This window comes from Lysinibacillus alkalisoli (genome assembly GCF_014643595.1).
Taxonomy (GTDB): domain Bacteria; phylum Bacillota; class Bacilli; order Bacillales_A; family Planococcaceae; genus Metalysinibacillus; species Metalysinibacillus alkalisoli.
In genome coordinates this window covers 57672-173014 of the sequence record NZ_BMJT01000004.1, presented here as the reverse complement: position 1 = coordinate 173014, position 115343 = coordinate 57672, and the positions used below count along the sequence as shown (strand labels likewise).

The following is a 115343-nucleotide window of genomic DNA, read 5'->3' as shown; positions in this document are numbered from 1 at the left end:
TTATAGGCAACATCAGCCGCTTCAAAAGCTTGTTCGGCACGAGGCAGATTATAAGTGTATACACATACTACACCTAAAACCTCACAACCTGCTGCACGCAATGCCTCGACCGCAGTAATCGATGAACCACCTGTAGAGACAATATCTTCAACGACAACTACTTTTTGACCTTTTGTATACTTTCCTTCAATTTGATTACCACGTCCATGTGCTTTAGCTTTTGAACGCACATAAACCATTGGTAAATCAAGTTGGTCACTCACCCAGGCAGCGTGTGGAATACCAGCTGTTGCTGTACCAGCCACTACTTCAGTAGCGGGGAAATATTCTTTAATAAGACTTGCCAAGCCCGTTGCAATTTCTTTACGCCCTGCTGGGTCTGAAATTGTTAATCGTGTATCACAATAAATTGGTGATTTAATACCAGAAGCCCATGTGAATAAATCTGTTGCATTTAATTCAACTGCTCCCACACGCAACATGACTTGTGCGATTTCTTTTTGTATTGTCATTCTAGTAACCCTCCCATAAATTCTTCACAGCTTGATACGCTTCTCTAGGTTGCGTGGCTTGCGTAATTGCTCGTCCTACTACAATGTGTGTCGAGCCATCTTTACGTGCGCTATCAGGCGTTGCGACACGTTTTTGATCATGTGCCTCACCACCAGCTAAACGGATACCAGGGGTAACACGTAAAAAATCTTCCCCACAACTATCACCTATCATAGCCGCTTCATACACTGAACATACGACCCCATCTAACCCAGCAGCTTTCGCTAGTTGAGCATAGTTTTTTACGGATGCTTCTAATGTTAAGGGGATTTGTTGTTCTTGTTGCATTTGTTGCTCTGTTGTAGAGGTAAGTTGTGTCACTGCAATTAACTTTGGGCGTTCTTGACCATGTGGTGTACCTTCCATTAAGCCTGCCATTGCAGCTTCCATCATTGCTTGTCCACCTGCCGCATGAACATTTACTAAATCGACTCCTAATTTAGCTAAGCCTCTCATAGCAGATTGCACTGTATTAGGAATATCATGTAATTTTAAATCTAAAAATACAGCATGACCTAATGCTTTGATCGCTGTAATAATTGATGGGCCTTCTTGTAAATAAAGTTCCATGCCCACTTTCACGAATAATACTTCGTCAAAAGGTTGTAAGAATGCTATTACTTCCTCTTGAGTTGAAAAATCTAACGCAACAATAGGAGATTTTAACATTAACGATGACTCCTTCCAATGATGTCTGAAATGTGATGAATACCAAGTGCATCTAGTTTTTCAGGTAACGCTTCAATAATAGTTGGACAAACAAAATGATCTACAAAATTTGCTGTACCTACGGCTACTGCTGAAGCACCTGCCGACATAAAATCAATAACATCTTGTGCCTCGGTGACGCCACCCATGCCAATAATAGGGATATTCACTGCTTTATACACTTCATACACCATGCGAATGGCTACAGGCTTAACAGCTGGTCCTGATAAACCACCTGTACCATTAGCAATCACTGGTTTCCCTGTGCGCTCATTTAAACGCATACCTACTAATGTATTAATCATTGTAATGCCATCCGCACCACCAGCTTCAACCGCTTGAGCCAAATCGACAATGCTCGTCACATTTGGCGATAACTTTACATATACAGGTACTTGAGAAACTGCTTTCACAGCGGCTGTAAGTTCTTGAGCTGTTTTAGGGTCTGTACCAAATTGAATACCACCGCATTTTACATTAGGGCATGAGATATTGAGCTCTAATGCTTGTACATTAGGTGCTGTGGAAATACGCTTTGCCACTGCAACATAATCTGCTGTTTCAGAACCTGCGACATTTGCGATAATAGGCACATCATGTTGTTCAAGCCACTTCAATTCATGATTCATCACGTGCTCAAGCCCTGGATTTTGTAGCCCAATTGCATTTAACATCCCTGCTGAAGTCTCTGCTACTCGTGGGGTTGGATTACCTCTACGTGGTTCTTCTGTCGTCGCTTTAATCATAATTGCCCCTAATTTAGCTAAATCATATAATTGAGCATACTCTTGCCCAAACCCAAAACATCCTGATGCTGGCATAATGGGATTTTTTAATGTTAAGCCTGGCAGCTCTATTAATAATCGATTCATAATGCCACCGTACCTTTCGGAAATACTGGTCCATCTGAACATACTTTAACATAGTCTCTATCATCTTGATCTGTCGTATCACAGACACAAGCAAAACAAGCGCCTATACCGCAACCCATACGTTCTTCAAAAGACAAATAGCCTTCTTTATCTGGGTAATATTGTTCTAGTGCACGTAACATTGGTAATGGTCCACAAGAGTAGAACACATTGAATTCCGGTTGTAATTTATTCAATACATCTGTTACAAAGCCTGACTGACGATGTGTGCCATCGACTGTCACATAATGCGTTTCTCCTAATGCTAAAAATTCATTTTCATAGAAACATACATCAGCTGTTTGGAATCCCATGACATGAATGGTTTTAACACCTTTGGCATTTAATTGTTTTGCAAGCTCATGTAAGGGTGGCACACCTATACCACCACCTACTAGTAATGCTGTGTCTCCAGCCTGAACTTTATCAAGTGGGAATCCATTGCCAATCGGTCCTAAAATATCCACTTCTTCACCTTCACGCTTTGTCGCTAAAACCTTCGTACCGCGCCCCTCTGCACGGTAAATCATCGTGAATTCACTTGTTTCTTTGTTCACATCGGCAATACTAATTGGTCGTCGTAATAATGGCTCTAATGCATCTGTTACACGCACATGTACAAATTGCCCAGGCACCATGTCCTGAACAATTTGTCCGCGTAACGTAATTTCATAAATATGATGGGCAATTTGAGCTTGGCGAACGACCTTCATTCGCTCTTGCTTCATTTATTTTACCTCCGCTTTTGGCATTTCTTCTGCTGTAAATGTGATGGATTCAATCACGCGCAACATAGCTTCTGCTGTATCTAATGACGTTAGGCAAGGTACACCATTCTCTACAGACTCACGACGAATTCGGAAACCGTCACGAGCTGGTTGTTTCCCTTTAGTTAAAGTATTAATCACTAATTGAGCTTCACCATTTTGAATAACATCAAGTAACGTTTGTCCTTGCGCACCAATTTTCTCTACGATGTCTGTGCGAATTCCAGCCTCTTCAAATGTTTGAGCTGTACCTTCTGTAGCCAAAATACGGTAACCAACTGTTGAGAAACGTTTTGCCAAAGCTGTTGCCTCTTCTTTATCCTTATCTGATACTGTGAATAATACAGAGCCATGCGTTTGAATTTCCATGCCAGCTGCCACTAGTCCTTTATACAATGCTTTTTCTAACGTAGCGTCTTTACCCATAACTTCTCCTGTTGATTTCATTTCAGGCCCTAATGTAATGTCTACACGACGCAACTTAGCAAAACTAAATACTGGCACTTTAACGAATACACCTTTTTGTTCTGGCGCTAAACCTGTTGGATAACCTTGCGCCACAATAGATTGTCCTAAAATCGCTTTTGTTGCGATATTAGCCATAGGAATGTTAGTAATCTTACTCAAGAATGGTACTGTACGACTTGAGCGTGGATTTACCTCAATCACATATACCTCACCATCTGAAATAACGTACTGAATATTCATTAAACCAACAATGCCTAAACCTCGCGCTAAACGTGTCGTGTAATCTACTAATGTATCGACTTGTTGTTGTGTTAATTTTTGTGGTGGATATACAGAGATAGAGTCACCAGAGTGAACACCAGCGCGCTCGATATGTTCCATAATACCTGGAATCAATACATTCTCCCCATCACAAATCGCATCGACTTCGATTTCATTCCCTGTTAAATAACGGTCAATTAACACAGGGTGGTCGGGTGATGCTTCAACCGCATGTTCCATATAATGCTTTAATTCCTCTGTGTTATAAACAATTTCCATAGCTCGCCCACCAAGAACATATGATGGTCGCACTAATACAGGGAAACCAATCTCTTGACCAATTGCTAATGCTTCATCCGTTGAAATAGCTGTTTTACCTAAAGGTTGTGGAATACCAATCTCATGTAATGCTTGTTCAAATTTGTCACGATTTTCTGCACGATCAATGTCTTCCAATGTTGTACCTAAAATCTTAACGCCGTTAGCTTCTAGTTTGTCAGCTAGATTAATCGCTGTTTGCCCACCAAATTGAACGACAACACCTTTTGGTTGTTCTAAATCAATAATGTGCATCACATCTTCAATTGTTAATGGCTCAAAGTATAATTTATCTGAAATCGAGAAGTCTGTTGATACAGTCTCAGGATTCGAGTTAACAATAATTGCCTCGTACCCAGCTTCTTTGATTGCCCATACAGAATGCACCGTAGCATAATCAAATTCCACACCTTGTCCAATGCGAATTGGGCCTGAACCTAATACAATAACGGATTCTTTATCCGTTTTAATAGATTCATTCTCCTCCTCATATGAACCATAGAAGTATGGCGTGTTTGATTCAAACTCACCCGCACATGTATCTACCATTTTATATACAGGTACAATGCCATGTTGCTTACGGAAATCATACACTTCTTGTTCCGTTACATCCCATAATTCAGCTACTTTACGGTCTGCATAACCAATACGCTTTGCTTCATAAAGTATATCTTTATTTTGTTTGTTTGCAGCTAACTTCTCTTCCATTTTCACGATTTTTGCAAACTTATCTAAGAAGAATAAATCAATCGCTGACCACTCATGAATTTGTTCAATTGTTACACCTCTACGCAATGCTTCACCGATGAAGAATAGGCGCTCATCGCCAGCTTTGCGAATGCGTTTTTCAATCCATGCATCGTCATGCTCCGCACCATTTTTCAACTCTAAATGGTACTGACCTGTTTCTAATGAACGTACTGCTTTTAACATAGCCTCTTCAAAGTTACGACCTAATGCCATAACCTCGCCTGTTGCTTTCATTTGAGTGCCTAAGTTACGTTTAGCCGACTCAAATTTATCAAATGGCCAACGCGGAATTTTAGCTACAACATAATCAAGTGCTGGTTCGAAACACGCATATGTGGACTGGGTTACCGGATTAACAATCTCATCTAATGTTAAACCTACTGCAATTTTGGCTGCTAATTTTGCAATCGGATAACCTGTTGCTTTAGAAGCTAAAGCTGACGAACGTGACACACGCGGGTTCACTTCAATCACATAATATTGGAAGCTATATGGGTCTAGAGCAAGCTGAACGTTACAGCCGCCTTCAATTTTTAAAGCGCGAATAATATCAAGTGAGATATTACGTAGCATTTGGTTTTCACGATCTGTTAATGTTTGTACAGGCGCTACAACAATCGAATCACCTGTATGAATACCTACAGGGTCAACATTCTCCATATTACATACCACAATAGCGTTATCAGCAGAGTCACGCATTACTTCGTACTCAATCTCTTTATAACCTGCAATAGACTTCTCTAATAAACATTGTGTTACAGGTGAATATTTTAATCCAGATGCTACAATCTCCTCTAAATCTTGCTCATTATAGCAAATCCCTCCTCCTGTGCCGCCAAGTGTAAAGGCAGGACGCACAATAACGGGATAACCAATACGCTCCACAAAAGCATAAGCTTCTTGCAGATTATGAATAATATCTGATTCTGGCACAGGTGCACCTAACTCATACATTAAATTACGGAATAAATCACGGTCTTCTGCTTTATGAATAGCATCTAGTTTTGTTCCTAAAATCTCAACATTTAGTTCTTCTAAAATGCCTGACTCATCTAACTCAATTGCCATATTCAAACCTGTCTGACCACCTAATGTTGGTAAGAGAGCATCGGGGCGCTCTTTGCGAATAATACGAGATACAAACTCTAAAGAAATTGGCTCAATATAAACTTTATCTGCAATTTCTGTATCTGTCATAATTGTTGCTGGGTTCGAGTTAATTAAAATTACGCGATAGCCTTCCTCTTTTAATGAAAGACAAGCTTGCGTTCCTGCATAGTCAAATTCTGCTGCTTGACCAATAACAATTGGACCTGAACCAATAACTAAAATCGTTTTAATATCTGTACGTTTAGGCATGTTGTTTCCCCTTTTCTGCTTCTTTTTCCATTAGTGCAATAAAGTCATCAAATAAATGGTTTGAATCTTCTGGGCCTGGTGAACCTTCCGGATGGAATTGCACAGAGAAGATCGGATACCTTTTATGCTTCACACCTTCAACTGTGCCATCATTTAATGCTACATGCGTCACTTCTAGTTCTGTATTTACTAATGAAGCATCATCAATGGCATAACTATGATTTTGTGATGTTAATTCTGTACGACCTGTCGCTAATGATTTGACAGGGTGATTGCCACCACGGTGACCAAAGTCCAATTTAAATGACGTAGCACCACTTGCTAATGATAATACTTGGTGCCCTAAGCAAATGCCAAACATTGGCACTTGACCAATTAGCGATTTTACGGTCTCCACAGATTGTGGGATATCCATTGGGTTACCTGGGCCATTTGATAATAAAATACCATCTGGATGCCAAGCTAAAATCTCTTGTGCTGTTGTATGATACGGAACTACTAGTACATCACAATCACGCTTATTTAACTCACGTAAAATACCATGCTTCATGCCATAGTCAATCACAACGACACGCATACCACGCCCTGGACTTGGGTAAGCCGCTTTTGGCGAAACTTGTGCTACATGGTCGGAAATTAGTGGGGTTTGTTGTAACTTAGCCACATATTCTTCGATATTGACATCTTCATCTGCTGCTGTTAATAAAGCTCGCACAGTACCTTGCTTACGAATAATACGTGTTAGTTTGCGTGTGTCAATACCTTCAATTCCTGGAATGTCTTTAGAAATCAAATAATTATCTAACGTTTCATCCACTCTAAAGTTTGAAGGTGATTTCGCTAATTCACGCACAACTAAACCACGAATTTGTGGTGTAATACCTTCAAAATCATCACGATTAATACCGTAATTTCCGATCAAAGGGTAAGTTAATGTTACAATTTGCCCATAAAATGAAGGGTCTGTTATCGCTTCTTGGTAACCTGTCATACCTGTTGTAAATACGACCTCACCTTGTGAAGCAGCTTCACTGCCAAATGCTTGCCCTTTAAATACTGTGCCATCTTCTAAAATCAACATACGTGTTTTCATTGTGCGTCCTCCTGATATACAATCTCGCCTTCAAAAATTGTCATTACTGGCCATGCTTGTACTACCTTCGTATTAAATGGTGTGTTCTTGCCTTTAGAAACGAATGTTTCACGGTCGATTGCTTGCTCTTTTGTTAAATCAATTAATACGCAATCTGCTGATGCGCCAACCTTTAAAGCACCATATGGTAGATCGAATACTTGCGATGGTTTAATCGTCATCCAATCAATCAGTTGTTTTAATGTCCACTCACCTGTTTTCACAAAGCGTGTGTATAGTAGTGGGAATGCAATTTCAAAGCCGTGAATGCCAAATGGTGCTTCACTCATACCATTTGATTTTTCTTCTTCTGTATGTGGCGCATGATCAGTTGCGATGCAGTCGATTGTGCCATCTAATAAACCCTCACGTAATGCTTGTAAATCTTCTGCTCCACGTAATGGTGGATTCATTTTCCAGTTTGCATCATCGGAAGGAATATCATCTTCACATAGTAATAAATGATGCGGTGTTACTTCAGCTGTTACTTTTACACCCGCTTTTTTAGCATCACGGATAACGCGTACGGACTCTTTTGTTGATACGTGACAAACATGGTAGTGTGCGCCCGCTGCTTCTGCAAGTAAAATATCACGTGCGATATGCACTGATTCACAGACAGAAGGAATCCCTTTTAACCCAAGCTCCTTATTGCGCTTACCTTCATGCATGACACCACCGTAAATTAATGAGTTATCTTCACAGTGTGCAACTACTGCCATATTAAGTTTAGCAGCATCCTGCATACACTCAAACATTGTCGCAGCTGTTTGTACACCTACACCATCATCTGTGAAAGCAAATGCACCATGTTCTTTTAAAGCAGCTAAATCTGTACGTTCTTTGCCTGCTTGACGGACTGTTAATGACGCATAAGGTAATACGCGAATTTTAGCGTTATCTTTAATTAATGTATTCACAAGCTCAAGATTTTCTACTGTGTCTGGTACTGGACGTGTATTGGGCATTGAGCACACTGTAGTATAACCACCCTTTGCTGCTGATGCTGTACCTGTTGCAATCGTTTCTTTCTTTTCGCCGCCTGGCTCGCGTAAGTGAACATGTACATCGACAAAACCTGGTGCTAGTAAGTTACCCTTACCGTCAATCACGTTAGCACCTTCCGTTTGTACGTCTCCGATTTTAGCAATCTTACCCGCCTCAATCGCCACGCTTGTGTCGATTAGTTCCCCTTGCTCGTTTAACATTTTGACATTTTGAATAACTGTTTTCATTTTATTCTCTCCCTTTCAAAAGTGTTTCAACAATTGCCATGCGAACATAAACTCCGTTCTGCACTTGCTCAAAAATGCGTGAGCGCTCGCACTCCACTAATGTAGTATCAATTTCGACACCCCGGTTAATTGGGGCTGGATGCATGATGATTGCACCGTCTTTCATTTGTTTCTCACGCGCTAGCGTTAAGCCATACTGCTCATGATACCCCTCTTTAGAGAAGTCTTTATTGACTTTATGACGCTCATGCTGCACACGTAATAACATAATGACATCACTTTCTTCTATTAAATCGTCCCAATTATGATGTGCTGTAAAATTACCTGCCCACTCTGGTGGACATAAATAATGAACACTCGCACCAAGACGCTCTAATGCAATAGCGTTTGACTTTGCTACACGGCTATGTGAAATGTCACCAGCAATCGTAATAGTCAAACCTTCAAAACTACCAAACTCTTTTTTTATTGTATATAAATCAAGCAATGATTGAGAAGGATGTTGTCCTGCTCCATCACCTGCATTAATTATCGCTACATGAATACCTTCTAATAATTCATTATAATACTCGTCTTCTTTAGCCCGTATCACTACAGCATCTAAACCAATCATTTCTAATGTTTTGACAGTGTCATACATCGTTTCACCTTTTAGGGCACTTGAAAAGCCTGCATCAAAAGGGATTACTGTACAACCTAGATTGCGCTCTGCCATTTCAAAACTTGTTTTCGTCCGTGTGCTTGGCTCAAAAAATAAATTAGCAATATGATAAGAGCGTTGTAATGTAGTTACTTCACCAGCCTCAAATTGTGCTGCGCGATCTAAGATTGCTATGATCTCGTCATTGGTTAAATGCTCCATGGACAATAAATTTTTCATGATTGGTTGCCTCCAAATTGTTTTTTATAATAAAAAATGCCTCGCTTATATCACTGCGAGGCATAGGGAGGCATGGCAAGACAGAGCTGTAGCTATTAGGCCTTGCTCATGTTTACCAAGTTCCCCTTTTTTGCCTCTCTGGACAATCTGTTAAAAGGTACTGCTATTCTTTTGTTCGTTGCTCTTCTATTTGTTTGGTGTAAGGTGATTTTGGCAACACTAGATTTAAAACAACACCAATAATAGCTGCTAAAGCCATACCTTCTAGTGATACGATACCTAAGTCAAACTTTGCCCCGCCAATCCCTATGATCAAAACAACAGAGGCAATTACTAAGTTTCTACTTTCGCCAAAATCAATATTATTTTCTATTAACATACGTAAGCCACTTGAAGCAATGATACCAAATAATAGGATGGATACGCCACCTAAAACAGATGTCGGAATTGTGGCAATGACTGCCATCGTTTTACCTGAGAAAGATAAGAGTATAGCAATAACTGCTGCCCCTAGAATAACAAACACACTGTAGACACGTGTAATAGCTAATACACCAATGTTCTCGCCATATGTTGTTTTTGGGGGTCCTCCAATTAATGCACTGATAAAGGTTCCAATACCATCACCTAACAGTGAACGATGTAAACCCGGACTCTCTAAATAATTACGGTCGACTACTCTTCCTAATACGAGTTGATGTCCAATATGTTCTGAAATGGTGACTAATACAACAGGAACCATGATGAGCAACAGTTTACCTGTCACAACAAAGTCATAATCTACACCTGGAAGTAAAAATTGTGGCATCTCAAACATCTTTGCTTCAGCAATAGCAGAGTAATCTACAATGCCGATCAACATAGCATACACATATCCCACAATCAACCCCATTAAGATAGGCATTGTACTTAAAATCCCTTTAAAAAATACCGTAAAAATAATCGCTGTAAATAAGGTCACAAGTGCTGCCGAAAAATGTAATAAATTATATTCATCGTTAACCATCATAGCCATATTAACAGCTGTGCCTGACAAGCCTAAACCAATTACCATGATCACAGGCCCTACAACAATAGGTGGCATCAATTTCATTAACCATTTATAGCCTGTACGCCAAATCATTAATGACACAATCCCATACACAAGCCCCACAGCCATAGCACCAATCATTGCGCTACCTGGGCCATCAATTTTACTCGCTAATATAATAGGTGTAATAAAAGCAAATGATGAACCTAAGTAAGCAGGCACTTCAAATCGTGTAATTAATAAAAAGATAATGGTTGCAATCCCACTTGTTAATAACGCAATAGCAGGACTTAAATTTACTAATGTTGGTACAAGTATGGTTGAGCCAAACATGGCAAACATATGTTGTACACTTAAAGTAATAAGTGACAATGGTTTTGGTACATCTTTAACGTCTAAGCGAGCATTACTTGCCATGATGTCATTCTCCTTGTTTCTGAATTGTTACGCTATCCACTTCATCAACTTCTGCTAAATTTACAACAATCTTTTCAACGCTAGAAGTCGGAATATTTTTACCCACATAGTCAGCACGGATGGGCAATTCTCTATGCCCGCGGTCTACTAGGACGGCTAATTGAATTTGCGATGGTCTGCCTAAATCCATTACAGCATCAAGTGCTGCGCGTACTGTTCTACCTGTAAACAATACATCATCTACTAAAATAATTTTCTGTCCCGCTACATCATCACTTATGGCAACTTGCTGTACTAGCGCTTCAGGCGGGTCATTCTTTACCGTTAAATCATCGCGATACAAGGTGATATCTAACTCACCTGTGCGAATCGGTTTACCTTCGATTTGTTCAATTCGGTCTGCTAAACGTTTAGCTAAAAATGCACCACGTGTTTTTATCCCTACTAAAATACACGCATCAATCCCTTTATTCCGTTCAATAATTTCATGTGCAATACGTGTGATGGCACGTGTCATAGAGGGGCCATCTAATAAAATGGACTTTGTCATTACAAATCTCCTTTCACTCATAAAAAAAGATGCCTCGCTAACGGGCATCTTTAAAAACGTCAACTCATATAAAAAGCCGCCCAATAAGTAACTATACTTACTGGGCAGCGTTATGAGCACACGAAAAATCTAAACATATAACAGATTTGTCTCGCAAATTGTTATCGTTTTATCCAATACCTTCTCAGTCTCTCTGGACTGCCCGTTAAAGGTGAATCATTTAGTTGTTTTGTTTACTGACGTTAAGTCTATACTTCTTACTACACATTGTCAACCTTCATTTCGCAATTGTTGTAGGATTTCTTCAAAGTCCTTTGGTAAAGGCGCTTCAAACTGGATATATTGATTGGTAATGGGATGCACAAACCCAATAACCCCTGCATGCAGGACTTGTCCACCTACATCCATTGTCTTCTTTGGTCCATATTTAGGATCGCCAACCAATGGAAAACCAATATAATTCATATGCACACGAATTTGGTGTGTGCGACCTGTTTCTAACTGACACTCTACCAAGGTATACTCTTCAAATCGTTCTAATACATTAAAATGTGTAACAGCATGTTTACCATTATCTACAACTGCTTGCTTTTGACGATCTCTCGTATCACGTGCAATTGGTGCATCAATTGTTCCTTTATCATGTGCTATGCGACCATGAACTAATGCCTTATATTTACGTGTTACAGTCTTATCCACAAGCTGTTGTACTAAATTTTCATGTGCCACATTTGTTTTCGCAATCATTAATAGACCTGATGTATCTTTATCTATGCGATGTACAATACCTGGACGCAACTCGCCATTTAAATCTGATAATGGGCTCACTTGATGTAACAAACCATTGACCAATGTATCCGATAGGTGACCTGGTGCAGGATGCACAACCATACCTTTTGGTTTATACACGACCGCAACATCATCATCTTCATAGACAATGTGCAATTGTAAATCTTGTGGTAAAATTGTGAAATCTTCTTCCGCAGGTACGTCTACTACGATTTGATCTAATAATTTCACTTTATATTTTGCTTTTGGAACATTCCCATTTATTGTGATACGTCCATCTTCAATCCATGAGCTCACTAATGTACGTGACCACTCCGTCTGTAGCATCGCTAACGCCTTATCTAATCGTTCACCTGCTACTTCTTCTGTAATTTGAATTGTTTCAACTGTCATGATTTCACCTGTTTCTTCTGTTTTCGTTCATCGATCCACATACCAATAATTAAAATAATAACAGCAAATGTTAACGCGGCATCTGCAATATTAAAAATCGGAAAATAATAGTTAATGCCTGGGATTAATACACTTACAAAATCTACGACCTCTCCTCTAAATAGTCGATCAATAAAGTTACCAATGGCACCGCCTAATAATAACATTAAACCAATTTGTAAGGGGAATTTACCTTTAGCTTCTTTATGGAAAAAGTAAATAACAGCCGCAATCACAATAATTGTAACGATAGTAAAGAACATCATCTTTCCTTCTAACATCCCCCATGCAGCTCCACGATTGCGATGAGACAAAATAGCAAAGTATGGATCCCATATCATAATACGTTCACCAATCTCCATATTTTTAACAATTAACCATTTGCTCCACTGATCTAGCAAAATGACAAATAAGGCAATGCCATAAAATTTATACACATACAAACCTCCAATACAATAGCTATACCTATGATACAAGTTTTTCAACAAATACGCACTCATAACAAAAGACATTCACAAAAAAATGTGAATGTCTGCGTATTATCGCTATTAAATTGTTTCCGAACCTTTATCATGTACCTTTTTCATAAATTCATTTACATCAGCCGGTACTTGTCGGTCTAATAAGGACACAATAATCACTGATAAGAAACCAACTGGTACAGTAATCAAACCTGGTATTTTAAACTGTAAGGCTTCTGGTAGTGTACCTGGCAAGAAGATAAACCACATGGACACAAGCAAACCAATGATTAAACCTGCAATCGCCCCTTTTTCCGTCATACCTCGCCACCAAATACCCAAAATAAAGATTGGTGTAAAGGTACTTGCTGCCACAGTAAAGGCTAATGCTACCAGATGCCCAATAGAAGCGTCTTTTACCAACAAACCTAGCGCTCCATACAACACACCTAAAATTACAATCGCTACTTTCGCTGCAATAACACGTTCCTTTTGCGAAATGTTATTCTTTTTAATAAAGGTGGCATATAAATCGTGTGCTAATGCACCTGAGCTCGTAATAAACAAGCCAGATAAGTTGGAGAATACGGCCGCAAAAGCCCCTGCAATAACTAAACCAAGCAGCCATTCTCCACCTAGCGCCTGTGCGGTTGATGGAATAACCATGTTATTACCACCTAACACTAAATCTTTCATAACTTCATCTGTAGCATTCCCTGCTAAGAAAATTGCACGACCTACAACACCTAAATAAACGGCTAAGAAGAAGAACACACTAGCAATACCAATTGCCATCAATGCTGACTTTCGTGCTGCTTTAGCACTTGGATTCGTGTAAAAACGTAATAAAATATGTGGTAAGCCTATCGTTCCTAAAGCTAAACCTATTGTCATACTAATGGTTTGCCAAAACGTCGGGAAGTAAAACCCTGTGCCTGTCCAAGCTTTACCATCAAAATCAATATTACTGCCGTCAAGCGCATATGGTGATGTCCCTTCAATCGGGCCTGCAAAGTGATTAATCGCATATAGTATTTTATCGTAATGTAAACCGCTATACATCGCAGCGATTAACATAATAAGAAAGGCACCCAATCGAATCCATAGTTCTAGTGCTTGGTTAATTGTCGTTCCCTTCATACCACCAATACCCACATAGAAAATCATAACAACACACGTAAAGATAATACCAAATTCATAAGATGTACCAAAGAACATACTTAAAATTTGAGCGGCACCTAATAGTTGAGGTGCTGCATAGAAACCAGAGATTGCAAGCACGACAACAACAGCAGCTAATCTTGCACGTCGACTATGAAAACGATAAGCTAAAAAGTCGGCTACTGTAAAAGCACCAAATCTACGCAATGGACCCGCCACAAAAATGGCTAATAATGTTAAACCTATAGAGAAACAAAACGCATAATATGCGCCATCATATCCTAATTGAAACGTTAAACCTGCAATCCCCAAAAACGTTGCAGCACTTAAATAATCGCCACCAATAGCTGAACCATTCATAAACCATCCAAAACTTCGTCCCCCAACAAAGAAATCAGATGCTGTTGTATTCTTTTTCGTTAAATATGTGATATAGACAATGGTACCCATTAATACAATAGTTAAAATCATTTTTGGCTCTAATAACATGCTCATGACACATACCCCCTTGTATGAAGTTATTGATCAAATTTTTTCAAGCGTTTTTCATACAACTTCGTATGAATATAAGCAATAATAAAAGCCATCGCCATCATCACTACTGTTGTAATAAACCATGTGACCGTCATGCCTCCCCAGATGGGTTTAAAGGCAATTTCAGGAAAGTACCAATTTAAGACAGGTATACTAAAAATCAAAATAAAATAAAAACCAGATAACGCAGTACCTGTCTTTAATTCCCCTTTCATGATGTCATTGGTTTGCTTGTCAAGAGGTGGTAAGTCTTTGTAATGGATTGTGCCATGTTCAACATAATCATAGTGATCATCTTTTTCCGTCATCATTCATTCCCCCTTTATCTAACCTTATTCGTTATTTTACGTGATAATTTGTAGATAAAAATACAATATTTTGCTATATACATACAAATTAATGCTCGTTTGAGTTAAAATATAACTAATATCGTAAAGGTAGGTGATATAAATTGTTATGTGTTCACTGGCATATTCAAGCGATTTCAGAGCAAAAAGAGATGGAGCATTGGTTGAGCAGTTGGTTAAATACCTTGCCAGAGATGACTGCGCCAACGACCTATCATTTGCATATTTATGAGATCACAACTTTATTTGACTGGGTAAAAATTAATCGCTTGCGAAAGCGCGATGAGCAACCCTTTATCATTCCTATTATTCCTATACATCTTGCCTTTTCATCTCCTGTAGCAGTTGATTTAAAATTAACATCCTTACTCATTAAACCTGTCACGCAACATAAATTACTTTGGGGCGCAAAAAAGTTATATGATGCATACCATGCACAACAAATCCAAACATTATCGATTAAAGATATTGGTGAGCAATTTGATCATCAGCATAATACGCCTTTTCAAAAAGCTTTTTTACGCCGTTTAGTAAAAAATGAAATCCAACATGTTTCTGAAATTGAACAAGCTAATTCTTTTATCACAGCTGAAGCTATACCTAATATCGTGTTGTTGATGCAAGGTTTTGTTCATCCAGACTTCCAAATACACGATGCAAGAGCACGAATCATGAAAAAATTACGCATAGAATTTTCTGAACTTTCTCACATTACATTTTTACATAGTGAGCGTTATTTATTATTGTTACTTCGTATTCCAAAGCAAATCCCGTCATTAAAAGATTGGACACAAGGTTTAGTGGCTATAACAGCAGCCATTGAAGAGTTAAAAACACAAGGCATTTATATTTTCATTGGTGTTGGTAAAGTTTATCAAGACCCTACACAAGTCTATCGTTCCTACATGGAAGCAAGAACAGCGCGAAGAAAACCCGCTGTTAACCATTTACATCTGCGCTTTTATGAGGACTTAACAATGAATGAACATATTGAGCGAGCAATCGCTTTTATTGAGCAAAATTGTACAGAACCCATTACAGCTCAACAAGTGGCAAATGTTATTGGCTTTAGTCCCTCACATTTTAGCCGTGTGTTTAAACGTGAAGTTGGTCGTAGTTTTGTTGATTATGTAGCCATTACTAGAATCATTCGTGCCTTACCATATCTACGTAAGCAATATAGCCTAGATGTTATTGCGGACACTGTTGGCTTTAATACACCCAATTATTTTAGTATGAGTTTTAAAAAATATGTTGGCTTCTCACCTAAGGTTTATCGCAATACAATAGAGATCTCATTTAAATAGAAAAGGGAATATTCTATCAAGGTATGTGCATACATACGATGCTTTAAAAGCAAAAAAGGTAAGGCGATTTTAATTATCGCCCTACCTTTTATTTTAATACTTTCATTTATTTACTCTACATCTGCATAATATGTTTCGACAACTGTTGCACAGCGTGTACATAATTGTGGATGCTTATCATTTTGGCCTACTGTTTCAGAAATTGACCAACAACGCTCACATTTTTCACCCTCTGCCTTTGTAACGACAACTGCCATTTTCTCCAATGTTAAAGCATCTGCTGGCGCATCCTTCTTCGTGCCAGCTACTACTAATTGCGATACAATACTTAACTGGGCAAAATCTACACTCTCTAAAATCTGGCTCACTTCTGCATTCGCATAAATTGTAACTTTTGCCTCTAGTGATTTACCAATGATTTTTGCATTACGTGCTTCTTCTAAAGCTTTTAACACTTCATCACGTAGGGCAATAACATTTTCCCACTTCGCACGTAGCTCTGTAAATACCACATGCTCAACTGGTTCTGGGAAGTCGGTTAATTGTACAGAAACTTCTTCCATATCCATTACAGCCCACAGTTCGTCTGTCGTATGCGGGATAATTGGTGTTAACACTTTAACTAACGTCAGTAATGTATCATACATTACGGTTTGCATTGCACGACGTGCTGCATGATCATAACCTTCAATGTATACAACATCTTTAGCAATATCTAAGTAGAATGAACTTAATTCAACCGCAACAAAATTATTTACAGTATGGTATACAGCTGCGAAGTCATAACGCTCATATGCTGCATGTACCGCCTTTAAGACATCTTGCAAGCGCATATACATATATTGATCCATCTCACGTAAATCCTCGAATGCTACACGGTCTGTTGCCTCATTGAAGTCCGAAACATTACCATGTAGGAAACGGAACGTATTACGGATTTTACGGTAAACTTCTGATACTTGTTTAAATAGAGCGTCTGATACACGCACATCTGCTGTGTAGTCTACTGACGCTGCCCATAAACGCAAAATATCCGCACCCATTTGATTCATTACTTTTACTGGTGCAATGGTATTTCCTAGTGATTTACTCATTTTACGTCCCTTATCATCTAGTGTAAAGCCATGTGATAATAAGCCTTTGTATGGTGCAACATCATTGATCGCTACACTTGTAATAAGCGATGAGTTAAACCAACCACGATATTGGTCAGAGCCTTCTAGGTAAAGGTCAGCAGGGTATTTCATACCGCGCTCTACTAGCACACCTTGATGGGTTGACCCTGAGTCAAACCAAACGTCCATAATATCATTTTCTTTAGTAAATTTACCATTTGGGCTACCCTCATGTGTAAAGCCTTCAGGTAATAACTCTTCTGCTTCACGCTTAAACCAAATATTTGAACCATGCTCACGGAATAATTGTGATACGTGTGCAATGGTTTCTGGTGTAATGATGGGTTCTTCATTTTCAGCATAAAAAATCGGAATTGGTACACCCCATACACGCTGACGAGAGATTACCCAGTCCCCACGATCACGAATCATATTATAAAGACGTGTTTTACCCCAAGCAGGTGTAAATGTTGTATCATCTACCGCTGTTAACAATTCGTCACGGAATGCATCAATTGATGCAAACCACTGCGGTGTTGCACGATAAATAACAGGTTTTTTTGTACGCCAGTCATGTGGATAAGAGTGCGTAAAGAATGTTAATTTTTCTAATGCGCCCAGTTCTTCTAACTTTTCTGTTATAAGTTTATTGGCATTGTCATAGAAAACCCCTTCAAAACCTGGTGCTTCACTTGTGAATACACCTCGGTTGTCTACAGGGCTTAAAATAGGTAAGCCATACTGTTTACCAACTTGATAGTCGTCTTCACCATGACCTGGAGCTGTATGGACACAACCTGTACCAGCATCAGTTGTCACATGTTCACCTAACATTACTAATGAATCACGATCATAAAATGGGTGAGCTGCCACTACACGATCTAATTTTTCACCTAGTATTTCTTCTACTACCTCATATGTTTCCCACTCTAGTGCTTGAGCTACAGTCTCTACCAAATCTTTTGCTACGATAAACTTGTTGTCATTTACTTGTACAACAGCATAGAAAAATTCAGGGTGTACAGAAATACCTAGGTTTGCTGGTAATGTCCAAGGTGTTGTTGTCCAAATAATAAATTTGGCATCTGCTGGGACAACGTCTTTGCCATCTTTCACCTTAAAGCTCACATAAATAGATGGGGATTGTTTGTCTTGGTATTCAATTTCTGCTTCTGCTAAGGCAGACTCAGATGATGGTGACCAATATACCGGTTTTAAACCTTTATAAATATAACCTTTTTCTGCCATCTTACCGAATACTTCGATTTGACGGGCTTCCACCTCTGGCTTTAATGTAATATAGGGGTTATCCCAATCACCACGCACACCTAATCTGCGGAACTGTGCTTTTTGTAATTCAATTTGCTCATTCGCATATTTTTCACATAACTCTCTGAAATCAGCTACTGACATTTCTTTACGTTTAACACCTTTGTTGGTTAAGGCTTGTTCAATTGGTAAACCATGTGTATCCCAACCAGGTACATAAGGTACATGATAACCTGTCATTGAACGGTGGCGATTAATCATATCTTTTAAGATTTTATTTAATGCGTGCCCTAAATGAATTTCCCCATTCGCAAATGGAGGGCCATCGTGTAAGACAAAGTGAGGGCGATCTTTTGTACGCGCCAACTGCAGCGCATTAATATCCATCTGATCCCATTTTTCTTGCATTTTTGGTTCATTGTTTGGCAAATTCCCACGCATAGGGAATGCTGTTTTTGGCATTAATAATGTATTTTTGTACTCTACCATGTTGTATCCTCCTCAAATGTAAATAAAAAAGCCCCATCCCTGAAAGGGACGAAGCTTGAACTCGTGGTACCACCCTAATTTATAATACAAATTGTACTATGTCTTAGACGCATTAACGCTGCGTAACGAAAGAGCCTACTCAATAGCCTAATTCAGCTGCTTTACTCTGGAGTGATGTTACATGTATTTTGATTCATTAGGCTCACACTGTCCCTAACTCGCTTAGCAAGAGCAAAATCATATACTCGTCTCCGTCATCGTTTTATCTATAGGTTTGTCATAAGTATAGAAAAAGGATGCTACTTCGTCAAGCCTCATTCCGCTTCTTCTGACTCATTTTTAATTAATTCTTGTTCTGCGTTTTCTAATAAATGATCCCAATCGCCTGTATTCAGCAAATCTAATTGTGCTTCTACTAACATTTTAAAGCGGTTGCGGAAAACTTTTGATTGTTTTGTCAATTCTTCTACTTCTATATTTGCCGCACGAGACTTTGCTAATGCTTCATTAATAATACGCTCAGCATTTTTTTCAGCCTCTTTAATAATTAACTTAGCTTCCTTTTGCGAATTTCGGCGTACTTCATCAGCCGCTTCTTGTGCAACCATTATTGATTTTTGTAATGTTTCTTCCATCGTATTAAAATGATTAACTTGTTCTGTCATCATATGCACTTGTTGCTCGAGTTCTTTTTTCTCTCGTATTAAAATTTCATAATCTTTTATAATCTGATCTAAAAACTCATTCACTTCATCTTCTGAATAACCACGAAATGTTTTAGTGAATTCTTTGTTATTAATATCGATCGGTGATAACGGCATGTACTCCTTCGCTCCTTTAACACTATAATCTTATTGTACATTATACCTTGTTTACCCGTATTTTACACGATAAATTCAAGGTTAAGCCATAAAGCCTACTTGTAAACGAATTTTATCTTTACGTGTTGTCCCTTCAATCGCTACAATTTTATAACGTCCATATTGACGAATGGATAATAAGTCTTGTTCTTGTATTTCAAATGAACGGTCATCTCTCACCGTGAAATTGACTTGCACCCTACCTGCTTGAATAAGTTGTTGTGCCTTTTGTCTACTCAATTTTAATATCGTAGCTAAAATGGCATCTAATCGCATAGCAGATACCGTTATAACTTGAATTTGCCATGCTGTAATATCTTGTGGTATCGCTTCTTTATGTGAGATTGGTTGCAATTGTACTTTTGTTTTATTCATTTGGATGAGTTGCATTTGAATATAGTCAGCGATTTCCTCAGCTACAGCCAGTTGTATCTCTTGTCCTTTAATACGAATATCCCCGAAACGCGAACGTACTAAACCGTTAGCTAATAATGACCCCAGCACTTGTGGATGTGTTAGGGTAGCAAATTTCATGGCATACTCAACACGAAATAACTGTACCCCTAAATCCTCCATGCTAGCCTCATAATAAGGTGGATATAATAACATTCGTTTACGTTCTGCTTGTTCAAACCCACCATCACTATAAACATTACTTTCCGTTTGTTGAATAATGGCACGTACAATAAAACGCTCTCTAGGATTCAAAAAATCTGTGCGTTTGGGATAGTAGCGTTCTTCTACTTCTCGTTGCCAACCTACTACTTGTTCAATAAATGGTTGCTCTTCTTTTCTAAAGTGTTGATAAATGTGTTCCATATGATCTCTCCTATAACGTAATAAATAAAAAAATAGCAAAGTTGAAAATTCAACTCTGCCATACGACGTTATTAAAATGATGTTAATAAGATGACAATACCTCTAAATGCAAAATTCAATGCTAAAATGGCAACGATTGGTGATATATCAATCATGCCAATTGGCGGAATAATTTTTCTGAATATGCTTAAATAGGGCTCACAAACTTTAGCTAAAATTTGACCAAACTTAGATTCTTGTGCTGCAGGTACCCAACTCATTAAAATATAAATAATAATCATATAGGTATATGCTGTAAAGACCATATTTAGCACATTTAATAGGTTAAAAATCATGTACTGACCTCACTCGCTCATTTGATTCATAATAATTTGTTTAATGTCACCTTCTACTTCTACGTTAAAAGGTGAACATAAAAAGACTTCTCGACTGATTGGCTTTAGTTCTGCATCAGCAACAAAAACAGCGCCACTTAAGAAATCAATAATACGTTTGCGTTGATCGTAGTCTACTAGATGTAAATTGATAACCACTGTACGATTCTCTTTAATATGCGTACCTACTACTTCCATATCTTCATAAGAGCGTGGTTCAATGACAACCATTCTCTCTTTTTTTGTCGTTTGTGAAGGCACAGATTGCAACTGTACAACATTTTTTGCAGATTGTTTCGCTATTGGTACTTGCTGCTGTGTTGGTTTTTGTGGCGGTTGTTGCACACGCTCCACCCTTTCTACTGGTTGCTCATTATCATCAAGCTCAAGCGCCTCTTGGTCTTCTAAATAAAAAAAGTTTTTTAATTTTTTTTTCATACTCATTCAAAAACCTCGCTTTCAATCGCCGACCAAGGCTGTGCCAATTCGTACAAACGTAGCTCCTTCTTCAATGGCGATTTCATAGTCATTAGACATACCCATCGATAACTCTAAACAAGGGGCATGAGCAAACTGCATAGCTGCAATCTCAACTTGTAATGTTTTCAACTCTTTAAAAACATGGCGAATAAGTGTTTCGTCTTCTGTGAATGGCGCCATTGTCATTAAGCCTACCACTTCAATATGTTCATACGTTTTAAGTGACTCAATAAATGGCTGTACTTCTTCTTTCACTAAACCATGTTTCGATTGTTCACCCGAAACATTTACTTGTACAAAGCATTTTATTTTTTTAGAAGCTCGTTTATTAATTTCTTGTGCTAGACTTAGTCGGTCTAATGAATGGATATAATCCACTTGGTCAATAATTTGTTTCACTTTTCTCGTTTGTAACGAACCAATATAATGCCAAGTTACTTCTCCAGTTATACCCTCATGTTTATTTAATAAACCTTCTGGACGATTTTCACCTAATGATGTGATATTGGCATCCACTGCTTCTTGTGTACGCTCTAATGATACGGATTTTGTAACAGCAATAAGTGTAACTTCTTGTGGACTTATACGCTGTTGTTTTGCTTTTTCAATTTTCTCAGTGATAGTAATTAAATTGTCTACTATTTTTGTCAATTTCTCCCCAACTTTTCAATAGTAATTTAACTTTATTGTAACAAGCGTTGTATCATTTAGCAATGTATTACCCCAGCAAAGCAAAAGGCCATCGCGTATTTAATATACACGACAGCCTTTTTTATCGTTTTAGAACGATATTCTCATATTAGTTTTGTCTTCTTTTACGTAAGAATGCAGGAATATCAATATCATTATCTGCATGATTTTGTGTAGGAGTTGTAGGTTGCTCATAACTTGGTGTTTGACGAATCGGCTCTTGTCGTGTTTGTGTTTCCACTTGCTCACGATGCAATGGCTTTCGTTGTGATGGAGATGTATTTTGATTATCTTCACTAAAACCCGTAGCAATTACAGTAACAATGATTTCCTCTTTTAAGTTATCATTAATAACCGAACCAAAAATCATATTTACTTCTTCATCTGAAGCAGAAGCCACAATTTGAGCTGCTTCTTGTACTTCATATAAGCTTAAGTTTGAACCACCTGTAATATTCATTAACACGCCTTTTGCACCTGCAATAGAAGACTCTAGCAATGGGCTAGAAATCGCCTTTTTGGCTGCTTCCGCTGCGCGATTCTCACCAGTAGCAATACCAATACCCATTAATGCTGATCCTTTATTTGACATGATTGTTTTAACATCTGCAAAGTCTAAGTTAATAAGTCCTGGTGTTGCAATTAAATCTGAAATACCTTGTACACCTTGACGTAATACATTATCTGCTGCGCTAAATGCTTCAAGCATTGGTGTGTTTTTGTCTACAATCTCAAGCAATTTATCATTTGGAATAACAATTAACGTATCGACAGCTTCTTTTAATGCTGCAATACCTCCCATAGCTTGCTTTTGTCTTTTTGCTCCTTCAAAAATGAATGGCTTTGTGACAACACCTACCGTCAATGCACCAATTTCATGTGCAATTTGTGCAATCACAGGTGCTGCTCCTGTTCCTGTGCCGCCCCCCATGCCAGCTGTAACGAATACCATATCTGCTCCTGCTAGCATTTCTTCTAGTTGCTCACGACTCTCTTCAGCAGCTTTTTTGCCTACCTCAGGATTAGCACCTGCACCTAACCCACGTGTTAATTTTGTACCAATTTGTAAACGTGCATTGGCTTTAGACATTTCTAAAGCTTGTGCATCTGTGTTTACAGCGATAAAATCAACGCCTTGTACACCATGTTCAATCATGCGATTTACAGCGTTGTTACCACCGCCACCAACACCAATTACTTTTATTACTGCCATTTGATCGATGTTCGTATCAAAATCCAAAGTACCCATGTTTATTCCTCCTACCGTGAAATCAGCCTTTTCCGTTTACTCGAAAATACCGTCATAGAATTTTTTTATCATCTTTTTAAATTTGCCATCTTGTTTTTCCTCGGGTTCCTCTGATACTTGTTCTTGATACATTGGTGTAGTATCTGGTTCTACCTGCGTCGAGGATGTCACACTGCTCTCAAAAGTACGTCGGAAAAATGTATCTTGTTTATGTGCATAATCAATTAATCCAACTGCTGTAGCGTACCCAGGCTCTCGTACTGAGATAAACTGTGGTGAATAAATTCTAACACGTGTTTGCATAACTTGGCGAGCTAAAGGAGCAATTCCTTCCATTGCTGCTACACCACCTGTTAAAACAATACCACCTGGCACATCTTGTATATTCATTCTCGCAAGCTCATCAATAACAAAATCAAAAATCTCTGCTAAACGCGCCCCAATAATCTCAGATAAATATCTTTCACTGTACTCTGCTATAGTATCTGTACCCTCAATTGCTACCTCGAAAAACTCATTTTCTGCTGCATCTTCATAAAAAGCGTGCCCATAACGCTGTTTAATCTGTTCTGCTTGTGCAGTGGTTGTTTTTAAAACAATAGCAATATCTTGTGTGATGGTATCACCACCAAGTGGAATAACAGCGGTCTTTTGTAAGATGCCATCTTGATATAAAGTTAATGTAGTTGAGCCACCACCAATATCAATACAAGCGGTGCCCTGTTGTTTTTCGTCTTTTGTTAATGCCGTGTATCCTACTACTAAAGGTTGGAAATAAATATCACGCACTTCCACACCTGCACGCTCTACACATGTTAAAACGTTATGTAATAACGTGGTTGACGTTGTAATCATTGTAGCATCAACTTCTAATCTTACACCTAACATCCCTCTAGGGTCTGTAATGCCTTTACTAGTATCCACAGTAAAATACATTGGCACAACATTTACGAGTTCTCTGCCTTCTGCTAACTTATACTCTTTAGCCGATTGCATAACACGTTGTAAATCTTCATCTGTAATCTCTTGATTACTTACGGTAACAACACCTCTAACATGCTGTAGGTCTGCTTGTTGCGCTGAGATACCGACAACAGCATTTGTCACTTGTAATCCTGTCATTCGTTCTGCTTGTGCAACCGCTTCTTTAACAGAACGAACTGCCTCTTCAATATCTACGACAATGCCTTTACGTAGACCTTCAGAACGTACACTGCTTTCTCCTATCACGTGGAGTTGGCTATTTCTCATCTCACCAATTACAACTTTTATGCTAGAAGAACCAACATCTATCGCTGTATAAAATTCCTGTGAACTCATCTCGTTGCACCTCCTCTTGTAATTCCTTCCTGTTTTCATTTTATTGTAACTTCATAACTTTGTCTAAGTAAATTCTTATATTTCTACTATTTTTATTTGTTTTTTGCTGTATTTTTGTGTGCATCCCATTTAGCAAGTAAAATTCGTCTTATAACGGCGATATTTTGGAATAAACGCACACCGAACGCAAAGATGGCTGCTAAATATAAATCAACACCTAAATGAACTCCTAGGAAGGCTAACCCTGCTGCTAATAAGACGTTAAAGAAAAAACCTGTAACAAATACTTTATCGTCATAAACGCCTTGTAATTGAGCTCTAATCCCTCCCAAAAGTGTGTCCAATGCTGCTAATACCGCAATGGATAAATAATTTTGATAAACTACTGGGATTTGCATGTCTGTTAAAAGTCCCAGTGCTAATCCTAGTAACAGTCCTAGCAACGGTAGCCACATTAAATCAATCCCTTTCGTTTACTTCTTGTAAATATTTTATTTGGAATGGCTGTTCTGAGGGAGATAATTGTATATTGGCTTGTACTTCCTCTACTTTTAATAATAAATCATCCAAATAAAAGTAATCCACAATAGATGAACCTAGCAATTGGCTTTGCAGTTTGCTAGCATCTTCTATTGTAGTAGTTGCCACCTTAATGTCAAAAGGTGGCATGGTTATGGCTTCGCTATTAATGCTTGTTTTACCATTCACATCTCGAATAGCCGAGTTTTGTGTTAGCCTTTTATTGTCAATTTCAATAGCTATAGCTTTATACTCGTACAGCTGATTAGTTAATTGTATGAGTAAACCGGGTGGTATTGGTTTCAATGGTTTACCCGTTGCCTTTGCTTCATTTGATGGCATAATCGTTAAGGTTAAACCTGGACCTTCGTAACGGCGTAAACCTACCTTTGTTTCTAATTCCTCTATTGTTTGTTTTAAAACCACCTCAGGTGTACTTTGTGTGATTTCTTCATAGCGCTTCATTACTTCGTTCAATGTGCGAATCTCTTCCAATAAATCCGAGTGGCGTTTTTTCTCTTCTGCCAACTCTTCTCGAATTGCCCACACATCACGCGTATCTCGCTCTTTAGGGTCAGAGACAGTATTATAGAGCACAGTCATCATTAAACCAATAATAAACAAAATAATTGTAATGCGGGTATAATAATTCTTTTTCATTCTCGTTCCTCCTAGCTAGCGTCAATTCTCGGCATTTGTAGAAGGCATTGCGATATTATCATTCTCTTCAATTGTGACCACAATATTATCATGTAACAATTGGTCAATAATACCACCTCGCAAATTTAACGAAGCACTGAGTGTTTTCTGTTCACCAACGGCCTCTACTATAAAAGGTGCTGGAAACTGTTGGCCATCCACTACGATAACAGGCCCTGTACAACGGATATAAGAATTAGCATTCAGCCGCTTGCCATTTACTGCAATTGCTTCTGCTCCTGCTATTTTCAATTCATTAATTACACTAAAAACATGGCTTTCATGCACAATGTAGTCATTAGGATTGGCATGCTTAGGATCATAGGCTGCATCCTCTAATAATACGCGTACACCTTTTCCTTTAGATGGAATATCGCCTAAATATAAACGTAAATCCTCAGCTCGTTTTACATATTGTTCAGCATGCTCTTGACCTTCAATCAACAACTTTTCATTAGCACGTATGGATTGTTGTAGTTGATCTACTTCTTCACTTAATTCTTTATTTCTTTCTTGTTGATTAATTAATTCTTCTCGATATACATCTTCCCGAACTAATTGTTGTGAATCCACTTTGCCAGCAATTCTTTTCTCTTTCGTTAAATCATAGGAATAGCCGATAATAAAACCCACACTAATAAAAACAATAAGAATAACAAACTGTTTACGTGAAAATATCTTTTTATTCGGTCGTTTCATCTGCCTCCACTTCCTCTTCAGTACCTTGTGTTTCAGGCGCATCCCCTTGATTTTCCTGAGATATTTCTTCTCCATCCATCAACTGTTGCTCTTCGCTTGGTTTTTCGGCATCATACTGCTCTTTAAAAGGGCGATAATAACTGCCTACCTCTAAATCAATAGTACCTTTTTCTCCAACAGGGATTTGCGATACAAACTCTGGATAGTACTTCATTTTCTTTGCGAATGTATCCATAGATGCATAGACTTCAAAGCCATCATTCATATATAAATGCACACGGTTAGGTGATTTTTTAGTACTACTATTCTCAATTTGAGAAATTAATAAAGTGACTTCACTAGGTAATTTCACTAGCTGTTGTGCCACCGCTTCCCTTTCTGCACGTTTAGTAAAACCACTAATAATAGGTGCGTCAATTGGTAAATCATATTTTGATTGATAAATGCGACCACTCTCTAATACACCTTTATATATGGTATCCTGCCTTACATAAGCTACATGCTTCCATTCTTTTACGGTAACATTTACTTGTTGCGGCCATTTTCTTTTAATCGTTACTTTTTTAACCATATTTGATTTTTCAATATTTTGGATTGCACGATCTACTGGCAAACGCCACATACTATCTCCTTCTTGAAAGGTTAATAGGTCTAGGTAAGCTTCTTTACTGAGTAACTCTGCACCATTTATCGTAATACGCTTAATTTTACTAAATGATGATTGAAAATAAAGGAATGCGGATAATAAGAGTAAGAGTATAAGTAATAACACAATAAACTTTGTATTCTTTTTACGTTTTCGCTTTTGCTTTAGTTGTGGAATGCGTTCTTCAATATCAATTACTTTCTTATCCATCCGCATACACCCCCTACAGTTCGTTAATTGCGTTTATGAAAGCATCGCCTCGTATTTCAAAGCTTTCGTATTGGTCCCAACTTGCACACGCTGGAGATAATAAGACAACATCACCTGCTGTTGCTTGTTTTATAGCGAGTGGTACGGCTTGTTCTACATTCTCAACTAATTGAGTTGGGATATGGTGTGCTTCAAAAAATTCAGCAAACCTGCGTTTTGTTTCACCAAATAAAATAGCCATACGAACATTCGTCAGTGAAGATGTTAACTCTTCTAAACTATGGTTACGTTCTAAACCACCTGCTAATAAAATAGTCGGTGCAGCAAAAGCTTCTAATGCACTTTTTGTCGCTAAACTATTCGTTGCTTTTGAGTCATTGTAAAAACGAATACCTTGCCATTCTTTAACAAATTGTGTACGGTGTTTCACACCACCAAAGTGATGCAACACTTCATTTAATGGTTCAACTTCACTACCTAGCAGTAGACAAGTAGCTACAGCTGCTAAAATATTTTCCAAATTATGTTGACCAGGTAATTTAATAGCTGCTCTTTCTAAAATGGCTTGCCCATGCCAATAAATATACTGTTGGTCTGCACTAATCCCTTCATCCGTTCTTCCATTTACAGTGAAAGGAACTGTTTGCGCTTTCGTTTTCTCCGCATAAGCTGCCACAGTCGGTTGATCAGCGTTATAAATAAAATAATCACTGCTATCTTGTTGAGCAGTAACGGCAAATTTAGCATCTGCATATGCCTCAAAAGAGCCATGGTAATCTAAATGTGCCTCATATAAATTGGTTAAAACAGCAATTTTCGGCTTAAACGTTTCAACCCCCATTAATTGAAACGACGATAGCTCTGTTACAATAAAATGATCAGATGTAGCCTCTCTCGCTACACCACAAGCAACTGTCCCAATATTACCTGCTACTAGTGGTTTTTCGCCTGCTTTTTGTAGCATTTCATAAATGAGCGTTGTTGTTGTTGTTTTTCCGTTTGAGCCTGTAATCCCAATCATAGGTGCTTCACTTACTAAATAGGCTAATTCAATCTCTGTCCAAACAGGAATATTACGATTAATGGCATCTTGAATAATAAAATTATGGTAAGGTATTCCAGGGTTTTTCACAATCAGTTCAAAACCTTCGTCTAATAAATCTTCTGGATGTCGACCACAAATGACTGTAATACCTTTTTGTAATAAGGACTGTGCTTCACTATTCTCATCAAATGGCTTGGCATCATTCACGGTAACAAAAGCCCCTAAATCATGTAATAATTCTGCGGCTGCTACACCACTTTTAGCTAATCCTAACACTAATACTTTTTTATGTTGTAATCCTGTATAATTTTTCATCACATAACCTCCATCAATACGCCAATTACACTTACAAGTAATCCAACTGTCCAAAAGACAATAACAACCTTCCACTCAGACCATCCTGAAAGTTCATAGTGATGGTGTAAAGGACTCATTTTAAAAATACGTTTACCTCGTAATTTAAAGCTACCTACTTGTAAAATGACGGATAGCGTCTCTATTACAAATACTAGACCAATGATGAGAAGGAGAAGTTCCGTCTTTGTAACAACAGATAACATTGCAATGGCACCGCCAAGAGCTAATGACCCTGTATCTCCCATAAACACTTTAGCTGGATTTTTATTAAATAATAAAAAGGCAAACATAGCACCTGCTACCGTGAAGGCAAATAAAGCGACATCAGCTTGTTGCTGATAAAGCGCGATGACACCATATGCGGCAAATGCAATCGTAGAGAGACCAGATACAAGACCATCAAGACCATCAGTTAAATTCACAGCATTTGAAAAACCTACTAACCAGAAGATTAAAAAGGCTACATACAGCATACCTAAATCTACATCAAAATTGGTTAACGGTATCGTTACAGTTGTATCAAAATCATTACCACGCAGTAACAAATATGCAATAATAGCAATAATAATTTGACCAATTAGCTTTTGTAATGACGTCAATCCTAAATTTCTTTTAAAAATAACTTTTAAACCATCATCTAAAAATCCAATCACGCCAAATCCTGCAAACACTAACAACAAAATCGTAGTTTGTGTTGTGAAGTGATTCATCATAAGCCCTAAGACAATTGTGACAACCACGATTGAAATAAGGAAAATTAAGCCACCCATCGTTGGCGTACCTGCTTTTTTCATATGTGATTGTGGGCCTTCTTCTCGGATGCTCTGTCCGAACTTTAAGCGGCGTAAAATAGGGATTCCTATCGGTGCCAATATGGCTGTTATTACAATAGCCACTAAAATAGTTATTACAATTTCTCCTACTGTCATCATCATAAATCTCCTTTATTTCTCCTCAGTATGTACATGCTAAAAGGGTGTCTGTACACAGACACCCTTCCGTCACTTACGACATGTGATTATCCAACGCCATCAGGATGAATTTCTTGACGGTCTGGCTGCTCTTGGGGTGTTTCCTCTTCTTCAACATAACCGTCTGGTTGTTTAGGAGTGAGAGGTTGTTCCTCAATTTGTGGTTTCGGTTCATACATTTCTGTTGGTGTCTCTAATTTTAATACGATAGGCATCTCGGCTTGAACATCCGTACCTGCCGATATACTTTGTGTTACCACAAAGCCTTCACCACTTACTTCTAATGTTAAACCTGACAATGCTTGATAAGCTAACACATTTTGTAAAGACCATCCTTCAAAAGAAGGCAAGGTGATTGTACCACTCGTTTTTAAATATACTTTTGTACCTTCTACAACAGCTGTACCCGCTTGTGGAAACTGCTCTGTAATTTTGCCACTTTGTCCAATAACAATAGGCTGTAAACCTTCACTTTCCAATTTCAACTGTACTTCAGCTAAAGAACGACCTGTATAATCTTCCATTTCATAAGTCTTTGTTGGTTTAACTTCATTAGGATTTACATTTAAATATTTCAAACTGCTTAACATAACAGAATTGAACACTTTTGAGACTGGCTTAGAACCATACTCTCCTTCTGCTAATTGTGGCATAGTAATGTCCACATATATGAGTAGTTTAGGGTCATCTTTTGGAGCCATCCCTAAAAAACCATATAAGAAATTGTTATTGTCAAAAGCATAATACCCTTGTCCATCTTCTCTAGGTACTTGCGCTGTAGCTGTTTTACCTGCTACCTCATATTCTTCTAATTTAAAATTTTGCGCTGAACCTACTTTAGAAGTGACTGTAGAAGCTAAGACATCTCGTACTGTCTTTGCCGTTTCTGCACTGACGGGTTTACCATTTTCTTCTGGCTTATGTTGTGTTACCACTTCACCAGTATCTCGGTCTACTACTTTATCAATAACATATGGTTTCATCATTGTACCGTCATTAGCAATAGCTGTTGCAGCTTGTACCATCTGAATGGGTGTTGTAGTACTCCCTTGCCCAAATGTTGTTGTATATTGCTCAATCGGTGTGCCATCCAATAATACACCATTCGCTTCTCTTGGTAAGTCAATGCCCGTTTTTTTACCAAAGCCAAAGCGATCCAAGTAGTCATAAAATATTTTTGGCCCCATGCTATCTAACAAATTGGTCATCGCTGTATTAGAAGAACGTTGAAAACCTTCTAAATATGAAATAGTGCCCCACCCTTGAAAGTTATGGTCATTAATTGTGTTATTTCCTACTTTATATCGGCCAGATTGGTAGTAATTATTAGGCGCCCAGTTGCCAGAATCAACTGCGGCTGCTAATGTAAACATCTTCATTGTAGAACCTGGCTCGATCGTTTGCTCAACAGGCGCATTTAACCAACTCATCCCTTCACCTTGTAAAGTATCAGGATTAAACGTAGGACGCTGTGACATTGCTAAAATTCTACCTGTTTTAGGGTCTACTACGATCGCATTCATTGCTTTAGGCTGATAGTCTTTAAACACTTGATCCATTTCCTCTTCAAGTTGGTTTTGAATATTTTTAATTAATGTTAAATAAATATCATTACCATTTTGAGGTTCTTGAATATTTTTCTTACTATTAGGTAAAAGATAAGAATAAATATCCCCCTCATACTGCACCTTACCATCTTTACCTGTTAATTGCTTATCGTAAGTAGCTTCTAATCCCATTTCACCTTTCAAAACATTATTGCCATTATCTTGTTGTGTTGGCTTTGCATAACCGATTAAATGTGAGGCAAAAACGCCATTGGGATGATTTCTTTTAATTTCTCGTTCAAAAATAATACCAGGTAATTTTTCTTTTTCAATGGCTTTTTTTACTTGCGATGTCAAGCCCTTACCTGCTGAACCGAACTCTACTTGAAAAGCTTTATCATTTTGTAAAATAGCATAAACCTCATCTTCTGTTGCATCAATATGTTTTGCCAATACTTTGGCTGTATTTTTTTTATCTTTTACGTAGTGCGGACGCTCATCTTTTGGCGTAGTCGTTTGAATAACCGCTTGTAAACGATACGTCATAGTGTCTTCTGCAATCACTTTACCGTCTGCATCTAAAATACGACCACGTTCGGCATAGAGAGGATATGAGCGCGCTCGAGCTTTTTCAGCCCACTCTTTTAAATCTTGCCCCTTTACTTCTCCTGTCGCTTGAATAGATACAATCCTTACATATAAAACGAAAAAGAGCACACTAAAGATTGCAAACAATAGTAGAGCTCCCCACTGGAATCGAAGTTTCCTTTTTTTCATTTCACAGGCACTACCTTTACGTTATGCTCATTTTGTGTTAAGCCTAAACTTTTCGCTATTTCCCAAATACGTTCGGGTTGGGATAATTCGTTCACCTGCATTTTCAATTCGCTATTTTGTTCTTGTACTTTTCCAATCGAAATCTCTTTCGCTTGGATATCACGTGAGATTGCATGAATTTGTGTTTGACGGCTAACGACTAATGTTGCTAAGCCTAATAGAAGTACTAATGTAAAAACAAAAAGAAACTTTTCCAGTTTCGTATGTTTTTTAGGCTTATGAGATGGCTGTTGCTTCGGTGTTTGTCGTGGCTGTTGCTCAGGTTGCCTCTGTGGTTGATTTTGTGGAATCGCACTATAATATGCACGTTCTGCCATAAGTCATCACATCCCTTTGTCCGTTAATTTCTCTGCAATACGCAACTTAGCTGATCGAGCGCGGTTGTTTACTGCTAATTCCTCCTCACTCGGTAATATCGGCTTGCGATTTACTAAACGTAATATAGGTTTTAAATGTTCCGGTACAATAGGTAAGTTAGGGGGTAATTCGGGAAGTGAAGATGCTTCTTTAAAAATGGTTTTACATAAACGATCTTCTAATGAGTGGAATGTGATTACACTTATTCTTCCGCCAACTTTAATTGTCTCAATCGCTTCTGTTAATGATTGTTCAGCTGCGCCTAATTCATCATTTACAGCTATACGAATGGCTTGGAACACTCTTTTAGCAGGATGACCACCTTTACGTCTTGCAGCTGCTGGTATACCTTCTTTTATTAATTCAACAAGTTCTGCGGTCGTTTCAATTGGCTTTTGCTCACGAGCTGCTTCAATTTTACGCGCAATTTGTTTCGAGAATTTCTCCTCACCATAGCGGAAGAAAATGCGTACTAAGTCTTCATACGCCCAGTCATTAACAACCTCGTATGCTGAAAGTTGTGAACGCTGGTCCATACGCATGTCGAGCTTGGCGTCATTATGATAACTAAATCCTCGCTCAGGTGTATCTAACTGTGGTGAAGAAACGCCTAAATCATATAAAATACCATCAACTTGTTCAACGCCAATTGCTGCTAATTCGTCTTTTAAATTGCGAAAGTTTGCATGTATGAATGTTACCCTTTCAATATAGGGAGCTAAACGTTTTTTTGCATTATTTATCGCAATAATATCCTGATCAAAGCAAATCAAGCGACCTTCTGCGCCTAATTGACTTGCTAAGTATTCACTATGACCTGCACCACCTAGTGTACAGTCCACATAAATACCATTCGGTTGAATGTTTAATCCATCAACCGTTTCACGTAATAATACAGTTGTATGATCAAACATAAAACAAATTCCTCCAATTATTATCCATCAAAATCTACTATGTCTTCTGTAATATCATTAAACACTTGAGTCGATGCTTCAAGGTATGTCTGCCATGTTTCCTGTGCCCAGATCTCCACTCTCGTTGCCACACCAATCAACATACAATGTTTCATAATCTGTGCATATTGCAATAAGTGCTGAGGTATGTTTACTCTACCTTGACGATCTAGCTTTACTTCTATAGCACCAGAAAAAAACAGTCGGGCAAAGATTCTTGCCTCTTTTTTAGTCATCGGTAATTTTTTCACTTTATCTTCGATGGTGTGCCATTCATGGCGTGGATAAACAAATAAGCAACCATCAAACCCTCGTGTAATAATAAACGTTTCACCTAATTGTCCTCGCATTTTTGCAGGAACGGTTAAACGCCCTTTATCATCTAGTGTGTGCTCAAATTCACCCATGAACATAGTTCTCACCACCATATAAAATAATGTACCACATTCCCCCACTTTCCTCCACAAATATTAGCAATAATCTAGCATCTCATCGCATTTAAGAATATTCTCTCAATTATGATTAACATCTTTTTGCCTACAAAAATAACATCTAGTTCACACTAGATGTTAAGTATTAGGTCTTTACTCTTCATTTATAATAAAACAACATAATGATTACTATCTATTTCACAATTTATTGCGCACATATTTTTTACCCATCCTGTACCATTAAATGCTATAAACTGATAAGGATTGTAAACACGTTCTTGTAAACCACCATTCGGTAGCAATTCATTTCTCACTAATTCATACTGACGTAATTTCGCTTGATGTTTCTCCATTGTTTCTTGCTGAATTTTTTTCATTAAATAAGCAATCTGTTGTTGGTGATATGCAGTATTTTTCTTTGCAATGCGTTGTAAGGCAGGTGAAAGCTGTGTTTGTAAACTTGCATATTGCTCTTGCAACATAGCCGTGATCTCATCTAATTGTTGCAACGCCTCTTGATTAGTTTGTTTCGTAATAAATTGTTCACGCTCTGTTTCATCTTTACCTTGAAAAACATCTTCTACTGTTAAATCTAATTGTTGCAGTGCAAATTGTGTGCGTCTCGTTACAAGTGTGATATGTAGACGCGGCGCAAAGATAGGCATCGTCAAACCTAATATTTGAAAAGCTGGCTTTAAAGTTGCCCAATAAGCCATTTCACCTGGCCCACCTACAAAGGCCAACACAGGTAGCACCATTTCTTGCATTAATGGTCTAGTTACTACATTATTACTTAATTTCTCTGGTGTATCTTGTGCAATAGCCATTAATTCATCATAAGTAAAACGGATATCTTTACTTTCGCAAATATAAGATGAGCCCTCACGTTTCAGTAAATAACGCGCACCTTTATCTACGTAAAATAAATTTGCTGCATCTGCTTGTGCCATAATGGGCGTGCCATAACCTGCTTGTTGTAATGCTTGTTCTTGCTCTACTACAACATGTGCAATTTCTTCAGCATGTGTAATTAAACGTGTAAAGTAATCTGCCTCTAATTGACGTAGTTGTGGATTAGCTGCATCGATAAATAATAAACCTTCATCCGCAAATAACGCTGTCATCAACATCATGAAAAAGTCCGTAAATGTTTTCGCTTTCGTTACTTGATCTAATTGCGCTTTTACTGCTTTTGTAAAAGTCTGTTCGCCATAATCAGCAACAACAATATCTACTAGCTCTTGTAGCTTTTGCTCTGTCACTTTTGTTGTTGAAGCCATTGTTTTCTCAATAAAACGATCTTTATATGTGCGTTTTTCTATCGTAGTATCTTGTAAAGTATACGTATGATTGATTTCATCAATATCATGATCCTCACCAGCAATCCAAAATACGGGAACAACAGGTACTTGTAATGCCTCACTCTGTTGACGCGCTAATTGAATCACTGTGATTGCTTTATGCACGGCATAAAGTGGCCCTGTAAAAACACCTGCCTGTTGTCCACCTACAACTGCATAACCCCCATCTGCCAATGCCTTAATATGCTGTTTTGCCTTAGGCGAAACCCCATAACTTGCCATTTCTTGTTCAATACATTGCGCCAATGCTTGTCGCTGATATTGATTCTTTGATATTTCTTGTAAACGTTTTTGAAACGCATCTTGATGAAAAGGATACTCAAAAAACGTTTGCAATGTTGCATCTCCTTTAAAATAATCTGCCACAAGTGCATTATGAACAGGTGGACGCACTGTTGAAATTTGCATACCTATAACTCCTAACTTCTTTTTGCTTTTTCATTTATTCTAACGGTTTTATCATAAAATCTACATTTATCTGCTTACAAACTAATAATGGGTTGCACCATCATAAATAGTAGTCCTACTACAAAAATAATAATATACAATGCACTTAAACCTATAAAATAAATGCGCCATAATTTTTTAAACCATAAACTAAACTTTAATTCTTGTGTATGCCGCCATGCACCTATTGTAAAAAAACTAGCCACTATCACTAATATCGCTGCTGTTGCAAAACCTACAGCATACCCTGTCAACGCCTCCACATATAATGGTATTGCAAAAATTAATAATAATGTTGTACCATCTGCTGCACGCCCAACGGCTTTAGCCAATTGTTTAGTTCGCTTAACTTCTATAATTACAACCATGATAAATAAAAGGAATGGACAAAATAAAAATACACTTATAATAGTTTGTAACATATTCATATATAGCGCTCCTCAATGGCTCGTAACAACTGATATATTACGCTTAACTTTGGCATTTTCTCAGCATTTCCTAACGCTAATACTTCACCTACAATTTCATTGATTTCACTTTTACGCTCAGCCAAAAAATCACTTAACATGGAGGAGGTGTTGTATGCCGTTTGTTGGCATACTTGTTCAATCATGTTGAATGGGGCAAGTGGACAATATTGCGGAATACCTTGTTGCAATTCTTTGTAGATTGCCTGCATTGTAGCATATGCTGATGCATTCGTTAAGAGCTCGCCATTAGAGATACGCATAATCGCTGTTAGAGGGTTGATTACCGTATTTATAATAGCTTTTTGCCATAACAGTGCGGTCGTATCCGAAACGCTCTCTACAGGCAATGCTAAGCTGTTTAAATGCATTAACTTATGTTGGACAGGTGCTGCTATGCGCAATAGCCCGCTACCTCTTGCTGCCACTGTAAAATCATTGATAGATTGAGCTCCCATTGTTACCGTGCCTGCGTAAGTATTCGGTAATTGTTTTAACAATGGTAAATGTGCCAAGCCATTTTGTAAAAAAAGTATTGAAGCGTCGTTAGTGATTTGTTGTAACATTGGTAAAATGTCTGGTAGAGCATAGGACTTTACAGTGACAATATATACCGATGCACTTGGTAAAGTGGTCGTTGCTGGTATGGTAAAGGTTGGTCCATTCTCTAACTTAATGCCATGTGTTACTATCGCTTGTTTTTGTTGCTCTCTTCGTACTACCATTGTTAGATCATGATGCTGTACTAGTATCGTAGCCAGCCGCTTGCCAATTGCTCCTGCACCAATAATCGCTATTTTCAAAGTAACTTCCTCCATTACGATATGACATGATAAAAAAAGAAACCGGTAACTTGCACGGTTTCCTCTTTAACGGATGTATTATTTCTTAGACTTTGTTAAAAAGTGATTTACAGCGGCATGGTGTGCTTCACTTTCCCATAGTTTAGCACAAGTTCGCACTTCTTCCATCACTCGCTCATACATATTTCGCTCTCGCCATTTACGCAACTCAATCTCTTTATAAGCACGATGTACGGAAGGATGGATTTTGCGCATATGTTCAATAAACACATTCAACGCTTCCATTTTATCTCCTTCAAACACACGCATAGCCCAGCCAATATCATGTAATAATGTGGCTTCATATGGTTTGGCATCAATAAGCATTTTTAAAGCGCGATCATGACGCAAACCTCTTTCAAATAAATACGTACCACCGCCCCAGCCACTCGTTATGGCTAATGTACCTTGAATAAAGCCGCATTTTGCATGACTGGCTACTAGACGAAAATCACAAGCTGTAGCAATTTCACAACCACCACCAACAGCCGTACCATTAATCAAAGCAATTGTAGGTACTTGCAGTGTCGCTAGTTCGTATAAAATTTGCCCCATCTTACTTAGCATCCCAAAAGCTTGCTCTTCCGTTTCTAAAGCATGGAATACGGATAAATCTCCCCCTGAACAAAATGATTTCTCTCCCGCGCCTGTAATGACTAAAAAACGTACATCATCATGTGTTTGAATATATGTAATAACTTTTTTCAAACCATCCATTACTTCGTCATTCACAGCATTACGTTTTTCCTCACGATCAATCGTAAATGTTAAAATGCCTGCTTCGTTATTAATGTGATATGCCATTTTATTTTCCCCCTTTGTTTACAAATAAAATTGTAGCATAATTTCACGATTTTTTATGTATAAAAAAAGACTGCCAGAGAGCCATGGTCTCTCTAACAGTCTGAATAGCAGAATACTGTATTATTTTGCTACTACTTCTTTACCTTTGTAGTGACCGCAAGCTTTACATACGCGGTGAGATAATTTAGCTTCACCACAGTTTGGGCATGCTACCATACCAGGTACAGATAATTTGAAATGCGTACGACGCTTTCTTTTTGCAGTTTTAGAAGTTCTTCTAAATGGTACAGCCATGAATGGCACCTCCTTACAGATTGTTATTCATCTGTTTGATCAAAAAACTTAGCTAAATCAGCCAGTCTTGGATCCACTTTTGGTTCGTCATTTTTTTCAAGCAATAATTGCTCTTCATCTGTTTGATATGTCCAACCTTTTCCTTCACGCGAGCGCTCTTCAGAACCTTCTTTAAACACTTGCATTGGGACAGATAGTAGAAGTAACTCTTCTAATATCGGCTGTAAATCGACGACTTCATCTTCTAGATAATGAATATCTTCTGAATCTTCATCGCCACGCATATCTTCATCCATCCAACTGAAAATTTCAATTGTATCAATGGATAATGGATAAACAACATCTTCCCATGTGCGAGCACATGGCAATGTTAATTCACCACTCAAATGTAAATGACAAGTCATTTGCGATGCACTAAATGTGCAAAGTCCTGTTATATGAATAGGCGAAACTTGACGAATATCTTTATTTCGCTCTTTCACTTCGTCCAATTGAACCGTAAGATCAATTGGCATTCCGTCTCGGCGAAACTTCGATAATTGATGAATTGACCATTTCATACGTTTTATCACCTCAAGACAACAATGTTGATTATATAATGTGGAAAATTAGATGTCAAGATAATTTCTTGTCACGCCATCATTTCACTCGTATAATAAACGTACATTATGACAAAAGGAGGATTTTTATGCAAGCAGTAGGCGTTGTAGTAGAGTATAACCCTTTTCATAACGGACACCTTTATCACCTTCAACAAGCAAAAGAAGCCTCACAAGCAACTGTAGTGATTGCCGTTATGAGTGGACAATTTTTACAGCGTGGTGAACCTGCTATTGTCGACAAATGGACACGAACGCAAATGGCCTTATTAAATGGTGCTGACATCGTTTTTGAGCTTCCCTTTCATTATAGCACAGCTCAAGCTAAAGACTTTGCTAAAGGAGCTGTAACTTTATTAGATGCCGCTTGTTGTCATGATGTTGCCTTTGGCACTGAAGACGGTGACATCGCACCATTCTACAACACATGGCATCTTTTAAAGCAAGATCAAGTACGATTCAATCAATTTATTCAACAACAAATCAAAACAGGTGTTAGTTATCCAAAAGCTATGCAGTATGCTTTTTCGCAACTTACGGGTAATGAGAATACACCATATGCTGACTTGACTCAACCCAATAACATTTTAGGCTTTGAATATATTAAAGCTGCACAACCTTTAGCCATTCGTCCAATAGCCATCCAGCGCATTGCAGCACATTATCATGATACAAGCTTTCATCATCAAACAATTGCTAGTGCTACAGCTATTAGACACGCCATGCAACAAAACATGGATATTACACCTATGCTACCATCCACATCTCAACAATTGTTACAACAATTTATTCGTCAGCAGGCATCATTTATGGACTGGGAGAAGTTGTACCCATTTTTACGTTTTTCATTGTTACAATTATCACTCACACAATTACAACACTTTGCAGACGTAACAGAAGGCATTGAGTACGCATTAAAACGATACGCCAAAACCTGTCACAGTTTTGCTGAATTTATAACCGCACTCAAATCGAAACGTTATACACGCACAAGATTACAACGCATGTTAACGCAAATTTTATTAGGTGTAACCAAAGAAGAACGTCATTATCAAGAACCCACTTATTTGCGACTACTCGGTATGACTACACACGGTCAACAATATATTAAACAGTTTAAAAAACAATTTACATTACCTCTTATTAGCCGTGTAGGAGCTACAACTAACACACAACTACAGCTAGATTGTAAGGCTACTGATATTTACTCGTTAGGTTTAAAGCAAGCGTTAACCCCAGACTATAAAAGAACACCCATCCGCTTATGAATGGGTGTTCGCTTATTTTTTATGAGGTAGTTGGGCTAAGTAATCGATAGCATCTTGTAGTGTCTGTACAGGCACAATTTTCATGTCTGTTTTAATTTTTTTCGCCGTCGCTACAGCTTCCTCATAATTTGTGACAGCATCAGGAAAAGCCTTTTTATACTCAGGTTCTAATGGGGCATCTAACGCAAAGAAGATTTCCATACCATCGTGGTCAGCTGCGATTACTTTTTGCTTAGCGCCACCGATACGCCCTACATTACCTTCCGCATCAATTGTTCCTGTTCCTGCTACTTGGTAACCTTTTGTAATATCATCTGCACTCAATGCATTAATAATACCTAGAGTAAACATTAACCCCGCTGAAGGGCCACCTATAGCGCCAGCTTCAACTTTAACGTCTGGCTCTGTAACAACTTCTAACGACTCCATAAAGCTCACGCCAAGCCCTATACGTTGCGCCTTATCGCCAGGGATTTTTTGTAATAAAATCGTGGTTGTATGTTCCGCACCATCACGCTCATATGTCACTTTTACTTCATCGCCTAATTGTTTTGGCTTTAAATATGTTTGAAGCATATCCATACTTGTAATTGGCTTGCGATCAATGGCTGTTAATTGGTCACCCGCTTGTAACTTGCCATCTGCCGCACCATTTTTTACAACTTGCACTAAATATACGCCTTTAAATTTTTCCTCCACAGGCTTATTTAAATAACGAAAAGCCGAGATAATCGCATTGGCTTGGGAGTCTTGCATTAATTTTTGTTGACGCATCTCATACTCATCCTCATCTTCATCAGGATGACGTACACGACCTACATCTAAAATTTCTTGTGTAGAGCTCATTAAAGCCCATGCATATGTAACAGGCGTAGCTTGCCTTTGTGCAATCGTCATTAAATTAAGTGTACCTTCATACGGTTTTGCGTCTTTCACTTCAATAAACTCTGACACATCATAAGCACTACCTGGTTGCATAATATAACTATCTAAGCGATAAAAATTAATAACAATCAAAAAGACAAAGAACATTGCCCAATATAACCAGCGTTTCATTGTCATCCCTCCTTTACACTGCTTCTTATTTTAGCACGCTACTTTGTCAAAAAACAAAAGCGATACTCTGTCTTTATCGAGTATCGCTTGTATCCTCACTTGTTAAACTTTTCTTCCAACGCATCTGCGACAATTTTTGGCACTAATCCTGTAACATCACTACCATATTTGGCTACTTCTTTAACAATACTAGAGCTTAAAAAAGAATGTTGATTTTTCGTCATAATAAAAAAGGTTTCTATAGATTCATCTAAAAAACGATTCATTGAGGTAATCTGCATCTCATATTCAAAATCTGAAACCGCGCGCAAACCACGTACAATTGCTTTTGCATTTTTAGACTTCGCATAATCTACAAGTAAACCACTAGAAGCGTCTACTTGTACATTGAGGAAATCTTTCGTGACTTCTTTAATAAGAGCAATGCGTTCTTCCACCGTAAATAATGATTTTTTCGATGAATTGTTCAAGACTGCAACATAAACCGTATCAAATACATCTGCTGCTCGCTTAATAATATCCAGATGACCTAATGTCACAGGGTCAAAACTCCCTGGCACTACTGCTGTGCGATGAGACATAGTCTCTATTCCCCCTTTGTTTGGAAAATCGAAATTGCAATATCACCATATACTTCTGTTCGTTGACAAACAAAGTCCCCATAAGCTTCAGCTAGCGTAAATTGTTTGCTATGCTCGCAAATAATCATGCCATCCTTTGCTATTTTGTTCGCTTCAACAAGTTGGTGAATAACATCATAATACATGATTTTTGCATAAGGCGGGTCAAGAAAAATAAGGTCAATCACTTCATCTCGCTTTATCAATGCCTTTACAGCACGCGTAGCATCATTACGATAACATTCCGTTTGCTCTTCATAGCGGCATTTCGCGATATTGTATTGCAAAGCTTGAAAAGCTTTATTATCTTTCTCAATGAAAATCCCGTGGTCCATCCCTCTACTTAGAGCTTCGAGACCTAAGCCACCACTACCTGCAAATAAATCAACGACTAATCCACCATCAAAATAAGGCCCTATTATATTAAATAATGACTCCTTCACCTTATCTGTCGTTGGTCGTGTATTATCCCCTTGGGCACTTTTTAATGGAATACCTTTACACTCCCCTGCCACTACGCGCATAAATCCACCTTACTTTCCTTCATTTGAATGAATGCGAATACTCCCTTCATTTTTTTCGAGTTCAATATTAAAAATACGTTGCAACCATGACTCCTCAATCAAATATTGATCTGCCACTTTAATAATAGGCTCTGATTTAACGTCGTGACGCGTCTGATTATGAACGTAGAACCCTGGTAAACGAGGGAAGCGATACGCATTTTGCTCATTATTTACATAATAGCCTTTATCGCCTTCTTCGGCAGAGTACCCTAAATGGGTTAATAAAGTATCAGCTGTATAGTAAATATGTTCATCTTTTATAATAACTTTTACATCCTCTTTTTCAAAGTCATTTACATAAACCGCACGCTCATCACTAAACAACAGTGGGAATACCGTTTCAGAGGCATCATTTTGTTCAAAATAATGTGTGGGCATACCAAAGACAGCTTCTAATTGCTCATCCATGATAGCTAATGTAATTGTCTCACCCTTCAAATCACGGATATGTTTGGCAAAGTCATCATATTGCGCATCCGTAGTTTCTTCTTTTAATTGTGCTAATACTTGTTGCGCTTTATCACTACCAATGGTTTTATTTGCATTTATTGTTACAATAATATCCTGCAACCATGCAGGTGCTTTTTTCATATTGTATTGTTGCTTAATTTGTTTAATAATAATTTGATTCTCAATAGTATCTACATCATAGGCTTGTAAAAATAAAAACTCATTCGTTTCTTCATTAATGAAATTACCATCTTTTACAATTGCCAAATGTCCTTTTTCTTTCACGACTCCATCAATGGATGCTAAAAAGGCTGGTGTGGGCGTTTCGTTCCCATAAATTGTATAATGAGCTGTTTGTTTTTGCATAGCCATAGGATTAACAGTCCAATACAATTGATTGACTGGGCCCTCACCACTAAACATCACATTATTCACAAGGGATAATTGCTGCTCGCCAACTAAAGGTAAACCTGATATCCAACTGCCGGATAATGCTTTGTCTGTTGAAATATGTACAACGGAATAAGATACTTCACCATTTTTTAAAGTAGCAAAGATATTCTTTAAAAGTTTCGTTTGGCTTAACCCGCCATCGATTGGGATCACGTATGATACCGATTGCGTTTTTGTCTCGCCTACTTTCATATGTGTTAAGTCTTCATCAATTCGATTACAACTATTTTTGCCTGAAATCAGGCAATCTGGATTATGTATGTTTTCAGGCCATATTAAATCAACACGTTGATTAGGTAGCCCTTTAAAATGATGCCTAATATCTAGGCTGTTATCACGGTACACAATTTCAATTTCTTGTGAATAATAGAAATTGCCATTACCAAGCTCTAAGTCTGTAGAATAGGTTTGATATTGAAAAAACAACATGCCACCAATCAAGCTTGCTAACACTGCAAAAAATCCAACTGCAAATTTCATATGCCTGTTCCTCCTGCAACATGTTACGATATATTTTTGAAAGGATGTGTTAAAAATGATTCAACAATTTATTGAACTAGGGAATGGCTATGGTGATGTATACGAATTACTCACATTAATTGATACAAACGAAACTCGTTTCCACCAAGCTTTTATTTTTAAAGCTGACGAAAAAGTTTCTTTGGCTGTAGCCTTTAAACCTGCTTTGGATAGTAAATTTATGCCGATTTATATTTGTCGAGAAGGCATCCCTTTTAATGAGGCAAAACCTTCCAAGCGCACACAATTATTCATTGATGCTGTCCATAAATTACAGCGAAAACCTGTTACTATTGAAGTGAAAAAATCGACTGATTTTAATGAAACTTCTCTATACTATCAATATTTAATCGGTATTTTACGTATGCACCACTACATTCCACATTTATAAACCAATTTTATAATCGTATTCTTTAGCTTTATCAGGTTTAGCATTTTCAAATACCGTATTTAAAAATGGACGATACGAAGGTACGACTTCTTTTACAAATGGTAAACGTTGTACTTTTTGTATCGTTTCTTCTAAATCTGCTTGATTCATATAAATTACAACATACTTTTGTTTGCGTGAAATATAGTGAATGTTTCCATATTTACGTAAAGATTTAGCATGTTTTAGTTGATATAAATAGACGATAATCCCTTGTCTTTCCTTCATTTTAACTCCCTCTTTTCTTTCAATAAGCATAACATATGAGCGTTTTTGATAGCAACAGCGTTTAGCTTACTGTTCACGGCTTTTTCCGTTATAATAGATATGATGGCAAATATTGCATGTATTTTCTTCTCGCAATATTTAGCTATGTTGTAGTAGTATGAATGTAACTTCACTTTTAAGGAGGATTATCATGGGTAAGAAAACTAAAATCGCCTTAGCTGTTGCAGCAGCAAGCGCAGCAGCTTGGGCAGGTACAAAAGCGATTGCAAAACCACAACAACGCGTAGGTAAAGCTGTTGTTCAAAACAAAAAACCGCTTGTATTTGCACACCGTGGTGGTGCACACTTAGCACCTGAAAACACGTTACAAGCATTTGAGAATGCTGTAAACCTTGGAGTAGATGGATTAGAACTTGACATTCGTCTTACAAAAGATGAAGAGATTCTTGTATTCCATGACGCATCAGTAGATCGTACAACAAATGGTGTAGGTTTAGTAGCCGACCTTACACTAGATGAAATTAAGGCGTTTAAGCATGGCTATAACTTCGAAGATTTAGAAGGCAATCATTCATTCCGCGATAAGCAAGTAGATGCTATTACTTTGCGTGAAGTGTTTGAAAAGTTCCCTGAACAAATCATCAATATTGATATTAAAGATGCTCCTGATACTTATGAAGGTAGTTTAATTCCTTCAAAACTATGGCGTTTAATTGAAGAAACGGATGTTCAAGATCGTGTGATTGTCACTAGCTTCTATAATGAGCAAATTGAACGTTTTAATTTATACGCTCAAGACCGTGTCGCTTTAGGCGCTAGCGAAACTGAAGTACGTAAAGCCGTAACAGCTTTCACAAGCCAGTTTGGTCACCTGTATAATCCTTCTGCAGACGTATTCCAAGTGCCTGCAAAGTCTGGTGTTGTATCACTTGATTCACCAAAATTTATTCATTTTTTACACAACTTAAATGTACCTGTACATTTCTGGGATGTGAATGATTTAGTTACAATGAATCGTTTAATCCGCATCGGTGCTAAAGGTATTGTTACAGATCGTCCAGACATTGCTCAAGTTTTATTTGAACAATATAAACAATAAAAAGAAGTTGACAAGTATTTTACTTGTCAACTTCTTTTATACTGCACATGAACAGCTTCCACCCGAGCCACAACCTGAGCCACAGCCATTATTTGCGTGATTTAAGAGCGGATTACTCACAGGCACCTTCACAGCCTGCGATACACTTTGCCCTATTAATAAGCTCATCTCATCTAATAAATCTTGAAAATCATTTTCAGCCAGTCGCAACTGGGCTACCTTATCATGTAAATCTAACGCACGTTTTTGTGTGCGAATATCCTTCATAATCTTTTGATAATCAGGGTGGTACTTACCAAAACGCTGTACATCCTCATATTGTTCTTTTGTATATTGAAATGCACGTATTTGTGCAACGAGTGTTTCATCGTTATAAACGGCTTGTTGAGCTTCTGCTAATACTTGGGCTAATTCAGATTGTTTAATCATCTCAATTAATTCATCTACCTCATCCAAAACAGAAACCCACTCCGATGTCATCATCATAATAATGCCTCCCATCCTATTTATCATACCAAAAATGTGATATGTTATCAGTAAATTTGTGTAGAAAGGAGAGCACCTTATGAAAGACTTAGAAAAATTATGGACAGTCGTTGCCAAAAATGCTTCCAAAGACGATGTCACAGCTATTACGCATTTTTTACAAGGGATTAATGCTAAACAACAATGGGAGTATACGCGCTATATTAATGCCACCTTGCATATGCACGGCGAATTTTACGCAGATCATAGCATCATCAGTATTCCAAATTCTCTTTTAATTCAAAATAGTATTCAAGTACCGCATGGCGGTATTCTTGCTACAATTGCTGATGCTGCTATGGGAGGGTTAGCTTCACGCGCTGCCCCTTTAGGTAAAAATGTAGTCACAACTAATTTAACAATGAATTATATTGCTACAACAACAGCCCCAATCTTATATGCCAAAGGTACTTTTATCCACCGTGGGAATAAGACATTTGTGATGCAATGTACGATTGAGGATAGCTATCAAAGACGCCTTGCCACATCTTCTGCCACTTTCTTTGTCATCGATAAAAGAACGTAATAAAAAGTCACTTCTTACTCTAATCAAGAGTATCGAAGTGACTTATTTGAGTTCAACAGGTGAAGGCTCTCTAGGTATAGTAATTGGCTTAGCTACAATTTGTGTACACTTATCTTGCTCACAGCCAATACCTGTGTGTGTAAAGGTACCTTCTAGCAAAATCTTTTGTTGTTCTTCATCGTTTAACCAAGCATGCACTAATTCAATGGGGTCTAGCATTAACTCTCCGATTACTTCATCTACTTCTTCCGCTTGATAACCAAAAGATTTTGTACGTTCTTCAATATTACCTAATGTTGGGGATTCTTTTTCAAAATAGTTTTCTTCTACCATTTCTTCACTATGCATGGTAGCCAATTGCATCAAGATCTCATTTTTCTTTAAGGGCTTCTGTTTTTTATAATGCCGCTGTAAATTTACCAAGTCTAAAATTTGTTTATTAACAGCTTTCGTTACATCGCCTTTTAAGGCTAACTTTGTTCGAGGTCGATCAACAATTGTATCAAAATAAGTGATGTCATATGGATGCAACTTCACTAACGTTTCATAATCAAAAAAACGGATACCTGTCACTTTATTTTTTGTATTCACAAAAATTTGAGCTACGACATCTTCAAACTTTACCAATAAACGTTCAGATAAATCGTCATCTGTTAAAGCAAACGTATATAAAGTGTCCTCTACTGAAAGCATCACTTCTGGCTCAATGATCGTCGTACGGTACACCTCTTCTAACGTAGAATTTATCTCAAAAGGTGCGGTAGCTACCTCCCTACCTGCTACAAATACTTGTTTAACTTCTTTATCTAAAAGGGCCACCATCATAAACTCATCTGGGTTCTTATTATACACCCACCACTCATAACGATACGCTGAAGGTTCTTTACGAATAGGCTCTCCATATTGTTCGATTAAAGTTGCTTCATCTTTACCAATCAATGTTGAAACACCCTCTTTAGGACGTGGTAAAGCTGTGCTAGCATGAATTTGCATTTCGAGTGTAGGTGCTTGATCTTGCACAGGAGGTTGCTCTTTGTTTTGTGAGTATTTATAAAAAATGAAAGTTGCAATTGTCATAATTAATAAGATGCGAAATAAAGCCTTCACTCAAAATCCTCCCTTTCTCTTATCCCCTTCATTATAGCAATTGTACCGCTCTTGACACAATGTTGCCATTGCAACAAAGGCATTTTTGCTCTATTATAAAAATGAGCGTATATTATTTGTACGAAAAGCTGAAGGAGGATTATATCATGTATATTGAAAACACAAAACTTGAAGATATAGTTGCACCACAAAACCTAGTTGAAGATATTATGGCACGTCAAGGACTTGAGTGCACAGGTGCGTGGGACTATGACCGTAAAACTTTTGACCGTCGTTTTGATGTACGCGAAGGTCGTTATTACTTACGTGTGTTCACTTATGCTAAATCTGGCGATGTTGGTGCACACAATGCTGAACTTTGCATTTTAAAACCTGTAATCGGTAAATACTACTATCCACATGGTGTAGAATATGGTGAAGACGAAGTTTTCCCAACTCACTTAGTGAAAAAATGCGAAGAGCTGTTAGCAAACGTACAAAAAGATTTCGCTGAGATGGGTATCACAGCACAATAAAAGTAAAAGACGATAGGCATTTGCTTATCGTCTTTTTTATTTACGTACCTAATATCGCTTTGATGACAGATGTTGTTTCTCCACCAGTGTATAACACATATAATAAGGAGTAAACAGCGACGCCTGTAATAGCTACGAAAAACCAAATAATACTTGTAATTGGTCCAATGCGACGGTGTAACTTTAAATTATTTTTAAAACCTGATAATAAACTAACAATGCCAAATACAGCTCCCGAAGTGGCTAAAGTAATATGGAAGATTAAGAAAAACGTGTAGTACTTTTTCAAATCATCCGGCCCACCAAATGCTGTATTACCTATAAATATCGTACGTGAAGCATATATAATAAAGAAGATTAACGCTGCCACTCCAGCAGCCATCATTACTTTACGATGCGCCTCTACTTTTCCTTTAACAATAAGCCCCCACCCAATAGCTACTAATACCGCACTAATAACAATAAAGGTTGTACTGATTGTGGGTAGCACTGGAACACTAATACCCATGCTGATTCTCCTCTTTTATGACAAATGTTGTTGTTTTAAGCTTTCTTGCTCTTTATGCCATTTTTCTTGATGCGCTTTTAATGCTTTTTCCGTTACTTCGTCTGCTGTTGCACGGTCTTCACGGTACCAACGCATAAAGTAAATGGTGATTAAAACACCAAAGATGATTTCTTGTAAGATTTTCATAATAACGCCACCCATTTGTTGATCCGTTACTGTTGATAAAGATGTAAACGTCTCTGGACCTGAAATGGATACTGGTAAACTCGCTAGTGTGTCAACAGGCACACATAATTCCATTGCCTTTAACCAAGCCTCACCATCTGTATACGTCGTATAAATAGGCTCTCCAGCAAAAATAATTAATGCACATGCTGGCGTAATTAATACTGCATTCCCAATAATGTATGCAATACTATATAGATTTTTCATTTTCTTACCATTTGGTATCGGATTCATTAATGGCCAATACATTAACATAGCAGATACAAATAACAATAAGGTAAAACCACCGTGTAACCATGTATTCAATTTAACATAGTCTAAGACTACTGGTAAGTGATAGACAGAAAATAGCCCTATAAACAGTAAAATAGCGACTAGTGGCTGTGTAAACACTTTTAACAGGTTACGAATAATAGGTACTTCTACTACAGGTTTCCAAACCCACCAAGGTATCCCTTTAATAACGAAGATCGGCAATAATAAGAGCATTAATGCCATTTGAATCATATGTAGCGTAAATAAAATATGCCCCATTAAATCAATAGGCGTTCCCTTAATACCATAAAATAATACCATTGCTAAAATAAAATAAATTGCTTCTTCTCGCTTTAAAGGTTCGCTTTCTTTAAATTTATGACGGAACTTGACAGTTATTAAAAAATATAATGCTGTTAATAACAACACGCCAACCATTAACTCTGGGTTCCATAAAGCTCTAAAGCCAAAAATACTTATAGACATGCATACCGCACTCCTTTAACCTCAATATGTTTATTATAAGGGGCGATGGTGCCAACTGCAATGAACGAAGCGTGACATTTTACAATAAAAAATAGCTATCCATCGCTGGATAGCTATTTGTGTTTCTTATAGGTTCCACCAAATGATTGTTACAAATGCAAGGATCATTAAGAATGCGAAGAACATTCCTGTCCACATAAACATTGTAACAACACCAATTTCGTGTGCTGTTTTTTCTTCCATGTGCATGAAAGAATACAATTGTAAAACAACTTGTACACCAGCCATTAATAAAATGATTGGTAAAACTAAGTTAGCAGAGAATCCTGCACCCACTAATGAGAACGCTACTAGTGTTAGGAAAATCATGATCGCAAAGTTTACAACTTGCTTTTGCATTGTTGCTTTGTTGTTTTGTTTGTAATACTCATGTTGAGCACTAGTACGTGTTACTGTCGGTGTGTCGTGTGCCATATTAACCTACCACTCCCATCAAGTAAACTACTGTAAAGATAAATACCCAAACTACGTCGATAAAGTGCCAATAAAGTGATGCTACAAAGTATTTTGGAGCATTGTATAAGCTCAAGCCACGCTTAGCGTTACGTAAAATTAACGCTGTAATCCATACTAAACCTACAGATACGTGGAAACCATGTGTACCTACAAGTGTATAGAATGCTGAAGCGAAAGCTGATGAACCAAATGTAAAGCCTAAACCTACATAGTGGTTAAACTCATAAACTTCTAATGCTAAGAATGAAGCACCTAATAATACAGTAATGAACATCCATAATTGAACGCCTTTAAAGTTATAGTTTTTCATATGGTACATAGCATAAACTGAAGTTAATGAAGATGTTAATAAAATCATTGTCATGCCAAATGCAAGTGGTAATTCATATAACTCTTGAGTTGTGAATTCCATACCTGCTGGGCCTTTATTTTTAAGTGCAAGGTAAGTAGCAAATAAACTCGCGAACAGTACAATCTCACAAGCTAGGAATAACCAAAAGCCTACGAACTTATTTTTACCTTCCAACGTCGCTTGTTCTGCATGTTCAGGCCAAGTTTGTGGAGTAAATTTAGTGTTGTAGTCCATTATTTGTTACCTCCTTTTTTGCCATATAATTCTTCTTCTAATGCTTCAATTTCAGCTACAGTTACATAGTAACCATGATCATCTTTAAGTGAACGATAAATCATTGAGCCGAAAGTGATAACTAAACCAATGACTAATACTGGGATTGCCCAAGTACGTGAATCGTCTGCAACGCCTAGTGGGCTATAAAGCGCACCGAATGATGCAATGAATAAACCTAATGACATTACAAATGGAACAATTGAGTTATTAGGCATATGAATATCGCCTAATGGCTCTGCATAAACCATACCTTCTTTGTTACCTTCTTGTTTTTCAATCCAATATGGATCTAAACCACGTACAAGAGGTGTTTGACGGAAGTTATAGAATGGGATTGGCTGTGGAATCGCCCACTCAAGCGTACGAGTATCGCCCCATGGGTCATTACCAGCTGGTTCCCCTTTAATTGCTGTAATAATAACGTTTAACACTAATAAAATTACACCTGCACTCATTAAGAATGCACCAATTGTTGAAATAAAGTTAAATAAATCCCAACCTTGATCTGGCATGTATGTGAATACACGACGTGGCATACCCATTAATCCTAAGAAATGCTGTAGGAAGAATGTCATATGGAAACCAATGAAGAATATCCAGAATGTAATTTTACCTAATGTTTCATTTAACATACGGTTAAAGAATAATGGCCAATAGAAGTGTGTTGACCCTAATAGACCTAATACGATACCACCAACGATTACATAGTGGAAGTGAGCTACGATAAAGTAAGAATCGTGTAATTGGTAGTCAAGCGGCGCTGTTGCCTGCATGATACCTGTAACCCCACCAGCTACGAATGATGGAATGAAACCAAGTGCATAAAGCATTGGTGTCGTAACTTTAATTGAACCGCCCCAAACTGTTAACAACCAGTTAAAGACTTTCATACCTGTTGGTACTGCGATTGCCATTGTAGCTACCGCGAAGATTGCGTTCGCTGTTGGTCCAAGACCTACTGTGAACATATGGTGAGCCCAAACCATGAAGCCTAGGAAACCAATTAAAATTGTTGCGAATACCATTGAAGAGTATCCGAATAGACGCTTACGTGAGAACGTTGGAATAATCTCAGAGAATAAACCAAACGCTGGTAATACTAGAATATATACTTCAGGGTGACCAAAGATCCAGAATAAATGCTCCCAGATAATTGTGTTACCACCATACATTACATCAAAGAATTTCGCACTGAACATACGGTCAAATAATAAAAGAATAAGACCTGCTGTTAATGGTGGGAAACCGAATAAGATTAATGCACTTGTTACAAATGTAGTCCATGTGAATAATGGCATACGCATAAATGTCATACCTGGTGCGCGCATGTTAATAATTGTAACTAAGAAGTTGATACCTGAAATCAAAGTACCAGCACCTGATACTTGTAAACCTAAAACATAGAAATCTACACCGTGCCCTGGTGAGTAAAGCGATAATGATGCATAAGATGTCCATCCAGCATCAGGCGCTCCTCCCATGAAGAATGATAAGTGTAGGAATAGTCCCCCTAGGAAGAATAACCAAAACCCTAATGAGTTAAGGAATGGGAACGCTACGTCACGTGCACCGATTTGCAATGGTACAATCATGTTCATAAATGCAAACAATAATGGCATGGCTGCTAGGAATAGCATTGTTGTACCGTGCATCGTTAATAGTTGGTTAAATGTACCAGCTGAAACGAAGTCGTTTTCTGGATACATAAGTTGGATACGCATAAGTACGGCTTCTAAACCAGCGATTACGAAGAACAGCGTACCACCAAGCAAGTACATTACTGCGATTTTTTTATGGTCGACAGTTGTTAAGTAGTCCCATACTGTTGCTCCAAAGCCTTTTTTCTTTACACTCGAGCTCACAACTTCTACCTCCCTCGATTATTTAAACTTGTATTCATTATTTTTCTTCTACAGATAAGCCCATGATGTATGAAGCTAATGCTTCAATTTCTTCGTCAGTAACTTGATATTTACCTGTCATTAAGTTACCTGGCTTGTATTTTTCTGGGTCTTTGATCCACTGTTGAAGTGCTTCTTCAGTGTGATCCATGAAACCAGCTGTACGATTACGGTCACCAAACGTTGTTAAGTTTGGACCTGGGTTTTGTTGTAAAGAAACTGGTGCGCCCACTGCTGAAACAGCGTGACAACCAATACAACTTTGTGCGAATGTAGCTTCACCTAAGTCTGTTGATTCAGGGTCTGCTGTTTGACCTTCTGTAGCTTGCATTGCTGCAACCCATTTGTCGAAGTTCTCTGGACTAACTGATTTTACTTTGAAGTCCATTAATGCGTGTGAAGGACCGCAAAGCTCAGCACATTTACCATAGAAAACGCCATCTTTTAAGTCTTCCGACTCTTTGTCAAACACTAAGTAGAATTTATTTAAGTTATCTACGTTAGTATCCATTTTACCGCCGATTGCAGGCACCCAGAATGAGTGTTTAACATCTGCAGCTTTTAAATTGAAGTAAACTTTTTCACCTGTTGGTACAACAAGTTCTTGTGCAGTAACAATATCATATTTAGGATATGAGAATTCCCACCAATATAATTTTGCTGTTACATCTACTGTAAGTGCTACTGGATTACCGTCTTCATCTACTTCGTCCATAGCTGCAACGTCACCTAATTTGTAAGTTGTCATTACTGTTGGTACAGCTAAGATTAGTAATAAGATAATTGGAATAACTGTCCAAATAATCTCTAGTTTGTGACTACCTTCTACTTGCTTCGGTATTACATCTTCGCCAACTTTTGAACGACGGAATTTGAAGAAAGCAATTAAGTAAATCACAGTTACAACAACAACTACGATTGTCATGATAGTAATAGCTAACATAAGTAAATTGTATTGTTCGCGTGCTACTTCACCTGCTGGCTTAAGTGCAGAAATAAATTCTTCACCACAACCTGAAAGGAATACCATCATCGCTGCTAAAAGCGAGAAAAGTCCCCATTTTTTAAGCCCTTTCATCATAGCTTAATTAAACCCCTCTTTCTTTGTTGTATTTTCATGTGCTTTTTCGACTGGTAAATGCGCTCTTTTATTGTGAACTGCTTGTCCATATCATTGTGCATTACTGTATCACATGCTCTCATTGTAGAATGTTATCCATAAATACGTTGCAACCTTTTGCTCATAAAAAACATCTACAGTAATGTGCACCCACTCAGCAATACTCTATGCTGAGCAAATTCGCATATGTACGAATTGTATGGTGATATAATTAGAGTTACATTTACCGTTCTCACATATTCAGCCCATGAGTCACAAATAACAAAAATTCACTTACATAAATAAATGTTGCATACGCTTCTTTACAATACGTGCTTTTATAACGACTGACAAACGGCATTTTTGTGAAATCTCCATACTTTTTGCATGTATATTTCACAATTCGTTTATGTTGTTACAAAACAAGTACGGATAAAAAAACGAGCTGTCAATTATTCTAGTAAGCATATTCCGCTAACTTAACTATAGCGAAATTCTCGCATAATTTCTAGACGTTTAGTGAAATTTCAATGAAGTTGTGAAAATTCATTTACGAACAAGAAATTTTAGTGAAATCAACATATCTATAGTAAAGCATTTTCTAAAATCATTTGTGAAGGTTAAAGCACGAAATTATGAACAATTTGTGAAATGGCTTTGACACTTCAGTTACCAACTTTTAAAGAAGTTGTGTTTTGTGCCTATATTCGATATTATCAAGTAGCAGAAACGCTTTCATTACAAGCGTCGATTGACTGATAAAAGTAGGTGGCTAAACTCTTATGCAACAAAGTAAATATATGAAGTGGTTTGCTGTCGGTGCCACAGTTGGTATGCTCCTTATTTTACTAGGTGGTGCCCTCGTTACAAAGACGGATAGTGGTTTAGGCTGCGGACGACATTGGCCGGGCTGTAATGGCTCTTTAATTCCAACTGAAATTACTAAAGAAGTATTAATTGAATTCTCTCACCGTGTTGTGACAGGTGCTGTGTCTATCTTTATTGTTATTTTAACCTTTTGGACGTGGCGTAAACTTGGACATGTACGTGAAGTGAAATTTTTAGGTTTCCTTGCTATTTTCTTTTTAGTTGCACAAGCATTAATTGGAGCTGCACAGGTTTTATGGGGACAAGGTGATTTTATTTTAGCCTTACACTTCGGTATCTCTTTAATTTCATTTGCTGCTGTATTATTGCTCACATTAATTGTATTTGAAGTAGATCAAAAATTTGATGCCGATGAAATAAGTATTGGCAATCCATTAAAATGGCATACTATTGGCATTACAATTTATTCCTACTTCGTTGTCTATACTGGTGCACTTGTACGCCATACAGATTCTAGTCTAATTTGTCCTGACTGGCCGCTTTGTTACAACAAAGATCCCTTTAACTTGCCAGACAATATGTACGAATGGGTACAAATGGGACATCGTTTTGCCGTATTGATTTTCTTTATTTGGATGTTAATTATTCTAATCCATGCTGTAAAACATTATAAAGAGCAACGCGTAATTTACTGGGGTTGGATTACAGCCTTCATACTTGTTGTGTTACAAATTGTAGCGGGATTATTTGTAATTACAACAGGCTTAGATTTAATTGTTTCACTCTTCCATTCGTTATTTATTTCACTGTTATTTGGCTTATTATGTTATATGATTCTACTCGTGTCACGTAGTGAATATAATAAGCGTAATCGTTAAAACGTAGCTAAAGAAAAATGTTAGACCGATTATCTCGGTCTAACATTTTTTCATTTATAAAGCGATGTAAGTGTTGTCAGAGATTACAGAGTGATACATTCGTCTTTTTTTGTTACTTGTAGCGTTTTTACGGTATACTATATGTCAATAAAAGGAGTGATATGATGTTTCTTGCCTGGAATGAAATTAAACAGAATAAATTACGTTTCATACTGATTAGCAGTGTATTATTATTAATTGCTTATCTTGTCTTTTTTTTATCAGGACTTGTTAATGGTTTAGCTAATATGAACCGAGAAGCTGTGGATAAATGGCAAGCAGACGCTATTATCTTAACAGATGAATCAGATAAAAGTTTACCTCAATCCATTTTATCTACAGATGATGTGTCTCAAGTGAAAAATGCCAACCATCTTGCACCTATTGCTCAAATCAATGCTATTGCTTCACGAGTTTCAGATGAAGATACACGACAGGGCGTTGCCATATTTGCTGTGCAACCCGATGATTTTATTGCACCAAATATTACAGATGGTCATATGTTTGGGCGTAAGGGTGATGTTGTAGCGGCGGATTATTTAAAAAGTGAAGGCTTTAAAGTAGGAGACAAGGTAAAACTCTCCTCTTCTGATAAATATGTTACCATTGTAGGTTTCACTGATCATGCACGCTTTAACGCAGCTCCTGTACTCTATACATCGTTTGAGACCATGCAACAAATTAAAGGATTACCAATAGAAAGCGACCCCTTAGTAAATGCTGTAGTTGTTCAATCCGAGAATATTTCAACAATTAAAGTTCCTACCTCTTTAGAAGTAGTAGAGACAGAAACGTTTATCGAAAAATTACCTGGTTATGCGGCTCAAAATATCACATTAACATTGATGATTGCTTTTCTTATCGTCATTTCATCTGTCATTATTGCTATCTTCTTATACGTATTAACCGTACAAAAAGCGAGCATGTTTGGCGTACTTAAGGCTCAAGGGATTAGCAATGCTTATCTTGCCCGCTCTGTTGTTGCTCAAACCTTTATTTTAACTGTAGTCGGCGTAGCTTTAGGTTTTGCCTTAACTTGGCTTACAGGTGCATTTCTTCCTTACAAAGTGCCTGTACAATTTGATATTCTATCCATGCTAATCTATGCACTTATCTTTATTATCGTAGCGATTTTAGGCGCTGTTTTCTCTGTATTAAGTATCTTTAAAATTGATCCATTGAAAGCGATTGGAGGTTAACATGATGCCCACTCTACAATTCATTGATGCATCTAAAACATTTGGTGACGGTCATAATACAATTAAAGCTTTGAAACCTACTACATTTTCGGCAAATGAAGGAGAATTGATTGCTATTATTGGCCCTTCTGGATCTGGAAAAAGTACCTTTTTAACTATTGCTGGCGGATTACAAACAGCCTCTGAAGGTGATGTTTTAATTAATGGACGCTCCCTCAAAAATATGAGAGAAAAAGAATTAGCCCAAGTACGCTTGCAAGATATTGGTTTTATTTTACAAGCATCAAATCTTGTACCATTTCTTACGGTGGACAAGCAGTTTTCACTTTTAGACCGTGTAAAACAACATAATATGTCACCTGAAGAACGTACACATCTATTTCAAACATTAGGCATTGAACATTTATTACAACAACTACCTAACGATTTATCAGGCGGTGAAAGACAACGTGTAGCTATTGCAAAGGCTTTATATACAAAGCCTGCTATTTTGCTTGCGGATGAGCCAACAGCCTCCCTAGACTCTGACAGAGCCTTTGAAGTGATGTCATTATTACAAAAACAAACTAAACTACAAAATAATACAACTATTGTTGTCACACACGATACACGTTTAATTCCTTACTTTGACAAAGTGTTTAAAATGACGGATGGCGTATTAAAGCAAGAAAACTAAAAATACGTCATAAATAAAACACTACTGGCAAATTTCAGTAGTGTTTTTCTATACCTTATTTGTTATCCACTTTATTTTGTTCAACTAAACGATTACGTTTCATTTTTTGTAATGTGGAAACATTAATTAAAATCCCCATTGCAAACGATAACACAAGCAATGATGTACCTCCCATACTAAAGAAAGGTAATGTGACACCTGTTAACGGAATTAAGCCAGTAACACCGCCTATATTAACGAATGTTTGTAAGCCAATCCAACTTGCAATCCCTGTTGCTAACATGCGCCCTAACGAATCGGTAGAGCGAATCGCTATTATAAAGCCCTTTAATACAATAAAGGCTAAACCACCTAACGCAATAGTAACTCCAACAATACCAAGTTCTTCTGAAATAATGGCTATAATAAAATCGGTGTGGGGTTCTGGCAAATAACCTAATTTTTGTACAGACTGCCCCATGCCAACGCCTTTTAAGCCTCCAGAGCCCATCGCAATGTAACCTTGTACAACTTGCATCCCATCACCCAAATAATCTTTAAATGGATCTAAAAACGAAGTAATACGACTCATACGATTACTTGTAAAGAAGTGAGGAGCTAAAAAGGTAACAACACCTACTAATGCTACACTACCTGCACCTACGAAACCGAACACCTTCCAAAAGGACTTAGCATTTAAATCACTTGCCATAATGACTGAAATTGTAATAGCAATAATTAATGTGGTTGCTCCGTAGTCAGGCTCTGTAATAACACATAAAATAACGCCCGCCCAAATCACCATAGGGATACGAATGTCTTTTAAGTACAAGTTATCGCTCTTCTTCGCCTTATTAGATAACACAGAGGCAAAGTATAAAATAACGAATAGCTTTACATATTCAGATGGTTGGAAGGGAATAATCGTGAATAAGTTTACCCAACTGCGTGAACCCACTTCTTCTGCACCTACACCTATTAACCATAAATTAATATACATCACAATCCATACTAAAATTGCGGTACCCATTATTTTACGCTCTTGATAAATCCGATAAGGTAATATCGCACCTACCACAAATACAAAGAAGGAAGCAATAATACTCGTTAACTGTTTTTTATAAAAATAATCAGGTGGCTGATCTTCAATCATGACAGCCACTAACATACTTGCACTATAAATCATAACCAAACCAAATAAACATAACACAACGTATGTAATAAATAGTCCATAATCAAAGTTTCGCAAATACTGTTTCATATAACGCTTCATGGCCAACCTCATTCTCTAGAAAAAAAACTCAAATCGCGAATGGTACGCGCTTTGAGTTTTCTTTTATTTTTTCGTGTGTGCATCATGCACTGCCGAAAGCTTCTTCTCAAGCGAGTCTAGGATTTCTTTACCCTTTTCGCGCTCAATTAAGCCTAGTCTAGCTGCAAATTCGATTTCTCGAGATAAGCCAAACATTTGTGTATCTAATACCTCTTCGTACAAAGGACATTGAGGCATTGTCAAGTTTTCCATTTGCACGCTAATTAATCGTGAAATTTTTTCTGCATCGGCAATTAAAAGTTCCATCGCCTTTTCTTCAAAAGAAGTTGGTGTTTTTGTATCCATGAGGACGCCCCCATCATCTTGAATTCTTCAGTGTATCTTAATAAATTTTAGCTTTTCATGCGTAAAATTGCAAGCGTCTACCTCTATTTACTCAAGATGTTGAGTGATTTTTATTCTCTACATTAAAAAAAATGCGGTATACTGGACAAGAAGCAATACTTAAGGAGGCATATTTGAATGGAAACAATTATTACAATTTCGGGAGATGTGAAGTTCCCATTAACATTAGACCCTACTGTATGGATTTTTGATGACCGTAAAGTGGATTTAACCACCTATTTCACAGAGCAAATTGAAGAAGAAGATGAGGACATTAAATATATGCGTGCTGTAGGTCAGCATTGGTCTCGTGAAATTATGGAAGGGGCTACTTTCCCGCCAACGCTAAAATCCGAACGTAAATTTGACCGCAAAGGTATGCAGACAGGTACTTTTGGTATTCACCTACATCACTTTATCAAAAATGCAGAAGTACATGAGACTGCCACTGAAGTTGTTTTCCAATTACAAGATGATACAACACATACGGTTACATTAGAAGATGCCAAAACCTTGCTATTAAAATTTAGTCAAGATGGTAAAATGGTAGAAGATGGTCCTGTTCATATTTTACAAGCAGATGGCTCAAATGTAGATTCGCCACTTAAAAATGTAAAAGCTATTGTGATTCAATAAGGAGGGGTTACATGCGTGTAAAATGTGTAGTTTGTGATACATTAGGCCAAATTGATGACGACTCACCTATGGCTAAAAAATTACGTAACCGTCCCATCCATACGTATATGTGTGATGAGTGTCATACAAGAATTACACATAAAACAGAGGAACGCCTTGCTACAGGTATGTTCCGCGTCTATAAAACATCACCTTTATTAGATAAAGAATTTTAATAAAAAAAGAAGTGCTGCTGATAGCACTTCTTTTTTATATGATTAACTTTCAGCATCGGACTTTTCAAACTTTAATCGCCCTTTATAAATCGCCAATATGAGTACGGCTACAATTAAACCTTCAATCATTGGTAACGCTAATGCTAAAAATGTTAATACAATACATCCTAAAAATAAACAGCCATACACAATTAAGTTTTGCCAAAGCTTTAATTTACTGCGTGCAAAACCTAACTTATAAACAATCGCACATAACAGAAATACTGCACCAAATACGATATAACCTGCTACTTCATTACTTGGTGACACCTCATAAATAAAGCGCGTAATCCCTGTTAAATCATTTAATGCTGCTTCTCTTGTTCCTGTTTCTAGCTCCCTTGCCTCAAGGAGTAATAACCAGTCCAATGATTTCACCCTTTCACAAAAGTGAATTATTGTTCAGCGTTACGTAATTTTTTAGCCATTTTTTCGCGTTCATTTTTATCAAGTACTTTTTTACGCAAACGGATTGATTCTGGTGTTACTTCTAAATATTCATCATCACTTAAATATTCTAGTGCCTCTTCTAATGTTAGAATGCGAGGTTTTTTAATAACACTTGTTTGGTCTTTCGTAGCTGAACGAACATTCGTTTTTTGTTTTGTTTTTGCAATATTTACAGTAAGGTCATTGTCACGTGTATGCTCACCAACAATCATACCTTCATAAATTTCTGTACCTGGTTCTACAAATAATGTACCTCGGTCTTCTACTTGCATCATACCATATGTTGTTGATTTGCCTGTTTCCATTGAAACTAACACACCTTGGTGACGACCACCAATGCGTCCTTGTATCATTGGTTTATAGCTATCATACGTATGGTTAATAATACCGAAGCCTTTTGTTAATGACATAAATTCAGTTGTATAACCAATTAAACCACGAGCAGGTACTAAGAAGATTAAACGTACTTGACCATTGCCACTGTTAATCATATCAAGCATTTCACCTTTACGTGTACCAATTGATTCAATAATTGAACCTACAGTATCTTCTGGTGCATCAATTTGAACACGTTCAAATGGTTCACATTTCACACCATCAATTTCACGAATAATAACTTGTGGTTTTGATACTTGTAACTCAAAGCCTTCACGACGCATATTTTCAACTAAAATCGATAAATGCAACTCTCCACGACCCGAAACAATCCAAGCATCTGGCGAATCTGTATCTTCAACACGTAAGGATACGTCCGTTTGTAATTGTGAGCGTAAACGCTCCTCTACTTTACGTGCTGTTACCCATTTTCCTTCTCGACCAGCAAATGGTGAATTATTCACAAGGAATGTCATTTGTAGTGTAGGCTCATCAATACGCAATGGTGTCAACGCTTCTTGGTGGTCATTTGGACAAATCGTTTCACCTACGTTAATGTCTTCCATACCTGAGATTGCAATTAAATCCCCTGCGGATGCTTCTTGTACTTCTTCGCGTTTTAATCCGAAGAAGCCAAAGATTTTAGTAACGCGGAACTGTTTAACAGAGCCGTCTAATTTCATTAGGGCTACTTGTTGCCCCACATGAATTTTACCGCGGAATACACGTCCAATACCAATACGACCTACATAGTCATTATAGTCAAGTAAAGCTACTTGGAATTGTAATGGCTCTTCTGAGTTATCAATTGGCGCTGGAATATGTTCAATAATCGTATCAAACAATACGTGTAAGTTTTCTTGTTGTGTACTTGGGTCTGGATCATCACTTGCTGTACCATTCACACCCGAAGCATATACTACTGGGAATTCTAATTGGTCATCGTCTGCACCTAGCTCGATAAATAACTCTAATACCTCATCTACTACTTCCACTGGTCGAGCTGCTGGCTTATCGATTTTATTGACAACAACGATAGGCGTTAATTTTTCTTCTAACGCTTTTTTTAATACAAAGCGTGTTTGAGGCATACAACCCTCATACGCATCGACAACTAGTACAACGCCGTCTACCATTTTTAAAATACGTTCTACTTCCCCACCAAAGTCTGCGTGTCCAGGCGTATCAAGGATGTTAATTCGCGTGTCATTATAACTTACTGCTGTGTTTTTTGCTAAAATCGTAATACCGCGTTCACGTTCAATATCACCTGAGTCCATCATGCGTTCCTCAGTGTGTTCATTGGCACGAAACGTACCTGATTGTTTTAATAATTGGTCAACTAATGTCGTTTTACCATGGTCAACGTGTGCTATAATTGCGATATTTCGAATATCTTGGCGTAATTTAGTCATTGTTCCACTCCATATTCTTTTTTCAGTTGTTTAACTGTGTTATTATAGCATAAGATAAATTGCTTTGTCTTTTTGAACTTTTCTTTTTTCTAAACTTCTCTTAATTAAGGAGGTAATCGGATGAATCGTGCCAAAGTTGTAATGGCCATAATGGCGCTTGCTGCGATCTTATCTATGTGTGCAATTGGCTACTCTATTGCAATAAAAAGTGCCGTTGGTATTATCGCCAGTATTTTAGCAGTTGGCTTTGTATTTATGAATGGCTTTAAACTAAAGCGTAAGTTCCGCGAACAAAATCTATTATAAGCAATAAAAATGCCAACGAGTACGTTATTTGTCTCGCTGGCATTTTTTATTCATAAGAAAATGACGAATACGTGAACTTTTATAATTGCTCAATATAATTTGCAATAATTTCTTGATACACTGTTGGATTTCCAATGATAAATGTATCTTGACTTAAAAAATCAAAAGGCTCGCCTTTTAAATTACTTGCAATAGCTCCTACTTCGCTTGCAATAATAATACCACCTGCAATATCCCAAGGCGCTAACCGCATGGATATATAAGCATCTAGCTTACCTGATACTACAAATGCAATCTCCATTGCTGCTGAACCGTAAGAACGTGTTCCGCGCACTTTACGTATTAATTGAATCATTTTTTCATGATTCACACGTTTATTGGGCGTCACCCAACTTGCATTAATACCGATGACTGCCTCTTCTAATTTCACAGGTGTTAATTTACGCAAAGGCTTGTCATTATACCAAGCTCCTTCACCTGCTATTGCATAAAATAAGTCATCACGCATCACATCGTATATGTAACCAAGTTTGCCTTTACCTTCAATAAAAATACCTACACTGATCATAAAATGACGATGTTGCTTAACAAAGTTCATCGTGCCATCAATTGGGTCAATAATCCATACAACGCCTTCTAATGACTCTACCTTCTCTCCCATACCTTCTTCACCTAAAATGCGATGAGTAACATCAAACGCCTTGATTTTTTCAATGAAAAATAGTTCTGTATCACGATCAATATTTGTGACCAAATCATTGGCATTCGATTTTGTCTCTATAATTAAATCGTAAGAAAATGCAGCGCGAATACGCTCTCCCGCTTCTTTAATAATTTCTTGTGCAAATTTATCTAATACGCCTATATCCAAATCAATTCCACCCTTCTTCACTTCTGTTACTCCCCTTACTTTTAGTATAACAAAAATCACTTGCTGAATGACCTCACAGCAAGTGATTTTTTATCCCGGTATAATTCTAAGCATACACATGTAGCACTTCAAGCTCCTTATGAATTTCTGCTAATCGCTTTTTACTTTTCTCTATATCTTTCTCGTTATGTTGCTGCATCGCATCAAATAACGTGGCTAATTCATAATCCAATTCGAGTTGAAGCATCAGAGTGTATTGTTTCTCAATGTCTGATTTACGTACCATTTTGACAACTTGTTTCATTATAAACACCTTCCTTTTTTAATAGGAGTTGTTGTAGTTCTAAAGCTGATAGCTTCTTACTTCATTTTTCCCCCGTTTTTGCGCATAATAAACCTAGAAACAGAAAAGGAAGTGGCAAAAATGAAAGATTTTTTTTGGACAAAGCAAGATTTCGAGGTTTTTGAAATTGAAGGTTTAACACCTCGTATGACCGCTTTACAACAACTTATCCAACCCAAACTTCAAGACCTTGGCGAACACTTTGCAAGTTATTTCTCTATATCTTTAGGTGAAGAATTTTTCCCTCATGTAGCTAAACATGCTAGACGTACAATTAACCCACCTAACGATACTTGGGTAGCCTTTGCACCAAATAAGCGAGGCTATAAGATGCTACCTCATTTTCAAATTGGGATGTGGGATAGCCATATTTTTATCGTTGTTGCAGTCATTTATGAAGTGCCTACAAAAATGGCGATAGCCCAACAACTTTTGCAACAAGAAGACATACTACACGCATTACCAAAAGACTTTGTTGTGTCAGGTAACCATATGGAAAAACCCGCTTTCCCTGTTGCTGAGGAGACAACTGCTTTACTACAACGTATGACGCAAATAAAAAAAGCCGAATTCCTTATTGGTCGTCACATTAGTAAAGAGACAGCTATTACATTATCTCATTCAGACTTTAAACAATTTGTTGAAGAAACATTTGAAGCATTGCTTCCAATATATCGTATTATGCAAGAGGCTCATTAATGCTTATATAAATGATATCGTCACATGTCATATAAATTTATACGTATAACAATAAAAACCCAAAACATTCACAAAATCAGTGATGTTTTGGGTTTTTATTTATTTTAACTGAAGTTTTCTATTTGGTTCACTTGCTTTCGCTAGCTTTACAACGTGATAAGGAATGTAACCACTCCCCTTTTCATATTGTTTACATAATGTTTTTTCTTCAGCTTGCGATGGTACAATCTCTTTGAAGCGTTTGTATTTAGCCATAAATAGCGCTTGTTGAATTCCCTTTTCATAAGCTTGTTCAACCGCTTCAAAAAAGGCTACTACATCAATCATTTCTTCTGTTGTCCACTCGGGTAATAACGGATAAGAGTAATCCATACTAAAACACACCTTTATTTATAATAGCTTCATTTAACCAAATTATACATATGGTTGCAAACATACGATTCGCTTAATTTTATCTTTTTCGCTACACTACATGTAATAGGAGTGTGAAATTATGAATACTTGGCACAAGCGTTTTGATACAGCACAATATATGTATGGTGAAAGCCCAAATGCTTTTATTAAAAGCCATGTGGACGCTTTACAAGACCACAAAGAGATTGCAGCCTTTGCAGAAGGTGAAGGACGCAATGCTGTATTTTTAGCACAAAAGGGGCATGTAGTTACGGCTTTTGATTACGCTGAGAGTGGCTTAACTAAAACTACACAATTAGCTAATAAAAATCAGGTTACTGTGAATACTGTATTATGTGACCTTATCAATGATGATTTACCTGTACAGCAGTTTGATGGTGCGATTATGGTTTTTGGGCACTTTCATAAGACAGATCAATTTCATGTATTAGACAAAATAATGACTAGTGTAAAACAAGGTGGCATTGTAATGATCGAAGTATATAGTGAAACACAATTACACTATAAAACTGGTGGCCCACCCGATCAAGACTGGTTATATGATGCTAAACAAGTACTAGCATGGTGTGAACATCATAAAATACTGCATTTCTTTACAGGCGAACAGATGCGTACTGAAGGAATTTTACACACTGGGCTCGCTCATACTGTGCAATTTATTATACAAAAGACTTGCTAAAAAATAACCGAGCGATCAAATTTCACATTTGATTTAGCTCGGTTATTATGCATTTTTACGAAATGCTATCATTCTCACGTATTATGTATGTAATCATTTTCAACAAACGTACTTGCATCTTCAAACTCTCTTTTGTATCCAAATCTAATTCATATAATGTATCTTGCATTTGTAGTAAGGCCGTCTGCCAATCTTCTTCTTCTTCATAAGCACATTCAATCGCAAGTAATTCGCCTAATAATGGCTTAATTTGGTGACGCACATTATTATCACTATTTTTATATAAGTTTTTTATCGCTAAGCGTAATTGGTCAAATGTAGTTTGTTCTGACATTGGTAAAACCTCCTTCTGCCATATTGTCTGCCCTTTTAATGATGCGGTTAATGCTGTCACTTCTGCAAATACATTAGCCAACCATTCTGGCTTTGTATTCACTTGCTCAAAAAAGTGAGATGGCAATTCATACATCATTTCTTTTTCATCTGTAAGTAAAGCGATCGTTTCTTCATGTAATTGAATGGTCATTGCTTTAAAAGCTGGTAAATGTGTCATGTAGTACGTAAATAATTGCTGTAGCTCTGATGGTGTTATGCGTTTTGTTTGCAAATAAGATTGGGCTAATTCTTGAAAATTATTAGCTGCCTTCACTTGTGTATTACTAGTTTGCAATAAATACAATAGTGTACTATTAACAACACTTTTCTCATCAATCATAGTCATCCTCCCCTCTTTTATAGTATACGCTATTCTACCTTTAACAGGGTACTATGAAGTAGGTAAGTCACTTCATATTTCTTTGCCAACTCATAGGTATAACGATTCAATTCACTATCATCTTCAACGGTGAGTTCTCTCAGCAACTGATGGAAGTGCGTCTTTTCACTGTCGTTTGCCTTCTTTTTAAAATAGCCCCACATATGTTCATACGTGTTACGCATATTGCCAATCGTTAGTACTTGATGTTTGGCTTCAATGATCATTTGCTCTAATTGTGTTATTGTTATTTGAGTATCCTTTAATGCTTGTCTTATGGCTAAATAATGTTTTTGACTATAATAAAGTACATGGTATTTTTCTTCTCGCCAACGACGTTCAACTTGAGCACGCATTTTATCACTCCTTATATTGTGAGGTGAATGATTTGAAACATGTGATACGGATTATCCTATTAACCGTTTTTTTAGTAGTAACAGCATCCATATGGGATGGCTTATTTTCTACTACACTTGTGAAATTATTGTTAAATGTAGATTTTATATGGCCTAATTCAACGATTGTTTTAGACTTTACGTATCATTTGTTAACGACGACTGTAATTTATGTTATTTTTATCTCTTTACCCGCCCGTTATCAAAAAATCTATATTGTGAGTTTATTTTTTATTACCCTATTTTTATATTTCATCTTATCAACGATTGCTATTCAATCTTTCCCCATTACGATATGGGCATTAAGCGGGTGGATTGTGATTCATCTTCTATTTATGATGCTATTAGCTACATATCGTAAAACGTATACTCACAAAAAATAAAGTACGACTGAGCCATCCTTTTCAGTCGTACTGTTCTTCTCACATAATAAGATAAGCAAAAATCGGACAGACAAAAGCACCAATAACTGCGCTCATTCCCATTGCTAAAGAACCTACAGATAACTCTTTTTCACCGTAGTCTTTTAATTTAGAAACCCCTACTCCATGCGAAGCACTACCAAGCGCTACGCCTCTGCTAATTGCTGTATCAATTCGACCTATCTTAATAATTAATGGCCCTAAAATTGCACCTGTAAACCCTGCTACCATGACTAGGACAGCAGCTAACGACGGAATACCACCTATAGATTCGCTTACTTGCATCGCAATTGGCGTAGTTAATGACTTAGGCAAAGCCGTTAACATCCATTGTGTACTAATACCTGCTAATTTAGTAAACACATATACGCTAATCAAACCCGACAATAAAGCAAAGACAATGCTAGATAAAATAGCAACACGATACTTTCTTATGAGCTCTCGTTGATTGTATAAAGGATAAGCTAATGCTACAACGGCTGGTCCTAGCATTTTATTAAGCCATTCGCCACCTTGCATATATGTTTCATAAGGTATGTCAAAAAATAATATAATAGTAATCGTAAGTGTAGTCGTTGTTAATATTGGTAACAAAAAAGTCGTAGGGAAGCGTTGATATAATTTTGTCATCAAGTAAAAGACGAGGCATGTACTTACAATGATGCCTATTGCAATCATAGTTCTTCCTCCTTCTTAACAAGCGACTTTTTTTCTACATACTTTGTAAAAACGCCTGTAATGTAAATCGTTAAGACCGAGCTACATAATACAGCTAAAATTAGTTTGGCCCCATTAGAAGATAATAACTCTGGATATTTTACAATCCCTACTGTTGCAGGGATAAAGAAAATCGTTAAGACACCAATAAGAAAACTGGCGCCTGCTTCAATCAATTTTACATTAATTATTTTAGTAAATAATCCAATTGATAATAATAATAAACCAATAATGCTACCTGGTAACGGTAGACCTGTAACTGTAACTATCCATGTACCTACTAAATAAAACACATATAAAATCACAATTTGAAAAATAGTTCGTATTATACGTATGAGGTCCACCTCCTTATCATAATCCCCATTTTACGCCTAATAGAACAGCATTGTCCATGCTCATTTAATTATTGACATTAAAGAAAATTCCGAAATAACGCTTATTTTTTGTAAATTAACGAGTAAATTAGCACCTACTATTACCTATCTAGCTAATTAAAGCAAAAGAAAAAGCCTCATCGTAAGAGACTTTTTCTCATTTCTTATTCTTCTGTTTGTAGACGATTTTTCTTTAATAACTTTGAAATAAACTCATACACTACAGGTACAATAACAAGTGTTAATATAGTAGAACTAATTAAACCACCGATTACTGTAATCCCTAAACCTTTGGAGATTAAACCACTACCCTCTGCTCCAATAGCTAAAGGTATTAACGCGCCAATTGTTGCAATTGCTGTCATCAGGATCGGACGCAAACGTGTCATCCCTGCCTCTAATATTGCTTCACGCATTGGTTTACCATCGTGCTCCATGTGGATGATGCGATCTACTAATACAATGGCATTCGTTACTACAATACCAATTAACATCAGTAACCCCATTAATACAGATACCGAAATGGTTTCGCCTGCAATAAATAAAGCCACCAACGTACCGATTACTGTGAATGGTAGTGAGAACAGAATAGCAAACGGCGCTAAGCCTTCACCAAATGTGACAACTAAAATAAAGTAGACGATTGCAATAGCTGCTACCATAGCAAGTGCTAACTGTGTAAATGCTTCTACCATGTCAGCCGCTACCCCGCCTGTTTCAATTTCGACACCTTTTGGTACATCAAGTTTATCTACGATTTTATTAATCTCGCTTGTTGCCTTCGTTACATCATCGCCTTGGACTGTAGCCGATACTGTAGCAAATAAACGACTACTTTGACGATCAATTTTATTCGCTGCGCTACCTTCTTGTACGGTCACAACATCTTTAACTTTAATCGTTTTACCTAATGGTGTAGGAATATCTGTCTCTAAAACGGCATCAAAATTCTTTGGTGCTTCTTTTGTTTTTTCAACAATTACGTTAACATCCTTACCATCTTTTTGTAGTGTAGTTAGCTTTTCTGTAGGCGTATTAGGATTTAATAACATAGCTACTTGAATGGTAGTCAATCCATTTTGTTCTACTTTTTCGCGGTCAATTTGTAATGTATATTCATCAAAACGATCTGATAAGCTAGTTTTTGCATCTTTAATTTCTTTTGATGCTACCATCTTATCTTGTAATTCTTTTGTTACTTTTTCTAAATCTTCAATCGTTTCACCGTAAACAGTATAGCTTACTTCATTTGTTGAGCCTGTCATGCCAAAATCTTGGCTCTTCCATGTGCCCGATTGTTTTAAACTTGTTACTTCTTTTGTTAACTTTTCTTTTTTATTTGTAAAATCTTTTGTATCTGCATCAAAGATAATGAACATTAATGAGCCATCTGCTCCGCCACCCATCATGGCATTGTCATTACCTCCAATAGACATTTGAACGGTTTTGACATCTTTATTAGCCATCATTTTTTCTTCTACAACCGCTACATTTTTCAACGTATCCTCACGTAATTCTCCTGCTTCAGGTGTATACGTTAAATACATTACTTTTTGGTCATCTTCTGGCAAAAAGCTAAATCCAATTTTCGGTATTAGGAATAAACTTGCTACTAGGACTGCAATTGATGCCATCGTTGTTATCAATTTATGATTTAATGTCCAGTTCAATATGTTACGGTAACCGTGAGCTAGTTTACCGTGTTCTTTATGTTTTGCAGGCTTTTTAGCTGTACCTAACATTTGTTTTTTGAATAAAGTATGCGATAGTGCAGGTACAATCGTAATCGCTACAAGTAAAGAAGCCCCTAATGCGAAGGTCATTGTTAAGGCAAACGGCATAAATAACTCACCAACCATGCCACCCACAAATACTAATGGTGCAAATACAGCTACTGTTACTAATGTAGACGACATAATAGGTCTAAACATTTCAATTGTTGCTGCTCGAATTAAAGCACGGCCTTTTAATGGCTCGTTCTTTAAATGAATTCGGCGATAAATATTCTCCACAACAACAATGGAGTCATCAATCACTCGACCAATTGCTACTGTCATTGCACCTAAAGTCATCATATTTAATGTAATGTCCATTTGATTTAAAATCACAAAAGCAATTAAAATTGATAACGGAATCGATATAATAGAAATAATAGTTGAGCGCCAATCGCGCAAGAATAGTAAAATAATTAATACAGCAAAAGCTGCACCAAATAAAGCTTTACTAAACATCGTTTCAATTGACTTTTCAATGGGCTCACCTTGGTCAAGTGTAATATCTAATGTTAAATCGCTATGCTTCTTCTCAATATCTTTTGCAACAGCTTTAACATCGTTTACTACATCAACTGTATTTGCTTCTTGCCCTTTTACAATTTGAATGGCAATGGCGTTTTTACCATTTGTACGTGATACGGACTCAACCTTGCCGATTTCTTTAATGTCTGCTAAGTCACCTAATTTTACAAATGGTAAGGGGTTATCTGCATTAGGTGTAACAGGGATTTGCAACTCTTTTAATTGTTCAACAGACGTTAATTTACCGTCAACTACTACGGATTGTTCTTTATCCTCAAATGGGAACAAACCTAAAGGTGCACGCACATCCATAGCTTGGATCATTTGCTTAACTGTATCTTCTGTTACTTGTAATGAGGCCATTTTGTCTTCATGATATTTTAAAGTAATCTCATTAATATGCTGTCCTGAGATTGACGCAGAAGAAACACCATCTATTTTGTCAAACTGAGGTTTAACAATACTTTCTACGGTATTTGTTAATTGTGCAATGTCCTCTTGATCACTTGAAACACTTAAAGCGACAATAGGGAAAGCATTCATCGTAATACGTGCTACCGTAGGCTTTTCTACTGTCTCTGGCATAGTTAAACCTTCGACAATCGATTTGACTTCTCGTTCAGCATCTTCCATATCTGTGCCATAGCGATACTCAACTTGTACACTAGACATATTAGCGTAGGAGCTAGAGTGTACATTTTTTACGCCTTTTAAGCTAGATATAGACTTTTCAATCGGCTCTGAAACATCATCCATCACCTGTTCAGGCGTTGCCCCTGGATAGACTGTCATTACAGTAACCACTGGAACTGTAATATCTGGAATTGTCTCTAGCTTCATGCGGGTACCTGCATATAAACCTGCACCAGCGATAATAAAAGTCAATAACCAAACGGCTAACTTATTTTTCAATACAAACTTTATTATTCCATTCAAGAGTGCACCAACTTTCTATTTTTGACTACTTAGTCATAATTAATTATAATAATGACCAATTAGTCATATGTCAATTCATATGGGAGGGAACAAGACGATATGTCCAAAAAAACATTAATTATTGAACAAGCTGGTATTCTTTTTTCACAACAATCCATTCAAGGGACATCTATTGAAGATATTACAAAAGCATGTGGGATTTCTAAAGGTGCTTTTTATTTACATTTTAAGTCTAAGGATGATTTACTCACACATTTATTTGACTACTACTTCAAAGAAATTGTAAATCGCTTTAGTGATTTAGAAGTGAGTAACTTACCACCTCGCCAAAAGTTACAACATTACTTTGCTCTCTCCTTCACTATTTTAGAAGAAAAAATGCCCTTTATCTCAATGTATACACAGCAACAATGGTCACTTAACACTTCAATCATTGAGCAATTCGATTATTATAATAAATTGGTTGAACAAACAACAACCACTATATTATTACAAGTTTATGGTGATATCATCCTACCTTTTTTAACAGATTTGCTTGTGACATTAAAAGGTTTAGTAAATGGTTATGTCCATCATATATTATGTCATAGACAACCTTATGACTTCGCACGTTTAGCACATGTATTGAGTGCTCGCTTAGACTTAATTGTGCTGCATACTACAGAATGGTACATTGATGAACAGCAAAAAGAATTAACAATTAATACTATTATTACACCTGATCTTATTTCCAAGGAAATAAAGCAAGTATTAACACATGAGCAATTTGACAATTTTTATAATGAGAGTTTACAATTATTATTGCAACAATGTGAACAATCTAAACCTAATGAAGTCATTGTGAAAGGCATGTTAGCCAATATCCAACATAACGAGAAATTAAACTGGATTGCTTTTCTTGTCCGCAATGGTACTTGGCATAATTAAGCTGTCTCCCTTACCCTACTTTTATTTTATAAGATAACGTAAGGGGAGGTACAAGCAAAAAGAAGTTGCGCAAAATTGCGCAACTTCTTTTATTAGTTTTATAAAACGGCACTAGAGCCACCATCCACATTAATCGCTGTTCCTGTAACATAACTTGCGGCCTCTGATGCTAAAAAGGTAATAACATTAGATGCTTCAATTGTATCCCCAATTCTAGACAATGGGATTTGTTCACCAACATTTACAGAATACTCTTCCCAAGTTACATCAGGTGCTTCTGCCTTCCAGCGCTTTTCAATTTGATCACTCCGAATTAAACCGATACAAACGGCATTCACTCGAATATTATCTTTACCTAAATCCTTACTCATCGCTTTTGTTAAAGCAAGCCCCGCTGCACGGCTAACTGTTGTAGGTAGCGAACTTGCTGGTGGCGTTTTAGCTAACACAGCAATGATATTCACGATTGACCCGCCGCCATTTTGACGCATGTATGGTGTCGCATACTTTGCACAATTTACAGCCCCAAATAGCTTTAAATCCAAATCCGATTGCCATAGCTCAGATGAAACTAACTCAAACTGATGAGCAGAAGAAGTACCTGCATTATTTACTAAAATATCAATCTGGCCAAATGTAGCCATTGTTTTTTCAATAATCATCTTACATTCTTTTTCTTTTGAGACATCAGCAGGCACAATTAATGGTGATTGTCCTGTCTCATCTTTAATACTATTAGCGGCGACTTTTAGTTGCTTTTCACCCCTAGCAACTAAAACGACTTGAGCACCTTCTTGAGCGAGTTGTAACGCTGTCTGATAGCCTATACCTTTACTAGAACCTGTAATAATTGCTACTTTGTTTTGTAAACCTAATTCCATCAACAACACTCCCCTTATACTTGCTACTTTCATTATAAAGCAAAACAACGCAATTTTCTGTATAATCGCTTTTTTATAAAAAAACGCATAGCTTATCGCTATGCGCTCATTCATTATTTTATTTTTTTGTTAAAATATGAATTGGATTACCTAGTAATACTTCTGCTGTTTCCATTGTGATTTCACCTAATGTTGGGTGTGCATGAATAGTTAAAGCGATATCTTCTGCTGTCATGCCGCCCTCAATAGCCAAGCCCATTTCAGCAATCATATCAGATGCGCCAACACCAACAATTTGAGCACCAATAAGTAAACCGTCTTCTTTACGTGCGACTAATTTAACAAAACCATCACTTGCATTTAATGCCAATGCACGTCCATTAGCTGCAAATGGGAATTTCGCTGCTGTGTACTCAATGCCTTCTGCTTTTGCTTGCTCTTCGTTATAACCTACAGTTGCCATTTCTGGGTCTGTGAAACATACGGCTGGGATTGCTAAATAATCCACAACTGATTTTTCACCAGCAATAGCTTCTGCTGCTATTTTACCTTCATAAGAAGCTTTATGAGCAAGTTGAGGGCCTTCAACGATATCACCAATCGCATAAATGTTCGGAATGTTTGTGCGACATTGTTGATCAACAGCAATTAAGCCACGCTCTGCAAATGTAATGCCTACTTCTTCAAGACCCATCTCGTCTGTATTAGGACGACGCCCAACTGTAACTAATACGTAGTCTGCTTCGATTGTTTTTTCTTCTCCGCCCGCTTCGTATGTTACGTTAACGCCGTCTTTTGTTTCTTCTACACCTTTAGCAGAAGCATTAACAACGATTTCTACGCCTTTTTTCTTCAAGCCTTTTTTCACAATTTGTGTCATTTGCTTTTCGAAACCAGCTAAAATATCTTTGCCACCTTCAATAATTGTTACTTCTGAGCCCATATTAGCATAAGCAGAGCCTAACTCTGTGCCAATATAACCGCCACCGATCACTACTAATTTACCTGGTAATTCTTTTAAATTGATAGCACCAGTCGAATTAATAACACGGTCTGTATATTTAAATGTTGGGATTTCAACTGGGCGTGAACCTGTAGCTAAAATCGCATTTTTAAATGTATAGGTTTGTGCATTTTCACCATCGATAATACGTACAGTGTTAGCATCTACAAAATAAGCTTCACCTTTTACGATTTCGATTTTATTACCTTTTAATAAACCTTCAACGCCACCTGTTAATTTTTTAACAACGCTCTCTTTAAAAGCTTGTGCTTTTGAGAAGTCTAATGTTACTTCAGGAGCAACAACACCCATGTCTGCTGAATTTTTCGCTTCAACAAAACGGTGCCCAACTGAAATTAATGCTTTTGATGGGATACATCCGACGTTTAAACATACGCCACCTACTGTATCGCGTTCAACGATTGTTACTTTTTGTCCAGTTTGTGCTGCACGAATAGCTGCTACATAACCTCCGGGACCTGATCCAACAACTAGAGTTTCTGTTTCAATAGGGAAATCTCCTACTACCATGATTTATTACGCCTCCATTAATAATAATTCTGGCTCACTTAACAAACGCTTAATGTGATTTAAAGCGTGTTGTGCAGTGGCACCATCAATCATACGATGGTCAAAGCTCAATGATAATGCTAACACAGGTGCAGCTACAATTTCACCATTTTTTATTACAGGTTTCTCAGAAATTCGACCAATGCCTAAAATCGCTACTTCAGGATGGTTAATTACTGGTGTAAACCATTGTCCACCAGCAGAGCCAATGTTAGTAATTGAGCATGATGCACCTTTCATTTCATCAACTGCTAGTTTACCTTCTCTAGCTTTCACTGCTAACTCATTAATTTCATTGGAGATGGCAAAGACAGATTTGCGATCTGCATGTTTGATAACTGGTACTAATAAGCCTTTATCTGTATCTGCTGCAATCCCAATATTGAAGTAATGCTTTTGAATCACTTCACTTGTAGCATCGTCATATGAGCGATTTAGTTCAGGGAATTTACGCAATGTACTTACTAGCGCTTTTACTACATAAGGCAAGTATGTGAGTTTCACACCTTGTTCTGCTGCGATTTCTTTGAACTTCTTACGATGCGCAACAAGTGCTGTTACATCTACTTCATCCATTAGTGTAACATGAGGCGCTGTTTGTTTCGAATGAACCATTGCTTTAGCAATCGCTTTGCGAATCGGTGTGATTTTTTCACGCGTTTCTGGGAAGTCAACACCTGCTGGTACGATTGGTTTTGCGGGTTGCTGTGCGGTCGGTTGTTCTTGTACTTCTTCTGTTTCTGATGACGGCGTATCTCCTGTTAAAAAGGCTTCAATATCAGCTTTTACGATACGACCATTTTTACCTGTCCCTACAACCTCTTGAATATTCACGTCATTGTCACGTGCAAACTTACGCACAGATGGCATGGCAATGACACGTTTCGTTACTGCTTGTTCTTCTTGTTTTGGTGTTTCTTTTGGTTGCTCTGTTTTAGCAGCTTCATTTTGCTCGTGATGATCGTCACCTTTTAATTTTAAGTCTTCGTATCCCGGTGCATCAAAACGAATTAACACATCACCAACAACAGCCACTGTACCTTCTGCTACTAATACTTCTTCTACTTTACCTTCAACAGGTGATGGGATTTCCACCACTGCTTTATCGTTTTGCACTTCACAAAGTACATCATCTTCTTTTACTTCGTCACCTGCTTTAACGAACCATTTTACGATTTCGCCTTCATGGATACCCTCACCGATATCTGGTAGTCGGAATTCAAAAGCCATGTTTTCTCCACCCTTTCTCGTTATTAAAACTCTAATACTTTTTTCGCTGTTTCGATTACATCTTTAAAGTTTGGTAACCATACACCCTCAGCTTGTGGGAATGGATAAACAGTGTCTGGTGCCGCAACGCGTAGTACAGGTGCCTCTAAGTGTAAAATAGCACGTTCTGTAATTTCTGCTACAACATTTGCTGCAATACCTGCTTGCTTTTGTGCTTCTTGCACAACGATAGCACGTCCTGTTTTTTGTACAGAAGCAATAATCGTTTCAACATCTAATGGTTGAATAGTACGTAAGTCAATTACTTCTACTGAATGACCGTCTTTTTCCAATTCTTCTGCCGCTTTTAAACTCTCATGTACCATTAAACCATAAGCTACAATAGTTAAATCTGCGCCTTCACGTTTCACATCCGCTTTACCTAAAGGAATCGTATATGCCTCTTCTGGCACTTCTTCACGGAATGAACGATATAATTTTAAATGTTCTAAGAAAATAACAGGATTGTCATCACGAATTGATGAAATTAACAACCCTTTTGCATCATAGGGTGTAGAAGGTATAACGACTGTTAGCCCTGGTTGCGAAGCCATTAATCCCTCTAAACTGTCTGAGTGCATTTCTGGTGTATGTACACCCCCACCAAATGGTGAACGAATCGTTACTGGCGCGTGGTAAACACCACCACTACGGTAACTCATACGTGCTAATTGCCCACTAATAGAATCCATAACTTCATATACGAAACCAAAGAACTGAATCTCTGGTACTGGTCGATACCCTGTAAGAGATAAGCCAATCGCTAAGCCACCAATACCTGACTCTGCTAAAGGTGTATCAAATACACGGTCTACGCCAAACTCTTTTTGTAGGCCATCTGTTGCACGGAACACCCCTCCGTTTACGCCAACGTCTTCACCAAAAACAAGTACGTTTTCATCATTTTTTAATTCTGTACGTAGCGCATCAGTAATCGCTTGAATCATCGTCATTTGTGCCATAGCTTATTTCGACTCCTTCTCTTTATAAATTTCATATTGTTCTTTCACATTAGAAGGCATATCGCCTTTATACATATTCTCCATTAACTGCGTAACTGTTTGTTTTGGCGTTGCATCTGCTGCTTTAATCGCTTGTTTAATCTCTTCTTTTGCACGCTCAATCACTTCATTTTCTTTTTCTTCTGACCAAAGCCCTTTTGCTTCAACATATTTACGGAAACGTACTAATGGGTCTTTCTTTTCCCATTCCGAGTCAATATCGGATGTACGATAGCGTGTTGGGTCGTCCCCAGCCATTGTATGTGGGCCATAACGATAACACATTGTCTCAATTAACGTTGGACCTTCGCCACGTAGTGCGCGTTCACGTGCATCCTTTGTCACTGCATAAACAGCTAAAGCATCCATACCATCTACTAATACACTCGGCAAACCTGCTGCTACGCCTTTTTGTGCTAATGTCGTTGCGGCTGTTTGCAATTCACGTGGTGTCGAAATGGCATATTGGTTGTTTTGAATAAAGAAAATAGCTGGTGCTTTAAATGCGCCTGCAAAGTTAATACCTTCATAAAAATCACCTTGTGATGAGCCACCGTCACCTGTATAAGTTACAGCAACACCTTTTGTGCCGCGTTTTTTCAAGCCCAATGCTACACCAGCAGCTTGAATGTATTGTGCTCCGATAATAATTTGTGGCGATAATACATTGACACCCTCTGGTGCTTGGTTACCTACAAAATGACCACGAGAGAATAAAAATGCTTTTTCTAATGGTAGACCATGCCATACAATTTGAGGGACATCACGATAGCCTGGTAAAATCCAATCTTCTTTTTCTAATGCAAATTGTGAGCCTAATTGTGAAGCTTCTTGACCAGCTGTTGGCGCATAGAAACCTAAACGTCCTTGTCTATTTAATGAGATTGAACGTTGGTCTAAAATACGTGTGTATACCATACGGCTCATCAGTTCAACTAATTCGTCATCTGATAGATTAGGGTTCGCTTCTTCATTAACGATTTCGCCTTCTTCATTTAAAATTTGAAACATTTCAAACTTTTCTTCAATCTCATGCAAAGTTTTTTGTGGGTCTAAAATATTATTGTTAGCCATTTGTTCCATCCCTTTCTTAACTGTATTAATTTATTTTTAATTAATTATAGTACAACTTGAACTTACGAACAGTATACTTAATATTTTTCTGTCGGTCAATCATATAATATCAATCATATCGCACTATTTCTCTTTTCCACAACTGTACCACTCTGTTATACTATATCCATCAAACTGTGTTATAACAAATCAAAAAGAACTCCTATAAAACTATACCCTACTTACCTTTTCACATAACATCCTTCACACTTTAATCGAAATTCGTTGAATGCTTTTTATTTCTTGTATACTATAGATAAGAACCCGTTTTACTGTTAGAAAGGAGAATTTTTATGCTTACGATGGATGATATTATTTTAGAAGGCCATCCCACTTTAAAAGAACGCGCTGTAGAAATGACTTTTCCGTTAACGGATGAGGAACGTGCAACTGCAGAAGCTATGTTAACTTTTTTAAAAAACAGTCAAGATCCTGAATTGGCTGAGAAATATAACTTAAGAAGTGGCATTGGTTTAGCTGCTAATCAAATTAATGTGCTTAAACGTATGTTTGCCATTTATTTAGAAGACGATACTGGTAAACAATTAGAGTTTGTTGCCATTAATCCTAAAATTGCAAGCCATTCTGTAGAAAACACATTTTTGACAGGAGGAGAAGGTTGCTTATCTGTCAACCGTGATGTGCCTGGCTACGTGCCACGACATGCACGTATTACTGTGAAATTTCATGATATAGATGGCAACGAACAAAAAATGCGATTAAAAGGGATTGCTGCCATTGCTTTTCAACATGAATTAGATCATTTGAATGGCACAATGTTTTATGATCGCATTAATAAACAACATCCCTTTGAAGAAATTCCAAACGCACAACCTTACGAACGATAACAGAAAAGTGGTAAGCGAACGTTACTATTTCGCTTACCACTTATTTTTTAGAAAGTATATTTGCACTATTACGCTAATGTTATGCTTAGTAAAGTGTCTCAATTAATGGCAATAATTGCGCCATTGTCTCAATTGTCGCATTTGCCCCTGCCGCTTCAAATTTTGCTTTTGTTGCTGCTATAATTTTTTGACGGTCTTCTACACTTAAGCGTGCATATGCTGCTTCACTTAAGCCCATCTCTGAACTGCCAACTAATACGCCAACTGTATAAATACCCGCTTGTACACCTTCTTTAATATCTGATACTGTATCTCCAACTTTAATAACTTCATCTACATGGCTTAATTGTAATCGTTTCATATTTTCAAATATCATATAAGGATAGGGCCTTCCGTAGCCTGATACGTCATCTGCTGTGACAATCGTATCTGGTGTGTACCCTAAGCGAGCTGCACCTTCTTTTACAACGGCCATCATCTTCGTTGTATACCCCGTTGTTGAACCAATTTTAATCCCTTGTTGACGTAATGCCTCTACACATTCAACAACATGAGGGATAGGCGTTGTAAATTGAGCTAATGTAGCCATTAACTGTGTCTCAAAAGAAGCATACATACGTTGCACATCTTGTTCTGTAGAAGGCGCCCCCTTAATGACTTGCCATTCGCTTGCAATACGTGGCATTTGCAACATGGTACGGATATGGTCAATCTTTAACATCCCCATTGGTTTCCGTGCTTCTTCATATGTTACTTCAATACCTTCTTCTTCAAAAATTGTTAAGAACACTTCCACAGGTGCAAAACATCCAAAGTCTACTGTAGTACCTGCCCAGTCAAAAATAACACCTTTTATCATTGTACAACCTCCATATATTTTTTCACACTTAACATAAGGCGTTGCATATCTTCTTTATGTACATCGCCAATATTACCTACACGAAATGTATCTACTTCTGTCAACTTACCAGGGTATAACACAAAGCCATTTGCTTTCATCTCATGATAAAATGCTTGGAAATCAAAATGAGCATGTGGGAATAAAAAAGTTGTAATAATCGGAGATTGATAAGTCGGCTCAATATACGGATGGAAATGATAACGTGCCATCTCCTTACGCAAAAGAGCATTATTTTCTTTGTAACGTTGATATCTTGCTTCAACGCCACCTTCTTGTTGTAACTCTTGCAACGCCTGAGCAAAAGCTGCGACTACATGGGTTGGTGAAGTAAAACGCCATTTACCATCTATCTCCATAACACGCCATTGATCATATAAATCTAATGCTACACTACGCGCCTGATGAGCTGTTTGTTGTAAAACAGCTCGCTTCGCAATTACAAAACCAAAACCTGGTACACCTTCAATACATTTATTAGCACTGCTCACTAAATAATCAATATGGCATTTTTCAAAATCAATGGGTACACCACCAAAGCTGCTCATTGCATCTACAATAAATACTTTATTGAATGCTGCCACCACGCTACCCATCTCTTCAATAGGATTTAATATGCCTGTTGTTGTTTCACAATGCACCATTGCTACATGTGTAATATGGTCATTTTGCTGCAATAATTGTGTTACTTGTTCTTTAGTAGGCACTTCATTGTATGGCACAGCATAGACTGTATAGTTTAAATCAATAGTTTGAGCAATCTGTGTCATGCGTTCACCATAAGCGCCATTTGTAATAAATAAAATATGATCCTCTGCACCTACAGCTGTAGTAAGCACTGACTCTACTGTAAAACTGCCACTCCCCTGCATTAAAACAGCCGTATACGTATCAGATGATACTAAAGCCACCTCTAATAAATTTTGACGAATGGACTGCGTTAATGCTTTATATTCATCATCCCATGTACAGCGGTCTTGTAGCATTGTTTCTTTCACGGACATCGTTGTAGTAAGCGGGCCAGGTGTTAATAATTTATAAGTCATTATGATTTACTCCTTTTATTGTGCCTCATTAAAAATGGCTTGATGTTGTTCTAATAATTCAACCGTTAATGTTGTGTCCCATCGTTTGAAATTCGCTGCTTTTTCTGTATTGGGTAATGTTTCATCTTGATATAACACTACAGGATACTCAGCTAACATCGCTTCGCGTGCTTCTGTTGCCATTGTTTGCGCTATTTTTTCTGTTAGGCTGTTCATCTCATCTTTATTTACGACGCTTATAGATTCTGTCAATGTAAAATTACCCTCTAACGGATCAACTACCTCTATAGGCATCCCTTCTGTGTTAGCCTGCACAGCTTGGTTGCGCAAACCAAAACCAATGGCAACTTCTCCAGCTTTCACTTTTTTTATAGGACCAGAGCCAGAACTTTCAATGTGAGGGCCTGCATTTTGCTTTAAGTCTGCAATAATGCTCTTTCCTTCTTTCTCCCCATACTCATTCAAAATACCTTGAATAAGTAACCAAGCTGTCGAAGAATCCATGATATTAGGGAATGAGATTTGTCCTTTATAGATGGGGTCTGCTAAATCTTTAATACTTTTAGGTGCAGGTAAATCTGCCGCTTCTAATGCTTTGGTATTCACAAAAATAGCACCGGCATTTCCTAACATCGGCATTTGGTAAGTGCCATAATCATCTACTGGCACTTGCTCTACTTTCATATCTTTAAACATCGTATTTTTTTGTTGAGCACTCTCTAAAAAATACGAAGCCATCGTAATAATATCTGCCTCTATTTTAGTGCCTTCTGCCATAAGCTTACCGCCTAGCTCTGAAGTGCCCATTGACTGGATCACATATCGATCTTTATACCCTTTATCATCTAGCGCTTTCTTCAATACCGCTACTGCTTCATCATCAGCATTTGAGTAAATAATGACGCGTTCATCATCCTTTGGCTGTGCCGCTTCTCCACCACATGCTGCTAGTACCATAGATGTGCCTGCTAAAACATAAAATAGTTTAGGATTCATTTTCATTGTTTTGTCTGCTCCCTTTAGTAGATAAATAATCTAACACTAGTTTTACCAATAAATTTGTGACTAAAATAAATAAGGAAAGAATAAAGATATCTGTATATTTAGCAAAATGTTGAAGTTCTTTGATGCGAGTAGAAACAAGCATCGTTTCTGTACTAACGATAAATATTACACCGCTTACTGTTACCATTGCGTTTAAAAAATAGTAATTCAACATTTGAAATATCGTTGCTTTCATATTGGGTAAAACAACACGCCTTATTGTCGCAAACCATGTATCTTGCATCAATTGCCCTGTCACTTCCCACGTGTGATCCATCTTTTGCAGTGCATTTTTTGCCATAGTATATGGCGTCGTAAAGAAATGCACGATGTTACATAAAACAATAATCAAAATCGTACCTTTTAATGTACTGTCATTAAATAAAAATAAGTAAGATAGACCTAACACCATGCCAGGCACCGTATTCGTTAAGATGGAAAACCAATCAAATATGCGTCGCGTCTTTAATGGCGTTCTCGTATTTAATAACGCAGCTAGTAAAGCTAGTAATGTTCCTAGCAATGCTGTAATACTAGCGACAATAATAGAGTTACGATAATCCTGTAAAAGTTCTGACTGCATAAACACAGCCTTGACATGCGTTAATGTAAACGTTAAGTCATAAGGGTACCCCATCGTAAAAGGCACGATCAGTAACACGGCAAAAATGGCAACAATACAAATCGCTACAACACTTGAGAATACGCTAAAAGCAATATCTCGTGTGGCTGATGGAATAAGTGCAACCTGCTTATTATTTTTAAATGCGACTTGGTAACGTTGTAAATAAGCTAACAGTAAAATCCCTATGACTGCTGGAATCAACATCATAATTGCAATAGCAGCACCTTGTTCAAAGCGAACAATAGCACCTAACATAGCACGATATAAAGACATCGCAACTACTTCATACTCGCCACCTACTGATGCTGGTATACCAAAGTCTGTAAAACTTAAAATAAATGTTAAAATAAAAGCGGCACCAATCGTTGTTAACATGGGGCGCAATACAGCATGATAAAAACGACGTAATGGTCGATCATGCATCAAATAAGAAACGGTTAAATACTGTTTATCAATATAGAGCATGGCATTATTCATTAGGACATATGCAATAGGTAATGTGTATAAAATATAACCAATGAGTAAACCATTAAAGCCATAAATCGAAAAAGGAGGCGAGCCTAAGAGCTGTGTCAATGTCCCTTGATTACCAAAGGCATAAATTAATACGAAACCATACGTAATAGTAGGTAATAACATCGGCAACGTAACACTCGTTTGAATAAAAAAGCGTAAACCTTTGTTTACCTTTGTAAAGTGCATCGTGTAGGCTAATAAAAAGGCAATAATGGTCGTAATAAGTGCAGCGCAACTAGAAACGATTAAACTGTTTAAAAATGCTTGTAAAAATGCACTATTCTGCAATAATTCACTGTAGTTTTGAAACGTATAATGCGCGCCAAAACGCATGGACTGAAAAGCTACCATACAAAGTGGTGCTATAAGAAAAACGGTAAAAAACAATAGTAAAGGCAAAGCTAATATTTTCATCATAGGTGTCGATTTAATCATGCTGTTCACCAAATAGCTGATAAATGTTGTGACGCTTAATGTAGAGCTGTTTTAAAATAAATTGCTCTACAAATGCATTCTTTGGTTGCTGAATAATTTCTCTTGGTGTGCCAAATTGTGCCACGCTACCGTCGTTAATAATCAACACCTTATCAGAGAGCGTTAAAGCCTCCTCAGGATCATGCGTTACAATAATCGTAGTTAAATTAAATTGTTGAGCAATTTGCTGGATGCGTTCTTTTATTGATTCTTTTATCACGCCATCTAGCGCGCTTAATGGCTCATCTAATAACAATACTTTAGGTTGCATAACTAACGTTCTAGCAATGGCAACTCGCTGCTTTTGTCCACCTGACAGTTCATGGATTTTTTTAGTTAAATGTGGCTGTAATTCTAAAAAGTCAATATACTCTTGGATTTGCTGTTTAGACATCTGTTGTTTTTTATTCTTCAAACCGTAAACAATGTTGTCATAAGCATTCAAATGTGGGAATAAAGCAAAATCTTGGAATACAATATTAAAGCCTCTCAGTTGCATAGATTGTTGTGAAATATCTTGCCCCTCATACAATAAACGCCCTTCACTTTGTTGTACTAAACCTAGAATGATATTGAGTAATGTTGTTTTGCCACAACCACTAGGTCCTAGTAAAGATACAATCTCGCCAGATTGAATCGTAATATCAATATCTTGTAACACTACTTTATCGCCAAATGTTTTTTTAATATGTTGGAGCTCTAACAAGCTCGCCACCTCCTATTCCAATTCAAAGTATAAGGAGGGATTGTAAATGCAGTAGTAGAGTTTTGTAAATTTTGAATAAATGTTGACTACATATTGACTAAGTTATGCTAATGTTTAAAAGAATGTTACATGTGAAGGGAAGAAGTGATATGTTGAGCTCACAAAGACAAAATAAAATCATGCAATTATTGCGCATAAAGAAGATGGCAAAATTACACGATTTAACGGTACTATTAGACGTTTCAATCGAAACAGTTAGACGCGATATCCAACATCTTGTAAAAAAGGGGCAAGTAGAAAAAATTTATGGGGGCATTAAATATATTGAACCTGTAGAAAGCCTTATCAGTGCACGTATGACAGAACAGCTAGCGCAGAAGATTGCCATCGCTAAACGTTGTGCAGCTTTAGTAGAAGATGGCGATTGTATTTATATTGATAGTGGTACGACAACCTATCATATTGTATCTTTTTTAAAAAACAAACCTAACATTACTGTAGTGACCAATTCATTACCTGTAGCTTATGAATTATTAACCTCTACTATAAATGTAATTATTATTGGTGGCACATTACGTCATTCCGAAAAATCGATTACCTCTAATGATTTTCTATTTCGCTTTGAACATTTAAACATTACAAAAGCTTTCATTTGCGCAAGTGGTGTGAGTGTAGAACGAGGTGTATCAGATTTCAGCTTATCTGAAGCTATCACACGAAAAAAAATTATTGATCATGCACAGCAAGTTTATTTGGCTGTGGATGCTACTAAATTCCAACGTGATGTGGCTATTCAAGTGTGCCCTTTACAAGCCGTCTCCGCTATCATTACGGATGATACACTCGATAAATCTATATTAGAAGATGTAACAGCCTTATCTCTGCCCATCTATATTGAAAGCCCTGAACAATAAAAAAATAAGCGCTGCACAACTTGTGCTAAGCGCTTATTTTTGAGATCAAATTAAGTGTAACGTTTTCATCGCAATGGCTAAACCATCTTCATCTACATGTGGTGCTTGATGTGTAGCTGCTGCCTTTGCCTTCTCATGACCATTTCCCATAGCTACACTTGTACCAACTGTTTGCAACATTTCAATATCGTTCAAGCCATCACCAAACGCTACAGCATCTTGCATGGTTAGCCCTTTCTTTGTTAGTAATTGCTCAATCCCCACTGCCTTCGACGCATGTTGTGGCAGTATGTCACAAGAATAGGGATGCCAACGTACAAATTGTACATTCGGAAACTTCTCACGATACAACGCCTCTTCTGCCTCACTAATAAAGACTAATGTTTGATACACAGGGTTATGCCAATAAAATTGTGCGTCTACTGCGGGATATTGATATTTTAACGTAGCAAGTGCTTCTTCAAGCTTCCTTTCATTAGGTACCGTTGCTACCATTTTTTTATCATCTAAAAAAACGGCATGTTCATTGCGTTCTGCACCAAACGTCACAATATCATGTAACGTTTGTTTCTCTACTTGATTAGTGTAAATCACTTCACCATCATCTACTACATACTGACCATTAAATGTGACAAATGTAGTGACCTCCAATTCATCCAACAAGGACTCAATCATAAAAGGTCCGCGCCCTGTAGCTATGGCAACCTCATGACCATTCGCTTGAGCTTGATAAATTGCTTTACGTGCAGATGTCGGAATTTGTTTAGCTTGATTATAAATTGTGCCATCTACATCAAAAAATAAAATTTTTTTCTCCATCTTTAGTTACCCTCTCTTAACGAGCCATATTTGAAGCAAAGTTTTGCTTTGCCTATTCCTAACAATAAATCTTACTATTCTTCATACCTTCAATTAATTTGAAGGGCTTTTCTTTATTTTAAAGGATGTGCATGATAATATAAAGGAAATGTAGTTTTGCCTATACACAAACTCATGCTCACAATTTAATTGAGTGCAGGAGCGGAGGTATCTCGTAACTTTTCTTATTTCAGACGTTTAAATGAGCTAAATTACGGTATATTACATGTATGTGTTAAAAAAACTGCAACTATTATGAACGCACGCAAAAGGAGAGCAAAACAATGATTTACAAAGTTTATTACCAAGAGAATGTATTAGAGATTCCAGTTCGCGAAAACACAAAAAGTTTATATCTCGAGGCAGATTCAGAGCGTGAAGTGCGCGCTAAATTAAAAGATTTTAATTACAATATCGAGTTCGTGCAATTGCTTGAGGGCGAATATCTAGCACACGAACAAGAGAGTACAAATTTTGTACTGGAGAGTTTATAAGTCATTATGAAATTTGTGAAAAATGACCAAACAGCTGTTTTCGCACTTGGCGGACTGGGCGAAATCGGCAAAAACACATATGGCGTACAATTTCAAGACGAGATTATTTTAATTGACGCTGGTATTAAATTTCCTGAGGACGATTTATTAGGGATTGACTACGTTATTCCAGATTATACGTACCTCGTACGCAATGCTGACAAAATTAAAGGTTTATTTATCACTCATGGGCATGAAGACCATATCGGTGGTATCCCTTATTTATTACGTCAAGTTAATATGCCTGTCTATGGCGAAAAATTAGCACTTGGTTTATTGCGTAATAAATTAGAAGAACATGGCTTACTGCGTACAACCAAATTAATTGAATTTAAAGAAGATGATGTGATTAAGTTCCGTAAAACATCTGTAAGTTTTTTCAGAACAACACATAGTATTCCTGCATCTTGTGGGATTGTGGTAAAAACACCACCTGGTAATATTGTGCACACAGGCGACTTTAAATTTGATTTTACACCTGTTGGCGAACCTGCCAATTTAACGCGTATGGCTGAAATTGGTCGTGACGGTGTACTATGTTTACTATCAGATAGTACGAATGCTGAAAAACCTAACTTTACAATGTCTGAACGCACAGTAGGTAAAAGTATCGATGAAATTTTCCGCAATGTAGATGGTCGTGTGATTTTCGCTACATTTGCTTCAAATATACATCGATTACAACAAGCTACTGATGCAGCAATTAAATATGGTCGTAAAATTGCCGTCTTTGGGCGCTCTATGGATAATGCGATTACCATTGGCCGCGAACTAGGCTATATTACAGCACCGAAAGATACATTTGTGGATGTGCAGGCGTTAAACCGTTTACCTGCAAATGAAGTTATGATTTTATGTACAGGTTCTCAAGGAGAGCCTATGGCAGCTTTATCACGCATTGCTAGTGGTACACACCGCCAAATCCAAATCCAGCCTGGTGACACTGTCATTTTCTCTTCTTCACCAGTACCAGGTAATACTGTTAGCGTTAATAAAATTATTGATTTATTATATAGAGCTGGTGCCGAAGTTATTCATGGCCCACTTAATAATATTCATACATCAGGGCATGGCTCTCAAGAAGAGCAAAAACTGATGCTCCGTTTAATGAAACCTAAGTTTTTCATGCCTATTCATGGTGAATATCGCATGTTAAAAATGCATACACAGTTAGGTTATGACTGTGATGTACCTTTTGAAAATTCATTTGTGATGGAGAACGGTGATGTATTAGCTTTAAGCGCGAATGAAGCGCATATGGCTGGTCGCATCCCTTCAGGCGATGTTTATATTGATGGTAATGGCATTGGCGACATCGGAAATATTGTTTTACGTGACCGCCGTATTTTATCTGAAGAAGGCTTAGTGATTGTTGTCGTTAGTGTGGATATGGCTAAAAATAAAATTGTATCTGGCCCAGATATTATCTCTCGTGGTTTTGTTTACATGCGTGAGTCTGGCGCTATGATTAACGAAGCTCAAAAAATGTTAAATCAACATTTACAAGACGCTGTACGTCATAAGACGCCACAATGGACTGAACTAAAAAATGAAATTACAGATGTATTAGGTCCTTATTTATATGACCAAACTAAACGCCGTCCTATGATTTTACCAATCATTATGGAAGTGTAATCAAAAGGAGTAACGGAACGTTATGTTCCGTTACTCCTTCTTTTATTCTTTCATTGCTTTTTTCACAAAACGATTTATATCGGCATCCGCACCAATCACTAACATAATATCACCCAATTGAATTTTATCATCCGCTTGTGGTGATACAATAATTTCTGTACCACGTTTAATCCCAACGATTGTAATACCGTATTTAGCGCGAATATCTAAGTCAATCATAGAGTTACCTGCAATATTATCATTTGCTTTTAATTCCATAATGGAATGTTCATCTGATAATTCGAGGTAATCTAATACTGTATTCGATAGCATATTATTAGCAATACGAATCCCCATATCTCGCTCAGGATGCACTACAAAATCTGCACCAATTTTACGCAATACCTTCTCATGATAATCATTTTGTGCCTTGACTGTAATCTTTTCCACACCAATCTCTTTTAATATAATGGTTGTTAAAATACTCGCTTGAATATCTTCGCCAATAGCTACAATGACATGTTCAAAGTTGCGAATGCCTAACGATTTTAATACCGCCTCATCTGTAGAGTTAGCTACAACTGCCTGTGTAGCAATTGAGGCAAATTCATCTACACGGTCGGATGAATGGTCAATTGCCATCACATGTGCTCCCTGACTAATCAACTCTCCAACAATACTTCCTCCAAAGCGGCCTAAACCAATGACTACAAATTCCTTCTTCACTATGCTCGCCTCACTTCTCAAAGTATATTTATTGTATCAAATTTTATAATAATACACATCTAGACAACATATATTTGAGAAAAATGAAATTTAATTGAGAAAAAATCGTTTTTATTATCATGTAGTAACATAAAAAGGAACTGCATTATCACGCAGTTCCTTTTTATATTGATGTTATTCTTCTTCCTTACGTGCCTCATCTAATACACGATTTACACGCTTTTCTAGCATCTTCATGCCACTACCACCTGCTTGGAAGTGACGCAATACACCACTCTTATCAAATACATAATAAGCGGGCACATATTCATTCTCAAAAGCATCTGCTAATTTTAATTCACTATCGACAAAAATAGGTTGTGTAATGCTATGCTCTTCTGCTACCTTTGTAATTTCAGCTAAGTCTAAATCGCTCTCTGAGCGTGGCATATGTACAGCCACCACATTTAACTCATCTTTATATTGGTCGCGGAAATTGTTTACTTCTGGCATTGCTTCTTTACATAAATGACAGCTAATAGACCAGTAGTGAATTAATGTTGGTTTATCTCCAATTAATTGCTCTTTTGTTACTTCGCCATTTAACCAAGCAGTTGCGCCTGTTAACTCTGGCATTGGTGAACGTAATTTCATCTCAAAATTCCTCCTTTTTTATCAAAAAACCCCGCACACAGCGGGGCATATAAAAAATTAAAGTGTTTTTTGACCTGGACGCCAGTTTGCTGGGCAAAGACCGCCAGTTTGTAGTGCTTGTAGTACACGTAATGTTTCATCTACATCACGGCCAATGTTATTGTGGTTTACTACTTGATATTGTAATTCGCCTTCTGGGTTAATAATGAATAGACCGCGTAATGCAACGCCTTCTTCTTCAATTAATACGCCAAAATCTTTAGATACTGTGTGGTTTGTATCTGCTGCTAATGGATAGTTTAAATCACCTAAACCGTTGTCTGAACGATCTGTATTAATCCATGCTAAGTGTGTATGGATTGTATCCGTTGATACCCCAATTACTTCTGCATCTAGGTCTTGGAACTCGTCATAACGGTCAGACATAGCTGTAATCTCTGTTGGACATACAAAAGTGAAGTCCATTGGATAGAAGAATAATACTGTCCATTTGTCATTTTTCATGTTTTCTTCTAAAGATACTTTACCAAAAGATTTGTCAGCTAATACTGCGTCCATTGCAAATGCAGGAGCTTGTTTACCTACCATACGTTCTGCCATTATAAAATCCCTCCGAAATATAATTATTTTTATTTAAGACTAATTCGTAATAACGAATACGTTTATAAGATACCAAACATACTAGCATTTATCAAGCAAAGTGCTTTTTAAATTTATTTATACTCTCATTTACTTACCGATTATTCTCATACTACGATCTGTCACAATTTTAACGAAAAAAACATTGATTTAATTCCTATAGGCTGTATAATAAATGACGTATTTTTAAACTTAAAGTTTAGCAAAAGTAAACTTAATAAATTTAAAGTTTGTTTATAGTAAACTTTAGTATTTGAATGTTTAGTAAAAGTAAACAAATAAAGAGGTGATGAAGCGTTATGCAGATTGGCCGAAAAATTAAAGCACTACGCTTAAAAAAGGGCTTAACACAAGAAGAGTTAGGTGAGCGAACAGATTTGAGTAAAGGCTATATCTCTCAACTCGAACGCGACCTCAACTCTCCATCCATTGAGACACTTTTCTCGTTACTAGAGGTGTTAGGTTGTAAGCCTAAAGATTTTTTTGATGATGCTGGTGAGGAACAAAAGGTCGTTTACAGTGAGGATGATCAATCGATTTATTGTGATGAAGATAAAAAATACGAAATCCAGTGGCTCATACCTACTTCAAATGAGAAAGAAATGGAGCCTGTTATTTTACGTTTAGACCAAGGTGGCGAATTTAAAAATTTTGAGCCATCATTAGCTGAAACGTTCATTTATGTTTTAGAAGGGAAAATACGCCTTGTTGTTGGCAACGAAGAATATATCGCAACAACAGGTAATGCCCTGTACTATGATGCCTCAGAGCATCACCAGATTTTTAATGCTTTTGCAGGACAAACTATATTATTTTTAGTAGCAACAAATTCATATTTATAAAAGGAGGTTCATCATGGCAAACCATACCATCATTCGTTTCGAAAATGTAACAAAAGCTTATGACGACGGTACAGTCGTATTAAAAGATATTAACTTAGAACTAGAACAGGGGAAATTTTACACCTTGTTAGGGCCATCAGGCTGCGGTAAAACAACGATATTACGCATTATTGCAGGCTTTACAGATGCTTCTCAAGGTGCTGTGTATTTTAAAGATAAAAAAATGAATGCTGTGCCTGCTAATGAGCGACAAATTAATACGGTGTTTCAAGATTATGCACTCTTCCCCCACTTAAATGTATTTGAAAATGTTGCCTTTGGTTTACGTATTAAAAAACGCCCTGAAGTAGAGATTAAAGAGCGTGTAGAAGAAGCGTTAAAATTCGTTAACTTAAAGGGGTATGGCCCTCGTGAAATTACAGAAATGTCTGGTGGTCAACGTCAGCGTGTTGCTATTGCCCGCGCAATTGTCAACGACCCTGAAGTTATTTTGCTAGATGAACCGCTTTCTGCTTTGGATTTAAAATTACGTACAGAGATGCAATATGAGCTACGTGAGTTACAACAGCGCCTAGGTAAGACATTTGTTTTTGTTACACATGACCAAGAAGAAGCGCTTGCTATGTCTGATGAAATCTTTGTGTTAAATGAAGGTACAATACAACAATCTGGCACGCCTGTAGATATTTATGACGAGCCAATTAATCGCTTCGTTGCTGATTTTATTGGAGAATCTAATATTGTAGAAGGCATTATGATTGAAGACTATGTTGTCGAATTTAACGGCAAACGATTTGAATGTGTTGATGGTGGTATGAAGCCACAGGAAAAAATAGATGTTGTGATTCGTCCTGAAGATTTAGAGATTACTGCGGTTGAGCAAGGGAAATTAGTCGTGAAAGTAGATACACAATTGTTTAGAGGGGTGCATTATGAGTTATCTACGTATGATGAGGATGGTAATGAATGGCTAGTTCACTCATTAAAAAAAGCAGAAGTAGGTGAACGAATTGGCTTAAACTTTGATCCTGAATCCATCCATGTTATGCGCTTAAATGAATCTGAAGAAGATTTTGATAAGCGACTTGAAGCATATGGAGATGATGATGATGCAAACTAAAACTTCAAAAGGTGCATTATTTCCTTATGTGATTTGGATTGCATTATTTGTTATTGCACCTATTGCACTTGTTGGTTATTATTCTTTGTTAGATTTACAAGGGAATTTTTCATTAGAAAACTATAAAACTTTCTTTTCCTCAATTTATTTAAAAATGACATTAAGCTCCTTTTGGTATGCTTTTTTAGTGACATTTTTTGCGTTGTTAATTTCTTATCCAACGGCTTATTTTTTAACGAAAACGAAGTATAAGCATTTATGGTTGTTATTAATTATCATTCCTTCTTGGATTAATTTATTATTAAAAACCTATGCATTTATTGGTATTTTTGGCTTATTTGGCCCCATTAATGCCGTAATTGAAATGTTTGGCTTGCCTGCTCAACAAATTTTGTTTACAGATATTAGTTTTGTCTTTGTCTCAGTTTATATTTTTATTCCGTTTATGATATTGCCTATCTTTAATGCGCTCGATAAATTAAATCCAACGTTAATTGATGCTTCACGTGATTTAGGCGCATCTTCACTAACAACATTTAGACGCGTTATTTTACCACTCACGATGGATGGTGTAAAATCTGGCATTCAAGTAGTCTTTATTCCAGCGCTCTCTCTATTCATGATTACACGTTTAATTGCAGGTAACCGTGTGATTACGCTGGGGACAGCAATTGAACAGCAATTTTTAGTTACACAAAATTGGGGTATGGGCTCCACCATTGCTGTATTTTTAATTTTATTTATGGTCATTATAATGCTAGTAACAGGGCAAAAAAATAAAGGAGGTCGTATACGATGAAAAAGCTTTCACTGTCGGCTAAAATTTATTTAGCGATCGTCTTTATCGTACTGTATGCACCAATCTTTTATTTAATTATGTATTCCTTTAATAGCGGTGGCACAATGAATACATTTGACTCATTCACATTAGAGCACTATCAAGCTGTTTTTGAAGATACACGTTTACTCGTTATTTTGATTAATACTGTTGTTGTTGCTCTATTATCAGCATTAGTTTCCACGATTATTGGTGTATTTGGCGCTATTGGTATTGTGTCTGTAAAGAAAGCTCGCTTGCGAAATACGTTACTATCACTCAATAATGTGCTCATTGTCAGCCCTGATGTTATTATCGGTGCTAGTTTTTTAATCTTATTCACCATGATTGGTATCAAGCTTGGTTTTGCTTCTGTATTAATTGCACATATTGCTTTTAGTGTACCTATCGTTGTATTAATGGTATTGCCTAAATTATTAGAAATGAATACATCTTTAATTGATGCTGCTCAAGATTTAGGTGCTTCTAAACGCGATATTTTAACACGTGTGATTTTACCGTATATTAAACCTGGTATTTTTGCTGGCTTCTTTTTAGCTCTAACTTATTCCTTAGATGATTTTGCTGTCACGTTCTTCGTAACAGGTAACGGCTTTAGTACTTTGTCAGTAGAAATATATTCTATGGCTCGTGCAGGTATTTCATTAACTGTCAATGCTATTTCCGGATTAGTATTCTTAGTGACAATTATTGTAGTAGTAGGTTATTACTTTGTCACAAGTAAAACAAAGCGCAAAGTAGGTGACCGTGCATGAAACAACTGATCCAAGCAACCATTGCTATATTATTAATATCAGGTGCCCTACTTTATACAACAAAACTATTAAATGTGAGTGGTGGCAAAACGGGTAAAGACATTTTAACGATTTATAACTGGGGTGAATATATCGACCCTGATTTATTAAAAGCGTTTGAAAAAGAAACAGGCATTCATGTCATTTACGAAACCTTTGATACGAATGAAGCTATGTTAACGAAAATCGAACAAGGTGGTACGGCTTATGATATTGCTGTACCGTCTGAATATATTATCGAAAAAATGCGTGAAGATGATTTACTAATTCCCATTGACCATAGCAAGATTCCGAATTTAAAAAACCTTGATCCTTACTTTTTAAACTTGCCTTTTGACCCTCATAACAAATACTCCATTCCTTACTTTTGGGGTACAGTAGGTGTCGTTTTTAACCCAGAGTTTGTAGACGGAACAGACTTTGATTCTTGGCAAGATTTATGGAACCCTGACTTTAAGCGTCAAGTTTTCTTAGTTGACAGCGCTCGTGAGGTCGTTGGTATGGGATTAAATAGCTTAGATTACTCCTTAAACTCAAAAGACGATCATCAGCTAGCTGAGGCTGAAGCGAAATTAACGACCCTTGCTCCAAATGTAAAAGCTATTATCGGTGATGAAATCACACAATTAATGGTGAATAATGAGGCACATATTGCTTTGACTTGGTCTGGTCAGGCAGCTGATATGCTATCTGAAAATGAAGCATTAGATTATGCTGTACCGCAGGAAGGCTCTAACTTATGGTTTGATAATATTGTCATTCCAAAAACGAGTAAAAATGTGGAAGGAGCACATCAATTTATTAATTTCATGCTATCTGCAGAGGCTGGGGCACAAAATGCAGACTATGTAGGCTATTCGACACCAAATGACGCAGCATTAGCCTTAATGGACCCCGAAGTTGTGAATGACGAGCGCTTTTACCCTGATGAGGAGCAACGTGACACGTTAGAAGTGTATAAAAACTTAGGGCCTACCTATATTGGCATTTATAATGAGTTATTTTTACGCTTTAAAATGGCGATTCGTTAATTGTTGAGAATAACATAATAGCTACTCACACCGCCTTTAGAATAAGAGGCGATTCAAACAAAATAAATACCCCATCAAAAAGTGATAGACAGCTGTTTTATATGTTGTCTATCACTTATTTTTTATCATACTATTGATGTAGCGACAAACTTTTATTTTTCATCTATTATTAGTAAGTGTGTATGAACTTGAGAAAGGGGGACGAATATGTCCCAATCATCTAATAAAATCGCATTATACATGTTGATGTTTAACATGTTTGTTACTATGAGTGGCATTGGTTTAATTATTCCTGTTATGCCTGCTTATCTTGAATTATTTGGAGCTGCTGGGCAAGTGTTAGGTTTGTTGATTGCTTCTTTTGCTCTAGCCCAATTTGTTTTCTCACCAATTGCTGGTAATCTCTCTGATCAATATGGACGTAAAAACCTCATTATTTTTGGCCTTGTATTATATGGCCTGGCACAAATCGCATTTGGTCTCTCTACAGAACTTTGGATGTTGTTTGTATCTCGGTTTTTAGGCGGTTTAGGCTCTGCCTTTATTGCACCACCTATCATGGCATTTGTAGCCGATATCACCACTTATGAAGAGCGTGGTAAAGGAATGGGTATGTTAGGAGCTGCCATGTCATTTGGCTTTATGATAGGACCTGGTATTGGTGGCTTCTTATCAAAAGTAAGCTTACATTTTCCATTCTATACCGCCGGGGCATTTGCCTTTATTGCCGCTCTCTTATCACTTGTTATTTTGCCTAATATTAAACCTGACCAAAAAACAATTAAAAAACAAGAGCATATTGTTAAACAGTTAAAGCAATCCATTAAAGTACCCTATTTTGTCATGTTATTAATTATGCTTATTTTCTCCTTTGGGATTGCTAACTTCCAAGTGACCTTATCTTTGTTTGTCTCTCATAAGTTTAATTATACACCTACAGATATCGCTATCATCTTAACTGTGGGGGGAGCAGTCGGCGTGGTTGTACAAATGTTTGTAATTACGCCACTCTTTAAACGTTTTGGTGAGATGAAGGTAATCTTAGTCAATCTATTATTAGCAGCACTGACGATGTTTTTAATGTTATTTATTTCAGGATTTTTTGTCGTGTTACTCGTAGCCACTATCTTCTCTACAGCTACTACTTTAATTCGTCCAGCTGTAAATACGCTAATCTCAAAACTAGCAGGTAATGAACAAGGCTTTGCTGCAGGGATGAATAATGCCTACATGAGTTTAGGCAATATGATGGGCCCTGCACTGGCTGGCTCACTATTTGATATAAACCGTAATATTCCTTATATCTTTGGTACATTTATTTTACTTGGCTGTTTCTTACTCGCTTATATTTGGACAAAAAAGAAAGCATCACATCTTTTCAAACCTGAGGCGTGATATTAACCTAAAAAAGTGGTAAAGGGAGAATAACAAAACCCTTTACCACTTTTTCAGTAAAATATACATACTTGTCTTGATAAAAAAACCAATAACGAACAAAATATTATACCTTTTTGTGAAGGTTAACGTTGTGATTTAATGCCCACACGTAACCGCTTAATCGCACCGATTAAGCATAATAATGCAATGCCACTATAAACAATTAAATAAGATGCCCATAAAGGAAAGTCAAATTCTGTGAATTGTAAAAATTCATTATTATACTCTGGCGATGTAATAGATACAATAACAGCTCCTGGATTTAACGTAGCTAATGCATACATCATGATTTTACCAATGTTTATCATGACGCCATTTCCCACCATAATAAATGTTACAAGAAACAGAAAAGCTGTAATAGCTCCTAAAAAAATCATTGCTCCATAGGTGGAAATCATTGAAACTACTGTTCTTTTGGTAATCGTAGAAAAGAAAATACCAATGCTACCAATCGTAACAAGTGTGAGCAAGAAATAAGCAAAGGTCATTAATACTTGTGTAGGTGCTACACCACCGAATAAAAATACGATACTGTAAATGGGTAAGCCTGCCATTAACATCAAAATGATAAATGCTATAGAAGATAGCAATTTCCCCAAAATGATTTGTGTCGCACTTTGTGTAGTTGTGAGTAACATATTTAACGTCTGCTTTTCACGTTCGCTACTAATGGCACCTGCTGTAACACCTGGTGTAATAAACATGACAAGCCCCATCTGTACTACACTTAATAAAATAAACAGTAGATAACTTAATTCTGGTGTAATAAATGATATGCGACCAAAATCTGTAGCTACTAGTATAAAACCCGTCATAAAAATCCCGAGTGTGGCCAAGTAAAACAATAAGCCTGAAAAACTTTTGAACGAACGAAAGCGCAGCTTCATTTCCTTCATTAAGACAGGATTATACCATTGAATCATGCTCTTTCGCCCCCTCTGTAATCGCCATAAATACATCTTCTAGGTTATGATTTTCTTGTGTATATGAGATAATCGCCAAATCATGCAACATCGCTTCTCGCAGTAATTCCGTTTGCTCAATCTTTGTGCCACTAAAATCAAATGTCAATAACATATCTTTAGTCGAGATATGCATATTACTTACTAATGGATTGCGCTCGAAAAATTGTTGCGCTTCCTCTACACCATAAGTAACGCGTACAGCTAGTCGCGTACCTTTTGCAAATTGTTGCTGAATCGCTGTTACATTACCATGTGCAATTAGTTTACCCTCATCCAAGACCCCAATCTCGTCACACATTTCCGCCAACTCTGGTAAAATATGCGACGAAATTAAAATGGTCTTGCCAAAGGAACGCAGATGTCGAATAATTTCACGCATTTCTATACGAGCTCTAGGGTCCAAACCAGAAGCCGGCTCATCTAAAATTAAAATACTTGGATTATGAATCATTGCTCTTGCTAAACATAATCTTTGTTTCATCCCTCTTGATAACACATCAACATACTCATAACGTTTATGTGTGAGGTTAACTAACGCAAGCATTTCTGGAATGCGTTGTTGTCGCTCTTTTGAAGTTAATTGATAACTCGCTGCATAAAAGTGTAAATATTCATCTACAGTCAACTGATCATATACGCCAAAGAAATCGGGCATGTAGCCAATTTGTTTGCGCACTGTTGCCGGTGATTTTTTAACACTTTTTCCATTGATAAATGCATCTCCAGTCGTTGGCTTTAATAAAGTAGACAGTATGGAAAATGCTGTTGATTTCCCTGCACCATTTGAACCTACAAAGCCAAACACTACCCCTTCATTAATCGTCAAGGTTAAATCATTCAATGCATAAAAGTCATGGTATTTTTTTGTTAAACCTTGAATTTCAATCATTGTGCCACCCCCATGATTTGCACTGTAGGCAATTTCACAACTACACCAGTTTCTTGGAGTAAACTTACTCGTAACGTAATCACCCCATCCCTATTTACATATGGATTAATATTTCCTTGTTGCTTCCACGTACCATCTACTACTTCATACTCATTTGTTACATTATTTAAGATTTCACTTTTTGTATTTGAATCTTGTTCTGTAACGATGACTTGTTGCAAGCCTACGTCATTTGAAATCATTTCTTTTGGCAATGTTAACTCATAGCGATTTACTTGTCCTTCTAACATAGCCTCATTAGCATCGGGCATGGCAAGGTCTACTTCCATATCGGATTGTTCATTGATAATGGTGCGTTTCATTTCTTTATCGGAGATTGAAAAATCTCCTTTTAACTCTAATCTTGGTTCAAAAGCTTGTGCGAGATACGTAAGGTGTTGTTCTTTAGCTTCCCCTTTAAACTGTGCTTTAGTCAGTGATTGATTAGTTGAACCGAAAATAATAGGTTTATTAAACGCTGGGGCTAAAAGATTTAATTGCGTTTCTTGAGCATGTTTTTGCCCAGCCGCGATTTCTTCTAAAGAGCCTGGATTACGTTGTACAATCGTACCATTATTTTCTACAGGTTTTAAGTATGGAGACTTTAACGGTTGTGAGACAATCAACGTTTCATTAGGCTTAATATCGCCTAATACGACTTGCTCACTACCTGACCATAATGTAGCTTGTTTAAAATCGAATGAGAAGCCGTTATGAACTGTCCCTTCAATGCGTCCATCGCTCACTACAACATCAATCGTTAATTTTCCTACATTTGACACAAAGCTATTACCTGAAAACGTTTGTACAGACCAATACGATGGCTTACTAAAAATCAAGGTATGGTCTTTAACATAATTTTTAGTGGAACCGTTTGTAAAGCTCAATGTATCAATGGCATTGACTGTTGTATCATCATCTAGAGAGAATGCTACATCTTTTAAACTATTCGTTAATAGTGACATGGCATAAACGCCTTGTACACTCTCATCATCATTAATAAAATAAGTGGCTAATTGTTGTGTACTTGGCTGTTTGATACGATCTTTGGCACCAATCAAAAATATAGCTACTGCTGTAATGATTGCTATTAGTGGAATAACAAACCATGCATAACCACTCTTTCCTCGCCTACGTAATAACCAATACAATAAGGGGCCTACAATAAAAATATAAGCAACTAGTGCTGTAATAATTGTTGTTGCCGAAATTTCTAATGTTGGAAAAACACGTGTGTTATTGCTTAATTCGTTTCTCGACTGATCTTGTGTTAGCGTATTCATTGGTGCATGTGTAAAAAGATCCATCTTAGAAACGAGCCATTCATAAAACGCTTCGTTATTTTGTATAGCCTCATCGCCTAATACAAAAGGTAACTGAATAATACTGCCACTGCCAAGATGACGTTGCGCAATTTGAATATCATATTTATTCACGAGTTCTTGCGCTTTATCATTTAATGAAGTTTGATAATACGTAACCATAGCACCTTCTACATTAACTTGATCCTTATTGCCTACTTTTAAAGGCATAAGACCATTAAAGGCACCCCATGCTGTTTCGTCTGCCTCTGATGTACTCGTAATCAGATGGCCACCCCTTTGTACCCAACTCTTTAAAGCTTGTTGTTGCTCCTCTGATAATTGTGACATCTTACTATCATCTATTATCATGTAATTAAATGTAGCTAGCGCTAAATAATCTGTTGGCAATTGACTAGCACGTGTAGTAATCGTTGTCACATCGTCGATTTGCTTTACTGACTTTAATAAATTAATTAACCGTTGTTCATTTGACGTTACTGTTAATATAAATGGCGTGTTGGGTGCCATCATTTGTGGCGTTTTTGTTACTGCCACACTTGCTTTTGTCTTTTCTTGTTTTTCAATCCCACCAGGATAAAGCGTAATTCTCTTCGTTAAAGTATCTTTATTCTCTGGCATTAATATGTAACTCTCGATCATTAATTCCATCGTTTTCTCTTCACCTTTAGCGATACGCAGTGGATACGTTTTAATCGTGTCTGTAGACGTTGTAAGCGCTAAATCACCATCAAAGTCTGTACCTGTATTGGTGATGGTAGCTGTTACTGGTACATCCATATCATATTTTAGTTTGTCTGTTAACGGAAAATCGATGGTTATACTAATACCTGTTTCAGCATAAGTAGTTGTCGTTGGTAATAAAAAACTCATCATCATGACGATTAATGCCATGCCTTTCAAAAAACGCATCGTTTCAACTCCTCAATCCTTTTATATTCTTATTGTAATCTTTTACAACCATGATGTGGGCATTTCTTAAAAAGCTTAAATAAAAATTAAGAGTTCGTTAAGATATTGTTCGTATAAAAAGTAGCAACCACAAAAAAGCGATAATCTTGTAACCTTTCCTTAACAAGCAAATGAGAAAACATTGCGTCTCTCATTGCTTGTAGAAAGCCTACTTACCATCACTTTTTATAAAAATCATAAAGGCACCGTGCATGATCTTGCACCACTTCAGTAAAGGCTTGCACTTGTCTTAATTCAAAAGAAGATTCATAGCCAATCAGCCACGTATCTCTCGTAAGTCCAAACTCCTTATCATGATTCATTAGTGGTATTTTATGAATACGCTCCTCACCATTTAAGGTGATAGAAGGTAAAATCGCATAACCAATACCATTTATCGCCATTTGCTTACACGTTTCGATTTGATCAACTAGTATTTGGCGATGAGGGTTGGATGAGAATTGTCGCTGCCACCACTGCTGAATCTCTTGATAATAATTGGAATCACTTTTAAATTGAATAAAGGGACGTTGTGTATTTAATACCTCTTCTAATGTTTCTAGCTCTCGGTCGACGAGATACAAGGTATCGCGAAAAAGATGCATCTTTTTGCCCTTCCAGTCGACTTGTCCACGTACAATACCAATATGAGCCTCACCATCATAAAGGGCTTTTACAATTTCTGAGCTCCACCCTGTCATTAAAGAAATTTTAGCATCAGGAAACTTCTCTACAAATTCTTTCAATACTTTAGGTAACCAATTTTGCCCTACAATAGACGCACACGCAATTTTTAATGTCCCATTCACTTTAGTCGTTAATCCTTGAATCGCTTCCATAATTTCTTCTCTTTTTTGCAATACTTCTTGCGCATGTTGGATAACTAGCTCTCCAGCCGGCGTAGCAGTTAGTCCTTTTTGCGAACGAATAAACAACTGAGCGCCCCAATCCTTCTCTATCGTCTGTAAGCGTTGTGACAGTGCTGGTTGTGTTAAAAACAAACGCTCTGCTGCTTTTCGCATATTACGTTCCTCAGCCATAATTTTAATTAACTCGGCTTCTGTTGTCGCTGTCATACCCTTACTCCTTTATTCTTTTATTCACGACGCAAAGGAGCTGCCTTATCAATCAGGCAACTCCTTTAGGTTAAGTTGAATATACGTATTTTTTTAATTGTTTTAAAATCACACGTCGCGTTAATATCCCCACGAATGTGTTATCTTCATCAACGACACATAAAAATGCATTATTAATGACGAGGTCGAGTGCACGCTGGAAGGTTTCCGTGTTTTTAATAACACCAACTTGTTCATCCATAATATCGTCTACTTTTATATCGCTTAATCGTTCAAATTCGATGTGTTCTAACCCCAAAATAGATTCTGTAATCATCTTCATACTGAGTAGGCCTTGTAAGCGATATTTCATATCCAATACAGGTATAGCCGAATAACCTGTACGTGTTAATACTAATAACGCATGCTCTGCATTGTTACCAACCTGCACATGAGCAACCTTTTCTGAAGAAATAATTAAATCTTGAATTTGCATTTGCAATAAATCTCTATTGTTTGAAACTATCATAGCAGTCTTCTCCTTCTTCTCTCTCCCTTTGAGAACAGGTTCACCACTATCATATCACATTTACATATTGTTCAAAAAAGAATCCGCTTCCCTTTTTAAAATGGGTGTTGATTAAGCCACTGGCCACCATCTAATGTCACACATTCCCCGTTCATATAACTTGCCTTATCAGACATTATAAATGACGCTAAGTCTGCAATTTCTTCAGGTTTACCTAAACGTTGTAACGGCACAGATTGGATGGTGCGTTTTGCAGCCTCTTCTGACTCCCATAATTTCTCCGAGCCACCTGTACGCTCAATTGGCCCTGGAGCAATTGCATTGACACGAATGCCATATTGACTGCCCCACTCTACAGCTAGCGTGCGTGTTAACGATAAAACACCTGCTTTAGCTGCTGCAGAATGTGCAACACCTGCTCCTGCTCCCCAAGCATATGTTGCGACCATATTTAAAATAGCACCTTGTTGTTTATTGTCAATCCAATAGTTACCTACAGCTGATGAACAGTAAAACGTTCCGTTTAATACAATATCAATAACAGCCTTCCAACCATTCGGCGATAACTGTTCAGCGTGTACTAAAAAATTACCTGCTGCATTATTGACAAGCCCATTCACTCGCCCAAACTTCTCTACAGTATAAGCAACCATTGCCTTTGCCATCTCAGGATCACGTACATCCATAGCAAATGTTTCAATCGTAGCACCTGCAGTTGCAATAAACTGCTTTGCTTCTGCCAAACGTCCTTCATCACGTCCTGTAATCACAACATTCGCACCGTCTGTCACAAATTGCCTTGCCATATATAACCCCATACCACTTGAACCACCTGTAACAATTATTGTTTTTCCTTTTAACATACTATTTCCCCCTTATGTTAATAACTGAATATTCATTCATAATATTACTATATCATATATTTTTTGTATACTAATTAACGCTCGTTTTTTCTTTTTTTACCTTTCATAAAACGTTTTTTTCTACAAAAAGCAAAAAAGGGATGTATTTCTTGCGCCATTTCGATTAACATTATTATTGAGAAAGGAAGTTGATTGATACGCATGCTATATTTCGTTCGGCGAATAATCATACTATTTTTCGTTTGTATTGTCTTATTCACAATCGCAGGATGCACGCCTACTAAAGAAACTGTAAAGAAACAAGCTTCAGCTAAAAAAGTCATGGATGACCATCCTATGAATGGTATGATTGAAGACCTACATATTTCATTAGAAAATAGTTTACCCTTCACCACAGCTGACAATGAAACATTTTACGGGATACAAGTCTCTATTTTTAATGAGAGCAATCATGTTGTTACCCCTAGAAATGTATTACAACACTTTATGATTCAAGACGAACAAGGAAAAGATATTACAAAAGATATGACGTGGTTAACTAATGATTTATTTGGTGCTGATTTTTTAACTGTCACTAAAATTAAACCATTACAAACGATAGAAGGTCATATTTACTATCAAAATACTGCCAATAAGCGAGCTAAAAATATTGTAATCACAAGTAAAAAAGAAGAAGTGACATTAGGGCTGCCACTAGCTGAAAGGATCCAACCTTTACAGTTAAAAGAACACACGGTTTGGCATTCACAAGATATTGACGCAAAAGTAAAATCCATTCGTACTTGGTTTAATACGATTGAATCTAATATTCAGGCCAACCAAATGAATGTGGAGAAAAAAGATCATTACACCATTTATACATTACCTACCTACAAAAAAGTAATGCTCACTCATCTCAATATGACGTATCATTATTATTATATGAATGACCAATTATTTTTCGTCTATTTTTATCCTAATGAAAATTCTGTTCAACACGAGAACCGCTTCTATTTCCATAATGGTCAAATGATTCGCTGGCTTATGCCTAATGAGTCCATTATCGACCGCACAACTGTAGAGATCAATCCTATGCTTGCAAGAGAAGAAGCAAATATTTTACAACTCGAAAAAATCTTTGTTAAAGATATGAAAAAAACCGCCAACGATTAATTGTTGGCGGTTTCTTATATTACTCTTCGTTCTCTAATACAGATTGTAACGCTTCTTGTAAAAAGATTTCTTGACTATTGAGTAGCTCTGCACCTTCACTACGATCAACATCTTTATAACGGTATTTACTATCTGCACCTTGTACACGTGCTTTTGCTGTATCGTCAAGTTGCATATCCATAATATGATTGATGCGATCTTTCACATCTTGTGCATAAATCGGGAATAAAATTTCAACACGTTTAATCATATTGCGTGTCATCATATCAGCAGATGATAAATAGATTTTCTCCTCTCCATTATGATGGAAGCAATAGATACGAGAATGTTCTAGGAAACGTCCCACAATAGAGGTAACGGTAATATTTTCACTAATACCTGGTATGCCTGGACGTAAGCAACAAATGCCACGAATAATTAAATCTACTTTCACACCTGCAATGGATGCTTCATACATTTTCATCATTAAATCTTTATCCGTTAAAGAGTTCATTTTCGCACGGATACGACCATTACCATATTTTTTATGGCATTCAATTTCCTCATCAATAAGACGAATAAACTCATCACGAATATCAAACGGCGCTACTACTAAGTGATTAAACTTAGGTTTTTCTGTGTAACCACTTAAATAGTTAAAGAAGTTCGTCGCATCAATCCCAAACTCTTTATCTGTTGTAATAATACCCATATCTGTGTAGATTTTAGCCGTTGCATCGTTATAGTTACCTGTACCTAAATGCACAAAACGCTCAATTTTACCTTGTCGACGACGTACAACAAGTGTGATTTTAGAATGTGTTTTTAAATTGTTCATACCATAAATCACAAGACAACCTGCCTGTTCAAGTTGTTTTGCCCAGTGTACGTTATTCTCCTCATCAAAACGAGCTTTTAATTCCACTAGTACTGTAACTTGCTTGCCATTTTCAGCTGCTTGTTTAAGCGCCTGAATAATAGGTGAGTTCCCACTTACACGATAGAGTGTTTGTTTAATAGCTAACACATCTGGATTCACTGCTGCTTCAGCAATAAAATCTACAATTGGTGCAAACGACTCAAATGGATGGTGGAAGAATACATCTTGTTGTAGCGTCTTTTCAAAAATATCTTCATCGAGACATAAGTCATATGGACGTTGTGGAATGAAACTTTCATACTCTAATTGCTCACGTCCTGTAGAAATAGCTTTGACAAATGGGAACATAAAAGTTAAATCTAACGGCCCATCAATATGGAAGACATCGGACTTTTCAATTTCAAACTCTTTTAGTAAGTAATCTAATACATCTTTACTCATTTCACCTTTACGTACTTCTAAGCGGCTACCTACGCCCCATTTACGCTTTTTCAGCTCTTTTTCGATTTCAACAAGTAAATCACGAGCTCCCTCTTCATGTATCGTTAAATCAGCATTACGTGTTAAACGGAAAGCCTGTGCAGACTTTACCGTATAACCAAAGAATAATTGCTCAATATGTTTTGTAATGACATCTTCTAGCAACACAAATTCACTGCGACCTTCTTTTTTAGATGGTAATTCTACAAAGCGACCTAATACAGATGGCACTTGTACTACAGCTACTTTTTGACGATTCTCTGGGTCTGCATCTTCTTGTTCTAATTGCACTAAAATATTAAGTGTTTTCCCTAACAATGTTGGGAATGGGCGATACGCATCAACAGCTACTGGCGTTACTACTGGGAAAATAGTGTCTGCAAATAATTGGTCAACAAATTTATTTTGTTTATCTGTAAGTTCATTAATATCGCGCATATACACATTATGCTCTGGTAATAAATCATAAATTAAATGATGATACACTTCTGTTTGACGCTTAACTAACGACTGGGTACGTTCTGCAATACGCGTTAATTGCTCCAGTGGTGTTAATCCTGACTTGTTTTCAGGCTTATGAAATCCAGCACGCACTTGGTCTTGTAGACCTGCTACACGCACCATGAAGAACTCATCTAAATTAGAGCTAAAAATCGCTAAAAATTTCAAACGCTCAAGTAAAGGATTACGAGGGTCTTCCGCCTCTTCAAGTACACGTTCATTAAACGCTAACCAGCTCAACTCACGGTTATTATAATATTGTGGCTTTGCAATCTCCTCTAATAATTCTTCATCATTTAATTTTTTATTTTCTACTACTTCTGTCATTATTGCGCCAGTCCTTCCTCATTAAAATGTATGATTATATTTTCTTTAATGACACGTTCTAAATGCTTTTGATGACGTCTTGCTTGGTATTTCTCAGCTGCTGCATGTTTATTAAGTTGTACAGTTAAACAAACATGCCCCTCTTCTTTATGCATCGTAAAAGTATCGACTACACGACGTTTCGAAACATTAAAGGCATAAACAAATTTCAATAACGCCCCTAAATCTCGTAATTTATGTAGTTCTTCATCAGTAAACCACGCTTCAAATGGTTCAATAAAATGAGCAAAGTAATCTTTATTTTTATAGGATGCTAACAATGCTACTCGAATACGGTCCTTATGGTTTAAACCATCAATCGATTGATTGGCAATTAAATAAAAGGTATGTTGACTTGCTGAACTAAGCTCAATGTATTCGCCAATCCCATAAACTTTTGCCGCTTTTAGTAACAATTTACGGTCTTGTTCATCATATGAGAATAGCGATAATCGACAGCACTCTTCATACATTTGCTCTGTAATATGTGTTAAGTATTGCAATTCTTCTTCCGAACGATTGTATTCTGCTGCTAATTGTTTAGCATGCGTTTCAAAAACATGGTCTTTAGAAAAAGCTTGTGCATCTTCTTGTAAAATGCGATCCATAACAAGACCCTCTCTCAGACCTTTCTTTGTTAATTGGAAGGTAGTCGTACCTACGATTTCTAATAATATGCGAAATACCGTTAATGCAGGCAAAATAATATCTGCACGGTCAGACGATAACCCATCTAGCTGTTTTAATTCACCAAATGTTAAATCGCCTAAAAAATAATTTAATTGACGTAAATCTTCAGCGCTCATCTCGTAACCATGAACACCAGGCAAATCATAATTAATGCGTTGTTGATGTACTTGTGCAATGTTCCGTGCACTCCCACCAATGCCTACAACAGGTAAACCTACACCTGTAATCCAATCAATTTGTGCAAATTGATCTTTTACAAAAGCAGCTAACTGCTGTTGCTCATAATTGGATAATACCTCACCTTTAACAAACATTTGTTTTAAGGATACTGTGCCAAATGGAAAACTTTTTGCGTGCACAATTTCTTTATCTTTAAACAACGTGATTTCTGTACTGCCACCGCCAATATCAATCGTTACAGCTGATGGTGTTGCTAATGAATATGCCACACCGACAAAACCAAAATACGCTTCTTGCTGTTCAGATAACAATTCAATATCTAACTGTAAGTTGCGATGGATACGTGTAATAATTTCGTCGCGATTGCTTGCTTGTCGTATTGCTGCTGTTGCTGCTGCCCTCACATCACTAACCCCAAAATCATCTAGCATGATTAAGAAATCTCGCAACGTATCTTCTAATAATGCGATGCCTTCTTCTGTCATTTCGCCTGTTGGCAAAATATATGTGCGTAGTCTGGCTACAACTTTCATGTTACCTATTTCATGTAAGCCTTCATGTCGGTCGTATTTATAAATAACTAAGCGCATTGTATTTGAGCCAATATCGATAATTGCTGTTTTTATTTGATGCATGACTAAACCCTTCCTTCTAGATGACTAAGGTTAAAAAAACGTCAGAACAACCTTTAAGGGCGCTCCAACGCTTTAACTTACTTTTGGACGCCAACGATGCGATGGACGCTCAATTATAAAATTAATTGATCTACTCGTAAAATTAACTCGGCAATCTCTGGCTTACTAATCTGATCTTCTGCACCAACACGCTCACCCTTATGACGCAAATCATCTGTGATTAAACTAGAGAAGATAATAACTGGCAATGCTGCTAAATCACTATTCTCTTTAATTTTACGTGTTAAATGATGTCCATCCATTTGTGGCATTTCAATATCTGTAATTACCATTTGGACATGTTTTGTAATATCTTTAGATGGATCTGCCTTAACAATAGTTTCTAAATAGTGATAGGCATCTCGCCCGTTTTCAAAGAAATCTAAATTCACATATCCCGCTTCGTTCATTGTGTCAAATAACAATTTGCGTAAAAGCGGTGAATCTTCCGCAATAATAATTTTCTTCTCTGAACGGTCTCGCTTACCTAATTTCTTTACGGATTCTACATTAATACCCGAATCTGGATTAATTTCAACCATAATGCGTTCAAAATCGAGTAATAAAATCATTTGTTCGTTTTGCTTAATGACACCAATAACTTGTGACGCGCCGCCTTGATACATATCAGATGGCTTTTCAATTTGGTCCCATGATATGCGGTGGATCTGTGTGACGTTATCGACATGGAAAACAACACGTTGTTTATTGAATTCGGCAACAATGTATTTTTGTTGTGGGCTACGTTCTACATCTTTAATGCCTAACACTTTTAACATATCTACTACAGGTAAAACTTCACCACGTAATTGAATAATACCCTCCACATGCTCATGTGCATGGGGTACAAAGACAACAGGTAATGGTTGAATGATTTCTTTTACTTTAATAACGTTAATACCGAATTTATTATTAGCGACTTCAAACTCTACAATTTCCAGCTCATTTGTGCCGCTTTCTAGCAGAATACCTGTTTGCTCCAAGTGCTCTCTCTCCTTTACAATTGAAGGTATATTGATACTTCAATTGTACCATATACAAGACATTTCTCCTACTTGCGATTATGCTGATTTTCCCTTTATTTGTAGGTGTACAATCAATCCAATAACCGTCATCACAATTAATGTAGACAAGGCTAATCGACTCGCCAGTGTGCCGTAATCACGCATAACAAACGTTACAGTACCATAAACAGCAGGACCAATGATAGACGACACTTTACCTGAGAAGGCAAATAGTCCGAAAAACTGCCCTCTTTTTTCCTCTGGTGATAATTCTATAATATAAGTGCGTGACGTTACCCACATTGAGCCTAAAGAGACACCAAACAAGCTACCTGCAATCCAAAACATCCACTGTGCTGTTGCAAAGACAGCTAGTGTTAAAGCAATAATCATAATGACAGCCACGAGTGCAACCGCTTTATGTGAACCTACTCTTTTTGTAATATAACCAAATACAAAAGAACCAATAATTGTTGAAACCGTAGACACTAAATATAAAATAATAAATTCGCCTGAACTAAAACCAACAATAGCTGTCGCATAAACAGCCATCATTGCAATCGTAGTCGCAATCGCATCATTTAAAAAGAAATACGCTAACATAAAACGAAAAATATTCCGATGCCCTTTCATTTCCTTATATGTCACATAGATTTCTTTATAGCCATCAAAGAAGCGAAATTTCTCTCGTTGTTCCTTAGGTATTGGCGTATCTTTATTAATAAAAAATAAAGGCAAAGAAAATAATAAATACAAAATGGCTGTCGGTATAAAACTTCTATGAAAATCATGATCGCCAACATATAAATACACCGTTAAACCAACTAACGTACCTAAATACCCGACTGCTACGCCAAAGCCAGAAATGAGTGGCATTTCTTTAGCTGTACCTAAATCAGGCATCATAGCATCATAAAAGACCAAACTAGCATTAAAGAAAAATTTAGCAATAATAAAACTTAAGGCTACTAGTAATAAACTTAACGGCACGCCTGAGTAATAAACACCTGCATCCATACGTGCAAAAAAGCCCATTAAAAATGTAAAAGCGATAGAAATAGAAGCAAACCATACAATAAAACGTTTCTTATATCCTGTTTTATCTACCATTACGCCAAATAATGGCGAAAACACCACAAGGAAAAAGCTCGCAATTGCATTAGCATATGAAATAAATGTGCTTGCTACTTGTTGCATAACCTCGTCTTTTCCTAATACTTCATCCATATAAAAAGGAAAAAATATCGTATTAATATTTGAAGAGAATATGGTATTGGCAAAATCATATAAAGCCCATGAAATAATAGGCAAGGATAAATATATGGCCCATTGATTACGCTGTTCTGTGTGCTGTTGCTTCACAACTTTTCCCTCGCTTTCCTTAACGTACTATCTCATAAATCGTTTTCTATGAGACATATTCATGTTATTTTTTACGTTAAATTTACAAAGGCTTCATAAAATTGTTCGTTATACTTCATACAATCGAATAAGGGCTTGTGTACCGTTATCACCATAACCTTGCGCAACTAGCTTCTGATACATCTCATTAGCCATCTCAAGCCCTGGCAATGTCAAATTCATTTGTTTTGCCTCTTGTAAAGCAATGCCTAAATCTTTTACCATATGTTTAATATAAAAGCCCGGCTCGTAGTCTTTTTGTGCCATGCGTGGTGCTAAATGAGATAATGACCAAGAGCCTGCTGCGCCAGTAGATATAGATGCTAATACGGTATCAATCGTTAAACCTGCTCGTTCGGCATAACTAATGGCTTCACATACACCAATCATATTAGATGCGATAGCGATTTGGTTACACATTTTAGCATGTTGCCCTGCACCCGCCATGCCTTGATAGACAATCGTTGAACAAAACACAGCTAATAATGGCTGCACTTGGTTGAAAACAGCTTCATCTCCCCCTATCATTATGGATAACGTGCCATTTTGCGCACCTAAATCGCCGCCTGATACTGGGGCATCTAACACCGCAACGCCTTGTTGTTTTGCCTCTTTATAAAGTTGTTTCGCTAATGTGGGTTCTGATGTTGTCATTTCAACAATAATAGCTCCTTCTTTAGCACCTTGTAATACCCCTTCATCCCCCAAAACAACTTGCGCTACATCTTGTGGGTAACCAACCATTGTGAAAATAACATCTGCATCATGCGCTGCTGCTTTTGGCGTAGGTGCCCATAAAGCACCGATCGTTAATAATTCTTGCGCTTTTTCTTTTGTACGTGTATAAATACTAACCTCATATTGTTTAGCAAGTAAATGCTTTACAATACTTTTACCCATAACCCCTGTGCCGATAAATGCAATCTTCTTCATATGTATCCTCCTTTTTTAAAATAGTAGTTGAATTTTCCGAAAAATACAAACAAAAAAATGGATGCTGTATCACGCACAGCACCCATTATAAAAGGGGGAAAATAAGTATGCACTTATCTCATTCCCACTTTTATATGTAATAAAACTTCTTATGACCTTGGTACATCCGAATAGGTGTAAATAATTGTCGCGCCTTGTAATGCTTCACCTTTAAAATGTTTAAACTTCGGATGATTGACTAACACTTCTCTAAATGCGATAAACTGTTGTTTCGTAATAGTGATTTGAGCAATTTCACCATTGATTAATTGTTCTAACTGTTGTTGATAATCTTCCATTTTAAAACCTCTCCTTTCTATTTTTACCTTTTTTTATATTATACAGAGGAAATTACTTTACCTTTTGGCTATTTTCGTGCAGACTATATACTATTAGTCAATGAAGGAGCTGGCTGTCTATGAGCAAAGTAGCTGAAATTGGAAACATTATTGAATTTAGAGATGGTTTACAAGGTATTGTTGAAAAAGTAAATGATAACTCTGTTATTGTTAATCTAACATACATGCCAAATTTCGAGCAATTAGGTTTAGAAGAAAAGACAGTAATCAACCACAAACGTTATAAAATTATAGCAGAGTCTGCTGCACAATGAATGAAAGAAATAGCTGATAAAGAGCCATGCAACTTTATCAGCTATTTTTATGTCTTTTTTAAGGATTATTTGTCTTATTTTTGGCAATCATGTAGCAAGCTATAGGGAAATACACTTTTTTTAATGAATGGCTTGTTGATTTTTGTTAGTATAGTAAACGGAGGTTGTAGGAAATGCAAATGAATTTAAGACAAAAAGGGTTATTACTCTTTTCCATAGTGTTTATTTTTGCAATGCTACGCATCACTTTTGATAAAACAGCTGTATTTTGGTATTTATATGCCTTTACGATTTTAGTGTGTCTTGCTATTGCTATTTTAAATGCGAAGTTTTTTGATGAATTGCCCACGTGGCACTATTTAATTTTCGGCATCGGTTACGGTACGATTTCATATGGGATCATTCGTTTAGCTTATGAAGTTGGCCCTTTAATTAACATGGACCCTAGCCGTTCTGTTAACAAATTTTTAGAAACTTTTGGTCCACAACATATTGGACATTACTTATTACTCATTTTTGTTATCATTATTGGTGAAGAAGTATTTTGGAGGGGCTATGTACAACAAGCGCTAAAAAGTTTTATGAAACCTAGCTTGGCTGTGCTTGTAACTGCTATTTTATGTGCGTTAATTTTTATACCAAGCGAATTCACACCTGGTATGTTAGCCGCATTTACACTCAGTCTGTTATGGGGATTTTTATACGAATGGAAGAAAAGTTTACCATTAATTATTATTACTCATACCGTATTTATTCTTTTACTGTTCCTTGTCTTACCCTTACAATGAAACTAATGCGATAATTTTCGCGTCTTAAAGAAAAAGGAGGCTTTACATTTATGTCAAAAAAATTTCCGTTATTAGCCGTTGCGCTATGTTCAGCTTTATTAATGGCTGCTTGTAGTACAGATGAGAAAAGCGATGAAAAAACAAAAGAAACACCTGTTGAAACGGTTGAAAAAGAAACAACTACAGACCCAAAGACAGAGGAAAAAGAAACTGAAGACACAAATGAAGCTGTTGAAGAACAAGAAGAAAACACAGCTGCAGAGCAAAAAGAAACAACACCTGAAACTGACAAAGAATCATCAGAAGACCCTAAGCAAACAGAAGGCACAACAAGTCATGAGGGCGATGATGTTACACAAACAGGTAGTGGTGCTGCATCACCTCAATTACCTTATAAAATCGATTTAAAAGAAAATTATTCATTAACCGTGTTAGAGCCAGGTCAAGATGTGATTATGCCAACTAACGACCCGAAACATCGCATGGCTTTGAATGTTTGGACTACTGATGAAAATACATTTGAAAAAGCGAAAGAAGACGCAGCAGGTTATGCAGGTGCAATCGGCGATAAAAAAGACTTAACAGCCGACCAATTAGCACCGTTAAGTGGCGACGTTGCAGGCTATCAAATTGAGTCTGAGGGCGAGTTTGTCTATGTTATTGCATTCCAACAAAATGACTTAGTGAGTCAGTTAATTATTTATGATGATGCTAATTCTTCTAATTTACCAACATTTTTAAATATGGCTGCGACTATTACAAAGAAATAAACAAAGCAAAAAGGTTAAACCGAAATCTCATCGGTTTAACCTTTTCTTTAGCACTTTTATGTTAATAAGATAAATCTTTAATCGAGCGACCTAGCTTTTTTAATAAGGCGATCGCTTGTTCCTTTTCCTCATCATTTAATGCACCCATTAACTCATGCAATACACGTTCATGCTGTGGAAAGATCTTTGCCATAAAGGCATGCCCCTCCTCACTTATCTCTGCGTATGTGACGCGTCGGTCATTAGGGCAAGATACACGGTTTAAATAACCGCGCTTCTCTAACTTGTCAACAACATACGTAATTGAACCACTTGCTAGCAATATTTTCGAGCCAATTTGTTGTAATGGCTGTCTCCCTTTATGGTAAAGCAATTCTAATACCGCAAACTCTGTTGGATTCACACCATTCGCTTGAAAGAAGCTATGCGACTCCTCATCAATTACTTTATGTGCACGTGACAATACAATATATAATTTTAAAGATTGTTTAATCTCTTCTTCTGTCATTTTTTCACCTTCTCGTCTGTACCTACTTCCTCATATTATAGCGACTTTTGAAAAGACTTGTCAAAGCTATGACACTGACACATATCCACGCTATTTTTATACATAAACGACAACTATCAGCATTGTACGATAACTATTTCACTGATACAATAAAAACGAAAGATGAGGAGATTTTTATGAAAATTGTTTTAACGACATTGAACGCAAAATATATTCACACCAACTTAGCTTTGCGTTATTTAAAAGTGGCTGCACAGCCTCAGTTTGAGAGTGAAATTATTGAATTTACGATTAAAGACCCTGCATTTAATATTACCTCTGAGTTATTTCAAAAGAAACCTGATGTGATTGGATTCAGTTGCTACATTTGGAATATAGAAGAGACAATCACTGTCATTCGTATGCTACGCACGGTGTTGCCACACACTAAAATTATTTTAGGCGGACCAGAAGTATCTTACGATGTTCATGACTGGTTACGTCGATTAGACGGTGTTGTGGATTATATTATTATGGGTGAGGGCGAAATTGCTTATCAACAACTACTGCGTTACTTTGACGGGGAGATTACGCGTGATGAAGTACCAAATATTTGTTACCTAGAAAATCATAAAGTGAAAATCCACCCTCAAGCGCCTAAAGTTGACTTACGTGAAGCTAAAAGTCCCTTCCGCCTGCCTGAAGACAAACCGCACCTCGGAAAACGCATACAATATATTGAAACAAGTCGTGGCTGTCCGTTTAGTTGCCAATTTTGTCTCTCTTCTATCGAAGTAGGTGTGCGTTATTTTAATCGGGATAAAGTCAAAGATGATATTCGTTACCTTATGAACAACGGGGCAAAGACAATTAAATTCGTTGACCGCACTTTCAATATTAGTCGAAGTTATGCAATGGAGATGTTTCAATTTCTAATTGATGAACATCAACCAGGCGTTGTCTTCCAATTTGAAATTACGGCCGATATTATGCGCCCTGAAGTTATCCAATTTTTAAATGATAATGCACCAGCTGGTTTATTCCGCTTTGAGATTGGTGTACAGTCAACCAACGATGAGACCAACGATTTAGTAAAGCGTCGCCAAAATTTTGAGAAGTTAAAGCGTACTGTCACAATGGTTAAAGATGGTGGCAAGATTGATCAACATTTAGATTTAATTGCTGGCTTACCAGAAGAAGA

At 37.1% G+C, this 115343-nt stretch carries 122 protein-coding genes and 1 other annotated feature (2 of these 123 cut by a window edge); of the genes, 31 read left to right on the top strand and 91 right to left on the bottom strand.

Translation table 11 applies throughout. The features are described from left to right. The 14 genes from pyrE to IEW44_RS07165 all read right to left on the bottom strand — a co-directional run. Positions 1-512, bottom strand: the 5' portion of a protein-coding gene (pyrE, locus tag IEW44_RS07230) for an orotate phosphoribosyltransferase (protein WP_308421630.1). The gene continues 121 nt to the left of window position 1, outside the view; only the first 512 of its 633 coding nucleotides appear in the window; its start codon is at positions 510-512; its stop codon lies off the left edge, out of view. Between the two features lies 1 nt (position 513). Then, positions 514-1221, bottom strand: coding sequence for an orotidine-5'-phosphate decarboxylase (pyrF, locus tag IEW44_RS07225; RefSeq protein ID WP_188614376.1), 708 nt, complete (start codon positions 1219-1221; stop codon positions 514-516). Beyond that, positions 1221-2132, bottom strand: coding sequence for a dihydroorotate dehydrogenase (locus tag IEW44_RS07220; protein ID WP_188614375.1), 912 nt, complete (start codon positions 2130-2132; stop codon positions 1221-1223). The genes pyrF and IEW44_RS07220 overlap by 1 nt, the downstream gene beginning before the upstream one ends. Next, entirely contained in the window at positions 2129-2899 is a 771-nt protein-coding gene (locus IEW44_RS07215) for a dihydroorotate dehydrogenase electron transfer subunit (RefSeq protein WP_188614374.1), read from the bottom strand. Before IEW44_RS07215 ends, IEW44_RS07220 begins: the two co-directional genes overlap by 4 nt. Continuing rightward, a complete protein-coding gene (gene carB, locus IEW44_RS07210; RefSeq protein WP_188614373.1) occupies positions 2900-6094 on the bottom strand; it encodes a carbamoyl-phosphate synthase large subunit in 3195 nt (1064 codons plus the stop codon). After that, positions 6087-7187 (bottom strand): glutamine-hydrolyzing carbamoyl-phosphate synthase small subunit, encoded by a 1101-nt coding sequence (gene carA / locus IEW44_RS07205; protein ID WP_188614372.1) that lies wholly within the window; start codon positions 7185-7187, stop codon positions 6087-6089. Before carA ends, carB begins: the two co-directional genes overlap by 8 nt. Beyond that, positions 7184-8461: a dihydroorotase gene (gene pyrC, locus IEW44_RS07200; protein WP_188614371.1), complete on the bottom strand. Its 1278-nt coding sequence runs from the start codon at positions 8459-8461 to the stop codon at positions 7184-7186. The genes carA and pyrC overlap by 4 nt, the downstream gene beginning before the upstream one ends. Before the next feature lies 1 nt (position 8462). Then, positions 8463-9341, bottom strand: coding sequence for an aspartate carbamoyltransferase catalytic subunit (locus IEW44_RS07195; protein WP_188614370.1), 879 nt, complete (start codon positions 9339-9341; stop codon positions 8463-8465). Between the two features lie 163 nt (positions 9342-9504). Continuing rightward, the gene (locus IEW44_RS07190; protein ID WP_188614369.1) at positions 9505-10788 is read right to left on the bottom strand and encodes a solute carrier family 23 protein; all 1284 of its coding nucleotides are present in this window, start codon (positions 10786-10788) and stop codon (positions 9505-9507) included. A 4-nt stretch (positions 10789-10792) separates the two neighbouring features. Beyond that, positions 10793-11338 (bottom strand): bifunctional pyr operon transcriptional regulator/uracil phosphoribosyltransferase PyrR, encoded by a 546-nt coding sequence (gene pyrR, locus IEW44_RS07185; protein WP_188614368.1) that lies wholly within the window; start codon positions 11336-11338, stop codon positions 10793-10795. Between the two features lie 270 nt (positions 11339-11608). After that, positions 11609-12520: an RluA family pseudouridine synthase gene (locus IEW44_RS07180; protein WP_188614367.1), complete on the bottom strand. Its 912-nt coding sequence runs from the start codon at positions 12518-12520 to the stop codon at positions 11609-11611. Continuing rightward, positions 12517-12996 carry a signal peptidase II gene (gene lspA / locus IEW44_RS07175; RefSeq protein WP_229704185.1) on the bottom strand — a complete coding sequence of 160 codons (480 nt, stop codon included), beginning with the start codon at positions 12994-12996 and terminating at the stop codon, positions 12517-12519. Before lspA ends, IEW44_RS07180 begins: the two co-directional genes overlap by 4 nt. Before the next feature lie 111 nt (positions 12997-13107). Next, complete coding sequence (locus tag IEW44_RS07170; protein ID WP_188614365.1) at positions 13108-14676, bottom strand: sodium/solute symporter; 1569 nt, start codon at positions 14674-14676, stop codon at positions 13108-13110. A gap of 23 nt (positions 14677-14699) precedes the next feature. After that, positions 14700-15023, bottom strand: coding sequence for a DUF485 domain-containing protein (locus IEW44_RS07165; protein WP_188614364.1), 324 nt, complete (start codon positions 15021-15023; stop codon positions 14700-14702). 143 nt (positions 15024-15166) lie between these two features. On the opposite strand from IEW44_RS07165, the gene IEW44_RS07160 reads away from it, so the two are divergent. Further along, positions 15167-16369: a helix-turn-helix transcriptional regulator gene (locus tag IEW44_RS07160; RefSeq protein ID WP_188614363.1), complete on the top strand. Its 1203-nt coding sequence runs from the start codon at positions 15167-15169 to the stop codon at positions 16367-16369. A 110-nt stretch (positions 16370-16479) separates the two neighbouring features. On the opposite strand, the gene ileS is transcribed toward IEW44_RS07160, so the two are convergent. The 24 genes from ileS to IEW44_RS07040 form a co-directional block, all read right to left on the bottom strand. Continuing rightward, complete coding sequence (gene ileS, locus IEW44_RS07155) at positions 16480-19242, bottom strand: isoleucine--tRNA ligase (RefSeq protein WP_188614362.1); 2763 nt, start codon at positions 19240-19242, stop codon at positions 16480-16482. 41 nt (positions 19243-19283) lie between these two features. Beyond that, positions 19284-19509 (bottom strand) — a binding site (T-box leader). A 47-nt stretch (positions 19510-19556) separates the two neighbouring features. Then, positions 19557-20063 carry a DivIVA domain-containing protein gene (locus tag IEW44_RS07150; protein WP_188614361.1) on the bottom strand — a complete coding sequence of 169 codons (507 nt, stop codon included), beginning with the start codon at positions 20061-20063 and terminating at the stop codon, positions 19557-19559. Positions 20064-20144: 81 nt separating this feature from the next. Continuing rightward, positions 20145-20921 carry a YlmH family RNA-binding protein gene (locus IEW44_RS07145; protein ID WP_188614360.1) on the bottom strand — a complete coding sequence of 259 codons (777 nt, stop codon included), beginning with the start codon at positions 20919-20921 and terminating at the stop codon, positions 20145-20147. A gap of 71 nt (positions 20922-20992) precedes the next feature. Continuing rightward, on the bottom strand, positions 20993-21256 hold the full coding sequence (locus IEW44_RS07140; protein ID WP_188614359.1) for a YggT family protein: 264 nt from the start codon (positions 21254-21256) through the stop codon (positions 20993-20995). 9 nt (positions 21257-21265) lie between these two features. Beyond that, a complete protein-coding gene (locus tag IEW44_RS07135; RefSeq protein WP_188614358.1) occupies positions 21266-21739 on the bottom strand; it encodes a cell division protein SepF in 474 nt (157 codons plus the stop codon). A 15-nt stretch (positions 21740-21754) separates the two neighbouring features. Beyond that, positions 21755-22426, bottom strand: a complete 672-nt coding sequence (locus tag IEW44_RS07130; protein WP_188614357.1) for a YggS family pyridoxal phosphate-dependent enzyme — start codon at positions 22424-22426, stop codon at positions 21755-21757. Positions 22427-22574: 148 nt separating this feature from the next. Beyond that, positions 22575-23714: a cell division protein FtsZ gene (gene ftsZ, locus IEW44_RS07125; protein ID WP_188614356.1), complete on the bottom strand. Its 1140-nt coding sequence runs from the start codon at positions 23712-23714 to the stop codon at positions 22575-22577. Positions 23715-23750: 36 nt separating this feature from the next. Further along, the gene (gene ftsA, locus IEW44_RS07120) at positions 23751-25034 is read right to left on the bottom strand and encodes a cell division protein FtsA (protein ID WP_188614355.1); all 1284 of its coding nucleotides are present in this window, start codon (positions 25032-25034) and stop codon (positions 23751-23753) included. A gap of 92 nt (positions 25035-25126) precedes the next feature. Further along, positions 25127-25489, bottom strand: coding sequence for a small basic family protein (locus IEW44_RS07115; protein WP_188614354.1), 363 nt, complete (start codon positions 25487-25489; stop codon positions 25127-25129). Between the two features lie 4 nt (positions 25490-25493). Beyond that, the gene (locus IEW44_RS07110) at positions 25494-26213 is read right to left on the bottom strand and encodes a DUF881 domain-containing protein (protein WP_188614353.1); all 720 of its coding nucleotides are present in this window, start codon (positions 26211-26213) and stop codon (positions 25494-25496) included. Positions 26214-26234: 21 nt separating this feature from the next. Further along, a complete protein-coding gene (locus tag IEW44_RS07105; protein WP_188614352.1) occupies positions 26235-26951 on the bottom strand; it encodes a DUF881 domain-containing protein in 717 nt (238 codons plus the stop codon). Beyond that, complete coding sequence (locus tag IEW44_RS07100; protein WP_188614351.1) at positions 26935-27807, bottom strand: cell division protein FtsQ/DivIB; 873 nt, start codon at positions 27805-27807, stop codon at positions 26935-26937. The genes IEW44_RS07105 and IEW44_RS07100 overlap by 17 nt, the downstream gene beginning before the upstream one ends. Before the next feature lie 13 nt (positions 27808-27820). Then, positions 27821-29167 (bottom strand): UDP-N-acetylmuramoyl-L-alanine--D-glutamate ligase, encoded by a 1347-nt coding sequence (gene murD / locus IEW44_RS07095; RefSeq protein WP_188614350.1) that lies wholly within the window; start codon positions 29165-29167, stop codon positions 27821-27823. Then, positions 29167-30138: a phospho-N-acetylmuramoyl-pentapeptide-transferase gene (gene mraY / locus IEW44_RS07090; RefSeq protein WP_229704191.1), complete on the bottom strand. Its 972-nt coding sequence runs from the start codon at positions 30136-30138 to the stop codon at positions 29167-29169. The genes murD and mraY overlap by 1 nt, the downstream gene beginning before the upstream one ends. 89 nt (positions 30139-30227) lie before the next feature. Continuing rightward, positions 30228-32462 carry a peptidoglycan D,D-transpeptidase FtsI family protein gene (locus IEW44_RS07085; RefSeq protein WP_308421629.1) on the bottom strand — a complete coding sequence of 745 codons (2235 nt, stop codon included), beginning with the start codon at positions 32460-32462 and terminating at the stop codon, positions 30228-30230. 38 nt (positions 32463-32500) lie between these two features. Further along, positions 32501-32881: a cell division protein FtsL gene (ftsL, locus tag IEW44_RS07080; RefSeq protein ID WP_188614347.1), complete on the bottom strand. Its 381-nt coding sequence runs from the start codon at positions 32879-32881 to the stop codon at positions 32501-32503. Positions 32882-32887: 6 nt separating this feature from the next. Continuing rightward, positions 32888-33835, bottom strand: coding sequence for a 16S rRNA (cytosine(1402)-N(4))-methyltransferase RsmH (rsmH, locus tag IEW44_RS07075; protein ID WP_188614346.1), 948 nt, complete (start codon positions 33833-33835; stop codon positions 32888-32890). A gap of 20 nt (positions 33836-33855) precedes the next feature. Next, entirely contained in the window at positions 33856-34287 is a 432-nt protein-coding gene (gene mraZ, locus IEW44_RS07070) for a division/cell wall cluster transcriptional repressor MraZ (RefSeq protein WP_188614345.1), read from the bottom strand. A gap of 182 nt (positions 34288-34469) precedes the next feature. Beyond that, entirely contained in the window at positions 34470-36074 is a 1605-nt protein-coding gene (bshC, locus tag IEW44_RS07065; RefSeq protein ID WP_188614344.1) for a bacillithiol biosynthesis cysteine-adding enzyme BshC, read from the bottom strand. Between the two features lie 74 nt (positions 36075-36148). Then, positions 36149-36541 (bottom strand): DUF3397 family protein, encoded by a 393-nt coding sequence (locus IEW44_RS07060; protein ID WP_188614343.1) that lies wholly within the window; start codon positions 36539-36541, stop codon positions 36149-36151. Further along, positions 36538-37383, bottom strand: a complete 846-nt coding sequence (locus IEW44_RS07055) for a ketopantoate reductase family protein (RefSeq protein ID WP_188614342.1) — start codon at positions 37381-37383, stop codon at positions 36538-36540. The genes IEW44_RS07060 and IEW44_RS07055 overlap by 4 nt, the downstream gene beginning before the upstream one ends. A gap of 78 nt (positions 37384-37461) precedes the next feature. Then, entirely contained in the window at positions 37462-38226 is a 765-nt protein-coding gene (locus tag IEW44_RS07050; RefSeq protein ID WP_188614341.1) for an enoyl-CoA hydratase/isomerase family protein, read from the bottom strand. A 120-nt stretch (positions 38227-38346) separates the two neighbouring features. Continuing rightward, entirely contained in the window at positions 38347-38520 is a 174-nt protein-coding gene (rpmF, locus tag IEW44_RS07045) for a 50S ribosomal protein L32 (RefSeq protein ID WP_188614340.1), read from the bottom strand. A gap of 23 nt (positions 38521-38543) precedes the next feature. Continuing rightward, the gene (locus tag IEW44_RS07040) at positions 38544-39080 is read right to left on the bottom strand and encodes a YceD family protein (RefSeq protein WP_188614339.1); all 537 of its coding nucleotides are present in this window, start codon (positions 39078-39080) and stop codon (positions 38544-38546) included. 128 nt (positions 39081-39208) lie between these two features. On the opposite strand from IEW44_RS07040, the gene IEW44_RS07035 reads away from it, so the two are divergent. Next, entirely contained in the window at positions 39209-40387 is a 1179-nt protein-coding gene (locus IEW44_RS07035) for a nucleotidyltransferase (RefSeq protein WP_188614338.1), read from the top strand. 12 nt (positions 40388-40399) lie between these two features. Here IEW44_RS07035 and IEW44_RS07030 read toward each other — a convergent pair whose 3' ends face one another. From IEW44_RS07030 to IEW44_RS07015, 4 genes are all read right to left on the bottom strand, one after another. Continuing rightward, positions 40400-41443, bottom strand: a complete 1044-nt coding sequence (locus IEW44_RS07030) for a SepM family pheromone-processing serine protease (RefSeq protein ID WP_188614337.1) — start codon at positions 41441-41443, stop codon at positions 40400-40402. 95 nt (positions 41444-41538) lie between these two features. Further along, positions 41539-42024, bottom strand: a complete 486-nt coding sequence (gene coaD, locus IEW44_RS07025; protein WP_188614336.1) for a pantetheine-phosphate adenylyltransferase — start codon at positions 42022-42024, stop codon at positions 41539-41541. A 5-nt stretch (positions 42025-42029) separates the two neighbouring features. Further along, a complete protein-coding gene (rsmD, locus tag IEW44_RS07020) occupies positions 42030-42587 on the bottom strand; it encodes a 16S rRNA (guanine(966)-N(2))-methyltransferase RsmD (protein ID WP_188614335.1) in 558 nt (185 codons plus the stop codon). 9 nt (positions 42588-42596) lie between these two features. After that, positions 42597-44012 (bottom strand): RNA polymerase II, encoded by a 1416-nt coding sequence (locus IEW44_RS07015; protein WP_188614334.1) that lies wholly within the window; start codon positions 44010-44012, stop codon positions 42597-42599. A gap of 55 nt (positions 44013-44067) precedes the next feature. Between IEW44_RS07015 and IEW44_RS07010 the strand changes: the two genes are divergently transcribed. Beyond that, entirely contained in the window at positions 44068-44442 is a 375-nt protein-coding gene (locus IEW44_RS07010) for a DUF7147 family protein (RefSeq protein WP_188614333.1), read from the top strand. Here IEW44_RS07010 and IEW44_RS07005 read toward each other — a convergent pair. After that, on the bottom strand, positions 44437-44709 hold the full coding sequence (locus tag IEW44_RS07005) for a YlbG family protein (protein ID WP_188614332.1): 273 nt from the start codon (positions 44707-44709) through the stop codon (positions 44437-44439). The two genes, IEW44_RS07010 and IEW44_RS07005, sit on opposite strands and share 6 nt — an antisense overlap. A 190-nt stretch (positions 44710-44899) precedes the next feature. Between IEW44_RS07005 and IEW44_RS07000 the strand changes: the two genes are divergently transcribed. Then, on the top strand, positions 44900-45808 hold the full coding sequence (locus tag IEW44_RS07000) for a glycerophosphodiester phosphodiesterase family protein (RefSeq protein WP_188614331.1): 909 nt from the start codon (positions 44900-44902) through the stop codon (positions 45806-45808). 36 nt (positions 45809-45844) lie between these two features. On the opposite strand, the gene IEW44_RS06995 is transcribed toward IEW44_RS07000, so the two are convergent. Then, on the bottom strand, positions 45845-46294 hold the full coding sequence (locus tag IEW44_RS06995) for a YlbF/YmcA family competence regulator (protein WP_188614330.1): 450 nt from the start codon (positions 46292-46294) through the stop codon (positions 45845-45847). A 79-nt stretch (positions 46295-46373) separates the two neighbouring features. Here IEW44_RS06995 and IEW44_RS06990 point away from each other — a divergent pair, with 79 nt between their 5' ends. Then, the gene (locus tag IEW44_RS06990) at positions 46374-46859 is read left to right on the top strand and encodes a PaaI family thioesterase (RefSeq protein WP_188614329.1); all 486 of its coding nucleotides are present in this window, start codon (positions 46374-46376) and stop codon (positions 46857-46859) included. A gap of 42 nt (positions 46860-46901) precedes the next feature. On the opposite strand, the gene IEW44_RS06985 is transcribed toward IEW44_RS06990, so the two are convergent. Then, positions 46902-47966 (bottom strand): CAP domain-containing protein, encoded by a 1065-nt coding sequence (locus IEW44_RS06985; protein WP_188614328.1) that lies wholly within the window; start codon positions 47964-47966, stop codon positions 46902-46904. Between the two features lie 146 nt (positions 47967-48112). Here IEW44_RS06985 and IEW44_RS06980 point away from each other — a divergent pair, with 146 nt between their 5' ends. Further along, positions 48113-48481 (top strand): YugN family protein, encoded by a 369-nt coding sequence (locus IEW44_RS06980; protein WP_188614327.1) that lies wholly within the window; start codon positions 48113-48115, stop codon positions 48479-48481. A 40-nt stretch (positions 48482-48521) separates the two neighbouring features. Here the strand turns inward: IEW44_RS06980 and IEW44_RS06975 are convergent, their stop codons facing one another. The 6 genes from IEW44_RS06975 to coxB all read right to left on the bottom strand — a co-directional run bounded on the left by IEW44_RS06975 (position 48522) and on the right by coxB (position 54081). Beyond that, complete coding sequence (locus IEW44_RS06975; protein ID WP_373286134.1) at positions 48522-48989, bottom strand: DUF420 domain-containing protein; 468 nt, start codon at positions 48987-48989, stop codon at positions 48522-48524. A 15-nt stretch (positions 48990-49004) separates the two neighbouring features. Further along, positions 49005-49955: a cytochrome c oxidase assembly factor CtaG gene (ctaG, locus tag IEW44_RS06970; protein WP_188614326.1), complete on the bottom strand. Its 951-nt coding sequence runs from the start codon at positions 49953-49955 to the stop codon at positions 49005-49007. Between the two features lie 126 nt (positions 49956-50081). Further along, positions 50082-50429 carry a cytochrome C oxidase subunit IV family protein gene (locus IEW44_RS06965; protein WP_188614325.1) on the bottom strand — a complete coding sequence of 116 codons (348 nt, stop codon included), beginning with the start codon at positions 50427-50429 and terminating at the stop codon, positions 50082-50084. A gap of 1 nt (position 50430) precedes the next feature. Next, the gene (locus IEW44_RS06960; RefSeq protein ID WP_188614324.1) at positions 50431-51057 is read right to left on the bottom strand and encodes a cytochrome (ubi)quinol oxidase subunit III; all 627 of its coding nucleotides are present in this window, start codon (positions 51055-51057) and stop codon (positions 50431-50433) included. After that, the gene (gene ctaD / locus IEW44_RS06955) at positions 51057-52961 is read right to left on the bottom strand and encodes a cytochrome c oxidase subunit I (RefSeq protein ID WP_188614323.1); all 1905 of its coding nucleotides are present in this window, start codon (positions 52959-52961) and stop codon (positions 51057-51059) included. Before ctaD ends, IEW44_RS06960 begins: the two co-directional genes overlap by 1 nt. A gap of 37 nt (positions 52962-52998) precedes the next feature. Continuing rightward, on the bottom strand, positions 52999-54081 hold the full coding sequence (gene coxB, locus IEW44_RS06950) for a cytochrome c oxidase subunit II (RefSeq protein ID WP_188614322.1): 1083 nt from the start codon (positions 54079-54081) through the stop codon (positions 52999-53001). A gap of 800 nt (positions 54082-54881) precedes the next feature. On the opposite strand from coxB, the gene IEW44_RS06945 reads away from it, so the two are divergent. From IEW44_RS06945 to IEW44_RS06935, 3 genes are all read left to right on the top strand, one after another. After that, positions 54882-55805, top strand: a complete 924-nt coding sequence (locus IEW44_RS06945) for a COX15/CtaA family protein (protein ID WP_188614321.1) — start codon at positions 54882-54884, stop codon at positions 55803-55805. A 164-nt stretch (positions 55806-55969) separates the two neighbouring features. Continuing rightward, a complete protein-coding gene (locus tag IEW44_RS06940; RefSeq protein ID WP_188614320.1) occupies positions 55970-57043 on the top strand; it encodes an ABC transporter permease in 1074 nt (357 codons plus the stop codon). Positions 57044-57047: 4 nt separating this feature from the next. Then, the gene (locus tag IEW44_RS06935) at positions 57048-57719 is read left to right on the top strand and encodes an ABC transporter ATP-binding protein (RefSeq protein WP_188614556.1); all 672 of its coding nucleotides are present in this window, start codon (positions 57048-57050) and stop codon (positions 57717-57719) included. A 55-nt stretch (positions 57720-57774) separates the two neighbouring features. Here IEW44_RS06935 and IEW44_RS06930 read toward each other — a convergent pair whose 3' ends face one another. Beyond that, positions 57775-58971 (bottom strand): FtsW/RodA/SpoVE family cell cycle protein, encoded by a 1197-nt coding sequence (locus IEW44_RS06930; RefSeq protein WP_188614319.1) that lies wholly within the window; start codon positions 58969-58971, stop codon positions 57775-57777. A 63-nt stretch (positions 58972-59034) separates the two neighbouring features. Beyond that, entirely contained in the window at positions 59035-59316 is a 282-nt protein-coding gene (locus IEW44_RS06925; RefSeq protein ID WP_188614318.1) for an Fpa/YlaN family protein, read from the bottom strand. 177 nt (positions 59317-59493) lie between these two features. On the opposite strand from IEW44_RS06925, the gene IEW44_RS06920 reads away from it, so the two are divergent. After that, on the top strand, positions 59494-59991 hold the full coding sequence (locus IEW44_RS06920; protein ID WP_188614317.1) for a peptidyl-prolyl cis-trans isomerase: 498 nt from the start codon (positions 59494-59496) through the stop codon (positions 59989-59991). An 11-nt stretch (positions 59992-60002) separates the two neighbouring features. Next, the gene (locus tag IEW44_RS06915; protein WP_188614316.1) at positions 60003-60206 is read left to right on the top strand and encodes a YlaI family protein; all 204 of its coding nucleotides are present in this window, start codon (positions 60003-60005) and stop codon (positions 60204-60206) included. 42 nt (positions 60207-60248) lie between these two features. Here IEW44_RS06915 and IEW44_RS06910 read toward each other — a convergent pair whose 3' ends face one another. Both IEW44_RS06910 and typA read right to left on the bottom strand, forming a co-directional pair. Continuing rightward, positions 60249-60614 (bottom strand): YlaH-like family protein, encoded by a 366-nt coding sequence (locus IEW44_RS06910; protein WP_188614315.1) that lies wholly within the window; start codon positions 60612-60614, stop codon positions 60249-60251. A gap of 26 nt (positions 60615-60640) precedes the next feature. Then, positions 60641-62485 (bottom strand): translational GTPase TypA, encoded by a 1845-nt coding sequence (typA, locus tag IEW44_RS06905; RefSeq protein WP_188614314.1) that lies wholly within the window; start codon positions 62483-62485, stop codon positions 60641-60643. Between the two features lie 120 nt (positions 62486-62605). Here typA and IEW44_RS06900 point away from each other — a divergent pair, with 120 nt between their 5' ends. Beyond that, entirely contained in the window at positions 62606-62791 is a 186-nt protein-coding gene (locus tag IEW44_RS06900) for a DUF5325 family protein (protein WP_188614313.1), read from the top strand. A gap of 79 nt (positions 62792-62870) precedes the next feature. On the opposite strand, the gene IEW44_RS06895 is transcribed toward IEW44_RS06900, so the two are convergent. Then, entirely contained in the window at positions 62871-63662 is a 792-nt protein-coding gene (locus IEW44_RS06895; protein WP_188614555.1) for an inositol monophosphatase family protein, read from the bottom strand. Positions 63663-63768: 106 nt separating this feature from the next. Further along, positions 63769-63966, bottom strand: a complete 198-nt coding sequence (locus IEW44_RS06890) for a YkzI domain-containing protein (RefSeq protein WP_188614312.1) — start codon at positions 63964-63966, stop codon at positions 63769-63771. A 120-nt stretch (positions 63967-64086) separates the two neighbouring features. Here IEW44_RS06890 and IEW44_RS06885 point away from each other — a divergent pair, with 120 nt between their 5' ends. After that, positions 64087-64704 (top strand): YktB family protein, encoded by a 618-nt coding sequence (locus tag IEW44_RS06885; RefSeq protein WP_188614311.1) that lies wholly within the window; start codon positions 64087-64089, stop codon positions 64702-64704. A gap of 99 nt (positions 64705-64803) precedes the next feature. Here IEW44_RS06885 and IEW44_RS06880 read toward each other — a convergent pair whose 3' ends face one another. After that, entirely contained in the window at positions 64804-65076 is a 273-nt protein-coding gene (locus IEW44_RS06880; protein WP_188614310.1) for a UPF0223 family protein, read from the bottom strand. A gap of 118 nt (positions 65077-65194) precedes the next feature. On the opposite strand from IEW44_RS06880, the gene IEW44_RS06875 reads away from it, so the two are divergent. Beyond that, entirely contained in the window at positions 65195-65797 is a 603-nt protein-coding gene (locus tag IEW44_RS06875; RefSeq protein ID WP_188614554.1) for a class I SAM-dependent methyltransferase, read from the top strand. Between the two features lie 55 nt (positions 65798-65852). On the opposite strand, the gene IEW44_RS06870 is transcribed toward IEW44_RS06875, so the two are convergent. Both IEW44_RS06870 and IEW44_RS06865 read right to left on the bottom strand, forming a co-directional pair. Beyond that, positions 65853-66512 carry a hypothetical protein gene (locus tag IEW44_RS06870; RefSeq protein ID WP_188614309.1) on the bottom strand — a complete coding sequence of 220 codons (660 nt, stop codon included), beginning with the start codon at positions 66510-66512 and terminating at the stop codon, positions 65853-65855. A 29-nt stretch (positions 66513-66541) separates the two neighbouring features. Next, entirely contained in the window at positions 66542-66907 is a 366-nt protein-coding gene (locus IEW44_RS06865; RefSeq protein WP_188614308.1) for a DUF1722 domain-containing protein, read from the bottom strand. A 32-nt stretch (positions 66908-66939) separates the two neighbouring features. On the opposite strand from IEW44_RS06865, the gene IEW44_RS06860 reads away from it, so the two are divergent. After that, a complete protein-coding gene (locus tag IEW44_RS06860; protein WP_188614307.1) occupies positions 66940-67329 on the top strand; it encodes a hypothetical protein in 390 nt (129 codons plus the stop codon). A 39-nt stretch (positions 67330-67368) separates the two neighbouring features. Here IEW44_RS06860 and IEW44_RS06855 read toward each other — a convergent pair whose 3' ends face one another. From IEW44_RS06855 to IEW44_RS06845, 3 genes are all read right to left on the bottom strand, one after another. Next, a complete protein-coding gene (locus IEW44_RS06855) occupies positions 67369-68046 on the bottom strand; it encodes an LrgB family protein (protein WP_188614306.1) in 678 nt (225 codons plus the stop codon). Next, positions 68043-68429 carry a CidA/LrgA family protein gene (locus IEW44_RS06850; protein ID WP_268236355.1) on the bottom strand — a complete coding sequence of 129 codons (387 nt, stop codon included), beginning with the start codon at positions 68427-68429 and terminating at the stop codon, positions 68043-68045. Before IEW44_RS06850 ends, IEW44_RS06855 begins: the two co-directional genes overlap by 4 nt. Before the next feature lie 194 nt (positions 68430-68623). After that, entirely contained in the window at positions 68624-71692 is a 3069-nt protein-coding gene (locus IEW44_RS06845) for an efflux RND transporter permease subunit (protein WP_188614305.1), read from the bottom strand. A 99-nt stretch (positions 71693-71791) separates the two neighbouring features. Between IEW44_RS06845 and IEW44_RS16000 the strand changes: the two genes are divergently transcribed. Continuing rightward, positions 71792-72619, top strand: a complete 828-nt coding sequence (locus IEW44_RS16000; protein ID WP_188614304.1) for a TetR/AcrR family transcriptional regulator — start codon at positions 71792-71794, stop codon at positions 72617-72619. 98 nt (positions 72620-72717) lie between these two features. Here IEW44_RS16000 and IEW44_RS06835 read toward each other — a convergent pair whose 3' ends face one another. The 5 genes from IEW44_RS06835 to pdhA all read right to left on the bottom strand — a co-directional run bounded on the left by IEW44_RS06835 (position 72718) and on the right by pdhA (position 78417). Next, entirely contained in the window at positions 72718-73500 is a 783-nt protein-coding gene (locus IEW44_RS06835; RefSeq protein WP_188614303.1) for an SDR family NAD(P)-dependent oxidoreductase, read from the bottom strand. 118 nt (positions 73501-73618) lie between these two features. After that, positions 73619-75034 (bottom strand): dihydrolipoyl dehydrogenase, encoded by a 1416-nt coding sequence (gene lpdA / locus IEW44_RS06830; RefSeq protein ID WP_188614302.1) that lies wholly within the window; start codon positions 75032-75034, stop codon positions 73619-73621. A 6-nt stretch (positions 75035-75040) separates the two neighbouring features. Next, on the bottom strand, positions 75041-76303 hold the full coding sequence (locus IEW44_RS06825; RefSeq protein WP_188614301.1) for a dihydrolipoamide acetyltransferase family protein: 1263 nt from the start codon (positions 76301-76303) through the stop codon (positions 75041-75043). A gap of 23 nt (positions 76304-76326) precedes the next feature. Continuing rightward, complete coding sequence (locus IEW44_RS06820) at positions 76327-77304, bottom strand: alpha-ketoacid dehydrogenase subunit beta (RefSeq protein WP_188614300.1); 978 nt, start codon at positions 77302-77304, stop codon at positions 76327-76329. Between the two features lie 3 nt (positions 77305-77307). Beyond that, positions 77308-78417 (bottom strand): pyruvate dehydrogenase (acetyl-transferring) E1 component subunit alpha, encoded by a 1110-nt coding sequence (pdhA, locus tag IEW44_RS06815; RefSeq protein WP_188614299.1) that lies wholly within the window; start codon positions 78415-78417, stop codon positions 77308-77310. 332 nt (positions 78418-78749) lie between these two features. Between pdhA and def the strand changes: the two genes are divergently transcribed. Further along, positions 78750-79304, top strand: coding sequence for a peptide deformylase (gene def / locus IEW44_RS06810; RefSeq protein ID WP_188614298.1), 555 nt, complete (start codon positions 78750-78752; stop codon positions 79302-79304). Positions 79305-79389: 85 nt separating this feature from the next. Here the strand turns inward: def and phnX are convergent, their stop codons facing one another. From phnX to IEW44_RS06785, 5 genes are read right to left on the bottom strand one after another with little or no spacing between them, the layout of a single operon-like run. Further along, a complete protein-coding gene (gene phnX / locus IEW44_RS06805) occupies positions 79390-80163 on the bottom strand; it encodes a phosphonoacetaldehyde hydrolase (RefSeq protein WP_188614297.1) in 774 nt (257 codons plus the stop codon). After that, a complete protein-coding gene (gene phnW, locus IEW44_RS06800; protein ID WP_188614552.1) occupies positions 80160-81251 on the bottom strand; it encodes a 2-aminoethylphosphonate--pyruvate transaminase in 1092 nt (363 codons plus the stop codon). Before phnW ends, phnX begins: the two co-directional genes overlap by 4 nt. Positions 81252-81263: 12 nt before the next feature. After that, positions 81264-82250, bottom strand: a complete 987-nt coding sequence (locus IEW44_RS06795; protein ID WP_188614296.1) for an extracellular solute-binding protein — start codon at positions 82248-82250, stop codon at positions 81264-81266. Then, entirely contained in the window at positions 82234-83868 is a 1635-nt protein-coding gene (locus IEW44_RS06790) for an ABC transporter permease subunit (RefSeq protein ID WP_188614295.1), read from the bottom strand. Before IEW44_RS06790 ends, IEW44_RS06795 begins: the two co-directional genes overlap by 17 nt. Continuing rightward, positions 83861-84613: an ABC transporter ATP-binding protein gene (locus IEW44_RS06785; protein WP_188614294.1), complete on the bottom strand. Its 753-nt coding sequence runs from the start codon at positions 84611-84613 to the stop codon at positions 83861-83863. Before IEW44_RS06785 ends, IEW44_RS06790 begins: the two co-directional genes overlap by 8 nt. Positions 84614-84762: 149 nt before the next feature. Here IEW44_RS06785 and IEW44_RS06780 point away from each other — a divergent pair, with 149 nt between their 5' ends. Beyond that, entirely contained in the window at positions 84763-85527 is a 765-nt protein-coding gene (locus IEW44_RS06780) for a DeoR/GlpR family DNA-binding transcription regulator (RefSeq protein WP_188614293.1), read from the top strand. Between the two features lie 45 nt (positions 85528-85572). On the opposite strand, the gene IEW44_RS06775 is transcribed toward IEW44_RS06780, so the two are convergent. Beyond that, on the bottom strand, positions 85573-86346 hold the full coding sequence (locus IEW44_RS06775) for a Cof-type HAD-IIB family hydrolase (RefSeq protein WP_188614292.1): 774 nt from the start codon (positions 86344-86346) through the stop codon (positions 85573-85575). 323 nt (positions 86347-86669) lie between these two features. Between IEW44_RS06775 and IEW44_RS06770 the strand changes: the two genes are divergently transcribed. Continuing rightward, a complete protein-coding gene (locus IEW44_RS06770; protein ID WP_188614291.1) occupies positions 86670-86879 on the top strand; it encodes a DNA-dependent RNA polymerase subunit epsilon in 210 nt (69 codons plus the stop codon). A 6-nt stretch (positions 86880-86885) separates the two neighbouring features. Next, complete coding sequence (rnjA, locus tag IEW44_RS06765) at positions 86886-88553, top strand: ribonuclease J1 (protein ID WP_188614290.1); 1668 nt, start codon at positions 86886-86888, stop codon at positions 88551-88553. Positions 88554-88595: 42 nt separating this feature from the next. On the opposite strand, the gene IEW44_RS06760 is transcribed toward rnjA, so the two are convergent. The 3 genes from IEW44_RS06760 to IEW44_RS06750 form a co-directional block, all read right to left on the bottom strand. Continuing rightward, positions 88596-89258: a potassium channel family protein gene (locus tag IEW44_RS06760; RefSeq protein WP_188614289.1), complete on the bottom strand. Its 663-nt coding sequence runs from the start codon at positions 89256-89258 to the stop codon at positions 88596-88598. A 174-nt stretch (positions 89259-89432) separates the two neighbouring features. Further along, entirely contained in the window at positions 89433-89891 is a 459-nt protein-coding gene (locus tag IEW44_RS06755) for a TlpA family protein disulfide reductase (protein WP_188614288.1), read from the bottom strand. Between the two features lie 57 nt (positions 89892-89948). After that, positions 89949-90491, bottom strand: coding sequence for a peroxiredoxin (locus tag IEW44_RS06750; protein WP_188614287.1), 543 nt, complete (start codon positions 90489-90491; stop codon positions 89949-89951). Positions 90492-90829: 338 nt separating this feature from the next. Here IEW44_RS06750 and IEW44_RS06745 point away from each other — a divergent pair, with 338 nt between their 5' ends. The 6 genes from IEW44_RS06745 (at position 90830) to IEW44_RS06720 (ending at position 96550) form a co-directional block, all read left to right on the top strand. Then, entirely contained in the window at positions 90830-91372 is a 543-nt protein-coding gene (locus IEW44_RS06745) for a helix-turn-helix domain-containing protein (RefSeq protein ID WP_188614286.1), read from the top strand. A gap of 13 nt (positions 91373-91385) precedes the next feature. Continuing rightward, a complete protein-coding gene (locus IEW44_RS06740) occupies positions 91386-92492 on the top strand; it encodes an ABC transporter ATP-binding protein (RefSeq protein ID WP_188614285.1) in 1107 nt (368 codons plus the stop codon). Continuing rightward, positions 92482-93291 (top strand): ABC transporter permease, encoded by an 810-nt coding sequence (locus IEW44_RS06735; protein WP_188614284.1) that lies wholly within the window; start codon positions 92482-92484, stop codon positions 93289-93291. The genes IEW44_RS06740 and IEW44_RS06735 overlap by 11 nt, the downstream gene beginning before the upstream one ends. Next, positions 93288-94085 carry an ABC transporter permease gene (locus IEW44_RS06730; protein WP_188614283.1) on the top strand — a complete coding sequence of 266 codons (798 nt, stop codon included), beginning with the start codon at positions 93288-93290 and terminating at the stop codon, positions 94083-94085. Before IEW44_RS06735 ends, IEW44_RS06730 begins: the two co-directional genes overlap by 4 nt. Next, positions 94082-95155 carry an ABC transporter substrate-binding protein gene (locus IEW44_RS06725; RefSeq protein ID WP_188614282.1) on the top strand — a complete coding sequence of 358 codons (1074 nt, stop codon included), beginning with the start codon at positions 94082-94084 and terminating at the stop codon, positions 95153-95155. Before IEW44_RS06730 ends, IEW44_RS06725 begins: the two co-directional genes overlap by 4 nt. Before the next feature lie 207 nt (positions 95156-95362). Further along, positions 95363-96550 (top strand): MFS transporter, encoded by a 1188-nt coding sequence (locus IEW44_RS06720; RefSeq protein WP_188614281.1) that lies wholly within the window; start codon positions 95363-95365, stop codon positions 96548-96550. A 125-nt stretch (positions 96551-96675) separates the two neighbouring features. On the opposite strand, the gene IEW44_RS06715 is transcribed toward IEW44_RS06720, so the two are convergent. The 7 genes from IEW44_RS06715 to IEW44_RS06685 form a co-directional block, all read right to left on the bottom strand. Then, complete coding sequence (locus tag IEW44_RS06715) at positions 96676-97515, bottom strand: ABC transporter permease (RefSeq protein WP_188614280.1); 840 nt, start codon at positions 97513-97515, stop codon at positions 96676-96678. After that, complete coding sequence (locus tag IEW44_RS06710) at positions 97499-98446, bottom strand: ABC transporter ATP-binding protein (protein ID WP_188614279.1); 948 nt, start codon at positions 98444-98446, stop codon at positions 97499-97501. Before IEW44_RS06710 ends, IEW44_RS06715 begins: the two co-directional genes overlap by 17 nt. Further along, positions 98443-100719 carry a DUF8725 domain-containing protein gene (locus IEW44_RS06705; RefSeq protein ID WP_188614278.1) on the bottom strand — a complete coding sequence of 759 codons (2277 nt, stop codon included), beginning with the start codon at positions 100717-100719 and terminating at the stop codon, positions 98443-98445. Before IEW44_RS06705 ends, IEW44_RS06710 begins: the two co-directional genes overlap by 4 nt. 218 nt (positions 100720-100937) lie before the next feature. Further along, entirely contained in the window at positions 100938-101834 is an 897-nt protein-coding gene (gene ccpC / locus IEW44_RS06700; protein ID WP_188614277.1) for a transcriptional regulator CcpC, read from the bottom strand. A gap of 70 nt (positions 101835-101904) precedes the next feature. Next, positions 101905-102342, bottom strand: coding sequence for a cyclic-di-AMP-binding protein CbpB (gene cbpB / locus IEW44_RS06695; protein WP_188614276.1), 438 nt, complete (start codon positions 102340-102342; stop codon positions 101905-101907). 95 nt (positions 102343-102437) lie between these two features. Then, positions 102438-103205 carry a 2,4-dienoyl-CoA reductase gene (gene fadH / locus IEW44_RS06690; RefSeq protein ID WP_188614275.1) on the bottom strand — a complete coding sequence of 256 codons (768 nt, stop codon included), beginning with the start codon at positions 103203-103205 and terminating at the stop codon, positions 102438-102440. Positions 103206-103279: 74 nt separating this feature from the next. Next, entirely contained in the window at positions 103280-103528 is a 249-nt protein-coding gene (locus IEW44_RS06685) for a hypothetical protein (RefSeq protein WP_188614274.1), read from the bottom strand. Between the two features lie 13 nt (positions 103529-103541). On the opposite strand from IEW44_RS06685, the gene IEW44_RS06680 reads away from it, so the two are divergent. After that, the gene (locus IEW44_RS06680) at positions 103542-104357 is read left to right on the top strand and encodes a hypothetical protein (protein ID WP_188614273.1); all 816 of its coding nucleotides are present in this window, start codon (positions 103542-103544) and stop codon (positions 104355-104357) included. Between the two features lie 19 nt (positions 104358-104376). On the opposite strand, the gene IEW44_RS06675 is transcribed toward IEW44_RS06680, so the two are convergent. From IEW44_RS06675 to ykzS, 6 genes are all read right to left on the bottom strand, one after another. Then, positions 104377-106524 carry an RNA degradosome polyphosphate kinase gene (locus IEW44_RS06675; protein WP_188614272.1) on the bottom strand — a complete coding sequence of 716 codons (2148 nt, stop codon included), beginning with the start codon at positions 106522-106524 and terminating at the stop codon, positions 104377-104379. Continuing rightward, positions 106524-108068, bottom strand: coding sequence for a Ppx/GppA phosphatase family protein (locus tag IEW44_RS06670; RefSeq protein ID WP_188614271.1), 1545 nt, complete (start codon positions 108066-108068; stop codon positions 106524-106526). The genes IEW44_RS06675 and IEW44_RS06670 overlap by 1 nt, the downstream gene beginning before the upstream one ends. Before the next feature lie 113 nt (positions 108069-108181). Beyond that, positions 108182-109090, bottom strand: a complete 909-nt coding sequence (locus IEW44_RS06665; RefSeq protein ID WP_188614270.1) for a chemotaxis protein — start codon at positions 109088-109090, stop codon at positions 108182-108184. 78 nt (positions 109091-109168) lie between these two features. Next, positions 109169-110473 (bottom strand): MFS transporter, encoded by a 1305-nt coding sequence (locus tag IEW44_RS06660; protein WP_188614269.1) that lies wholly within the window; start codon positions 110471-110473, stop codon positions 109169-109171. 108 nt (positions 110474-110581) lie between these two features. After that, on the bottom strand, positions 110582-111451 hold the full coding sequence (locus IEW44_RS06655; protein WP_188614551.1) for an NAD(P)-dependent oxidoreductase: 870 nt from the start codon (positions 111449-111451) through the stop codon (positions 110582-110584). Positions 111452-111594: 143 nt separating this feature from the next. Then, positions 111595-111783, bottom strand: coding sequence for a protein YkzS (ykzS, locus tag IEW44_RS06650; protein WP_188614268.1), 189 nt, complete (start codon positions 111781-111783; stop codon positions 111595-111597). Between the two features lie 119 nt (positions 111784-111902). Between ykzS and IEW44_RS06645 the strand changes: the two genes are divergently transcribed. From IEW44_RS06645 to IEW44_RS06635, 3 genes are all read left to right on the top strand, one after another. Further along, positions 111903-112097: a YkvS family protein gene (locus IEW44_RS06645; protein ID WP_188614267.1), complete on the top strand. Its 195-nt coding sequence runs from the start codon at positions 111903-111905 to the stop codon at positions 112095-112097. A 173-nt stretch (positions 112098-112270) separates the two neighbouring features. Next, entirely contained in the window at positions 112271-112885 is a 615-nt protein-coding gene (locus IEW44_RS06640) for a CPBP family intramembrane glutamic endopeptidase (RefSeq protein WP_188614266.1), read from the top strand. A 50-nt stretch (positions 112886-112935) separates the two neighbouring features. After that, on the top strand, positions 112936-113655 hold the full coding sequence (locus IEW44_RS06635; RefSeq protein WP_188614265.1) for a hypothetical protein: 720 nt from the start codon (positions 112936-112938) through the stop codon (positions 113653-113655). A gap of 61 nt (positions 113656-113716) precedes the next feature. Here IEW44_RS06635 and IEW44_RS06630 read toward each other — a convergent pair whose 3' ends face one another. Continuing rightward, positions 113717-114163, bottom strand: a complete 447-nt coding sequence (locus IEW44_RS06630) for a MarR family winged helix-turn-helix transcriptional regulator (RefSeq protein WP_188614264.1) — start codon at positions 114161-114163, stop codon at positions 113717-113719. A gap of 176 nt (positions 114164-114339) precedes the next feature. On the opposite strand from IEW44_RS06630, the gene IEW44_RS06625 reads away from it, so the two are divergent. Then, positions 114340-115343, top strand: partial view of a B12-binding domain-containing radical SAM protein gene (locus IEW44_RS06625; RefSeq protein WP_188614263.1) — the 5' portion only. 757 nt of this gene lie beyond the right edge of the window; the window shows 1004 of its 1761 coding nt (coding positions 1-1004); its start codon is at positions 114340-114342; the stop codon falls past the right edge of the window.

Coding starts and splice junctions, on each gene's coding strand:
- fadH (WP_188614275.1), bottom strand. CDS start 103,205: ATGTTAAAAGGAAAAACAATAATTGTTACAGGTGGTTCAAGTGGTATG.
- ftsL (WP_188614347.1), bottom strand. CDS start 32,881: ATGGCAGAACGTGCATATTATAGTGCGATTCCACAAAATCAACCACAG.
- bshC (WP_188614344.1), bottom strand. CDS start 36,074: ATGCAAATTTCAACAGTGCGTCCACCTGTTCATAATGCACTTGTGGCA.
- IEW44_RS06675 (WP_188614272.1), bottom strand. CDS start 106,524: ATGACAGAAGTAGTAGAAAATAAAAAATTAAATGATGAAGAATTATTA.
- IEW44_RS06720 (WP_188614281.1), top strand. CDS start 95,363: ATGTCCCAATCATCTAATAAAATCGCATTATACATGTTGATGTTTAAC.
- IEW44_RS06865 (WP_188614308.1), bottom strand. CDS start 66,907: ATGCGTGCTCAAGTTGAACGTCGTTGGCGAGAAGAAAAATACCATGTA.
- IEW44_RS06890 (WP_188614312.1), bottom strand. CDS start 63,966: ATGAAACAAGTTGTCAAAATGGTACGTAAATCAGACATTGAGAAACAA.
- IEW44_RS06710 (WP_188614279.1), bottom strand. CDS start 98,446: ATGATTGAAATTCAAGGTTTAACAAAAAAATACCATGACTTTTATGCA.
- IEW44_RS07190 (WP_188614369.1), bottom strand. CDS start 10,788: ATGGCAAGTAATGCTCGCTTAGACGTTAAAGATGTACCAAAACCATTG.
- IEW44_RS06790 (WP_188614295.1), bottom strand. CDS start 83,868: ATGATTAAATCGACACCTATGATGAAAATATTAGCTTTGCCTTTACTA.
- IEW44_RS06990 (WP_188614329.1), top strand. CDS start 46,374: ATGAAAGACTTAGAAAAATTATGGACAGTCGTTGCCAAAAATGCTTCC.
- ftsZ (WP_188614356.1), bottom strand. CDS start 23,714: ATGGGTACTTTGGATTTTGATACGAACATCGATCAAATGGCAGTAATA.
- IEW44_RS07000 (WP_188614331.1), top strand. CDS start 44,900: ATGGGTAAGAAAACTAAAATCGCCTTAGCTGTTGCAGCAGCAAGCGCA.
- IEW44_RS06995 (WP_188614330.1), bottom strand. CDS start 46,294: ATGATGATGACATCGGAGTGGGTTTCTGTTTTGGATGAGGTAGATGAA.
- IEW44_RS07005 (WP_188614332.1), bottom strand. CDS start 44,709: ATGAAGGAAAGACAAGGGATTATCGTCTATTTATATCAACTAAAACAT.
- IEW44_RS06775 (WP_188614292.1), bottom strand. CDS start 86,346: ATGGAGAAAAAAATTTTATTTTTTGATGTAGATGGCACAATTTATAAT.
- IEW44_RS06715 (WP_188614280.1), bottom strand. CDS start 97,515: ATGATTCAATGGTATAATCCTGTCTTAATGAAGGAAATGAAGCTGCGC.
- ykzS (WP_188614268.1), bottom strand. CDS start 111,783: ATGGAAGATTATCAACAACAGTTAGAACAATTAATCAATGGTGAAATT.
- coxB (WP_188614322.1), bottom strand. CDS start 54,081: ATGATGAAAGGGCTTAAAAAATGGGGACTTTTCTCGCTTTTAGCAGCG.
- IEW44_RS06795 (WP_188614296.1), bottom strand. CDS start 82,250: ATGAAAATGAATCCTAAACTATTTTATGTTTTAGCAGGCACATCTATG.
- mraY (WP_229704191.1), bottom strand. CDS start 30,138: ATGACAGTAGGAGAAATTGTAATAACTATTTTAGTGGCTATTGTAATA.
- IEW44_RS06640 (WP_188614266.1), top strand. CDS start 112,271: ATGCAAATGAATTTAAGACAAAAAGGGTTATTACTCTTTTCCATAGTG.
- IEW44_RS06925 (WP_188614318.1), bottom strand. CDS start 59,316: ATGGATACAAAAACACCAACTTCTTTTGAAGAAAAGGCGATGGAACTT.
- IEW44_RS06980 (WP_188614327.1), top strand. CDS start 48,113: ATGTATATTGAAAACACAAAACTTGAAGATATAGTTGCACCACAAAAC.
- IEW44_RS06755 (WP_188614288.1), bottom strand. CDS start 89,891: ATGAAATTACGTTCACCAATGCCAGAGTTAACAGGCGCAACTGCTTGG.
- IEW44_RS06685 (WP_188614274.1), bottom strand. CDS start 103,528: ATGACTTTTTTAGCTGAAGCTTGTTTCTTTACAGTTTCTTTAGTAGGC.
- ccpC (WP_188614277.1), bottom strand. CDS start 101,834: ATGACAGCGACAACAGAAGCCGAGTTAATTAAAATTATGGCTGAGGAA.
- rpmF (WP_188614340.1), bottom strand. CDS start 38,520: ATGGCTGTACCATTTAGAAGAACTTCTAAAACTGCAAAAAGAAAGCGT.
- IEW44_RS06940 (WP_188614320.1), top strand. CDS start 55,970: ATGTTTCTTGCCTGGAATGAAATTAAACAGAATAAATTACGTTTCATA.
- IEW44_RS07215 (WP_188614374.1), bottom strand. CDS start 2,899: ATGAAGCAAGAGCGAATGAAGGTCGTTCGCCAAGCTCAAATTGCCCAT.
- IEW44_RS06900 (WP_188614313.1), top strand. CDS start 62,606: ATGAATCGTGCCAAAGTTGTAATGGCCATAATGGCGCTTGCTGCGATC.
- IEW44_RS07135 (WP_188614358.1), bottom strand. CDS start 21,739: ATGAGTATGAAAAAAAAATTAAAAAACTTTTTTTATTTAGAAGACCAA.
- typA (WP_188614314.1), bottom strand. CDS start 62,485: ATGACTAAATTACGCCAAGATATTCGAAATATCGCAATTATAGCACAC.
- IEW44_RS06960 (WP_188614324.1), bottom strand. CDS start 51,057: ATGGACTACAACACTAAATTTACTCCACAAACTTGGCCTGAACATGCA.
- IEW44_RS07015 (WP_188614334.1), bottom strand. CDS start 44,012: ATGAAATTTGCAGTTGGATTTTTTGCAGTGTTAGCAAGCTTGATTGGT.
- pyrC (WP_188614371.1), bottom strand. CDS start 8,461: ATGAAAACAGTTATTCAAAATGTCAAAATGTTAAACGAGCAAGGGGAA.
- IEW44_RS07165 (WP_188614364.1), bottom strand. CDS start 15,023: ATGACGGAAAAAGATGATCACTATGATTATGTTGAACATGGCACAATC.
- IEW44_RS06820 (WP_188614300.1), bottom strand. CDS start 77,304: ATGGCACAAATGACGATGATTCAAGCGATTACTGATGCGCTACGTACA.
- carB (WP_188614373.1), bottom strand. CDS start 6,094: ATGCCTAAACGTACAGATATTAAAACGATTTTAGTTATTGGTTCAGGT.
- IEW44_RS06930 (WP_188614319.1), bottom strand. CDS start 58,971: ATGAAGCGTTATATGAAACAGTATTTGCGAAACTTTGATTATGGACTA.
- IEW44_RS06680 (WP_188614273.1), top strand. CDS start 103,542: ATGAATGGTATGATTGAAGACCTACATATTTCATTAGAAAATAGTTTA.
- IEW44_RS07040 (WP_188614339.1), bottom strand. CDS start 39,080: ATGAAATGGTCAATTCATCAATTATCGAAGTTTCGCCGAGACGGAATG.
- phnX (WP_188614297.1), bottom strand. CDS start 80,163: ATGATAAAAGGTGTTATTTTTGACTGGGCAGGTACTACAGTAGACTTT.
- IEW44_RS06880 (WP_188614310.1), bottom strand. CDS start 65,076: ATGGATTACTCTTATCCGTTATTACCCGAGTGGACAACAGAAGAAATG.
- IEW44_RS07060 (WP_188614343.1), bottom strand. CDS start 36,541: ATGAATATGTTACAAACTATTATAAGTGTATTTTTATTTTGTCCATTC.
- IEW44_RS07010 (WP_188614333.1), top strand. CDS start 44,068: ATGATTCAACAATTTATTGAACTAGGGAATGGCTATGGTGATGTATAC.
- lpdA (WP_188614302.1), bottom strand. CDS start 75,034: ATGGTAGTAGGAGATTTCCCTATTGAAACAGAAACTCTAGTTGTTGGA.
- IEW44_RS06780 (WP_188614293.1), top strand. CDS start 84,763: ATGTTGAGCTCACAAAGACAAAATAAAATCATGCAATTATTGCGCATA.
- IEW44_RS07100 (WP_188614351.1), bottom strand. CDS start 27,807: ATGGATAAGAAAGTAATTGATATTGAAGAACGCATTCCACAACTAAAG.
- carA (WP_188614372.1), bottom strand. CDS start 7,187: ATGAAAACACGTATGTTGATTTTAGAAGATGGCACAGTATTTAAAGGG.
- IEW44_RS07140 (WP_188614359.1), bottom strand. CDS start 21,256: ATGATTTTTAACCTATTAAATGTGCTAAATATGGTCTTTACAGCATAT.
- IEW44_RS06705 (WP_188614278.1), bottom strand. CDS start 100,719: ATGCGTTTTTTGAAAGGCATGGCATTAATCGTCATGATGATGAGTTTT.
- IEW44_RS07050 (WP_188614341.1), bottom strand. CDS start 38,226: ATGGCATATCACATTAATAACGAAGCAGGCATTTTAACATTTACGATT.
- IEW44_RS06740 (WP_188614285.1), top strand. CDS start 91,386: ATGGCAAACCATACCATCATTCGTTTCGAAAATGTAACAAAAGCTTAT.
- IEW44_RS06735 (WP_188614284.1), top strand. CDS start 92,482: ATGCAAACTAAAACTTCAAAAGGTGCATTATTTCCTTATGTGATTTGG.
- IEW44_RS06645 (WP_188614267.1), top strand. CDS start 111,903: ATGAGCAAAGTAGCTGAAATTGGAAACATTATTGAATTTAGAGATGGT.
- IEW44_RS06855 (WP_188614306.1), bottom strand. CDS start 68,046: ATGATTGCAATAGGCATCATTGTAAGTACATGCCTCGTCTTTTACTTG.
- ctaG (WP_188614326.1), bottom strand. CDS start 49,955: ATGTCTATAAGTATTTTTGGCTTTAGAGCTTTATGGAACCCAGAGTTA.
- murD (WP_188614350.1), bottom strand. CDS start 29,167: ATGAAAAATTATACAGGATTACAACATAAAAAAGTATTAGTGTTAGGA.
- IEW44_RS06885 (WP_188614311.1), top strand. CDS start 64,087: ATGAAAGATTTTTTTTGGACAAAGCAAGATTTCGAGGTTTTTGAAATT.
- rsmD (WP_188614335.1), bottom strand. CDS start 42,587: ATGCGCGTAGTGGCAGGGGAGTGTAAAGGTATTCCATTAAAAAGTGCC.
- IEW44_RS07220 (WP_188614375.1), bottom strand. CDS start 2,132: ATGAATCGATTATTAATAGAGCTGCCAGGCTTAACATTAAAAAATCCC.
- IEW44_RS06835 (WP_188614303.1), bottom strand. CDS start 73,500: ATGGAATTAGGTTTACAAAACAAAGTAGCAATTATTACAGGTTCTAGT.
- IEW44_RS07150 (WP_188614361.1), bottom strand. CDS start 20,063: ATGCCGTTATCACCGATCGATATTAATAACAAAGAATTCACTAAAACA.
- def (WP_188614298.1), top strand. CDS start 78,750: ATGCTTACGATGGATGATATTATTTTAGAAGGCCATCCCACTTTAAAA.
- IEW44_RS07110 (WP_188614353.1), bottom strand. CDS start 26,213: ATGAAAAAGAATTATTATACCCGCATTACAATTATTTTGTTTATTATT.
- IEW44_RS06920 (WP_188614317.1), top strand. CDS start 59,494: ATGGAAACAATTATTACAATTTCGGGAGATGTGAAGTTCCCATTAACA.
- rnjA (WP_188614290.1), top strand. CDS start 86,886: ATGAAATTTGTGAAAAATGACCAAACAGCTGTTTTCGCACTTGGCGGA.
- IEW44_RS06770 (WP_188614291.1), top strand. CDS start 86,670: ATGATTTACAAAGTTTATTACCAAGAGAATGTATTAGAGATTCCAGTT.
- IEW44_RS07115 (WP_188614354.1), bottom strand. CDS start 25,489: ATGTGGCTACCGTTGCTAGGACTGTTACTAGGATTAGCACTGGGACTT.
- IEW44_RS06870 (WP_188614309.1), bottom strand. CDS start 66,512: ATGATTGATGAGAAAAGTGTTGTTAATAGTACACTATTGTATTTATTG.
- IEW44_RS07105 (WP_188614352.1), bottom strand. CDS start 26,951: ATGAAACGACCGAATAAAAAGATATTTTCACGTAAACAGTTTGTTATT.
- cbpB (WP_188614276.1), bottom strand. CDS start 102,342: ATGATAGTTTCAAACAATAGAGATTTATTGCAAATGCAAATTCAAGAT.
- IEW44_RS06750 (WP_188614287.1), bottom strand. CDS start 90,491: ATGGCAGAACGTATGGTAGGTAAACAAGCTCCTGCATTTGCAATGGAC.
- IEW44_RS06635 (WP_188614265.1), top strand. CDS start 112,936: ATGTCAAAAAAATTTCCGTTATTAGCCGTTGCGCTATGTTCAGCTTTA.
- IEW44_RS06725 (WP_188614282.1), top strand. CDS start 94,082: ATGAAACAACTGATCCAAGCAACCATTGCTATATTATTAATATCAGGT.
- IEW44_RS06915 (WP_188614316.1), top strand. CDS start 60,003: ATGCGTGTAAAATGTGTAGTTTGTGATACATTAGGCCAAATTGATGAC.
- IEW44_RS06945 (WP_188614321.1), top strand. CDS start 54,882: ATGCAACAAAGTAAATATATGAAGTGGTTTGCTGTCGGTGCCACAGTT.
- IEW44_RS06935 (WP_188614556.1), top strand. CDS start 57,048: ATGCCCACTCTACAATTCATTGATGCATCTAAAACATTTGGTGACGGT.
- IEW44_RS07030 (WP_188614337.1), bottom strand. CDS start 41,443: ATGAAACGCTGGTTATATTGGGCAATGTTCTTTGTCTTTTTGATTGTT.
- mraZ (WP_188614345.1), bottom strand. CDS start 34,287: ATGTTCATGGGTGAATTTGAGCACACACTAGATGATAAAGGGCGTTTA.
- pyrF (WP_188614376.1), bottom strand. CDS start 1,221: ATGTTAAAATCTCCTATTGTTGCGTTAGATTTTTCAACTCAAGAGGAA.
- IEW44_RS06965 (WP_188614325.1), bottom strand. CDS start 50,429: ATGGCACACGACACACCGACAGTAACACGTACTAGTGCTCAACATGAG.
- IEW44_RS07195 (WP_188614370.1), bottom strand. CDS start 9,341: ATGAAAAATTTATTGTCCATGGAGCATTTAACCAATGACGAGATCATA.
- pdhA (WP_188614299.1), bottom strand. CDS start 78,417: ATGGCTAACAATAATATTTTAGACCCACAAAAAACTTTGCATGAGATT.
- IEW44_RS07145 (WP_188614360.1), bottom strand. CDS start 20,921: ATGGAACACATTTATCAACACTTTAGAAAAGAAGAGCAACCATTTATT.
- IEW44_RS06745 (WP_188614286.1), top strand. CDS start 90,830: ATGCAGATTGGCCGAAAAATTAAAGCACTACGCTTAAAAAAGGGCTTA.
- IEW44_RS06975 (WP_373286134.1), bottom strand. CDS start 48,989: ATGGGTATTAGTGTTCCAGTGCTACCCACAATCAGTACAACCTTTATT.
- IEW44_RS06670 (WP_188614271.1), bottom strand. CDS start 108,068: ATGCATCAAATAAAAACAGCAATTATCGATATTGGCTCAAATACAATG.
- pyrR (WP_188614368.1), bottom strand. CDS start 11,338: ATGACAAAGTCCATTTTATTAGATGGCCCCTCTATGACACGTGCCATC.
- ftsA (WP_188614355.1), bottom strand. CDS start 25,034: ATGAGTTCACAGGAATTTTATACAGCGATAGATGTTGGTTCTTCTAGC.
- IEW44_RS16000 (WP_188614304.1), top strand. CDS start 71,792: ATGTCCAAAAAAACATTAATTATTGAACAAGCTGGTATTCTTTTTTCA.
- coaD (WP_188614336.1), bottom strand. CDS start 42,024: ATGTCTCATCGCACAGCAGTAGTGCCAGGGAGTTTTGACCCTGTGACA.
- IEW44_RS06730 (WP_188614283.1), top strand. CDS start 93,288: ATGAAAAAGCTTTCACTGTCGGCTAAAATTTATTTAGCGATCGTCTTT.
- IEW44_RS06825 (WP_188614301.1), bottom strand. CDS start 76,303: ATGGCTTTTGAATTCCGACTACCAGATATCGGTGAGGGTATCCATGAA.
- rsmH (WP_188614346.1), bottom strand. CDS start 33,835: ATGTTTGATCATACAACTGTATTATTACGTGAAACGGTTGATGGATTA.
- IEW44_RS06630 (WP_188614264.1), bottom strand. CDS start 114,163: ATGACAGAAGAAGAGATTAAACAATCTTTAAAATTATATATTGTATTG.
- ileS (WP_188614362.1), bottom strand. CDS start 19,242: ATGGTAGAGTACAAAAATACATTATTAATGCCAAAAACAGCATTCCCT.
- IEW44_RS07170 (WP_188614365.1), bottom strand. CDS start 14,676: ATGAGCATGTTATTAGAGCCAAAAATGATTTTAACTATTGTATTAATG.
- IEW44_RS07180 (WP_188614367.1), bottom strand. CDS start 12,520: ATGACAGTTGAAACAATTCAAATTACAGAAGAAGTAGCAGGTGAACGA.
- IEW44_RS07035 (WP_188614338.1), top strand. CDS start 39,209: ATGCAAGCAGTAGGCGTTGTAGTAGAGTATAACCCTTTTCATAACGGA.